Below are 111,996 nucleotides of genomic sequence, written 5' to 3'. Positions count from 1 at the left end.
ATCGGAGTCGACCACGTCTTCGGCGTGGACGGCGCCAACATCGAGGACGTCTACGACGCCGCGCATTTCCGGCCCGACATCAACGCGGTGCTGGCCAAGCACGAGTTCTCCGCCGCGACGATGGCCGACGGGTACAGCCGAAGCGGGGCCGGCCTGGGTGTGGTCGCGGCGACCTCGGGTGGGGGAGCGCTGAACCTCGTCGCCGGCCTGGGCGAGTCGCTTACCAGCCGGGTCCCGGTGCTGGCGTTGGTCGGCCAGCCCGCCAGCACGATGGACGGCCGGGGCAGCTTCCAGGACACCAGTGGCGCAAACGGATCGTTGAACGCCGAGGCGCTGTTCTCGGCGGTGTCGGTGTTCTGCGAGCGGCTGCGCAGGCCGGCCGACATCGTTTCGGTGCTGCCCCGGGCCATTGCCGCGGCGCATACCGGCGGCCCGGCGGTGTTGTTGCTGCCCAAGGACATTCAGCAGGCGGTCACCGATGTCGGGCATGACGGTCACGGCATGGTCGGGGGACGGGCACTTATTGGCAGCCCGCATCCGATCGTCCGGGAACTGCGCCGCGCGCGGCGCTCGGTCACCATCATCGCCGGCGAGCAGGTGGCCCGCGACGACGCGCGTGCCGAGCTCGAGGAGGTGCGCGGGCGACTGCGCGCCGGGATCGCCACGGTGCCGGACGCCAAGGATGTCGTCGGTGCGCCGCGGCTCGGGACGACGGCGTCGCTCGGAGTCACCGGCGTCATGGGTCACCGCAACGTCGCCGAGGCGGTGGCCGCCAGCGGGTTGTGCTTGATCGTCGGCACCCGGCTGGCGGTGACCGCGCGCGGCGGCCTGGACGACGCTCTGGCGGCGGTGCGCAAGGTCTCGATCGGGTCGGCGCCGCCGTATCTCGCCTGCACGCACGTACATTCCGACGACCTGCGCGCTTCGCTGCGCATGCTGAGCCACGCGCTTGGCGGCCGCGCGCGCCCAACCGGTCCGGGTATCGCCGGCACCTGCCAGCCCACCGAGATGACGCCGCCCCCGTGCGACGGGCCGGGGCTGCGGTACCGCGACGCGATGGCGGTGCTGGACCGGGCGCTGCCGGACGGGGCCGACATCGTGGTCGACGCCGGGAACACCGGCGCCGCGGCGATCCACCATCTGCCGGCGCGCCGCGGTGGCAGGTTCGCGGTCGCGCTCGGCATGGGCGGCATGGGCTACAGCTTCGGCGCGGGGATCGGAATGTCGTTCGGGCGCGCCAGAAGTGGCCGGCCGGGCGGCCGCACCGTGGTGATCGCCGGCGATGGCGCGTTCTTTATGCACGGCATGGAGGTGCACACCGCCCTGCAATACCGGCTGCCCATCACGTTCGTGTTGTTCAACAACAACGCGCACGCCATGTGTGTGACCCGCGAGCAGTTGTTCTATGGCGACGTGTACAGCTACAACCGTTTTCGTCCCAGCCGGCTGGGTGCCGGTCTGGCGGTGATGTTCCCGGGCCTGACGTCGCTGGACGTCAGCGACGTCGATGGGTTCGCCGCTGCTATGAACGCTGCACTCGACACCGACGGTCCGGCGGTGGTCAGCGTCGAGTGCGCCGCTGACGAGGTCCCGCCGTTCGCGCCATTTCTCGCCGCGGCCGCATCGAAAAACGCTGCTGTGAAACAGATTTCACACGACGAGGAGAAACGCAACAATGTCGCTGCCAGCGCTTGAGGACATCCCCTGCCTCATCGGCGGGGTCACCCGCATCGAAACCAGCCCCAGGGAGAAGGCCACGCCGATCATCATGGACATGATCCGGTCGGTGTACCCGCACGATCAGGTATTCGGCCAGTACTGCACCGTCAACGATTACGTCGACTGCCCACCAGACCAGCTGTACGAGTACATGGCCGACACCCGCAGCCTGGAGGAGTGGACCTACAGCCTGCGCGGATTCACCCCCACGGATGAACCCGGCCTGTGGCTGGCCTACGACCGGCTCGGCTCGGAAACCGAGATCTACACCCGCACCGTCGCCAACGCGCAGGCGCGGACCGTGGACTACCACTGCGCCTGGGACCAGGGCAAGCACCTGTGGATGATCTACCTGATGCGCGTCATCGACGCCCAGACCGTCCTCGACAAGCCGGGATCGGTTGTGCTGTGGACCAATTGCCACCACCCGTTCTATGACCACAACCCGTATCCGGAGACCGCGCCCGCCGGGCGGCCGGTATGGGTCGGTGACTTTTGGGACATGTTCGGTGCCGGCCATCTGCTGGAGCTGCGCAACCTCAAGGGCATCGCCGAGTACCGCCACCACCACGGGCTGCCGGTGACGCCCGCGTGGATGAGATGAGCGCACCATGGGTAAGCCGAGCGTCAGCCTGATCGACGTCGCCACGTATTTGCCGGGCGAGCCGATCCCCGCCGACTACTACGCGGGATTCGCCGAGACCGACGAGCTGCGCGACAACGTGATGTTCCGCGCCCCGAAGTTTCGCCATCACGTCGCCGCGGACGAGAGTTCCATCGACATGATCGAACGCGCCACCGCGGGCCTGATCGAGCGCCACGGCCATGACGTCGTCGAGGGCGCCGACGTGCTGATCACCCACACGCAGGTGCCCGACATGGCGTTCTACGGACAGGGCGGAGGCATCGCGCATCGGCTGGGCATGCGGCCGTCCTGGGTGCTCGATTTGAACAACGGGGGCTGCGGCGCGTTCGTGTTGGCGCTCAACGTGGCCCGCACACTGCTGGCCGCCGGTGAGGGACGCACCGCGCTCATCGCCATCGCGCAGAACGCGGCCGGCCAATTCTTCGATCAACCGACGATTCGCCGCAAGGCACAGTCGGCCGTCCCCGGTGACGGGGCCGCGGTAGGCCTGGTCGCGGTGAGCGAACAGTCACCCATTCTGGATGTCGAGTGCCGCACGTACGGCGAATACGCCGGTGAGATGACGCTGTCCTACGATCCGCCGCGCAAGTGGTGGCAGGCCGGTCCCGGCGAGGGCAGCATCGGCTTCACCGAAAGCAAGATCACCAAGGTGCTGGCCCGCGGCAACCGGCAGGTTCCCGAGGTGGCGCTGGCGGTGTGCGATCGAATCGGGTTGGCCGGCAAAGATATCGACCTGCTGGTCACCAACCAGCCGAACCGGGCCTTTCTGCGCAATTGGCGTGACGCGCTCGAGCTGCCCACATCGCGGCACGTGGACACCTTCGACGACTGCGGCAACCTGTTCGGCGCCGGGATCCCGGTCAATCTGGACCGCGCGATATCTGCGGGCCGGCTCGAGGCCGGGCAAGTGGTCATGATGGCGGCGTTCGCGCATGCCGGTGACTTCGCCGGCGCCGCAGCGGTCCGCTGGGGCGGGCGGGGCTGATGCAACCCGGTCCGGGTCTGGGGGCCGGCGAGGTCTGCGATGCGCTGCCCAGCGCGGTCGACCCGTTTGCGTTGTCGCTCAACGAGAATCCCTTCCCGCCGCTGCCGGCGGTGCGCTCGGCGCTGATTCGGTCTGTCTGCGCTGCCAACCGGTATCCGGAGTTTCTGCCGGAGCGGTTGCGCCACCTGATCGCCGCGCATATCGGTGTGCCCGCCGACCTTGTGGTGCTGGGAGCCGGGGCGACGGGGGTGGTGTTGCAAGCCCTACAGGCGTTGACCCGGCCCGGCGCCACGGTGGCGATGGCCTCGCCGACGTTCGACGGTTATCCGATCGTCGCACAGATGGCCCGGCTGAACCCGTTGTCCGTCGCGCTGGACGAGCGCGGCCACAACGATCTCGGCGCGCTGGCCGATGCGGCCGCACAGGCCAGCGTGGTGGTGGTGTGCCGGCCGCACAACCCCACCGGAACGCTGGAGCCCACGGCCGCGGTGGTTCGGTTTCTCCGCCGGGTGCCGCGCGACACCGTGGTGCTGCTGGACGAGGCCTACATCGAGTTCACCGGTCCTGAGCACCGTTTCGACATCGCGGCATTGCTCGCGCGGTTTCCCAATGTGGTGGTGGTGCGGACCTTCTCCAAAGCCTACGGCCTGGCGGGGCTGCGGATCGGTTACGCGGTGGCCTCCCCGGAACTGGCACCGTCGCTGCGGTCGCAGCAGCTGCCGTTCGGTATCGCGATCACCAGTTCGCTGGCGGTCGCGGCGTCCTATGACGCGGAAGACGAACTGCTGCGGCGGATCCGGTTGATCACCGCGGAACGCCGCTATCTCCGGATGCGCCTGAGCGCGATGGGGATATACACGACCGACGCGCACGCGAATTTCGTCTATCTGCCTTCGCGCGGTAGGCAAAGCCGGCCGTGGCGTGAGGTTTTCGGCGACTCCGGGCCGCGGGTGCGGTACTACCCGGAAGGTGGTGCGCGGATCACCGTGGGCGGCCGCGCTTCGACCACGGCGGTGCTGTCGTCGCTGGGAAAGGCCACGCTCGGGCTTCAAGTGCGGTAAGAAGGGGCGTGGCGCAATCACAACCGGACAAACGTGATCCGATCGCGGCGGCGCGCGCCAACTGGGAGCGCGCCGGGTGGGGCGACGTGGCGCCGGGCATGGTGGCGGTGACCTCGGTGATGCGCGCGCACCAGATCCTGCTGGCCCGCGTCGAGACGGCGCTGCGCCCCTACGACCTGAGCTTCTCGCGGTACGAATTGCTGCGACTGCTGGCCTTCAGCCGGGCCGGGGCGCTGCCCATCACCAAGGCCTCCGACCGGTTGCAGGTGCACGTCACCAGCGTGACCCACGCGATCCGCCGGCTGGAGGCCGACGGCCTGGTGCAGCGGGTGCCGCACCCCACCGACGGGCGCACCACGCTGGTGCAGATCACCGACCTGGGCCGCTCCACGGTCGAGGACGCCACCGTCACCCTCAACAAGCAGGTGTTCGCCGACATCGGGATGACCGACGCCGAATCGCAGAAGCTGGCGTCATGCATTGAGACGTTGCGCCGCAACGCCGGTGACTTCTGAGCCTCAGCTGCCGCGCAGCATCTCGATGACCGCGCTGAAATCCAAGGCGCCGTGCTCGGCGGCGAATTCCGCGTAGATCTCGGCGGCGTGCGTGCCCAGCGGAGCCGCCGCTCCGGTCGAGGACACCGCATCCATCGCCAGGCCCAGGTCCTTGTTCATCAGGGCGGTGGCGAAGCCCGGTGTGAAGCCGTTGTTCGCCGGCGATGTCGGGACCGGGCCTGGCACAGGGCAATTGGTGTGCACGGCCCAGCAGTTCCCGGTCGCCCCGGTGATGACGTCGAACAGGGCCTGGGCGGACAACCCGAGCTTCTCGGCCAGGATGAACGCCTCGCCGATCGCGATCTGCTGCACCGCCAGCACCATGTTGTTGCACACCTTGGCGGCCTGTCCGGCACCGGCCGCGCCGCAGTGAATGATCTTGCCCGCCATGGGTTCCAGCACCGCCTGCGCCCGCTGCAGCGCATCGGTGTCGCCGCCCACCATGAACGCCAGCGTCCCGGCTGCCGCGCCCTTGACCCCGCCGGAGACGGGAGCGTCCAGCTGCGCGACGCCGTGCGACTCCGCCAGCGCGTGCACCTCGCGGGCATCGTTGACCGAAATGGTGGAGCTGTCGATGAACAGCGCCCCGGGCCGCGCGACGGGCAGGATCTGCGCGTAGCAGCGCTTGACCAGCTCCCCGTTGGGCAGCATGGTGATGACCACGTCCGATCCGGCCACCGCGTCGGTGGCGCTGTCGAAGCCGGTGACGCCGGCCTGCGTTGCCGCCGACAGCGCCGCGGGCACGGGATCGAATCCGCGCACCGCATGTTGGGCCGCAACGAGATTGGTGGCCATGGGGCCGCCCATGTGGCCGAGGCCCAGGAAGGCCACCGTCAGGTGCTCGGTCATCTGCCGACCTTTCTATGCGGTTGCGCGGACCCGCGCGGCTTCGGCCCGGCCGATGACCACTCGCATGATTTCGTTGGTGCCTTCCAGGATTCGGTGCACCCGCAGGTCGCGGACGATCTTTTCCAGGCCGTACTCGCGCAGGTAGCCGTAGCCACCGTGCAGCTGCAGGGCCTTGTCGGCGACTTCGAAGCAGGTGTCGGTGACATAGCGCTTGGCCATCGCACACAACTCGACCTTGTCGGGATCGTCGGCGTCCAACGCATTGGCCGCCCGCCACAACATCATTCGCGACGTCTCCAGGCCGGTGGCCATGTCGGCCAGCGTGAACCGGATGGTCGGCTCGTCGAGCAGGGACGACCCGAACGCCTGCCGATCGCGCACATAGGCCCCGGCCTTGTCCGCGGCGGCCTGCGCGCCGCCGAGGGAGCACGCGGCGATGTTGAGCCGACCGCCGTTGAGGCCGTTCATCGCGATCCCGAAGCCGGCGCCCTCGCCGTCGGCGCCGCCCAGCATCGCCTCGGCCGGCACCCGGACCCCGTCCAGGATCACTTGCGCGGTGGGTTGGGCATGCCAGCCCATCTTCTCCTCGGGCGAGCCGAAACTGAGCCCCACGGAACCCTTTTCGACCACGAAGGCCGAGATGCCGCGCGGCCCCTCGCTACCGGTCCTGGCCATCACCACGTACACGTCCGAGGCCCCCGCGCCGGAGATGAACTGCTTTACGCCGTCGAGCACGTAGTCGTCGCCCTGTTTGACGGCGCGGGTGCTCAACGCGCTGGCGTCGGACCCGGCGCCGGGCTCGGTGAGGCAGTAGCTGGCGATGACGTCCATCGACGCCAGCCGCGGAACCCAGTCCTTGCGCTGCTCGGCGGTGCCGAAGTTGTCGATCATCCACGCGCACATGTTGTGAATGGACAGGAACGCGGCGGTGGTGGGGTCGGCGATGGCCAACTGCTCGAAGATGCGGACACCGTCGAGCCGGCGCAGGCCGCTGCCGCCGACGTCCTCGCGGCAGTAGATCGCCGCCATGCCGAGCTCGGCCGATTCACGCAGCACATCGACCGGAAAATGTTTGGCCGCATCCCATTCCAGGGCGTGCGGGGCCAGGCGCTTGGCGGCGAACGCTGCGGCGGTCTCGGTGATCACCCGCTCGTCGTCATTCAGGGTAAACGAAGCCATCGAGTAGCCGGCCCTAATCCATTGTGGGGATGACGAATTCGGCGCCGTCCTTGATGCCGGACGGCCACCGCGACGTCACCGTCTTGGTCTTGGTGTAGAACATGATCGACGCGGGGCCGTGCTGGTTGAGGTCGCCGAAGCCGGACCGCTTCCAGCCGCCGAAGGTGTGGTAGGCCACCGGAACCGGGATCGGCACGTTGACGCCGACCATGCCGACCTGGACGCGCGAGACGAAGTCGCGGGCGGCGTCGCCGTCGCGGGTGAACACCGCCACGCCGTTGCCGTACTCGTGCTGAGAAGGAAGCGCCAGCGCTTCTTCGTAATTCGTGGCTCTTACGATGCACAGCACCGGCCCGAAGATCTCGTCGGTGTAGATCGACATCTCCGGGGTGACGTGGTCGAACAGGGTGGGGCCGATGAAGAAGCCGCCTTCGAGGTTGGCGTCATCGAAAGTCAGGTCGTCGCTGGCGCGTTCGCGGCCGTCGATGACCAATTCGGCTCCCGCGTCGACACCCTGGGCGATGTAGTCGCGCACCCGCGCCAAGGCGGCCTCGGTCACCAGCGGACCGTAGTCCGCCTTGGGGTCCAGGCTGTGGCCGACCCGCAGGTTGTTGATCCGCTCGATCAGCCGGGCGCGCAGCCGGTCGGCGGTCTGGTCACCGACCGGGACGGCGACGCTGATCGCCATGCAGCGCTCGCCGGCGCTGCCGTAGCCGGCGCCGATCAGCGCGTCGACGGCCTGGTCCAGGTCGGCGTCGGGCAGCACGATCATGTGGTTCTTGGCGCCGCCGAAGCACTGTGCACGCTTGCCGGTGGCGGCGGCCCCGGCGTAGATGTACTGGGCGATGTCGGAGCTGCCGACGAACCCGACCGCCTGGATGTCGGGGTGGTTGAGGATGGCGTCGACGGCCTCCTTGTCGCCGTGCACGACCTGGAACACGCCGGGCGGCAGGCCCGCCTCCTTAAAGAGCTCGGCCAGCCGCACCGGGACCGACGGGTCGCGCTCGCTGGGCTTGAGCACGAAGGCGTTGCCGCAGGCCAGTGCGGGGCCGGCCTTCCACAGCGGGATCATCGCCGGGAAGTTGAACGGGGTGATGCCGGCGACCACGCCCAGCGGCTGGCGCAGCGAGTAGACGTCGATGCCGGGTCCGGCGCCTTCGCTGTACTCGCCCTTGAGCAGGTGGGGGATGCCGATGCAGAACTCGATGACCTCGATACCGCGCTGGATGTCGCCCTTGGCGTCGGCCAGCGTCTTGCCGTGCTCGCGGGACAGCAACTCGGCGAGCTCGTCGTTATGATCGTTCACCAGCTCGATGAAGCGCATCATCACCCGCGCACGCCGCTGCGGATTTGTTGCGGCCCAACCCTTTTGGGCCTCGACGGCCGACGCCACCGCGGCGTCGATGTCGGCCTGGCCGGCCATCGGCACCGTCGCCTGGACGCTCCCGGTGCTGGGGTTGAAGACGTCAGCGCTGCGGCCGGACTGCCCGGCGGTGCGTTGCCCGTCGATGAAGTGTGGGATCTGTGTGGTCATGGGGCCCTCGAGTGTGGTTGACGGGCGTGTACGGATACTTGGATATCCTAGTAACCCGGCTCGGACGTTGGCAAGGTGGACCTCCCTAACCGCCCGGAGCGGGCTAGCCTGACAGCTGTATGCGCCCCAAGCCCGGCCAGTTGATGGCCGCCGATGCCGCCCTCGCGGCGACCTGAGCCGTGTAACCCGAGTCGATATTCATCGGGTGAAGGAGGCATGTGGCGGCAAGGAACGAACCCCTCGACCCGCGGCCCCTGCGCGCGGTGCCCGACGATGCCGGCTACCCGAACTGGGAAGCCGTCTACTCCGACAACGTGACCTGGGTGTACCGCACGCTGTTCGCGCGCGTCGGCAACCAGACCGACGCCGAAGACCTCACCGCCGAGGTCTTCCTCGCCGCGCTGCGGCCGCTGCGGCTGACCGCGAGCGTCGCCGAGGTGCGCGCGTACCTGCGGGCGACGGCCAGGACGGTGCTGGCCGCGCACTGGCGCGAGACGCTGGGGCGGGAGATAACGTCGATCGAGGACGTCGAACAACCGGCGGACAGTCAGGAGGCGATCAGCACCGCGCCGCAGCGGGTGGCCCGGGTTCTGGACAGCCTGCCGGATCGCTACCGTCAGATTCTGGAATCGCGCTTCCTGCGCGGTAATTCGATCAAGGAGTCAGCCGCGGAACTCGGGATCAGCGTGCCCAATGCCAAAGTCCTGCAGCACCGCGCCCTGCGGCTGGCAGCGCAGGTCAACGATGGGGGCAAGCCATGAACGCGCGAGGGATGCGACGTTACGTCGACGACCTGTTGCGGGGGCGCCGGCCCAGACCGTTCGCGCCCGACGACTTCGAGGCCGCGCAGCTGCGCACGGCGATCGAGCTGCGCGCGGCTCGCGACGGGGGCGACGCGCCGCGCCAGGAATTCGTCACCGATCTGCACCGGCGTATCGCCGAGCAGATGTCCAGCGCGCCAACGGAGGTGGCGCCGGGGCGCGGCAGCACCCGGCGCCAGGTCATCGTCGGCACGTCGGCCGCCGCCACCGCGGCGGTCGCCGCGGTGTCCGTCGATCGCGCCCTGATGGCGGGTCAATCCGGCCGTCGTGCGCCCGAGGTTGCCGCCGGGGAACTGACGCCCAACGAGGGCAGTTGGCAGCGCGTGGCGGCCGGGTCGGACGTGCCGGACGGCGCCATGCACGCCTTCGACCTGGGCTCGGTGACCGGATTCGTCCGCCGCGTGGACGGCAAGGTCCAGGCGATCTCCGGGGTGTGTACCCATCAGGGCTGCAAGCTGTGGTTCGACGCACCCGACGACACGCTGCGCTGCCCCTGCCACACCACGTCGTTCTCGCCCAGTGGGCAGGTGCTCACCCATCAGTTGCCGATAGCGCCAAAGCCGTTGCCCGAACTTATGGTTCGTGAGGTCAAGGGGGTCATCGAGGTGTTCGCCCCGCCGCCTCCCGAGCGGCCGGCCTGAGCGGCGTAACCCGCCACCCTATCTCTTGGCATGGATATCCCCATGCTTCGAAGGCCTGTGGTGGCCGTGGCCGCCGTGGCCGTGTTGCTGTTGGCCGGTTGCTCCCAGTCGCGGCCGGTGGCGAGCCCCACCGCGCCCACCACCACGATGTCGGTCACCGCGCCGGCGGCTCCGGTGCGCGGCAACGAGGTCACCATCGACGGCTTCGCGTTCGCGCCGGTGACCTTGACCGTGCCCGCCGGGACCACCGTCACGTGGACCAATCGCGACGAAGAACCCCACACGGTGGCCGCAACCGACGGATCGTTCCACTCACCCGGCATGGGAACCGGAGCGACCTTCACCCACACCTTTTCCACCGCCGGGACTTTCGACTACGTCTCTTCGATCCACCCGATGATGCGGGGCACGGTGGTGGTGACGGGATGAGTGGCCAGACCAACGGCATGACCCGCCGCCAGCTCATCCGGCACACCGCATGGTTCGGGGCGGCGGTCGGATTCGCCGTCACCGGCGGCGAGGTCATCTCGCATGTCGCGGGCCAGGCCGCGGCGCAGCACACGGCGGGGCGGCCCAGCCTGCGCTTCGCCCAAATCAGCGACAGCCACCTCGGTTTCACCGGGGCGCCCAACCCGGACGTCGCCGCGACGTTCGGCCACGCGATCGATCAGGTCAACAACCTCGGTTACACCCCGGACTTCGTCATCCACACCGGGGACCTCACCCACCTGTCCAGCCCGGAGCAGTTCGACCAGGTCAAGCAGATGATGAGTGGTCTGAAGACGCCGCACGTGTTCACCGTGCCAGGGGAGCACGACTCCGTCGACGACGCCGGGCAGAAGTACCGAAACGCGTTCGGCGCCGGCTCAATTGGCGACGGTTGGTACAGCTATGACGTCGCCGGCGTGCATGTCATCGCGTTGGTCAACACGCTGAACCTGCGCAAGCTCGGCCACCTGGGTACCGATCAGCTGGAGTTCGTCAAGAAGGACGTCGCGGGCCTTTCCAGCGACACCCCCATCATCGTGTTCAGCCACATCCCGCTGTTCGCCATGTACCCGCAATGGGGCTGGGGCACCGACGATGCCACCGAGGCGCTGAGCTACCTGCGCCGCTTCTCCTCGGTGACGTGCCTGAACGGGCATGTGCACCAACTGTTCTCCAAGTCGGAAGGCAACGTCACGTTCTACAGCGGCACCACCACCGCTTACCCGCTGCCCCGACCGGGGGATGGGCCCGCGCCCAAGCCGGTCACGCTGCCGGCCGGCAAGCTGCGCGACGCGCTGGGCATCCGCGAGGTCGGCTACACCAGGGGAGAAGTCGCCCTGGCCTTGAAAGAGACGACACTGCAATGACTTTGACATCCATCCTGGTCCGCCTCGGCCTGGCCGCGTCGCTGACGATCAGCGCCGCCAGCCATGCCTACCTTTATGTGCATGGCTACCAACACGTGCCGACCATCGGCACGGCATTCTTGGCCCAGGCCAGTATGTCGTTCGCGATCGCGCTGCTGATCCTGATCGGCGGTCCGGGGTGGCTGCGGTGGGCCGGTGCCGCGGTGGCGGCCGGTTCACTGGTCGCGTTCGTGATGTCGCGCACCGTTGGCCTGTCCGGGTTTTCCGAACGAGGCTGGGAGCCAGCACCGTACGCCGCCGTCAGCGTGGCCGCCGAGGTGCTCACGGTGGTGCTGTGGGCGCTTGGTGGGCGCCTTCGGCTGCCAGGGGCTCAGACCACTTCCGGCTGAGCCGGGAGCTGGAGCTACCCGGCGCCCGGGGCCTCCGGGGCCGGCTGGTCAGCCAGGGCGCCGGTGGCGTCGACCGGCCCGGCCTCGTCGGAGCTGGACGCGACGGGGGCCGCCCACTTGATCCGAAGCCGGCGCTTGAGGGACATCGCGGGCTTCTCGATGAGGAACCAGCTCACCGCGGCCAGCGGCAGGGTGGTCGCCACCGCGACAACAAAGAACAGCACCGGGTGCAGGCGCGTCGCGAGCCCACTGACGGCCAGCAATTGCTGGGCGGGGAAAGCGTAGATGTAGACGCCGTAGGACAGATCGGTGCGCAGCCTCAACCGTTGGCTCTTGAGCAGGGAACCGGACACGACGACGGCATACGCCAGCGGAAGCGCACCAACCACCCGGTAGTCGGGAAGCAACCCGGCCGCCACCACGATGACAATGCAGACGGCGACCAGCGACCATCGGGCGGGGATGACGTCTCGCCACTGGTACATGACGGCTCCGGCCGAGAACATGATGGCCGCCCGCACGGCAAGCTGCGGAATGGTCCAGACACCGGGAAACGTCAGCGGCGGCAGGACCAACGCGCCCAGCGTTGCCGCTACTAAAACCGCCGGGGATACCCATCGGCGATTGCCCAGGCCCGCCACGCCGATGGCGGCAACGAACAAGTAGCACAGCAGTTCCCAGATCAGCGACCACATCGAACCGTTCCAGGCGGGTCCACCGGGCACACCGTGCAGCGTGCCGTCGATGCTGGGCTGCAGGTACGCGATCGCACTGTTTTTCACGACGTACAAGAGCGGCGCGGTTGACGCGAGCAGCTTGGTGGCCGAAGCGCCTTGGATCGCCAGACTGAGCGGAGCGAAGATGAACGCGGTCACGATCAAGCACACGTAGAAGCCGGGCAGGATGCGCAGCGCGCGAGCGGTGAGATAGTCGCGCAGTCGCGGATCGGTGAGCCAACTCCGGGTGATCAGGAAGCCGGAGATCGCGAAGAAGCCGTCAACGCCGACGGAAAAGAAGAGCTGCAGGGTCGCCTTCGGTGGCATGTGGCCGGTGATCGGCCAGGAGTGGAAGAGCATCACCTCGGCCGCCAGCACCAACCGAAGTGCGTTGAGCGCGTTCCTTCGTGGGTCGAATACCTGCCCCAGTTTCATCCAGCCTCCGCCACCCGCACACCACTCGTCACCGGCGCCATCGTACGGGCCGAAACCCGAGTGACGCTGACGCGGGCGGTGCCCGCGATCAGGTCGCTACCCCGCGATCTTCGGCGGGGAACTCCGGGGGCATCGCCATGGCCGCTTGCCCGCGCGAGTCGGCAGATCTCCGTTTGAGTCGCGCCTTCAGCGACCTCGCCGGCTTTTCGACCAGGAACCAGCTGGCCGCGGCCAGCGGCAGGGTGGCCAGCGCCACGGTCAGGCAGAACACGATCGGATTGAGGCTGAGCAGCCCGAGGACAACCAGCAGCTGCTGGGTCGGGTACGCGTAGATGTACATGCCGTAGGACAGGTCCGTGCGCAACCTCAATCGCTTGTTGTGCAGCAGGGACCCCGAGACGATGACGGCGTAGGCCAGCGGCACGGCGGCGACCACTCGGTAGTCCGGCAGCTGGCCGGCCAGCAGCACGATGACCACGCTCACCGCGACCAGCGACCAGCGGGCGGGAATCACGTCGCGCCACTGGTACAGCAACGCTCCGGCGGCAAACATGATCGCGGCCCGGCAGGCGAGGAAGACGATGACGATGCCGAAGTTGCCGGTCGGCTTGTTGAACACCTCGGGGAAGGTGACGGGCGGCATCATCGATGCCCCGATGGCCGCCGCCACCAATATCACCGGGGAAACCCACCGTCGGTTGGCCAGTCCGGCCACGCCGATGGCGGCGACGACCAGATAGCACATGATTTCCCAGAAGAGTGACCACAGCGAGGCGTTCCAGATGCCCGCACTGGGGACGTTGAACGGGGTGCCGCCCACGTCGGGCTTGAGCCATAAGACCCCGATGTTTTGCAGGACGTAGTCGAACGGCGCGAACGAGAACAGCAGCTTGGCCGGCGAACCGCCTTGGATCGCCACACTCAGCGGGGCGAACACGAACGCGGTCACGATCATGCAGACGTAGAAGCCGGGCAGAATGCGCAGCGCCCGGGCGGCGAGGTAAGTGCGCAGTTTAGGGTTGCTCAGCCAACTCGCCGTGATGAGGAACCCCGAAATCGCGAAGAACCCGTCCACCCCGACGGACAGCAGAAGCTGCAGAACGGCCCGCATGGAGGGCAGATGGCCCCGGATCGGATAGGTGTGCCAAAAGATGACCTCGGCCGCCAGCGCCAACCGCCAAGCGTTCAGCGCATTGCTTCGCGGATCGAAAACCTGCCCTAGCTTCATCGGCGTCCCCCGCCACCCGCATCGGGCCTCGTCGGCATCATCGGCGACATCTTATCGTTAGCTGACGCGGGGACCATGCTGTTCGGCGGTTTCCGGGGGTTCCGCCGCACGCAAACGCAGCCATTACTGTACATGTGTGCAACAAGTGGCGGGCCAATTGCGGTGCCTGACAGCGTGTCTGGCGGCGGCCGATAGCGTGCCGTCAGCCGCGCAGGCCGTCGATGAACGCCTTCGTCTCGTCCCAGGTGGGCAGCAGGCCGGAGGCGCGCGCCTCTTCGAAACTGGGCGCCGCGGCGTCGCGGTCGGACAAGTTGGGCACCGCCCCATCCACCAGCGGCCAGTCGATGGCCAGCGCCGGATCGGTCGCGCAAATGGTGTGCTCGCGTTGCGGGTTGTATTCCGCCGAGCACAGATACATCACCGTCGAATTGTCTTGCAGCGCCAGGAAGCCGTGCGCCAGGCCCTCGGAGAGGTAGATCGTCCGGTGCTCGGAGTCGTTGAGCAGAACCGAATCCCATTGCCCGAACGTCGGCGAACCCACCCGGATGTCGACGACGACATCGAATACCGAACCGCGAACGCAGGTCACGTACTTGGCCTGGCTCGGCGGCACCTGAGCGTAATGCAGTCCGCGCAGCACCCCGGCCGATGACACCGAGCAATTGGCCTGCCGGACGTCCAACCGGTGGCCGGCGAAGGAGCGGAAACCCTTGTCGGTGAGCCATTCGAAGAAATGGCCGCGCGAATCGCCATGAACGGTAGGGGTGATCTCCCAGGCGCCGGGAATTTTCAGTTCGCGGACTTCCACGCTACTGTCCACGCTCTTCGTAGCGGGCTTCCGACGCGTCTTTCAACGGACGCCACCACGATTCGTTTGCGCGGTACCAGTCAATGGTGGCACGCAGCCCCTCCTCGAAGTCGGTATGCTTTGGCGCCCAACATAATTCGTCATACAACGTGGACGGATCGATGGCGTATCGCAAATCGTGACCAACCCGGTCGGTGACGTGGTCAAAATCGTCGGGTTCACGGCCCATCATCTGCAGCAGCGTGCGCAACACGGTCAGGTTGTCGCGCTCTCCTTCGGAGCTGATCAGGTAGGTGCGCCCGATCTCGCCCTTGTCCAGGATGCGCCGGACCGCGCTGTTGTGGTCATCGACGTGGATCCAGTCGCGGACGTTGGCGCCGGTGCCGTACAGCTTGGGCCGCCGGCCGGTGAGCACGTTGGTGATCTGGCGCGGGATGAATTTCTCGACGTGCTGATAGGGCCCGTAATTGTTGGAGCAGTTCGAAATCGTCGCGCGCACCCCGTACGAGCGCACCCAGGCGCGCACCAGCATGTCGGCGGCGGCTTTGGTCGCCGAATACGGGCTGGACGGGTTATAGGGCGTGGCCTCGGTGAACCGCTGCGGGTCGTCGAGCTCCAGGTCTCCGTAGACCTCGTCGGTCGAGATGTGGTGCAGCCGCACGCCGTAACGCCGCACCGCCTCCAAAATGGTGAAGGTGCCGACCACGTTGGTGTGCAGGAACGGCTCGGGACTGTCCAGCGCGTTGTCGACGTGACTTTCCGCGGCGAAATGCACCACCGCGTCGGATTCGGCGACCAGCCGCGACACCAGCTCGGCGTCGGTGATGTCACCGACCACCAGCTCGATCGAGCCTTCGACGTCGGCCAGTGACTCGCGCCGACCCGCATAGGTCAAGGCGTCGAGCACCGTCACCGAATCCTCGGGGTGTTCGCGGACCGTGCTGTGCACGAAGTTGGCGCCGATGAATCCAGCGCCGCCGGTGACCAGTAACCGCATGCCCAAACCCTAACCGAGCCGGCCGGTCAGCTTGCGGGTGTTAGCCCCAAAGGTCCCGCCAGCTCGCCGAGTGCGGACAGCAGCGCCTCGTCATCAGGGACGCCCAGCACCTGGATCGCCACGTGGTCGGCGCCGGCTGCCAAGTGTTCGTCGAGGCGCTGCGCAATGGCCTCCGGGGTGCCGTGGGCCACCACCGCGTCGATCAGCCTGTCGCTGCCGGGCTGGCGCACGTCGTCTTCGGTGAACCCCAGCCGCAGCCAGTTGTTCACATAGTTGGTCAGGTCCAGATAGGTTTTGACGGTCTCGCGGCCGACCGCGCGGGCCTGCTCGACGTCGGTGCTGAGCACCACCTTGTGCTCCGGTGCCAGGAACACCGTGTTGCCGATCAGGTCGCGTGCCTTGGCCGTGTGTTCCGGTGTGGTGAGGTACGGGTGGGCGCCCGCGCTGCGCTGCGCCGCCAGCCGCAGCACCCGTGGTCCGAGCGCCGCCAGCACCCGACGGCTGGTCGGCACGCCCGCGGCGTCGAGTTCGTCGAGGTAACCGACCAGCGCCTCGTAGGGCTTCACGTATTCCTCGGTGTGCTCGCGGTGGCCTACCCCGACGCCCAGCAGAAACCTTCCCGGGTAGGCGCTTTCGATGCGGGCAAAGGACTCGGCAACCGTCGGTGCGGGCGCTGACCAGATGTTGACGATCCCGGTGGCCAGTTGCAGCGAAGTGGTCCGCGCCAGCGCCGGCTCGGCCCAGGCCAGTTCGGCGTCCGGCGACCAGCCGATCCAGGCCGCGCCATATCCCAGGGATTCGATGCCTTCGGCCAACTCGGGCGTGATCGAGCGGTTGGGCAGCCAGACGCCGAACCGGCCCAAGTCGGGCTTGAGTGCTGCTGCTTCGGTCATCTGGGTCCCTCCTTGCTTGTTACGACGGCTTCAGGCCAAGCGGCCCCGCCAGTTCAGCCAAGGCCGAGACCAGGTTTTCATCCTTCGTCAGGACCTGAACGGGTACGTGATCGGCGCCGGCGTCGAGGTGCTCGTTGAGCCGCGCGGCTATCTGGTCCACGGTGCCATAGGCAACCACCGCGTCCACCAGGCGGTCGCTGCCCGGCCGGGTGACCTCGTCGTCGCTGAAACCCAGCCGCTTCCAGTTGTTTCGGTAATTCGCCAAATTGAAATAGACGTCCAGCGCCTTGCGGCCGATCGCCCGCGCCTTGTCCGCGTCGGTGGTCAACACCACCTTGTGCTCGGGCGCCAGGAAAGCCGACGGGCCGATGATTTCGCGGGCGTGCGCGGTGTGCTCCGGCGTGGTCAGGTAGGGGTGGGCCCCGGCCGAGCGTTCCGCGGACAGCTTCAGCACGCGCGGGCCCAGCGCCGCCACCACCCGGCGGTTGGTGGGCACGCCGTGGTCGTCGAGTTGGTTCAGGTAGTCCACCAGGGCGTCGTAGGGCTTGCGGTACTCGGTCTGCGCCTCGGGGTGGCCGACGCCGATGCCGAGTAGAAACCGGCCCGGGTAGGCCGCCTCGATGCGGTGGAAGGATTCCGCCACCGGTCCCGCGGCCGCGGTCCAGATGTTGACGATGCCGGTGCCCACCTGCAGCGTGGTCGTCGCTTCCAGGAGGGGCTCGACCCAGGCCAGCTCGGCCGGCGGTGAACCGCCGACCCAGACGGCACCGTAGCCCAGCGCTTCGATGTCCCTGGCCTGCTCGGGTGTGACGCCGCGCCCGAACGATCCGAACCGGCCGAGGTCTGGTTTGCCTGCTGCATCGGTCATGGTGTTCCCAACCTGCGCCCCGCGGAGGCTATTCCGGGGCGGCCGCGTGCTCATCCACGTCGTCGAGTTCCGCGACGTCGGCGGCGGGCGGCTCCAGCGGCAGCAGCACGATGAACCGGGTGTCGCCGGGCACTGACTCGACCCGCAGGTCCCCGCGGTGTTTCTTCACCACGATGTTGAACGCCAGGTCCAGGCCCAGTCCGGTGCCTTCGCCGAACGGTTTGGTGGTGAAGAAGGGCTCGAAGATGTGCTCGCGGATATCTGCGGGGATGCCCGGCCCGGTATCGCAGATTTCGACCCGGGCCATGTTCTCGCCGTAGCGGCAGGTGCGGATGGTCAGCGTGCCACCGGTGTCGCGCATGGCGGCGAGCGCGTTGTCGATGATGTTGGTCCACACTTGATTGAGATCGCCTGGATAGCAGGGGATTTCGGGCAGCGTCTTGTCGAAGTCCTTGACTACGGTGATCGGGGGGTTCTCGCCGGTGTCTTTGCCCGCGTCCTTGGTCAACCGATCGGCGAACATCGCCAGCGTGCTGTACAGCAGGTCGTGCACGTTGGCCACCTGGAACGGGGCCCGATCCATTTGCGAATACTGCTTTGCGTCGGCCACCAACGCCGAAATCCTCTTGCTGGCTTCCAGGATCTGGTTCATCAGCAGCTCGCTTTCGATGGTGTAGTTGATCCATCGAATCGCCTGCTCCAGCGACGTCGACCCGAGCTCCTCGCTGACCGCGGAAATCTGCTCCAGCCAGTCGGTGTCGATGCCGCCCTCGACGAACGTCGGCGCGATGTCCCAGCCGCCGTCGATGCCGTGGTCGTCCAGCCAGTCGCCGACGGCGTCCTCGCGGTCGGAGGTCTCCAGCGCGCTCAGGTGCTGTGACGCCGACTTGGCGACCTGCTCGGCCACCCGTTCCTGCAACTGCACCAGCGCGCTCAACGCCTCGGGGGTGACGGTGCCGTCGGCCAGCATCGCCAGCTTGTGGCGCATGTTGGCCACGCGTTCGCGCAGATCCGCCGCGGACCGCGAGATGGCCGCCGCGGGATTGTTCAGCTGATGCGTCAGCCCGGCCGACAACCGGCCCAGCGCCAGCAGCTTCTCCCGGTTGTCGATGATGCGGCGGGTGCGGTCGGTGCCGACGGCGATGCCGTCGAGCAGGTGCACCGCCATGGGGAACTGGTCCCGCATGAACTGGGCGAACACCGGCGCGTCCATCACGAAGAAGCGCGACGGCTTGGTCACGTGCACCGAGGCGTCATAGCTCTTCTGGTTACCGCCGGTGAACGCCCGCCAGGCCCCGCAGTACACGCCGCGCTGCGAGGTGCGATTGGTCTCGATGTCCTGGCCGCCGGACAGCTTGCTCATGGTCAGCTCCCCGTCGATCAGGACGTAGAAGCAGGTCGCCGGTTCGCCTTCGACACAGATCGGGCCCGGTTCGTAGTGCTGGATGTGCCCGTTGCTGCACAGCACCGCCAGCTGCTCGTCGGTGAGCGCCTCGAACAGGAACAGGCTGCGCAGCTCGTCGGGCTCACACGGTACGGCCGTTAGTTCGGCGCCGGTCATGCTTCTCCTAGTTCTCGGCCAGGTATCGGTGCACCAGCATCACCGCCATCGACCCCTCACCGACCGCGGCGGCGACCCGTTTGGCGGACGTGGAGCGGACATCGCCGGTGGCGAAGACCCCGGGCACGCTGGTCTCCAGGTGATGCGGCGGGCGGTCCAGCGTCCAGCCGCACACGTTGCGCAGGTCCGGGCCGGTCAGGATGAACCCGTGGTCGTCGCGGGCCAGCACGCCGTCGAGCCAGTCGGTGCGCGGGGCGGCGCCGATGAAGATGAACATCCGGCCGCAGGTGACGTCCTCGGTTTCGCCGGTCCGGTTGTTGACCAACCTCAGCTGCTCCAGGTGGCCCTCACCGGTGGCGCGCTGCACCTCGGTACAGGTCAGCACGTTGATCTTGGAGTTCGCCTCGATCTGCTGGATGAGGTAGTAGGACATCGACGCCTCCAGCGACGGGGCGCGCACCACGATGCTGACCGACTTGGCCGTCCGCGACAGGTACATCGCCGCCTGGCCGGCCGAGTTCGCCCCGCCGATGACGTAGACCTCTTCGTTTTCGCACTCCGAGGCCACCGAGATGGCCGCGCCGTAGTAGACGCCGCAACCGGTCAGCTCGGTGCAGCCCTCGGCCTGCAGCTGGCGATACGACACCCCGGTGGCCAGGATGACCGCGTGCGCGTCGATCGAGCCGCCGTCGGCGAACCGCACGGTCCGCTTGGGGCCGTTCACCTCGAGGGCGGTGGCCTTGCGGGCGGTGATCAGCTCGGCGCCGAACTTCTCCGCCTGCCGCCGTGCCCGGTCGGCCAGCTGGCTCCCCGACACCCCGTCCGGGAAGCCCAGGTAGTTCTCGATGCGCGAACTCTGCCCGGCCTGACCGCCGGTGGCGATGTGCTCGATGAGCACCGTGCGCAGCCCCTCCGAGGCGCCGTACACGGCCGCCGCCAGGCCGGCGGGCCCGCCGCCGACCACGATCAGGTCGTAGAACTCCTGCGACGGCGTGGTGGTCAGGCCCAGGGTCTCGGCCAGCTGGGCGTCGGTGGGTTCGACCAGGGCGTCACCGCCCTGGGTGACGACCACCGGCAGCCGCCGCCCGTCCTCGCCGGCCGCGGTGAGCAGCCGCTCGCCGGCGGGCTCGTCGGCCATGAACCAGGTGTAGTAGAGGCCGTTGCGGGCCAGGAAGTCGCGGACCTGCCAGGACCGCGCCGACCAGCGGTGGCCGATCACCTTGGTGTGCGGGATGGGGTGCTCGGGTGCGGCCCGCCAGGCGTCCAGCAGCCCGTCGATGACCGGGTAGAACTTCTCCTCCGGCGGATCCCACGGCTTGAGCAGGTAGTGGTCCAGGTCGACGACGTTGATCGCGTCGATGGCGGCGTGGGTGTCGGCGTAGGCGGTGAGCAGCACCCGCCGCGCGGCCGGGTACAGGTCCATCGCCTGCTCGAGGAACTCGATGCCGCTCATCTGCGGCATCCGGTAGTCGGCGATCAGCAGCGCGACCGTCTCGCCGCGCAGCTTGAGCTCCTTGAGTGTGCCCAAAGCGTCGGGCCCGGACTCCGCGCGCACGATCCGGTGCTCCTCGCCGTAGTGGCGGCGCAGGTCGCGGGCGACCGCCCGGGACACCGAGGGATCGTCGTCGACGGTCAGCATGACCGGCTTGCGCTGGGCGGTCGGGGAGCCGGGGGCGGCTGGCGTGCTCATCGGCCTCAAGTATGCGCTCGTCAGCGCCCATGTGGGAGGTCGAGAGGCGGGCCGCACTCCGCCCGCAGCGATTTTGGTGCAGCGGCAGAACCAGGTATCGTGGAACAACGGTGCGGCATCCGCGCCGACTTTTTGTGTGCCAAGTCCCTGGGAATTTCCTGCCACCGGCTCACGTTCCAAGTCGGTGCAATGTCGCGTCGACTAGGCGCAGACGAAGACGAAACTATACGACGAGGATTCTTAACGAGTTATGGCCAAGAAGGACGGCGCCATCGAGGTGGAAGGCCGAGTGGTCGAGCCGCTGCCCAATGCGATGTTCCGCATTGAGCTGGAGAACGGTCACAAGGTGCTTGCCCACATCAGCGGCAAGATGCGGCAGCACTACATCCGCATCCTGCCCGAGGACCGGGTGGTGGTGGAGTTGTCTCCCTACGACCTGTCCCGCGGCCGCATTGTGTACCGGTACAAGTAAAAGCGCCTGATTAGCACACCTACGAATAGACAGAACAGGATCGAACAGCCGTGAAGGTGAACCCGAGCGTCAAGCCAATCTGTGACAAGTGCAGGGTGATCCGTCGGCATGGGCGGGTCATGGTGATCTGCTCCGATCCGCGCCACAAGCAGCGCCAGGGCTAGTCGCCCAGCGCTTCGGCGGCCCCCGCAGTACGCACACAACTGAATGAAGACCTCCCAGCACCACTGAGCGGCTGGCATCTGAAGAGATGGGCCGGCTCATCCACGCCCGGACGGAGGCCGGGCCCCGATCAGACGGATCGGGAACGGGCTGGGATCAGACCTCCGCCGAGAAAAAGAGGAAACGCCACCTATGGCTCGACTAGTAGGCGTCGATCTTCCGCGTGACAAGCGGATGGAGATCGCGCTGACCTATATCTTCGGCGTCGGCCGCACCCGGTCGAACGAGATCCTGGCAGCTACCGGCATCGACCGGAACCTGCGCACCCGGGACCTGACCGATGACCAGCTGACCCACTTGCGTGACTACATCGAAGCGAACCTGAAGGTGGAGGGTGACCTGCGCCGCGAGGTTCAGGCCGACATCCGGCGCAAGATCGAGATTGGTTGCTACCAGGGCCTGCGGCACCGCCGCGGCCTGCCGGTGCGCGGCCAGCGCACCAAGACCAACGCGCGCACCCGCAAGGGACCCAAGCGCACCATCGCCGGCAAGAAGAAGGCCAGGTAATCACCCATGCCACCAGCCAAGAAGGCAGCCTCTGCCCCCAAGAAGGGGCAGAAGACCCGTCGCCGGGAGAAGAAGAACGTCCCGCACGGCGCCGCCCACATCAAGAGCACGTTCAACAACACGATCGTGACCATCACCGACCCGCAGGGCAACGTCATCGCCTGGGCGTCGTCGGGTCACGTCGGGTTCAAGGGTTCGCGCAAGTCGACGCCGTTCGCCGCGCAGCTGGCCGCCGAGAACGCGGCCCGCAAGGCGCAGGAGCACGGCGTGAAGAAGGTCGACGTGTTCGTGAAGGGCCCGGGCTCGGGCCGGGAGACGGCGATCCGGTCGCTGCAGGCCGCCGGTCTGGAGGTCGGCGCGATCTCCGACGTCACCCCCCAGCCGCACAACGGCGTTCGCCCCCCGAAGCGCAGAAGGGTCTAGGAGATAAACCATGGCTCGTTACACCGGACCCGTTACCCGCAAGTCGCGCCGGCTGCGCACCGACCTCGTCGGCGGCGACCAGGCGTTCGAGAAGCGTCCCTACCCGCCCGGCCAGCATGGCCGTGCGCGGATCAAGGAAAGCGAATACCTGCTGCAGCTGCAGGAGAAGCAGAAGGCCCGCTTCACCTACGGCGTGATGGAGAAGCAGTTCCGCCGCTACTACGAAGAGGCCGTGCGCCAGCCCGGCAAGACGGGTGAAGAGCTGCTGCGCATCCTGGAGAGCCGGCTGGACAACGTCGTGTACCGCGCCGGGCTGGCGCGTACCCGCCGGATGGCGCGTCAGCTGGTCAGCCACGGCCACTTCAGCGTCAACGGCGTGCACGTCAACGTTCCCAGCTACCGGGTGTCGCAGTACGACATCATCGACGTGCGGGACGGCTCGCTGAACACGGTGCCGTTCCAGATCGCGCGGGAGACGGCGGGCGACCGCCCGATCCCGAGCTGGCTGCAGGTGGTGGGGGAGCGTCAGCGCATCCTCGTGCACCAGCTGCCCGAGCGGGCGCAGATCGACGTGCCGCTCACCGAGCAGCTCATCGTCGAGTTCTACTCGAAGTAAGAGCAGTTTTCCGCCGGTGCAGCCGCACCGGCGGGTCTTAACGGCATCAAATAGCGGGTGCCGAGAAGGAGAAGAAGAAACACCATGCTGATCTCTCAGCGACCCACATTGTCCGAGGAAGTCCTCACCGACAGCCGCTCCCAGTTCGTCATCGAGCCGCTGGAGCCGGGATTCGGTTACACCCTGGGCAACTCGTTGCGCCGGACGCTGCTGTCCTCGATTCCGGGTGCGGCCGTCACCAGCATCCGCATCGACGGCGTGTTGCACGAGTTCACCACCGTGCCGGGCGTCAAGGAAGACGTCACCGCGATCATCTTGAACCTCAAGAGCCTGGTGGTGTCCTCCGAGGAGGACGAGCCGGTCACCATGTACCTGCGCAAGCAGGGCCCGGGTGAGGTCACCGCGGGGGACATCGTGCCGCCCGCCGGTGTCACCGTGCACAACCCCGACCTGCACATCGCCACGCTGAACGACAAGGGCAAGCTCGAGGTCGAGCTGGTCGTCGAGCGCGGCCGCGGCTACGTGCCGGCCGTGCAGAACCGTGCCTCGGGTGCCGAAATCGGCCGTATCCCGGTCGATTCCATCTACTCGCCGGTGCTCAAGGTCACCTACAAGGTGGACGCCACCCGTGTCGAGCAGCGCACCGACTTCGACAAGCTGATCCTGGACGTCGAGACCAAGAGCTCGATCAACCCCCGCGACGCGCTGGCGTCGGCGGGCAAGACCCTGGTCGAATTGTTCGGCCTGGCACGCGAACTCAACGTCGAGGCCGAGGGCATCGAGATCGGGCCGTCGCCGGCCGAGGCCGACCACATCGCGTCGTTCGCCCTGCCGATCGACGACCTGGATCTGACGGTGCGGTCCTACAACTGCCTCAAGCGCGAGGGTGTGCACACCGTCGGCGAGCTGGTCAGCCGGACCGAGTCCGACCTGCTCGACATCCGCAACTTCGGTCAGAAGTCCATCGACGAGGTGAAGGTCAAGCTGCACCAGCTGGGCCTGTCGCTCAAGGACAGCCCGCCGAGCTTCGACCCCTCGCAGGTCGCGGGCTACGACGTCGCCACCGGCACCTGGTCATCCGAGGCTGCCTACGACGACCAGGACTACGCGGAAACCGAACAGCTGTAAACGCCCAACCGCTCGAAAGAGTCCGTCCCGGCCCTACCTGATACGGGGGCCGGCCCCACTTAGGAGATAGCGCAATGCCCAAGCCCACCAAGGGGCCTCGCCTCGGCGGGTCGTCTTCGCACCAGAAGGCGCTGCTCGCCAACCTGGCCACCTCGCTGTTCGAGCACGGCCGGATCAAGACGACCGAGCCCAAGGCGCGGGCGCTGCGGCCGTATGCGGAGAAGCTGATCACCCACGCGAAAAAGGGTGCGCTGCACAACCGTCGAGAGGTGCTGAAGAAAATCCGCGACAAGGACGTGGTGCACGCCCTGTTCGCGGAGATCGGTCCGTTCTACGCCGACCGCAACGGCGGCTACACCCGCATCATCAAGGTCGAGCCGCGCAAGGGCGACAACGCGCCCATGGCCGTGATCGAACTGGTGCGGGAGAAGACGGTCACCTCCGAGGCCGATCGGGCTCGTCGGGTGAAGGCCTCCAAGAAGTCCGACGCTCCGGTCGCGGCAGCGGCGGCGCCTCAGGCGGCTGTCGAACCGGAGGAGGCCGTCGGCCCGACGGCCGGGGAAGCCACCACCGAGGTCGAGCAGACCACGGGCGAGGCCGAGCCGACCAAGGCGCAGGCGCAGGCCGAAGACAAGGCCGAGAAGGCCGTGGCCGCGCGGGCCGAAGCCGAGGCCGCCGACGCCGATGACGAGGCTGACGAGAGTTAGCGACGACGTCCGTCTGCGGCTCGATATCGCCTACGACGGAACAGGATTCGCGGGCTGGGCCGCTCAGGCCGGCCAGCGGACCGTGGCCGGAATTCTCGACGAGGCGCTGACGACCGTCTTTCGCACGCCGGTGCGGCTGCGCGCGGCGGGACGCACCGACGCCGGAGTGCACGCCACCGGGCAGGTGGCTCACGTCGACGTGCCGCGCGACGCGCTGCCCAACGCCTACCCGCGCGCACCGCACGTCGGCGAGCCCGAGTTCTTGCCGCTGCTGCGCCGACTGGGCCGGTTCTTGCCCACCGACGTCCGGGTCGTCGATGTCCGCCGCGCCCCGGCGGGTTTCGATGCCAGGTTCTCGGCGCTGCGCCGCCACTATGTGTACCGGATCTCGACGGCGCCGTGGGGAGTGCAGCCGCTGCAGGCCCGCTACGTCACCGGCTGGCCGCGTCCGCTGGACGTCCAGGCGATGGCCACCGCATCCCGAGACCTGCTGGGATTGCACGATTTTGTCGCGTTCTGCCGTCATCGCGAGAACGCCACCACCATTCGCGATCTACAGCGGCTGGAGTGGACGCGCGACGGCGACCTGATCACCGCGCAGGTCAGCGCCGACGCGTTCTGCTGGTCGATGGTGCGCTCACTGGTCGGCGCGCTGCTGGCCGTCGGCGAACACCGCCGGCCCGTCTCCTACTGCCGCGAATTGCTCAGCGCCACAGAGCGAACCAGCGACTTCGCCGCCGCGCCCGCCCACGGCCTGTCGCTGGTCGGTGTCGACTACCCGCCCGATGACCAACTCGCCGCCCGCAACCTCATCACCCGGGACGTGCGCTCGCGCTAGACCCTGGCGGCGACGAAATTCGCTGCCCTGTTGGTCAATCCGGGCACGTAGCTCAGGTGCGAGCTCCACTGCAAGCCGCTCGAGCAGATCGGGTCGCCCGGGTTGCACAGGTCGATGGTCTTGCCCTCGAAATTCGGGGACAGGGCACTCATCAGTTGCCCGGCCCGGCCGGAAGGATTGCCGAACAGGGCGACGGCCGCCACGTGGTCGGCGGCCGCGGGCGGCAGCGGCTGGCGGTAGCCGAGGCCGGGCAGCGGTGCCGCCGTGACGATGTCGACGACGGCGGCGCCCTGCGAATACCCGCCCAGCACCAGCTTGGTGCCCGGGCAGTTGGTGGCCATCTGCTGCAGGTGGGCGCTGGCGTCGTTGGCCCCGTTGGTGGCGGCCAGGAAGTCTTTACTGGCCGGGTAGTTCACCCCGTATGCACCAACGCTTTTGCGGGTCTGCTCGCGCAGCGCGCTGACGAAGGCGCCGCCCACCTTGCCGACACCGGGGGGCTCGTCGGTGCCCCGCGCGAAGACCACTTCAACGCCGGGACACGCCGCCGACGCATGCGGAACCAATTGGGGGGCAATCAAAAACGCGCCCGTTGCGCCAATTCCGATGCCCAGCCCTAACGGGATAAGCCTCACACAGCGATGTTAAGGGGGCGTTGATAACCCGACGGTAACGATTTAGACGAGAGGTGCTTGCGGTGAGTCGGTGGCCGGCGCCGGCAGCGACGGAGCGGGAGCCGGAGCGGTCCCGGTGCCGCCGTGGATCGAGGGGCTGGACCCGGGCGGGGTCTGACCGTACAGCGGCGACGGCTGGCCATAGCCCGGCTGCTGCTGTGGGCCGTAGCCGGGGCCCAGCGGTGGGCCGAATGCGGGCGACTGCTGGCCGAGGCCGGCGGCCGCCAGTTTCTGCGCGACGAACGATGCCGCCTGGGTGGTGTAGACGGGGACGTAGCCCTCGGTGTGTCCGCTCCACTCGTTGCCCTCGCCCGCGTGACAGATCGGGTCGTTGGGGTTGCAATAGTCGGCGGCCTTGGAGCCCAGCATCGCGCTCTTGGTGGGGAGCGACCCTCCGGCGCGGTCGGCCACGTCACCGAAGGTCACGACGGCGGCGATGTTGTTGGCGTACTGCGCGGGCAGGGTGTTGCCCCAGCTGATGCCGCCGATGGGGACGCCGGCCACGATATCCATCACGGAGGCGCCCTGCGAGTAGCCGCCCAGCACGATCTTGGTGTTCGGGCAGGTTTCCACGCTCTTTTTCACGCGGTCGATGGTGTCGTTGGCGCCGTCGCCGCCGTGCAGCTGCAGCTTGGAGGCGGCGTAGTTCACCCCGTACGGCAGGATGTTCAAGCCGGTCTGCTGGCGCAGCGAGTCCACGAAGGCGTCGCCGACCCGGCCCAGGCCAGTGGGCTCGTTGGTGCCGCGGGCGAAGATGACTTCGACGTCCGGGCAGTCGAAAGCGGAGGCCTTGGGCGCCGTGCCGGGGGTGGCGAGCAGGCCGGCGGCGATAACCAGGGCCGACGCACCCAGACCGATCAAGCGGCCTGCTGACCGCGCGGTGCCCGCCCGAGGGCTACGTGTGCGGTGAGTTTTCACCGGGCGATTTTACCCAAATTGTGATCCGGTGAAACTCCCCTGGCCTGTGGATAACCGATCTGCCACCGCGAAAAGGCGGCTTACCGTGACCGTTGACGGATTTCAGGGGCGGGAGATCAGGTGCCGCGTCAGCCGGCCACGTGGCTGCACCTCAGCGCTTATCGGTATTTGCTGCGGCGCATCGAGGGCGCGTTGCTGGGCGAGGGTAGCGGGGCGGGCGGGCGCTCGCGGGCGCATCCGGTGGCGTTCGGGTGCGTGATCACCGCCGTCGTGGTGGCGGGCTGCGCGCTGCTGGCCGTGCTGCGGCCTCATCCGGCGCTGGACCGCGCGCAGATCGTGGTGGGCCGGGAATCCGGTGCCCTCTTCGTCCGAGTGGGCGACGTCTGGCATCCGGTGCTCAACCTGGCTTCGGCCCGGCTCATCGCGGCGACGGCCGCCACCCCGCAGCCGGTCACCGAATCGGACCTGGACAGCACCAAACGCGGTCCGCTGCTGGGCATTCCGGGCGCACCGCAATTTCTCGGCAGGCCGCTGTCCGCAGGGGATATGAGTTGGTTGGTCTGTGCCAGCACCGGCGCCGGCACCACGACGGTCGTCATCGGCCGCCGCTCCGAGGCCCCGGCGGTGCACCGGCTGGCGGCCGGGCACGCCATCCTGGTGGCCACCGCACCGGGTTCGCCTGCCTACCTGCTCTACGACGGACACCGCGCGATGGTGGACCTCGACGATGCCGCCGTGCTGCGCGCGCTGCGCATCGAGGGCCGAGCGCCGCTGCGCGTCTCGCAGGCGTTGCTGAATGCCGTGCCGGAAGCGCCACCGATCGCGCCGCCCCGCATCCGCGCTCGGGGAGTCAGGCCGCCGGGACTGCAAGGCTTCACCGTCGGCAGTGTGCTTCGCATCACACGGGCCGACGGCGACGAGTTTTACGCGGTGCTGGCGACCGGGGTGCAGCGCATCGGCCGGGTGGCCGCTGACCTGCTGCGCCTGAGCAACCCGACGGGAACGGCCAACCCGGTCGCCGTCGCGCCCGACGCTATCCGGGCCGCTGCCGTCGTCGCAGATCTGCCGGTCGCCCTGTTTCCCGACCGGGCGCCGACGTTGTCCGAGCCCGCCGGCACGTTGTGCGCCAGCTGGGAGCGGACGCCATCCGGCCAAGTTGGCGTCGAGTTCCTGGCCGAGAGCCGGCTACCGGTGCCAGCGGGTCGGGAGCCGGTGGCGTTGGCGCAAGCCGACGGCAGCGGCCCCGCGTTGGACGCCGTGTACGTGCCGCCCGGCGCAAGCGCCGACGTGCGGGCCGGCGACGGGGCCGGCACCCGCTACCTGATCACCGACTCCGGAGTCCGGTTCGCCATCCACGACGACGACGCCGCGCACGACCTGGGTCTTCACGACGCGGCCCCGGCGCCGTGGCCGCTGCTCACCCTGTTGCCGGCCGGACCGGAGCTGAGCCGGCAGAACGCGTCAATCGCACGCGATGCGGTCGCGGGCTCGCCGTAGGCGACCCCGGACCGCCCCGGTGGCCAGCGCGACGGTCAGCGCAATCAGGCAGACCGCGGCACCGCGGACCGCGATATCGCGGGCGCGGGAGTCGCGCGGTGGGTCGGGCGGCGACGCGAGGATGGGCGCCGGTGCCGGCGGCGGTGCGGGACTGTTGGCGGGAGGACCCGTGCCGCTACCGACGGCGGCGAGCGGATCGATGGTGCCGTTGCCGACCCGGGGATCCCATCCCGCGGGTGGATGATGGGCCGTCGTTTCGATGCGCTGCATCACCTGGCGGGCGGTCAATGCCGGGAAGCGGGCCCGGATCAGCGCGGCCAGTCCGCTGACCACCGGGGCGGCATAGCTGGTGCCGGAGACCGGCTCCGGCGCGAGGGACGTCACCGCCTCACCCGGCGCCGCGACGTCCACCCACGGCCCGGCAAGGCTGAATGCCGACGGCGCGCCACGGGCGTCGACCGACCCGACGGTCAGCACGTAGTCGTCGTACCAGGCCGGGCTGACGGTGACCGTGGCGGTCTGCCAGGTGGCGTCCGCCCGCTGCGGTGGACACTGACCGGAGCCGCCGGTGTTGCCCGCCGCCGCCACGACGACGGCATTCTTGACGTCGACGGCGTAGGCCAGCGCCGCGCCCAGCGCGCGGTCATCGAGCGCCGAATCCGCCGGCGCGCAGGCAATCGACGAGATGTTGATCACCGAGGCCCCCAGGTCGGCCGCCGTCCGGACGGCCTTCGCGAGGGTGTCGACATCACCCACCCCGGTCCGGGCGCGGTCGTCGGCGGGGGCGAACTTCGCGCTGGACTGACGAATGCTGATCAACGTGGCTTCCGGTGCCACCCCGCTGAAGCCATCGGCCTTGGAATCGGCGGTGGCCGCGATGATTCCGGCCACCAGCGTGCCGTGCGCGTCGCAATCCTGTGTACCGTCGCCGGTGGACACGTAGTCACCGCCGGGCACCACAGCGGGCAGCCGACGGTGTCGTGAGATCCCGGTGTCGATGACCGCGACCCGCTGTCCGCCGCCGCGGCTGAGTTGCCAGACCGCCGACAGGTCGGCCAGGCCGGCAGGCTGATCGCGGCCCGGTCCGGAATCGACGGTCATCGTCGCGCACACCTCGCGCTGCACGGTCGGCCACGGGGCCGCCGGCAAGGCGGGCTTGGGTAACCACCTGTCATCGACGTCCGGAGGCGAAACCGCCTGTGCCACCGGTGTTCCGAGCGCTCCCGACAATGTCAGCGCCGACACCGCCAGCAGGCGGCCGGCGGATGGACTCACCATGTCAGGTTCAGTCCCCGGGCCGCACCGTAAAGCCCACATATCCAGCATGTCAACGGAACCGTGGCGGCCAGCGCCAACCACTCCAGCAGATCGACGCTTCGACGTAGGACGGGCGATGCGGGCCGTGCCGGGCCGACGAAGCCCAGGTACATTGCCACGGCGACCGACATCGTCGTCATCGCCGCGATGCACGGGCCGGGCAATGGTGCGCACCAGGCCGCTACGCCGAAGGTCGTTGCGGCAGTGATAATTCCGCAGATCGCGAACACCAGCATTGTTCTCATGTCGGTGGATCGGGAGCGCACCAACAGCAGCGCGCCGGTGAGCGCGCCGAACGCGGTGCAGGACAGGCGAGGTGCGCCGGCAAGCACGGTGACGACCGCACCGACCGTGGCCGATACCGAGAGCCCGGCATGCAGGCCTGCCAGCCAGCCGCCGGCGCGCACCGCTTGGCCACGCACTCGCGCGCCACTCGGTTCGGTTCCTGCCGCGTCCGGCGTCTGCAGGCGGGGCGAGAGGCCCGCCAGTGCGATCGATGCGCGCGCCGCCATTCCGAGCAGGACAAGCGATGCCAGCGCAGCCGCCGAAGCGATGACGCGCAGTGACGCCGCGCTGATCGCACCCAGCAGGCACGCCGCCGCGATGACCACGGTGGAGCACGACACGGCGGTCAATGTGACCACGCCGCAACCCGATACGCGCATCGCGACAGCCGCGGTCGCCGCGGCCGCCGTCGCGGCCAGCAACACATTGGGGATGCCCGGCCCGCCGGGCACCGCCACGAAGCCGGCCACCGCCGCGAACCCGGTGGCGACCACGCTCAACGCCAGCCCGGCGGTCTGGTCTCGACAACCGCGGTGCGCGACCGCCGCCAACCCGAGGGCCAGGGCGCCTGCCGATACCAACGCGGCCACCGTGGCGGCGGTATCCCGAGTCGCGTTGCCGCCAAGCGTGTTACGCGCGATCGTCAGCCCTCCTACCCCGGCGGCAAGGATTGCCGCCGCCGCCCCGGCGAGTCGGGATGCCCGCGTACGCGCAGCGCCATCGCGCGGCTCGGTTCCCGCGTCGAGCGTGGCCGCCACGGCCTGCGCCACGTCGAAGTAGCGGGGAGCGGGCAACGGCGCGCCGCGCCGACTCAGCACCAGCATGGCGCCATCTCCGATGCCATGTTGCGCCAGCGTCCTAGACGGATCCAAGGCGGATCCACCCGGCACCGATAACCGGTACAGCAAGGCCCCACTGTCGGGGTGGTCAACCTCGAGTATGTCGACCACCGCCGGAATCAGCTCAGCCACAGGGATTCCGGCGGGCAGCGTGACGTCGACGACGGCGGCGTCCCAATGCACCGAGACGCGTCGCAGCCCGGTCTCGGATGCAGGCAACGGCGAACCCTTCGGTCGGATTGGGAATGAACGTAGCGAGGTCCGCACGGCGCGGTATCCGGCTGTCCACAGGTGACTTGTCGCCCGGATGTGACGCCACTTACCGTCGCATGGGAAGGGGATGAGATGACCCAGTCTTTCGTGCCGGCGGTACCGCAGACTTCGAGTGCCGACATCGTTGTCGACGCGCCGCCGGACCTCCCGTCCCCGGCGTCGCCGGGCACACTGCGGCGGCAGCTGCCGGTCGCGCTTTCACTGGTGTGCATGGGCGTCATGACGACGGTCTTCACCGCCGGCACCGGCGTGGCGCGCAACCCGGCGTTGCTGGCATTCCCGGCGATGATGCTGGTTTCGACCGTGGCGACGGGGCTGGCCGGCCGTTCCGGCCGGCACGGCGGTGGGAGCGATGCCGACCGCGACCGGTATCTGGAATACCTGAGCGGGCTGAGTCGATCCGTCTGCGAAATCGCTGTGGCACAGCAGCACTCATCGATCAGCCGCCATCCAGACCCCGACACGCTGTGGACCCTGATCGGCGGCCCGCGGATGTGGGAGCGACGGCCAACCGACCCCGACTTCGGCCTGGTGCGGGTGGGCATGGGAACCCAGCCACTGGCCCGCCGCTTGGTTGCCCCCCAGCTCGCCTCGGAGGACTTCGGCGATCCGGTGACCTCGGCGGCACTGCGTCGCTTCCTGCGCACGCATTCGACGATTCAAGCTCCGGTCACGGTCGGCCTGCGGGAGGGGACACTCGTGACGGTCGGCGGTGACCGGGGCGAGGTGCGCGCGTTACTGCGCGCGATCCTCTGCCAGCTCGCTGTGCTGCACGCCCCTGACCAACTGCAGATCGCCGCGGTGATCGACGATGAGAACCGCGGTCACTGGGATTGGCTGAAATGGCTACCACACAACCAACATCCGGAAGCCGCCGATGAGGCCGGCCCGGTGCGGATGGTCTATTCGAGCACAGCAGCGGCGCGGCACGCGCTCGCCACCATCCGAGCACCCGAAGTGGTGGTGCTCACCGACGTCTCCGAGGGCGTCGATCCGGTTATCGGCGCAACCACCATCGCGGTCGGCGGCGGCCGCGACGGGGCACCGCTGGAAATCCGGCCGCCCGTTCAGACCCCACCGGGTTGGCGCCCCGACCAGATGACGCCCGTCGACGCACTGATCTGCGCGCGCCGCCTGGCCGGGCACCACGCGCGCGGTGTGCGCCCGGACGGATCCGATCCCTGGTGGCCACGGCTGGCCGGGCTGCACCAGCTGGACCGGTTCGACCCGGTGGCGCTGTGGGGTCGCCAGCGACAGCGCGACCGGCTTCGCGTACCGATCGGAACCGCGGTGCAGGGCATCCCACTCGAGCTGGACATCAAAGAGCCGGCCGAAGGCGGGATGGGGCCGCATGGGCTGTGCATCGGTGCCACCGGTTCGGGCAAGTCAGAACTGTTGCGCTGCATCGCGTTGGGCATGATGGCGCGCAACTCGCCGGAAACGCTGAACCTGCTACTCGTCGACTTCAAAGGTGGCGCGACGTTTCTCGATTACGCGGGCGCCCCGCACGTGGCCGCGGTGATCACCAACCTGGCCGACGATGCGCCGCTGGTGGCCCGGATGCGCGATGCCCTGGCCGGTGAGATGAACCGTCGCCAGCAGCTGCTGCGGACAGCGGGCTGCGTCAGCGTCGCGGCGTACGAACGGGCACGCAGGGTTGGTCCGGCGCCGGCGCTGCCGACATTGTTCGTCATCGTCGACGAGTTCTCCGAATTGCTCAGCCAGCATCCCGATTTCGCCGACACGTTCGTCGCGATCGGTCGCCTCGGCCGGTCGCTGGGCATCCACCTGCTGCTGGCCAGTCAGCGTCTCGAGGAGGGCCGGCTGCGTGGGCTGGAATCCCACCTGTCTTACCGGGTATGCCTGAAAACACTGTCCGCCTCCGAATCCCAAAGCGTGCTCGGTAATCTCGACGCCTACCGACTGCCGAACACCCCGGGCGCCGGCTTCTTGCGCGTCAGCGGCGGTGAGCCGGTGCGCTTCCAGACCGCGTTGGTTTCGGCGCCGCTGCGCAAGGACGCACCGGCTCGCGCACCGGCCGGGACGGTGCCTCCGGTGCGGGTGTTCAGCACCCGGGTAACCGGGGCCGTAAGCCGCACCGTCGAGTTGGACGAGGCGCCCGAACGGACCGTTTCGGGCGCTGTCCTGGACCGGCTGTCTGGCCTGGGCCCACCCGCGCATCCGGTTTGGCTGCCCCCGCTCGGGGCCGCCCCGGCGCTGCACATCGTGCTGGCCGACGTCGAGTGCAGACCGGGCGGCCTGGCCATCCCCATCGGCATAGTCGACCGGCCCTTCGATCAGCGCCGGACGCCGCTGATGCTCGATTTGTCCGCGGCCGCGGGCAATGTGGCGGTCATCGGCGCACCCCAATCGGGAAAGTCGACGACGCTGCGCACACTCATCACGGCACTGGCGGCCACGCATGATCCCGGCCAGGCGCAGTTCTACTGCCTCGATTTCGGTGGAGGGGCACTGTCGGCGGTGCAGGCGATGCCGCATGTGGGTGCGGTTGCCGGGCGAGCGGAGCCGCGCCTGGCCGGCCGGATAGTCGCCGCATGCGAGTCGGTCGTTCGACGCCGGGCAGCCATGTTCCGCGAGCACGGCATCGCGTCGATCGCCGAATACCGCCGGCGACGTGCCGACATGCCTGCCTGCGGTGATCCATTCGGCGACGTGTTCCTCGTCATCGACGGCTGGGCGAGCCTGCGCCAGGCATTCGAATCACTGGAGGAGTCGGTCATCGCGCTTGCGGCGCAGGGGCTTTCGTACGGTGTGCACGTGGTGTTGTCGGCATCACGGTGGCCCGAGGTGCGGCCCGCCCTGAGGGATCAGATCGGCACGCGCATCGAGCTACGCCTGGGTGATCCCGCCGACTCCGAGATAGACCGCCGGGCTGCGCAGCATGTTCCGCGCGACAGCCCGGGCCGTGGTCTGTCCCCTGAGGGGCTGCACATGGTGATCGCCTTGCCCGTCGCCGACGTGCCTGCCGGTGAATCCGTTGCTCCGCCGATACCGTTGCTTCCCGCGCACGTGGATCGCGAGGACGTGGTGCACGGATCGGGCGCCGAGTTGGGCGCCCGGATATTGCTCGGCCTGGCCGAACGCGAAATGCGGCCGACAGCACTTGATTTCGACCACCACACGCATCTTCTGGTGTTCGGCGACAACGGGTGCGGGAAGACCGCGACACTGCGGACGCTGTGCCGGGAGATCGTCCGGACGAAGACACCCATGCAGGCCCAGCTGTTGATCGTCGACTTTCGGCGGGCGCTGCTGGGTGTCGTCGAGTCGGCGCACCTCGGTGGCTATGCCATATCGCCTGCCGCGCTGGCCGTGTTGTTGCCCGATCTGCTCGAGGTCCTGCAGGCGCGGATGCCGCCGCCCGACGCCACCCAGGCCCAGTTGCGCCGTGGCGCATGGTGGTCCGGGCCGGACCTCTATGTCATCGTCGATGACTACGACCTTGTCGCCGGCCCGGCAGGCAATCCGTTGGCGCCGATCGTCGAATTGCTGCCGTACGCCGCGGATCTGGGATTGCATCTGGTCATCGCTCGACACAGCGGCGGGGTCGAGCGCGCGATGTTCGAGCCACTGCTGGCGAGCCTGCGCGACCGCGGTTGCGCGTCACTGTTGATGAGCGGATGTCCGGCTCAGGGCGCGGTGCTCGGCTCCAGCGCGCCGGTGCGATTGCCGCCGGGTCGCGGCGTCCTGACCACTCGGGCCGGTGACGAAGAACTGGTCCAGGTCGCCTGGACCCCACCGTGACCGGCCATCCCGCCATCGTCGAAGCCGGGCCCGGCACGATCCGCCGGTTATGTTGCGCCACAACCGTTTCCGACGATAACGCGGCCGACGTCGTTCGGGCGGCGCTGGACGCGATAGACGACCAGGTGGCGCTGGTGGGGGAGCGGCCGGTGGCCGTCGACGCACTGTGGGAAGCCGCGTTGCGGTCAGCCACCCGCGGCCACGGCGACGGAGTCGTCGTCATCCATCCGTCGTGGTGGTCGGCGTCGCGCGTGGGTGTGGTGAGCGCGGCCGCCGCGGCAGCGGCAGCCGAGCCGCGGACGCGGGTGCGATCGTCGCTGCTGGTGCGGGCGTCTCCGGCCGCCCCGGACGCCACGGTGGTGGTCGAAATCGCCGAGCGGTTGGTGGTGATCACCGCACGCGAGGTCACCGCCATCCCGCGCACGGCAGAACCGCGTGCCGTCGCCCACGACGTTGTGAACGTCGTGGCCGCGACGGCACCCGCGGCCGTACTGATCGATGCACCGAGCGCCGTCTCCGGCGCGTCGGCGCTGGCGGCACTGATTGGCCGAGCGGTGCGTAAAGCCGCCCGGGAGGCCCCAGACATACTCGAAGTCAACGACATTCGGCTGGCCCGGCTGGCGCGGTCGGCCTACCGGCCCACCACCGAGCCGTCGGGGGCGGCCGGTGCCGCGCCTGCCGGTGGCGGCCGACCGCGCAGCCGCACGCTGAGCGCATTCGGGGCGGCCGCCCTGATGGTCGGCGCGGCGGCGGCGGCCGCGATGACGATGGGCCGACCCGGTGTGGTGACGCCAAGGCCGGTGCAAACCGCGCCCACAACGTTTCTGGTGGAGGGCCGGGTGGCGCTGTCGGTGCCCGCGACCTGGTCGGTGCAACGGGTGGTCGGCGGACCGGGCTCGGCCCGGGTACAGGTGACATCGCCGGCGGATCCCGAAGTGGCCCTGCACCTCACCCAGTCCCCGGTCGCCGGCGAGACGCTGAGCGGCACCGCGGACCGGTTGAGGCGCGCGATCGACACCGAGCCGCCCGGGTTGTTCGTCGACTTCAACCCGTCCGGGATCAGCGCCGGGCGGCCGGCGGTGACCTACCGCGAAGTGCGGCCCGGCCATCAGGTGCGCTGGACGGTGCTGCTGGACGGGCCGGTGCGGATCAGCATCGGTTGCCAGAGCCGGGCCGGGGACGAGGACGCCGTACGTGGCGCCTGCGAGCAGGCGGTGCGATCGGCCCGGGCGATCAGTTGAAGATTTTGTGGAACCGAACGACCGCCCCGGGGGTCGTATTCGGTATGGCTGCATCGAACACAGTGAGCACCGACTTCGACCTGATGCGGTCGGTGGCGGGCACCACCGACTCCCGCAACGAGGAAATCAGGGCGATGTTGCAGGCGTTCGTCGGCCGCATGAACGGCGTGCCGCCGTCGGCGTGGGGCGGGCTCGCGGCCGCGCGGTTCAAAGACGTGATGGACCGCTGGAACGCGGAGTCGGTGAGGCTGTATCACTCCCTGAACAGCATCGCCGACACCATTCGGCACAACGCGGCCACCCTGCAGGAGGCCGGCCAAAGCCACGCACACCACATCGCCGCCGCCGGCGGAAACCTGTGACGAGGAAGGATCCCCATGGACCCGGTGCTCTCCTATAACTTCGGCGAAATCGAACACTCGGTGCGCCAGGAAATTCACGCCACGTCGGCCCGCTTGAACGCCGCTCTGGACGAGCTGAGATCTCAAATCGCCCCGCTGCAGCAGCTGTGGACCAGTGAAGCGGCCGCCGCCTACCAGGCTGAGCAGCTGAAATGGCACCAGTCGGCGACCGCGCTGAACGAGATACTGGCCGAGCTGGGAAACGCCGTCCGCGACGGTGCGGACGAGGTGGCCAACGCCGACCGGAGGGCCGCCGGCGCCTGGGCGCGGTAGCGGCCGAGAGACCACCGCGCGGAGGTAGCCGCGCCGTGAGACTGTGTGGTCCTGACGGGGGAGAGCCGTTGGGACCACACAGTCATTTTGACCTGCGGGGATGGCGGTCGGTAAGCTGCTCCGTTGGCGTGCGGTACGCCGGGGCCTCGGGTCAATGTCGGTCGCCGAGACCAAGCCCTTGCCGCGAACGCCTGACCGGCCCCCGGGTCACACCGGGACCCACCCTCGAGAGAAAGAATGGTAAGCGCTGTGCCTACGTACACGCCGAAGGCGGGTGACACCACGAGGTCGTGGCACGTCATCGACGCCACGGACGTGGTGCTTGGCCGCCTTGCCGTCGCGGCAGCCACCCTGCTGCGCGGCAAGCACAAGCCGACGTTCACCCCCAATGTCGACGGCGGTGACTTCGTCATCGTGATCAACGCCGACAAGGTCGCCTTCAGCGGCCAGAAGCTGGACAAGAAGCTGGCTTACCGCCACTCGGGGTATCCCGGCGGTCTGAGCAGCCGAACCATCCGTGAGCTGATGGACAAGCACCCGGACCGCGTCGTGCAGGACGCGATCATCGGCATGCTGCCCAAGAACAAGCTGGCCCGGCAGATCGCGCGCAAGCTGCACGTCTACGCCGGCCCGACGCACCCCCACGCCGCACAACAGCCCCTTCCGTACGAGATCAAGCAGGTGGCCCAGTGACCGAACCGACCGAGGCCCTGGAGAACCCGGAGAACCCGGAAACCGCAGAAGTCGCAGAGCCCGCAGCCGAGACGGTGGTCGTCGCCGAGGTGACCGAAGCCCCGGTCGAGGCCGCCGAGACCGCCGCGGCTCCCGCGCCCGCCGAGTCCTTCGTGTTCGACCGGCCCATCCAGACCGTCGGCCGCCGCAAGGAGGCCGTGGTGCGGGTGCGCCTGGTGCCCGGCACCGGCAAGTTCAACCTGAACGGCCGCACCCTGGAGGGCTACTTCCCCAACAAGGTGCACCAGCAGCTCATCAAGGCCCCGCTGGTCACCGTCGACCGGGTGGACAGCTTCGACATCTACGCGCTGCTGCACGGCGGCGGCCCGTCGGGGCAGGCCGGCGCGCTGCGGCTGGGCATCGCCCGGGCGCTGATCCTGGCCCAGCCCGAGGACCGGCCCCCGCTGAAGAAGGCCGGCTTCCTCACCCGTGACCCGCGGGCCACGGAGCGCAAGAAGTACGGCCTGAAGAAGGCCCGTAAGGCACCTCAGTACAGCAAGCGCTGATCAGCGGTCGCTAACTGGCCACAACTTGGCATCGCGGTGCACAAGTTGTGGCCGGTTGCGGCGTGTCTGCGCCCTTACGCGACCCGTTTCGTCCACAAAGGAACGGGCACGTTAGGTGCTAGCCCGACAACTGTGAGAGGTTTGGTCGCATGGGTCGACTATTCGGCACCGACGGTGTCCGTGGGGTCGCCAATCGCGAGTTGACCGCCGAGCTGGCGCTGGCGCTGGGTTCCGCGGCGGCGCGGCACCTGGCGAGCGCTCCGGCACCGGGCCGACGGGTCGCGGTGATCGGCCGCGACCCGCGGGCCAGCGGAGAGATGCTGGAGGCGGCGGTGATCGCCGGGCTGACCAGCCAGGGCGTCGACGCGCTGCGGGTGGGGGTGCTGCCCACCCCCGCGGTGGCCTACCTGACCGGCGCCTACGACGCCGACTTCGGCGTGATGATCTCGGCGTCGCACAATCCGATGCCCGACAACGGCATCAAAATCTTCGGCCCCGGCGGCCACAAGCTCGACGACGGCACCGAGGACCAGATCGAGGCGTTGCTCGCCGATGTCGAGTCCGATCCCGGGTCGCGCCCGGTCGGCGCCGGTATCGGGCGGGTCATCGACGCCGAGGACGCGGCCGACCGCTACCTGCGCCACCTGAGCAAGGCCAGCACGCTGCGCCTCGACGGGCTGACGGTGGTGGTGGACTGCGCCCATGGGGCGGCCTCCGCGGTGGCTCCCCGCGCCTACCGCGCGGCCGGTGCCCGGGTAATCGCCATCAACGCCGATCCCAACGGGCTCAACATCAACGACAACTGCGGTTCGACGCACCTGGATTCGCTGCGCGCGGCCGTGGTCGCGCACCGCGCCGACCTGGGCCTGGCCCACGACGGGGACGCCGATCGCTGCCTGGCCATCGACGCCGACGGCAACCTGGTCGACGGCGACCACATCATGGTGGTGCTCGCGCTGGCGATGCGCGATGCCGGCGAGCTGGCGTCCAAGACCCTGGTCACCACCGTGATGAGCAACCTGGGGCTGCACCTGGCCATGCGCTCGGCCGGAATCACGGTGCGCACCACCGGCGTCGGCGACCGCTACGTGGTGGAGGAATTGCGGGCCGGCGACTACAGCCTCGGCGGCGAGCAGTCCGGGCACATCGTGATGCCCGCGTTGGGCTCGACCGGCGACGGCATCGTCACCGGCCTGCGGCTGATGACCAGGATGGTGCAGACCGGCTCGTCGCTGGCCGAGCTGGCCTCGGCGATGCAGACGCTGCCGCAGGTACTGATCAACGTCACGGTCGCCGATAAGGACATCGCCGCCGCGGCGCCCGCGGTGCAGAGCGCCCTGGGGCAGGCCGAGGCCGAGCTGGGCGACACCGGCCGAATCCTGTTGCGCCCGTCGGGAACCGAGCCGATGATCCGCGTGATGGTGGAAGCGCCGGAAAAGGATATCGCTGCGCGGATCGCCACCCGGGTCGCCGAAGCGGTCAGCGACGCGCTGTAGATCTCCCCGGAACCCCGCCGCGCCCGAGGGCGTCGGATAAGGCATGAAATTCGTTGGGGGAACGTGCCAGGCGGCCGTCGACCGCACACAGATCGACGTGCCGGCGGCACAGCGGGTCGCTAATCAATTCGCCATGGCGGCCGATTTCATCGACCGCGCGGTCAGTGCCCACCTGTCCAGGCTGGCTTTCGGCGGGGCCGGCGCCGGCCGCGAACACACCGCACGCGGCGACATGCTGCGCGCCGAATTGGAGCGCCTGGTGGCGCAAATGTCGCAGTGGTCGCGGGCGTCGGGCGAGATCGCCGCGGCGCTGCGATCCAGCGCCGAGCGCTACGCCGACGCCGAATTCTATGCCGCGGCCCGGATCGCCTAAGCCGTGGCCGACCGATTGGACGTGGCCGCACGGCTCGCCGAGGGCCGGGATGCCGTCGAGCACACCCAGGCATACGTGTGGGCCTGCCATGCGCTGGGTTACCAAAACCCGGACCTGACAACGCATCCCGCGCAGATCCGGGAATGGTATGCGGGGCAGGACGGCCTGGACCTGCGTGCGCTGGACCGCGACTGCGCCGAGCTACGGGCGGCGGGTGTGGTGGCCGCCGAAGCGCTGCGCATGCAGCGTGCCCAGGTGGCCGAGCTGGCCGCGGCGTGGACGGGTCCGGGCGGCGACGCCGCGGTGCAGCTGTTGCAGCGGCATTGCGACACCGCGGACGCCGTCGCCACCGAACTGCGCGCGGCGGCCCAACGGTGCGAGTCACTGCGCGACAACCTGTGGTATCTGGTCGATTCGGGGGTGGCGACCGCCATCGTCGTCGACGACCGCGTGCGCGTTCAGCGGCCGGCGTGGCTGGCCGCCGCCGCCGCGGTCATGGCGGGAGACCGGGACGGCGCGGCCGACGTTGTGCACCGGCAGGTAATGCCGTACGTGGACAACGACATTCGCAACGACTGGTTGACGGCGATGCGGTCCACCTCGGACGGGATCGAGACGTCTTACGCCATGGTCATCGACAAGTTGACCGCGGTGCCGACGGCGTGCTTCGAATTTCCCGGTGATCTCGGGACGGGCGTTGTGCCGGTGCAGCCCGCTGCACCGGTGGCCGAGCCCCTGCCGGCGCCAGACCCCGCGCCGACGCTGGCGGCCGCCGTGCCCGGCCCGGTCAGTGCCGCACCGGATCCGGTGACCCCGGCACCGCCGCCGGTCGCCGCCGCGCCTGGGCCGGACTGGGGAGCCGCGCTCGGCGACGCCCTGGGCATGCCGGCGGGTGAGCTGGGCGGTTTGGGCGGCGGAGACCCCGGCGGTGGGCTCGGCGGTGGGGGATTCGGCGGTGGTGGCGGCCTGCTCGGGCTTGCCGGCCGGATCGTCGACGCGGTGGGCGGGCTGATCGGATCCGCCGGTGATGGGCCGGGCGGTGCGGCCGCCTTGACCGACGACGCGGATTCGTTCGACGAAACTCCTTTTCACCCCAACGATTCCGAGGACGTCGTGGCCGACAAGGAGGCCGATGCTGATGACCCCACCGAAGCCGACCAGGCCCCGCCCGTCGACGAACCTCGGCCCGACGACTCCGCCCAGCCCGTCGACACACCGCAGCCGGCCGGCACACCGCCCCCGGCTGACACAGCGCCACCGGGGTCTCCGCCGCCCGAACCTCCCGCCGCACCCGCCGCCGGGCCGGCACCCGAGCCCGGCCCGGCGAAAACGCCGTGCGAGATTGCCGCGGACCAGCTTCCGCAGGCGGGGCAGTGACCGCTCAGGCGGGCTTCAGCTTCAAGGCTTCCTCGACGAAGCGCACGGATTCGGCGCGGTCGGTGGACAGCGGGTTCACCAGCAGCGTCGTCACACCGGACTCGGCGAACGCGGCCATGCGTTCGGCGACGTATCCGGGCGGGCCGATCAGCGACATGCCGCGCACCAGCTCATCGGGCACGGCGTCGATGGCCTCCTGCTTGCGGCCGGACAGGTACAGCTCCTGGATGCGGTCGGCGACCTCACCGAACCCGTAGCGCGTCGCCAGATTGTGATAGAAATTGCGGCCTTTGGCGCCCATCCCGCCGATGTAGAGGCCCAACTGCGGCTTGACCCACGCCAGCCGCTCGTCGAGGTTGTCCCCGATGGCCAGCGACGCGTGCACCATCACATCCAGCGGTCCCAGCGCGGGATCACGCTTGGCGGCACCGGCCGCCAGCGACTCGCCCCAGACCGAGTCCGCCTGATCCGGCAGGTAGAAGACGGGCTGCCAGCCCTCGGCGATCTCGGCGGTGAGCTCGACATTCTTCGGGCCCAGCGCGGCGATGCTGACCGGAATGCGTTCGCGCACCGGGTGATTGATGAGCTGCAGTGACTTGCCCAGGCCCGTGCCGCGATCCGCCGGCAACGGCACCTGGTAGTGCTTGCCGTCGTACTGCACGCGTTCGCGGCGCCACACCTTGCGGCAGATCTCCACGATCTCGCGGGTGCGCCCGATCGGGGCGTCGAACGGGACCCCGTGGAACCCCTCGATGACCTGCGGCCCCGAGGTGCCGATGCCGAGCCGGAACCGCCCGTCGGACACGTAATCCAGCCCCGCCGCCGTCATCGCCAGCAGCGACGGCGTCCGGATGTAGATGGGCAGCACGCCGGACGCCAACTCGACGGTGTGCGTCTTGGCCGCCAGATAGCCCAACTGGCTGATGGCGTCGAAGGCATACGCCTCGGCCACCGCCACGACCTCGATGCCGGACTTTTCGAGTTCGACCACTCGGTCGACGGCCTCGTGGAAGCCGCCCGAATAATTCAGAGCGATCCCGATTCGCATCACTGACACTTACCACGCCGGCGCGCGGCCGCGTTGGCCGTCGGCGGACCGGCAGCCTCACTTCAGCAGGGCGACGATCTTCTCTTCCAGCGGAATCGCCTCGGCCTCGGGGTCGATCGCATCCGTGCCCGGCAGGTGTACCTCCGGGTCGGCGAAATCGCGGTACTTCTTGTCGCCGCCCAGGGTGTAGAGCAGGTAGCCGGTCAGCAGCGCCCGGACCGACCGCTGGGTGCGCCGGTGCGGCCCGGGCAGTCCCAGCACAGTGGTCAGCCGCCGGCCCTCGACCAGCCCGCCGGGTTGGGCCTTGCTGACGACGCGCAGCGTCGCCGCGTCCCACACGTCGGCGAGCGCCAACGCGTTGGAGTTCAGCGTTTTCGGTTCGCCCGGCGCGGTGAAGATCACCCCGGGGACCTTCAGCGTGGCGGCCGGCTGCTGGGCCGGCGGGCTGGTGACGCTGGGGAAAATCGCCGCCACGGCGGCGGGCTTGGCCGGCATCCCGGCCGCGGCGAACACCGCCGCCGAACCGCCGAAACCGTGCCCGGCCACGCCGAGCTTGGCCGGGTGCACGCTGATCTTGCCGGGGCCCAGGCGCACGCCCGACACGATGTCCAGGGTGGTGCCCAGGTCGAACGCCAGGTTCAGTACCGACGGGGCCACGCCGCGCTGGGTCTCGGGAGCGCCGGCCACGATGCCCCAGGACGCCAGATGCTCCAGCAGGTTCGAATACCGCCCCGCCCCGGCGAGCCAGTCATGGCCGAACGCCACGCCCGGCAGGTTCAGCCCCTCCTCGGGGGTGTACACCACGCCCGGCAGGCCGGCAAAAGCCAGGTCACCACGCAAAACCCGATGCGGTCCACGGCGGCGGAGAGCTGCGACGAGCTTGCGGATGCGGGCCACGCGTTGACGTTAGCGCATCGCAATCGGGCGCCGGGGTGCAAGGAACGCCGGCCGGCGTGCCCGCCGCGGGCGCGGACCCTGCTAGCCCCTGACCTCGATGACGCCCATCCGCCACAGCGCCGCGTAGACCTGGTGCAGCGGGACGGACAGCAGCTGGGCGGTCATGTCCATCAACGGGTTCCCGGAGCCGGCCGGCGCCTGCGGGCGCGGCTTGGGCGTCTGCACGGGCGCCGGCGCCATGGGGGCGGGCACCACATCGTCGTAGCGAACTGCGGTCATGATTGCCTCCTCATGGCGCCCGGCGGGCGGTCCGAAAAGTTACGCATGTCGATACGACCCGTTGCACAATTCCCGGTTAACAACCACTGACGACTGAATTCATGGCTCCGCTAAAAGCGTGACCCCAGGTAGCCAGAATATCTGGCCTATGTCTGACAAACGCCGGACGGCAGATCATTGACCACGGTTTCGTGGCTGGCAGGACGTGTAATCGTGATCGGATGGCCCTCGAGCCGCCCGGCTTTCCGGTGGCTTGAGATCTTTTCCAATATTTGCTGATATGTCGAATGTTAGGGCGCTGTGTCCCGGCAGCGCTGCTGCGACACGAAAACGTCACAAATACAGCGGGTGAAGAGATTTCCGCCGTTTATGACGATTGAGTGAATGCGCCGTCAGCGTCCCGGTGCGGATACGCCGGCGGATGGGTCAGCGCGTTGTGGGTCTGCGCGGCGCGGTACACCGCTTCGCACCGGCAACAGGGCCCTTTGCGCAGGTGGGCGGCCTAATCACAGCCGCGGAGTGCCAGGTTGGTCCGCCACCTGCACTACCCTGTTCAGAATGTGCGGAATTGTCGGCTACGTCGGGCAGCAGCCCGCCTGTCAGGTCGTCATGGCCGCGCTACGCCGGATGGAGTACCGCGGCTACGACTCGTCGGGCATCGCCTTGGTCGACGGCAGTGGCCCGTCGGCGGGCACCCTGACGGTCAGCCGTCGCGCCGGCCGGCTGGCCAACCTGGAAGAGGCCGTCGCCCAGATGCCGGCGTCGTCGCTGACCGGGACCACCGGCCTGGGCCACACCCGGTGGGCCACCCACGGACGTCCCACCGACCGCAACGCCCACCCGCACCGCGACGCCGCCGGCAAGATCGCGGTGGTCCACAACGGCATCATCGAGAACTACGCCAACCTGCGCCACGAGCTGGAGGCCCACGGCGTGGAGTTCGCCAGCGACACCGACACCGAGGTGGCGGTGCACCTGGTCGCACAGGCATACCGGCACGGCCCCACCGCGGGCGACTTCGTCGCGTCGGTGCTGGCGGTGCTGCGCCGGCTGGACGGCCACTTCACATTGGTGTTCGCCAACGCCGACGACCCCGGCACCATCGTCGCCGCCCGCCGCTCCACCCCGCTGGTGATCGGCATCGGCGACGGGGAGATGTTCGTCGGCTCCGACGTGGCGGCGTTCATCCCGCACACCCGCAACGCCATCGAACTCGGCCAGGACCAGGCCGTGGTGCTCACCGCGAATGGCTACCGGATCACCGACTTCGACGGCAACGAGGACCTCGGCCCCGGGGCATACCGCGAGTTCCACATCGACTGGGACCTGGCCGCCGCCGAAAAGGGCGGCTACGAGTACTTCATGCTCAAGGAGATCGCCGAGCAGCCCGCCGCGGTGGCCGACACCCTGCTGGGACACTTCGTCGACGGCCGGATCGTCCTCGACGAGCAGCGCCTGTCCGATCAGGAACTCCGCGAGATCGACAAGGTCTTCGTGGTGGCCTGCGGCACCGCCTATCACTCCGGGCTGCTGGCGAAGTACGCGATCGAGCACTGGACGCGGCTGCCGGTCGAGGTCGAGCTGGCCAGCGAATTCCGGTACCGCGACCCGGTTCTGGACCGCAGCACCCTGGTGGTCGCCATCTCGCAGTCCGGCGAAACCGCGGACACGCTCGAGGCGGTCCGGCACGCCAAGGAGCAGAAGGCCAAGGTCTTGGCGATCTGCAACACCAACGGCTCGCAGATCCCGCGCGAGTGCGACGCCGTGCTGTACACCCGCGCCGGCCCCGAGATCGGGGTCGCCTCGACCAAGACGTTCCTGGCGCAGATCACCGCCAACTACCTGGTCGGGCTGGCGCTGGCGCAGGCCCGCGGCACCAAGTACCCCGACGAGGTCTGGCGCGAATACCACGAGCTGGAAGCGATGCCGGACCTTGTCGCGCGGGTCATCGCGTCGATCAAGCCGGTGGCCGCCCTGGCGTATCAATTCGCCCAGTCCCCGACGGTGCTGTTCCTGGGCCGCCACGTCGGCTACCCGGTGGCGCTGGAAGGCGCGCTGAAGCTCAAGGAATTGGCCTACATGCATGCCGAGGGATTCGCCGCCGGCGAGCTCAAGCACGGCCCCATCGCGCTGATCGAAGACGATCTGCCGGTCATCGTCATCATGCCGTCCCCCAAGGGGTCGGCCGTGCTGCACGCCAAGCTGTTGTCCAACATCCGCGAAATCCAGGCCCGCGGCGCGGTAACCATCGTCATCGCCGAGGAAGGCGACGACACCGTGCGGCCCTACGCCGACCACCTCATCGAAATCCCCACCGTGTCAACGCTTCTGCAGCCGCTGCTGTCGACCATCCCGCTTCAGGTGTTCGCCGCGTCGGTGGCGCAGGCCCGCGGCTACGACGTCGACAAGCCGCGAAACCTGGCCAAGTCCGTCACCGTGGAATAGGTGAGCATCGGCGGGAAATAGCCTGCGCCGCTTCGCCCGGATACCCCGCGGACACGCGGCCGATCCATTACATTGCCCTGGGACAGCGTTTGCGGCAGGCGGGTTGGGTTGAGTCCGTGCGGGAGGAAGTATGCGATCGGCCGGGAAGTACGGCGTCGTAGGTCTGGTCGTCCTCATCCTCGCGGCATACGTGGTGGCGGTCGCGATGTACGCGCAGAGCGGCACCGGCCAGCGGCTGGACGTGACCACTCCGGTCGGCGACGGCGACAGGCCGTCGGCGACGATCAACGTCGAAGACATCCAGTCCAACAACAGCGTGCTCGCCGTCAATCTGGCGTTCAACCCCGGGTCGGCGTTACTGGACCCGAAGACCCATCACCTCAAGGACGATCTCAGCCTGCGCGTCAGGTCGGCCGCGATGCCTGCCCGGCACACCTGGACCAAGGGCATGCTGCCCGGCCTGATGGCGGTCCCGCTGACCATCGCCGGGCAGATCGAGCGCTGGCCCTTCGACCAATACCACTCGGGGCCGATCGAAGTGGAGATCTTCTACGGCCCTGACACCGACCGGGCACCCGACCACGTGCCGGTCACCTTCGTCGACCACCTCTCGGGGTGGCGGCTATCCGCCACCAGGACCCAGGCGGACGGCCCCTACCGACTGAAGGTCCATCGTTCGCTCAGCACCGCGGCGTTCGCCATCGTCATCCTCGGCGTGCTCATCACGATCGCCAGTCTGGCTCTGGTCGTTGCGATTCAGACGGCGCGGGACCGGCGCCCGTTTCAGCCGCCGATGACGACGTGGTACGCGGCGATGCTGTTCGCGGTGGTGCCGCTGCGCAACGCGCTGCCCGGTTCGCCGCCGTTCGGCAGCTGGGTCGACATCACCGTCGTCATCTGGGTGCTGGTCGCGTTGGCGGTCTCGATGATTCTGTACATCGGCTGCTGGTGGCGGCATTTGAAGCCGGTGCCCGCGGACGCATCGGCAAGGCCGGCCCCCGCGCCGGCGGATCCGTCGCCCGCAGTGGCGGATCCGGCACCCGCACCGGCTAAGTAGCACCGGTGGCGGCGTGTTTGCCGCCGAAGTTGTCCGGCGCCGCGCCCCGCGTGCGAAGGTTGATGTCGTGGCGCATCCATCAGTTCGCAGGCGAGTGCGCAGCATGACGCTGGCGGTCTGGCACTTCGTCATCAACGCCCCGCTGACCTACGGTTGGCTGCTGGTGCTGATGGTCACGACCATCATCCAGACCCACCTCACCGGCCGGGAGCTGCACTCGGTACTGCTGCACCGCTCCACCAACATTCACGAGCTGGGCAGGGACCCGCTCGACGTGCTGTTCTCCAGCCTGCTGTGGATCGACGGCAAAAACTTCGAGCCCTATCTGTTGCTGTTCACCCTGTTTCTCGCGCCGGCCGAACACTGGCTCGGCCAGCTGCGCTGGCTCACTGTGGGATTGAGCTCGCACATCCTGGCCACCTACATCAGCGAAGGCATCCTCTATTTCGCGATCGAGGAACACGACGCCTCGCAACGGCTGGTGCACGCCCGCGACATCGGGGTCAGCTATTTCTTGGTCGGCGTGATGGCCGTGCTGACCTACCACATCGCCCGGCCTTGGCGGTGGGGCTACCTCGGGGTGTTGTTCATCATCTTCGGTTTCCCGCTGATCACCATGGGCGGCGAACTGAACTTCACCGCGATCGGGCACTTCACCTCGATCCTGATCGGCTTGTGCTTCTACCCGATGACGCGCACCAGCTCCAGACGCAGCAGCCCGGTGGGTCCGGCGCGGCTGCGGGCGATGGTGCGCCGCAACGTGCCGCCGGAAACCCCGTAGACCGCAAGCAATTCCGGAACGGTGTTGGCCGAAATCGCTTAGCCGTGGCTGTCACCCGTCGCCGACACGTAACCTGGCTCTGATGCGGCACTACTACTGCGTAGACGCGATCCGCGAAGCCGAGGCGCCACTGCTGGCCAGCCTGCCCGACGGTGCGTTGATGCGGCGTGCGGCCTATGGGCTGGCCACCGAGATCATCGGTGAGTTAGCCGCGCGCACCGGCGGGGTAACCGGGCGACGTGTGTGCGCGGTGGTCGGCTCGGGGGACAACGGCGGCGATGCGCTGTGGGCGGCCACTTTCCTGCGCCGTCGCGGCGCGGCCGCCGACGCCATCCTGCTCAACCCGGAGCGCACCCATCGCAAAGGCCTGGCGGCATTCCGGCGGGCGGGTGGCCGCATCGTCGAAAGTGTCTCGCCGACAACCGATCTCGTCATCGATGGCGTGGTGGGCATCTCCGGCTCCGGGGCGCTGCGACCCGCCGCGGCCGAGGTCTTCGCCGCGGTCGATGACGCGCGAATTCCGGTGATCGCCGTCGACATTCCCAGCGGCATCGACCCGGCGACCGGTGCGGTCGACGGCCCGGCGGTGCACGCCGTCCTGACCGTCACCTTCGGTGGACTCAAACCCGTGCACGCGCTCGCCGACTGCGGGCGGGTGAAGCTGATCGATATCGGACTGAACCTGCCCGACACCGACCTGTTGGGCTTCGAGGCCGCGGACGTGACCGCGCGCTGGCCGGTGCCCGGACCGCACGATGACAAGTACACCCAAGGTGTGACCGGGGTGATGGCCGGCTCGTCGACCTATCCGGGTGCGGCGGTGCTGTGCACCGGCGCCGCCGTCGCGGCGACCTCTGGCATGGTCCGCTACGCCGGCAGCGCGCACCGCGAGGTGCTCGCGCACTGGCCCGAGGTGATCGCCTCGCCCACGCCAGCGTCGGCCGGACGCGTGCAGTCCTGGGTCGTCGGGCCCGGACTGGGCACCGACGACGTCGGGGCCGCAGCGCTGTGGTTCGCGCTGGAAACCGACCTGCCGGTGATCGTGGACGCCGACGGGCTGACCATTCTGGCGGCCCATCCCGAACTGGTGGCCAACCGCACCGCGCCGACCGTGCTGACCCCGCACGCGGGTGAATTCGCCCGGCTGGCGGGTAACCCACCCGGTGATGACCGGGTGGGCGCGTGCCGCAAGCTGGCCGATGCGTTCGGAGCGACGGTGTTGCTCAAGGGCAACGTCACGGTCATCGCCGATCCGGGCGGCCCGGTCTACCTCAGTCCGGCCGGGCAGTCGTGGGCGGCGACCGCCGGCTCCGGTGACGTGTTGTCCGGCATGATCGGCGCGCTGCTGGCGTCGGGGCTGCCGCCGGCCGAGGCGGCGGCGGCCGCGGCTTTCGTGCACGCGCGCGCGGCGGCACTGTCGGCCGCCGACCCGGGCCCCGGCCAGGCGCCGACCTCGGCGTCACGCATGGTGCCACACATCCGGTCGGCCCTGGCCGCCCTTCAGGAGTAGACCCTTAGAAAGGATCGCGTCGTGCCCCAACACCCTTCCATGCCCGCGCACTCCATCGCGCCGGCCTACACCGGCCGGCTGTTCACCGCGCCGGTGCCGGCCCTGCGGATGCCCGATGAGTCGATGGACCCCGAGGCCGCCTACCGTTTCATCCACGACGAGCTGATGCTGGACGGCAGTTCCCGGCTGAATCTCGCGACATTCGTCACCACCTGGATGGATCCCGAGGCCGGGCGGCTGATGGCCGAGACGTTCGACAAGAACATGATCGACAAGGACGAGTACCCGGCGACCGCGGCCATCGAGCAGCGCTGCGTCTGCATGGTCGCCGACCTGTTCCACGCCGAAGGCCTCAACGACGCCGACCCCTACAGCGCGTGCGGGGTGTCCACCATCGGCTCCAGCGAGGCGGTGATGCTGGGCGGCCTGGCCATGAAGTGGCGGTGGCGGCAAAAGGTCGGCAAAGACTGGAAGACGCGCACGCCGAACCTGGTGATGGGCTCCAACGTCCAGGTGGTCTGGGAGAAGTTCTGCCGCTACTTCGACGTCGAGCCCCGTTACCTCCCCATGGAGGAGGGGCGCTACGTCATCACCCCCGAACAGGTCGTCGACGCCGTGGACGAGAACACCATCGGCGTGGTGGCGATCCTGGGCACCACCTACACGGGCGAGCTGGAACCGGTCGCCGACATCTGCGGAGCGCTGGACAAACTGGCGGCCGGCGGCGGCGTGGACGTTCCCGTGCACGTCGACGCCGCCAGCGGCGGATTCGTGGTGCCGTTCCTGCACCCGGAACTCAAGTGGGACTTCCGGCTGCCCCGCGTGGTGTCGATCAACGTCAGCGGGCACAAGTACGGGCTGACCTATCCCGGCGTCGGCTTCGTGGTGTGGCGCAGCAAGGAATACCTGCCCGAGGAGCTGGTGTTCCGGGTCAACTACCTCGGCGGCGACATGCCGACCTTCACGTTGAACTTCTCCCGCCCGGGCAACCAGGTCGTCGGCCAGTACTACAACTTCCTGCGGCTGGGCCGCGAGGGCTACACGCAGGTGATGCAGACGCTGTCGGCGACGGCGCGCTGGTTGGGCGAGCAGCTGCGCGTCAGCGAGCACTGCGAGCTGATCTCCGACGGTTCGGCGATCCCGGTGGTCGCGTTCCGGCTTGCCGGGGACCGCGGCTACACCGAGTTCGACGTCTCCCATGAGCTGCGCACCTACGGGTGGCAGGTGCCCGCGTACACGATGCCCGACAACGCCACCGACGTCTCGGTGCTGCGCATCGTGGTGCGCGAGGGCCTGTCGGCCGACCTGGCCCGGGCGTTGCACGACGACGCCCGCAGCGCGCTGGCCTCGCTGGACAAGGTCAAGCCCGGCGGCCACTACGACGAGCAGCACTTCGCGCACTGAGTCCTCGAGCAGGCTTCGTCACACCGGCCACACTGGCCCCAGCGGGGACCAGGCGCTCTGCCGGACCCCGCCGTCGGCGAGCGGTGTGTCCGACCCGTTCTGGGACAATGGTTGCTGCGAACTGACAGACAACCGAACGGGAGCGCGACTTCGTTGGCCGTTACGCCGATATCCCTGACACCGGGCGTCCTCGCTGAGGCCCTGGTCGACCTGGGCGCGATCGAGCACAACGTGCGGCTGCTGTGCGAGCAGGCCGGCCGCGCGCAGGTGATGGCCGTGGTCAAGGCCGACGGCTACGGACACGGAGCCGCCGAGACGGCGCGCGCCGCGCTGGCCGCGGGGGCCGCCGAGCTGGGTGTCGCCACCGTCGCCGAGGGTCTGGCGTTGCGCGCGGCCGGAATCACCGCCCCGGTGCTGGCCTGGCTGCACCCGCCCGGCGTCGACTTCGGGCCTGCGCTGCTGGCCGACGTCCAGGTCGCCGTGTCGTCGGAGCGCCAGCTCGACGAGGTGCTGGACGCGGCGCGCCGCACCGGCCGGACCGCGGCGGTCACCGTCAAGGTGGACACCGGGCTGAACCGCAATGGGGTGCCGCCCGCGCGGTATCCCTCGATGCTGACCGCGCTGCGCCGCGCCGTCGCCGAACAGGCCATCGTGTTGCGCGGCCTGATGTCGCACATGGTGTACGCCGATGAGCCCGCCAATCCGGTGAACAACCTTCAGGCCGAACGGTTCAGCGAGATGCTGGCCCAGGCCCACGATCGGGGTGTGCGGTTCGAGGTGGCGCACCTGTCGAATTCGTCGGCCACCATGTCGCGCCCCGACCTGGCCTTCGACATGGTGCGCCCGGGCATCGCGGTATACGGGCTGAGCCCGGTGCCCGAGCGTGGTGACATGGGTCTGGTGCCGGCGATGACGGTGAAATGCACTGTGGCACTGGTCAAGTCGATTCGCGCCGGCGAGAGTGTGTCCTACGGCCACACCTGGACCGCGCAGCGCGACACCACTCTCGCACTGATCCCGGTCGGCTACGCCGACGGCATCTTCCGGTCGCTGGGCGGCCGGCTGGAGGTGCTGATCAACGGCAGGCGCCGACCGGGCGTCGGGCGAATCTGCATGGACCAGTTCGTCGTCGACCTGGGCCCGGGCCGCACTGATGTGGCCGAGGGTGACGAAGCGATCCTGTTCGGGCCCGGCGCCGGCGGCGAGCCGACCGCGCAGGACTGGGCCGACCTGCTCGGCACCATCCACTACGAAGTGGTGACCAGCCCCCGCGGGCGGATCACCCGGACCTACCGCGAGGCGCACACCGTTGAGCCCTGAGCAACCCCGCCGGCGCCGCAAGGGCAGGGCCTGGCTAGCGGGAGGCGCGGGGGTGACCGCCGTCGCCACCATCATCGGAGCCTCCGCTCGCCGGTCGATGACCCAGCGCGCCACGGTCGAAGACCCTTACGCCCATGAGGATTTCAACCGGCTCGAGGACGACACCAGCCTGGTGGTGACCACCCCTGACGGGATACCGCTGGCGGTCCGCGAGGCCGGTCCGGCCGATGCGCCGCTGACCCTGGTGTTCGTCCACGGATTCTGCCTGCAGATGGGCGCCTTTCATTTCCAGCGCACCCGGCTGCCCGAGCAGCTCGGCCCGGACGTGCGGATGGTCTTCTACGACCAGCGGGGGCACGGCCGATCCGGCGAGGCCGACCCCGAGACCTACACGCTGACCCAACTCGGCAGGGACCTGCAAACCGTGCTGAACGTGGTGGCACCGCGCGGACTGGTGGTGCTGGTGGGCCACTCGATGGGCGGCATGACGGTGTTATCCCATGCCCGGCAGTTCCCCGAAGAGTACGGGCGCCGCATTGTGGGAGCCGCACTGATTTCCTCGGCGGCCGAAGGCGTTTCGAGGTCCCCACTCGGCGAGATCTTGAAAAACCCTGCGCTGGAAGCGGTTCGGGTCGCCGCACGGTCCGCGCCGAAGCTGATGCACCGCGGCCGCAACGTGTCCCGATCGTTGATCGGCCCGGTGCTGCGGGCCGCCTCCTACAGCGACCTGCAGGTCAGCCGGAGCCTGGACGCGTTCTCCCAGCGGATGATGAACAGCACCCCGATCCCCACCATGGTGGGTTTCCTGGACGCGTTGGAAGAGCACGACGAAACCGCCGGGCTGTGGACGCTGCTGCGCATCCCGACCCTGATCGCGTGCGGCGACCATGACCTGCTCACTCCGGACGAGTATTCCCGCAAGATGGCCGCCAGCCTGCCGCAGTCCGAACTGGTCATCGTCGCCGGGGCCAGCCACCTGGCGCTGCTGGACAAGCCCGAGGCCATCAACGCCGGCCTGGTCCGATTGGTCAGGCGGGCCACCCCGGGCAAGGCGGCGCTGCGGATGCGACGGATGCGAGAAAGGCTGCGGCGTCGTGGGTGAGCTCGAGACCGGCATGGCGACGCTCGAGCGTGTCGAGGACACCATGGCGCTGGGGTCGCGGCTGGGGCGACAATTGCGGGCGGGCGACGTGGTGGTGCTCTCCGGACCGCTCGGCGCGGGAAAGACGGTGCTGGCCAAGGGAATCGCGGCGGCAATGGACGTCGACGGGCCGGTCACCTCACCGTCTTACGTGCTGGCGCGGGTGCATCCGCCCCGGCGCGCCGGCGCCCCGACCATGATTCACGTCGACATGTACCGGCTGCTCGACCACACCGACAACCAGGGCGCCGACCTGCTCGGTGAGCTCGATTCGCTGGACTTGGACAGCGATCTCGACGACGCTGTCGTCGTGGTGGAATGGGGCGAGGGCCTGGTCGAGCGGCTCGCCGAACGTCATCTGGACATCCGGCTGGAGCGCGTCAGCCACTCCGACGTGCGGATCGCGACCTGGCGATGGGCCGACAACGCCGGCGTTCCCGGCACCGAGGGTGATTCATGAGCATCGTCCTTGCGCTCGACACCTCGACCCCGGCCGTGACGGCCGGCCTGGTTCGCCGCGACGACCTGTGCGTGCTGGCCGAGCGGGTCACCGTCGACGCCCGTGCCCACGCCGAACGGCTCACTCCGAATGTCGTTGCGGCCCTGGCCGATGCGGGACTGACGATGGCCGACCTGGACGCCGTCGTGGTGGGCTGCGGCCCGGGTCCGTTCACCGGGCTGCGGGTCGGGATGGCCACCGCCGCCGCCTACGGACATGCGCTGGGCGTCCCGGTGCACGGCGTGTGCAGTCTCGACGCGATCGGCGTGCTCACCACCGGGGACGTGCTGGTGGTCACCGACGCCCGCCGGCGCGAGGTCTATTGGGCCCGTTACCGCGACGGCGTGCGCACCCACGGCCCCGCCGTCAACGCCCCGGCCGACGTCGACCCGGGCACCGCGGTGGCCGTCGCCGGCTCACCCGAACACGCCGGCCTGTTCGGTCTGCCGGTGTGTGAACCCGGCTGCCCGACGGCGGCCGGATTGGTTGCCGCCGTGGCCGATTGGGAAGCCCAACCGGAGCCGCTGGTGGCCCTGTATCTGCGCCGGCCCGACGCCAAACCATTGGCGGCGCGGCGATGACCGCCCACAGCGAGGCCGTCACCGTGGGCGCCCTGACCCGGGCCGACGCGCGGCGCTGCGCCGAGCTGGAGGCGCAGCTCTTCGACGGCGACGACCCCTGGCCCGCGGCGGCGTTTCACCGCGAATTGGCCAGCGCCCACAACCATTACGTCGGCGCACGGGTCGGCGAGAAGCTGGTCGGCTACGCGGGTATATCGCGGCTGGGCCGCACCCCGCCCTACGAGTACGAGGTGCACACCATCGGCGTGGATCCGGCATACCAGGGCCGGGGCATCGGCCGCCGGCTGCTCGACGAGCTGCTGACCTTCGCCGACGGCGGCGCCGTGTATCTGGAAGTCCGCACCGACAACGAGGCGGCCATCGGGCTGTACACCAGTGTCGGGTTCGAGCAGATCGGTCTGCGACGCCGCTACTACCGGGTCAGCGGCGCCGACGCGTACACGATGCGGCGGGAGGCCTTATGACAACCATCCTCGCGATCGAAACCTCTTGCGACGAAACCGGAGTCGGCATCGCACGGCTGGACGCCGACGGCGGCGTGACGCTGCTGGCCGACGAGGTGGCGTCCAGCGTCGACGAACACGTGCGGTTCGGCGGCGTGGTTCCCGAGATCGCCTCGCGCGCTCACTTGGAGGCACTGGGCCCCGCCATGCGTCGCGCGCTGTCGACCGCGGGCCTGGACAGGCCCGACGTGGTCGCAACCACCATCGGGCCCGGGTTGGCCGGCGCCCTGCTGGTGGGAGTCGCTGCGGCCAAAGCGTATTCGGCCGCTTGGGGGGTGCCCCTCTACGCGGTGAACCACCTGGGCGGGCACCTGGCCGCCGACGTCTACGAGCACGGGCCGCTGTCCGAATGCGTGGCGCTGCTGGTGTCCGGGGGCCACACCCACCTGTTGCACGTGCGCTCGCTCGGCGAGCCGATCGTCGAGCTGGGCAGCACCGTCGACGACGCCGCGGGCGAGGCCTACGACAAGGTGGCCCGGCTGCTGGGGCTGGGCTACCCGGGCGGCCGGGTGCTCGACGAACTGGCCCGCACCGGCGATCGCGACGCCATCCAGTTCCCGCGCGGCATGACCGGGCCGCGTGACGACCCCTACGCGTTCAGCTTCTCCGGACTCAAGACCGCCGTCGCGCGATATCTGGAAAGCCACCCGGACGCGGTGAACGCCGACGTCGCGGCCGGCTTTCAGGAAGCCGTTGCCGACGTGCTGACCAGAAAGGCGGTGCGTGCCGCCACCGTCCTCGGCGTGCGGACGCTGCTGATCGCTGGCGGAGTGGCCGCGAATTCGCGGTTGCGCGAGCTGGCCGAGCAGCGCTGCGCGGCAGCCGGGCTGGCCCTGCGGATCCCCAGGCCGCGGCTGTGCACCGACAACGGGGCGATGATCGCATCCTTCGCCGCGCACCTGGTGGCCGCCGGGTCGCCGCCCTCCCCGCTGGACGTGCCCAGCGACCCGGGCCTCCCGGTAGTAAAGGGGCGGTTGCCGTGACGCCTCAAATATGGGGCACCCATGGCACGGTGCCGTAGCCGGTTGCCTGGGTGACGATCAGCAGGTTGTTACTGGTCGACCAGGCCTGGGTGAAGGTGGCCATGGGGATCCGCTCGTCGCGGCCGTTCGGAGTGCCGCTGTCGTTGAGGTGGACCACGTTGTTGGCGGTGTCGACCCCGGTGACGACGACGGCGTGGTCGGCCTGTCCGCGCTGCCCCTTACCCTGGGGGTAGTTCCAGATGGTCTCCGCGTTGAGCGCCGCGATCACCTTGTGGCCGCCACTCAGATAGTTCTCCAGCCCCTGCATGGTGTTGCCGGACGTGATGTCCGACTGGATGCCGTAGTGCTGGAGCAGCATGACCATGTCCTGCGGTGAGGTTCCGTCGAAAAAGTAGACGGCTCCGCGGTGGGACTGGCTCGGGGTGAAGATGCCTCGCAACTCGACGCCGAGCTGGGTGGGCTCGTGACCGGTGAGCTGGCCGACCACGTCGGCGATGGCCATCAGGCCGCAGTCTTCCTGGTGCTGGAAGCGCCAGTAGGCGGCGGCTTGCTGCGGGTCGCCGTACATCTGGCCGTTCGGGTCGGCAGCGGCCGTCCCGAGCAAGACGATGACGGCCCACGACATCGCGGTGGTGATTGCCGTGACCAGGGCGACGCGGTTCACAGCGGAGCTGCAGGCAGACACAGTTTTCCATTATTCACATGTGGTTGACGGGCCGAAACGAATCGCCCGAACGGCGGCATGGCTCAGCTGTCGGGAGAAGCAGCGGGGTGCCCTTGAGTGCTAGCACTCGCATGTATAGAGTGCTAGGTGGCAATCGGCCACGCCCTGTGTCGGCACCCGCGACGACGGCGCTCGGGCACGGACGGATGCCGAACACCTGATAACTCGGAAGGTCCGGGGTCATCCCGTACCGGCCGTCAACTCCGGTCCGGGGACGTCCCGGACCCAACCCAAAAACTGGAGGGCTCCAATCGTGGCGAAGGTGAAGATCAAGCCACTCGAGGACAAGATTCTCGTGCAGGCCAACGAGGCCGAGACCACGACCGCGTCTGGTCTGGTCATTCCTGACACCGCCAAGGAGAAGCCGCAGGAAGGCACCGTCGTCGCAGTCGGCCCCGGCCGGTGGGACGAAGACGGCGCGAAGCGCATCCCGCTGGACGTCTCGGAAGGCGACACCGTCATCTACAGCAAGTACGGCGGCACCGAGATCAAGTACGGCGGCGAGGAGTACCTGATCCTGTCGGCACGCGACGTGCTGGCTGTCGTCTCCAAGTAAGAACCGTGTTCCGCCCCGGCGATCCCCGCGTCCCGCGCGGGTGATTTCCGGGGCGGCACGCGTTTGGCTGAAGGAGCCTGATGAGCAAGATTATTGAGTACGACGAGACAGCGCGTCGCGCCATCGAGGCCGGCGTGAACACGCTCGCCGATGCGGTACGGGTCACGCTCGGGCCACGCGGCCGGCATGTGGTGCTGGCCAAGGCATTTGGCGGACCGGCGGTCACCAACGACGGTGTGACCGTGGCCCGCGAGATCGACCTGGAAGACCCGTTCGAGAACCTGGGCGCCCAGCTGGTGAAGTCGGTGGCCACCAAGACCAACGACGTCGCGGGCGATGGCACCACGACGGCGACGGTGCTGGCGCAGGCGCTGGTGAAGGGCGGCCTGCGGCTGGTTGCCGCCGGCGCCAACCCCATCGAACTCGGGGTGGGGATCAGCAAGGCCGCCGACGCGGTGTCCGAGGCGCTGCTGGCGGCGGCCACCCCGGTCTCCGGCAAGGAAGCCATCGCGCAGGTGGCGACCGTTTCGTCGCGTGACCAGCTGCTGGGTGAGCTGGTCGGCGAGGCGATGGCCAAGGTCGGCACCGACGGCGTGGTCAGCGTCGAAGAGTCCTCGACGCTGAACACCGAACTCGAGTTCACCGAGGGCGTCGGTTTCGACAAGGGCTTCCTGTCGGCGTATTTCGTCACCGACTTCGACTCCCAGCAAGCGGTGCTGGAAGACCCGGTGATCCTGTTGCACCAGGACAAGATCAGCTCGCTGCCCGACCTGCTGCCCATGCTGGAGAAGGTCGCCGAATCGGGCAAGCCGCTGCTGATCATCGCCGAGGACATCGAGGGCGAGGCGCTGGCGACCCTGGTGGTCAACTCCATCCGCAAGACGCTGAGGGCCGTCGCGGTCAAGGCGCCGTTCTTCGGTGACCGCCGCAAGGCGTTCCTCGAGGACCTGGCGATCGTGACGGGCGGCCAGGTCATCAACCCCGACGCCGGCTTGCTGCTGCGCGAGGTCGGCACGGACGTGCTGGGCTCGGCGCGGCGCGTGGTGGTGAGCAAGGACGACACCATCATCGTCGACGGCGGCGGGAGCAAGGACGCGGTCGCCGGGCGGATCAGGCAGCTGCGCGCCGAGATCGAGGCCAGCGACTCCGACTGGGACCGGGAGAAGCTGCAGGAGCGGCTGGCCAAGCTGGCCGGCGGCGTCGCGGTGATCCAGGTGGGTGCCGCCACCGAGACCGCGCTCAAGGAGCGCAAGGAAAGCGTCGAGGATGCCGTCGCGGCCGCCAAGGCCGCCGTCGAGGAGGGCATCGTCGCGGGTGGCGGCTCAGCGCTGCTGCAGACCCGCAAGGCGCTGGAGGCGCTCCGCGGATCGCTGAGCGCCGACCAGGCGCTGGGCGTCGACGTCTTCTCCGAGGCATTGGCGGCGCCGCTGTACTGGATAGCCACCAACGCCGGGCTCGACGGCGCGGTCGCGGTCCACAAGGTCGGCGAACTGCCCGCCGGGCAGGGGCTCAACGCGGCCACGCTGAGCTACGGCGACCTGATCAAGGACGGCGTCATCGACCCGGTCAAGGTCACCCGGTCGGCCGTGGTCAACGCGGCGTCGGTGGCCAGAATGGTGCTGACCACGGAGACGGCCGTCGTCGACAAGCCGGCCAACGAGGACGATGACCACGGCCATGGGCACAGCCACGGCCACGGGCATCACCACCACCACTAGAGGTTGAGACGAAAGCGCCCCCGGTCAGGAAGGCCGGGGGCGCTTTCGGTATTAATTTCCGTCCAGCCGCACCAAGAGCCGCAGATTGACGTCTACAGATCTCTAGTCTCGCAGCATGGATCGGATCTGGCAGTGGGCGTGGGATCGACACGGCAAGAGGTACTCGTGGGCGATCTGCGCCGTCGCAGCCCCGGTAGGGCTGCCGATCTACCTTTTTTGGTCGTTGCTCATAGTCGCTGTCGAGCAGTCCAGTGAGTACTTGCGGGCAGCCGTCGGCACGGTTGTCGCGGTAGCGGTGCTCGCCTACGTCGTCGTACTTCCCGGTTTGGGCGCGGGTCGGCTGATAGAGCGGTGGGCGGCCGGCCAGGAGGTCGATCGCGCAAGGGCATTGGACGCCAGCTACGCCTGGGCCCGGGGGACAGTTGTTCGAGGGGTGGTGTTCAACGCCGTTTGGGTTGGCCTGTTGTCGGTCATTGTCGCTGCGATCGCCGGGGCGAATGGCTCGCGGCTCGTCCAGTACGGGATTCTGGGCGCCGTCATCGGAGCCGCAATCCTGCTGCCCGCTGTGCACGGCATCGCGGAAGCAGTCGCGCGCCCCGTCAGGGTGGCCATCGCCGGTGACACCGGAATTGGCGACTCGCTGCCCCGCTCACGTCCGAGTTTCGCCGTGTGGTCAAGCGTGTCCATGCTCGCGGTCGTGGTCGTGTTCACGGTTTATGGCGCGATGCTGACGGCCGTATTCGATCGGGACCGTGAACAACCTCTACTCTTCGTCGCGATCGGCTGTGTGCTGACGGTTGGGCTCGGGTTGCCGCTGACGGTAGGCACTGCGTTGTCACCTTCCCTTCGACCGATTCGCGATCTTGCCGAAGGCACGGAACGTGTTGCGGCCGGTGACTACAGCCAGCGTTTGCCGGTGGTCCAAGATGACGACCTTGGTGCGCTGGCGGCCTCGTTCAACCGGATGCAGGCGGGTTTGGCTGAGCGGCAACGCCTTCAGGCCGCCTTCGGCACCTACGTCGACCCCGCGCTCGCAACGCGACTGCTCGAGCAGGGGGACGAAGTCTTCACCGGTGAGCGTCGCGGGGTGACCGTAATGTTCGTTGATATTCGTGACTTCACCTCGTTCGCCGAGGCCAACGCCGCCGAAGACACCGTCGCCCGCCTCAACGCCCTGTTCGAAATCGTGGTTCCCGCCGTTGTCGACGCTGGTGGGCACGTCAACAAGTTCCTCGGCGACGGCGCACTCGCCGTCTTCGGCGCCCCGAATGACCTTGCCGACCACGCCGAAGCCGCGGTGGCTGCGGCCATGTTGATTCATCGCCTCGTCGCAGAGCGGTTCGGCGACACGCTTCGAATTGGCATTGGGGTCAACACCGGCGAGGTGATCGCCGGCACCATCGGGGGTGGGGGCAAGCTGGAGTTCACGCTGATCGGTGACACCGTCAACGTCGCCGCCCGCGTCGAACAACTCACCAAGACCACCGGGGACGCAATACTTCTCACCCAGCAGACTGTCGACGCATTGGTCGCTCGACCGCCCGGCCTGACCGACCGGGGTGCTCACGCGCTGAAAGGCAAGTCCTCTCCCCCAAAGGTTTTCGGACTCGTTGATCAGGCCTGCTGAGGTGACAGGCCAAGTGGCCCGGCGAGTTCGGCCAATATCGGCACTGCCGACGCATTGTGGGTCGAGGTAGGAGACCAGCGCTTCGTAAGGCTTACGGTATTGCCCTTGGACTTCGGGATGGCCTACCCCGATGCCGAGCACGAAAAGCGGTTGGGGTAGGCGGCGTTGATGCGGTGGAACCACTCGGCGACGGGCTCGGCGGCCGCCGTCCAGATGTTGACGGCCGTTCGATTTCCTCTGCTTGTCCGGTGGCGCAATCCTGCTCACGCGCACAAACCAGGGCTTACCCGTCCCGGGAGGCCGAATCGAGATCGGACGGCTTGCACCGCCGGGTCGAGGCCACGCCGGTGAAGGGCGGGGCACCATGGCAGCTATGAATCCGAACCAGACCCTGGAAATGCCGGTCCCGCGAGGGGCCACCAAAGACAACACCGGCATTGCTGTCGGCACCGGCCCGGTGGACTTGGAGGCCTACATTGACTTCCAATGTCCCTTCTGCAAACAGTTCGAGCTGAGTTCCGGCGACGCGATCGACGAGCTGCTGGACCGGCAGGTGATTCGGTTCATCCGTCATCCGATGAACTTCCTGGACGCCGCGTCGACGAACCACTATTCAACCCGGGCAGCTGCGGCGGCTGCAGCGGCGTCGGACGCCGGTCGATTCCACGAATACGCCCAGACCCTGTTCGAAAACCAGACCCCCGAGGGCGGTCCCGGCCTGACAGATGAGCAGCTGATCGCCCTTGGCCAGGACGTCGGCATCACGGATCCCGGGTTCGCTGATGAGATCCAGGAGGGCAGATACCTGCCCTGGCCCAGCTTTGTGACTGCGCGTGCGACGGAGCGCGGCATCGGCGGCACGCCGAGCGTCTTTGTCCAGGGCATACCGGTTGCGCCCCGGCCGGATCTGATTGTGGCCGCGGTCACCCGCGTTCTGGGCTGACCTCAGCTGCTCTTCAGAGCCCGACGATCACAATGCAGACGCCCACCACGATCGCGACCGCGAGTGAGAGCAACAAGAAGCTGACGATCCGTTCCTTTGCGGCCGAGGCCTCGTGGTCACCCGCCGCGATGGGCGCGAGTCTGCGACCGGCGCCCCACGCCGCTGCGAGCAGGGTGGCCAGCCAGTTTGCATAGGCGGCGTACACGATGAGCGCCACCGCCGCGACTGCCCAGGGCCCGGGCAGGTGGACGTGCGGCCAGAGCAGACCGATCAGCACGAGGAACATGCCGTTGAGGACGCCCTCGAGGTGGCTGGACAGCGCCATGCGCCGATTCTTCAGCGCCAGGACGGGGAAGCCGGTGACCAGACCGAGCAAAAACAGGACCAACCCAAGCGTGAACAGCGCTGTCTGCATGTCAGCACACTAGGAGCGTCCGCCGCCGGGCGCCTTAAAACGGTTGTTATCGGCGATTTCCGGCGCGGCCTCATCCGCCATCAGACAGTCGGCGCGAAACACCCCCGGTCCCTTGCGGATCGGGGGTGTTCCCTTTCATGGTGGCTGGAGCGTCACCGCCCGGGCGGATAGTAGGGCGGACTCGTCACGGTCGTGGTCGGTGTGGACGTCACGGTCGGGGTGCTGGTGACCGTGACGGTGCTGGTGCTCGTGCTGGTGGACGCCGGGGGCACGACGGTGGTGGTGGTGCTCGTCGTGACGGTGGTGGTCGGCGAGGTCGTCGACGACGAAGCGGCGATCACGCCGCAGGCCAGCCGCTTGCCCGAATCGGCCGTGGCGGCGGTGCTGCCCAGATTGTCCGCGGTCTGGTGGATGATCAGGGCGGTGCCCGAGCTGTTCCGCAGGTCGGCGGCGGTGAACGCGTTACTCGTGGTGACCAGTTTCGCCGCGCCGTCGGAGCGCACTTGCAACGCGGTCAGGTCGCCGCTGGCCGGGTAGCTGGTGTGATCGGGCGCCTGGTAGACGCCCCCGGCGGAGTCGAAGTCCCCGCTCGAACCCCCGCCCGGCGCAGCCGAATTGGCCTCGCACTTGCCCACCGCGTGGATTTGCAGCCCGTGAAAGCCGGGGCTGAGCACCTGGTTGGGCCCGGCCTCCACGGTCACCGTCGCGTAGCCGTTGGCGAATTCGAAGGTGGCGTTTGCGACCGGGCTGCCGTCGGCGGTCTTCAGCTGGGTGGTCAGCCTCTCGGCGCCGGGTGTCGAGCTGGTCGCTGTGGTGTTGGCCTGGTTGCCCTGCTGGTTTGAACATGCGGCTAGCGGTGCCATGGTCACGGTCAGCGCCGCGACCGCCCAGCATGCGGCCTTCGTCATTTGCGGTGCTTACCCGCATTGACCAGTAACGAAACGACCGCGCGGCCGCCGACGTCAGCGCCCGTTGCGGGCGGAAGCGTTCTCAGGCCGAGCGGCGGATGGCGCGCCCGCGACCGATGTCGCCCTTGAGCAGCAGGTCGCGCTCGGACTCCGACAGCCCGCCCCAGACGCCGTAGGGCTCGCCGACTTCGAGGGCGTGCGAGCGGCACTCCTGGATGACCGGGCACTGCCGGCACATTTCCTTGGCGCGCTGCTCGCGTTGCATGCGAGCCCGGCCGCGCTCACCGTCAGGGTGGAAGAACATCGATGAGTCAACGCCGCGGCACAAGCCCTGCAATTGCCAATTCCAGATGTCGGCGTTGGGTCCAGGTAGCTGTTCCGGCTGTGGCATTGGTTCGTTCCCTCTCTGCACCGCCCGCTCGAGGTCAGGTTCGTGAAAGCGATTGGGTGCAACTTAAATTAAGTGGAGTGGGGGTCACCGATGACTACCCGTCATGCGTAGACGTTAGGGGCGACGGTGAATTTCCGTCAATAGCCAGTTAGCCCGACAAAGTATGTGCCGGTTGGAGCAGAATTAACTTTGCGTTCATCTGGCTTGAAATTGTGGAGCGCATGCCGTGCTACCAGGCAGTTGGCCGAAACGAGATTTCCCAGCTCAGCGCGCAGGGGAGGGAGGAGACGAATTTGTCCATGGGCTATAGTGATTAACGGTTCGGTAACATGAACACCACAAACTGTTTACTACATCATTGTGATTGAAACTCGTCACAGTTCCTTGATTGGACGGCAGTTGGCCGCCGCCGCCTTCGGAGACAAGCCCGGCGGGTGGCCGCTGCCGGCGGCGAGGACGCCGGCGCAACTGTGGCTGCGCGCCGTGGCGGCGGGGGGACAGGGGCGCTACGGCGCCGCTTTCGGTGACCTCGCCGTGCTGCGTCGCAGCGCGCCGGCCGGGCGGCTCGCGTCGCTGGGCATGAGCACCCGGGGGTCGTTTCTGCGCCAACTCGGTTGGCACACGCTGGCGCGCGGCTGGGATGGCCGTGCCCTGGCGCTGGCCGGTGGTGACCCCGAGGCGGCCGCCGACGCGCTCATCGGGCTGGCGGCCGACGCGTTGGGCGTCGGGCGCTTCGCGGCCGCGGCGACGCTGCTGGCGCGCGCCGACCAGGTGCTGGCAGCGGCCAATTCCGAAGCGCCGGTGCCGGATCGGCTGCCGGTGCGCCGACGCTGGGTGGGCGCCGAGCTCGCGATGGCTCGCGGTGACGGCGACGCCGCCGTCTGTCTTGCCGGCGAAGGGGTGGAGCTGGCGGTGGCCATGGCCTCGGGTCCGAACGGGGGGTCGCCGCGGCACCGGGTCAAAAGCGAAATGGTGCTGGCCGCCGCGCTGTGCAGCGCGGGTGATCTCGAGCGCGCCCGCACGGTCGCCGACGACGCGCTGGCGACCACCGGCCGGTTGGGGCTGCTGCCACTTCGTTGGGCGCTGGCCTGCTTGCTGATCGATATCGGAAGCGTCACGTTTACGGCACATCAGCTGCACGAAATCCGAGATATCTGCGCAGGCCAGGTACGGCGCGCCGGTGGAGCGTGGCGTTCCGCTTGAAACGGCCCTCCGCCCGTTATCGTCAATTCGTTAGTTAACCCGGTTGGCCCGCGATGTGTCCGCTTCGTAACGTTGGAGATATCACCGTCGATGACAATTCCAGCAGGGGAACGTCTCGACGCTGTCGTCGCCAAGGCCGTCACCGGTGACCACACCGCATTGAGGGAGGTGCTGGAGACCATCCGTCCGATCGTCGTGCGATATTGCCGAGCGCGTGTCGGCACAATCGATCGGGGTGGCCTGTCAGCGGATGACGTGGCGCAGGAGGTGTGCTTGGCGACCATCACGGCACTGCCGCGTTATCGCGATCGCGGGCGTCCGTTCCTGGCATTCCTGTACGGCATCGCGGCCCATAAGGTCGCCGACGCGCACCGGGCCGCCGGACGCGACCTCGCTTATCCCACCGACACCATCCCCGAGCGTTGGTCGAACGACGCGGGGCCCGAACAGCTTGCCATTGAAGCGGATTCGGTGAGCAGGATGAGCGAATTGCTCGAGATCCTGCCCGCCAAGCAACGCGAGATCCTGATCCTTCGTGTCGTCGTCGGACTGTCCGCGGAGGAGACCGCCGCCGCGGTCGGCAGTACCACCGGGGCGGTCCGAGTCGCCCAGCACCGCGCACTGTCGCGGCTGAAGTCCGAAATGATCGCGGCAGGTGACTGTGCCTGAATCCCTGGATGAATTCGCCCGCACCGACCTGCTGCTCGACGCGCTCGCCCAGCGCCGGCCGGTGGACGTCGAGGACCCCGAGGTCGACGTGCTGACCACCATGTTGGAGGACTGGCGCGACAACCTGAGGTGGCCGCCGGCCAGCGCCCTGGTGACTCCCGAGGAGGCGGTCAACGCGTTGCGCAAGGGACTGGCCGAGCGCCGGCGCGGCCACCGCGGCCTGGCCGTCGTCGGATCGGTCGCCGCGGCGCTCGTGGTGCTCAGCGGGTTCGGCGCCATGGTGGTCGAGGCCCGGCCCGGCGGCGCGCTGTACGGGTTGCACGCGATGTTCTTCGACCAGCCCCAAGTGCACGGCAGTCAGGAAATGTTGGCCGCCAAGGCCGACCTGGCCAAAGTGCAGGAGTCGATCGACCGGGGGCAGTGGGATCAGGCCAAGAATCAGCTGACCGAGGTGAGCAGCCTGGTGCAGTCGATCGACGACCCGGCCAGCAAACAAGACCTGATGAATCAGCTGAAGCTGTTGAACGCCAAGGTCGATGCGCGTGACCCGAACGCCACGCTGCCGGTCGCTTCGCCGCCGGCGGCGGCACCCGGACCGGCCACCAGGATTCCGGCCGCGCCGCCCGCCGTGTCGGTCGCACCGACGCCGGCGGCAACCCCCGGACCGCTCAGCCCGCCGGCGGGCGCGCCCAGCGCGTCGCCCAGCCCATCAGTGGGCAAGCATCATCATCACGGCCAGACGCCACCCCCGGTCGCGCCGTTGACTCCGAATCAGTGAGCGATCAGTGCCGGCGGTGGAAACCGTCGGCGTCTGACGTCGCTTCGTTGAGCGAGGCGTCGGCGTAGCCGCGGCAGTAATCCCACGTGACGTAGGCGTCCGGCTCGGGGTCATACGCGGGCTCGTGCGGACGCACGGTGCCGTCGATCAACAGCTGCAGCAGGTTGGCGCGCAGCATGTCCCAGTCGTGGTAGTGGTCTTGCTGGCATTCGTCGCAGCACACCACGAGTCCGCGAATACCCTTGTGCGCCAGCAGCGCTTCGTATACGGCCAGATCGGCGAGGTCGGCCTCGACGGCCATCCGCTCCTGCTGATCCAGGGGCTGGCCGGGCTCGACGGCTTCCAGTGCCGCCGACGGATCACAGGGATCGTCGGCGAAAGGGTCGGGCGGCAAACCCGGTGGGAGGTGGTCGCGCACGCCTCTAGCCTACGCAGCCCGCCCGCGATAACGCCAGCAGGGAGCGTCGCGCCGTTCCGCGTGCCGTTTGGTGCGCGCGGCGCGCCCGAGCAAGCCAACGACGCAGGGAGGCGAGCCGATAGGATGGGTTTTTCACGCCGCATCGTATGGAGGGCCCCACTGATGACCCGTGGCACGTCCCACCTGGAAGACAGCTCCGACCTCGTCGGCAGCGCCTATGTGCGGGTGGGTGGCCTGGTCGATGATCCGGTGCCCACCGGAGGCGACAACCCGCACAAGATCGCCATGCTCGGACTGACGTTCGATGACGTGTTGCTGCTGCCCGCGGCCTCCGACGTGGTTCCCGCCACCGCGGACACGTCCAGCCAGCTCACCAAGAAGATCAGGCTCAAGGTGCCGCTGGTGAGTTCGGCGATGGACACCGTCACCGAGTCGCGGATGGCCATCGCGATGGCCCGCGCCGGCGGCATGGGTGTGCTGCACCGCAACCTTCCCGTCGCCGAGCAGGCCGGCCAGGTGGAGATGGTCAAGCGCTCGGAGGCGGGCATGGTCACCGACCCGGTCACCTGCCGCCCGGACAACACCCTGGCCCAGGTCGACGCGATGTGCGCGCGGTTCCGTATCTCCGGTCTGCCGGTGGTCGACGAATCGGGCGCGCTGGTCGGCATCATCACCAACCGCGACATGCGCTTCGAGGTCGATCAGACCAAGAAGGTCGCCGAGGTGATGACCAAGGCCCCGCTGATCACCGCGCAGGAAGGCGTGTCCGCCGACGCGGCGCTGGGCCTGTTGCGCCGCCACAAGATCGAGAAGCTGCCCATCGTCGACGGCCACGGCCGGCTGACCGGCCTGATCACCGTCAAGGACTTCGTCAAGACCGAACAACACCCGCTGGCCACCAAGGACAGCGACGGCAGGCTGCTGGTCGGCGCCGCCGTCGGCGTCGGTGGCGACGCCTGGGTGCGCGCGATGATGCTGGTCGACGCCGGGGTGGACGTGCTGATCGTGGACACGGCGCACGCGCACAACCGGCTGGTGCTCGACATGGTCGGCAAGCTCAAGGCCGAGGTGGGCGAGAAGGTCGAGGTGATCGGGGGCAACGTCGCCACCCGCTCGGCGGCCGCGGCCCTGGTCGCCGCCGGCGCCGATGCGGTGAAGGTGGGCGTGGGCCCCGGCTCGATCTGCACCACCCGGGTGGTGGCCGGCGTCGGCGCTCCGCAGATCACGGCGATCCTGGAGGCGGTGGCGGCCTGCGGCCCGGCGGGCGTGCCGGTGATCGCCGACGGCGGGCTGCAGTACTCCGGCGACATCGCCAAGGCGCTGGCCGCCGGCGCGTCGACGGCCATGCTGGGCTCGCTGCTGGCGGGCACCGCCGAGGCCCCCGGCGAGCTGATCTTCGTCAACGGCAAGCAGTTCAAGAGCTACCGCGGGATGGGGTCGCTGGGAGCCATGGCCGGCCGGGGTTCGGGCAGCGGAAAGTCGTACTCCAAGGACCGCTACTTCGCCGACGACGCGCTGTCGGAAGACAAGCTGGTGCCGGAGGGAATCGAGGGCCGGGTGCCCTTCCGCGGCCCGCTGTCCTCGGTGATCCACCAGCTGACCGGCGGCCTGCGTGCGGCGATGGGCTACACCGGCTCGCCGAGCATCGAGGCGCTGCAGCAGGCGCAGTTCGTCCGGATCACGGCGGCCGGCTTGCGGGAAAGTCACCCGCACGACGTCGCGATGACGGTCGAAGCCCCCAACTACTACGCACGCTGAGGCCGGAGATGGTCGAGATCGGGATGGGCCGCGTCGCCCGTCGTAGCTATGAACTGAGCGAGGTCAGCATCGTGGCCTCCCGGCGCACCCGCTCGTCGCAGGACGTGTCGACGGCCTGGCAGCTGGACGCCTACCGGTTCGAGATCCCGGTGCTGGCGCATCCGACCGATGCGCTGGTATCGCCGGAGTTCGCGATCGAGCTGGGCAGGCTCGGCGGTCTGGGCGTGCTCAACGGCGAGGGGCTGATCGGCCGGCACGCCGACGTCGAGTCCAAGATCGCGCAGCTGGTCGAGGCCGCCAGCAAGGAGCCCGAACCCTCGGCGGCGATCCGGTTGCTGCAGGAGTTCCACGCGGCGCCGCTGAACCCGGACCTGCTGGGCTCCGCGGTCGCCCGGATCCGGGAGGCCGGGGTGACCACCGCGGTGCGGGTCAGCCCGCAGAACGCCCAGGCGCTGACGCCGGTGCTGGTGCAGGCGGGCATCGACCTGCTGGTTATCCAGGGCACCATCGTCTCGGCCGAGCGGGTGGCGAGTGACGGGGAGCCGCTGAACCTCAAGACCTTCATCTCCGAGCTGGATGTGCCGGTGGTCGCCGGCGGCGTGCAGGACCATCGCACCGCGCTGCACCTGATGCGCACCGGCGCTGCCGGCGTCATCGTCGGCTACGGCGCGACCAGGGGGGTGACCACCAGCGACGAGGTGCTGGGCATCAGCGTGCCGATGGCCACCGCGATCGCCGACGCCGCCGCCGCGCGGCGCGAGTACCTCGACGAGACCGGCGGCCGCTACGTGCACGTGCTGGCCGACGGCGACATCCACACCTCCGGCGAGCTGGCGAAGGCGATCGCCTGCGGCGCCGACGCGGTGGTGCTGGGCACTCCGCTCGCCGAGTCCGCCGAGGCGCTGGGCGAGGGCTGGTTCTGGCCGGCCGCCGCCGCGCACCCGTCGCTGCCGCGCGGGGCGTTGCTGCAGATCGCCGTCGGCGAGCGGCCGCCCCTGCACCAGGTGCTCAACGGCCCTTCCGACGACCCGTTCGGCAGCCTCAACCTGGTCGGTGGGCTGCGCCGGTCGATGGCCAAGGCCGGCTATTGTGACCTCAAGGAGTTCCAGAAGGTCGGCCTGACCGTCGGTAGCTAGACAGGCGCAGGGCCGTTGGCTTGTTACCGGCCGGTAAGGCCATACTGGTGCGATGAAGCCGGATTACGACGTACTGATCATCGGTTCGGGTTTCGGGGGCAGCGTCACCGCGCTGCGGCTGACCGAAAAGGGCTACCGCGTCGGCGTGTTGGAAGCCGGCCGGCGGTTTTCCGACGAAGATTTCGCCGAGACGTCCTGGGATCTGCGTAAGTTTTTGTGGGCGCCGAGGCTGGGTTGCTACGGCATCCAGCGCATCCACCCGTTGAAGAACGTGCTGATCCTGGCCGGCGCCGGGGTGGGCGGTGGCTCGCTGAACTATGCCAACACCCTGTACGTGCCGCCGGAGCCGTTCTTCAAAGACCAGCAGTGGTCGCACATCACCGACTGGCGCGACGAACTGATGCCGCACTACGACCAGGCCCGACGAATGCTGGGCGTGGTGGAGAACCCGACCTTCACCGACGCCGACCGGATCGTCAAACAGGTCGCCGACGAGATGGGCTGCGGCGACACGTTCGTGCCCACTCCGGTCGGGGTGTTCTTCGGTCCCGACGGCACCAAGGCCCCGGGCAAGACGGTGCCGGACCCGTACTTCGGCGGCGTCGGACCGGAACGCACCGGCTGCCTGGAGTGCGGAGCCTGCATGACGGGCTGCCGCTACGGCGCCAAGAACACCCTGCTGAAGAACTACCTCGCCCTCGCGGAATCAGCTGGGGCGCAGGTGATTCCGATGACCACGGTGAAGCGCTTCGAGCAGCGGCCCGACGGCCTGTGGGAGGTGCGGACGGTGCGCACCGGCAGCTGGCTGCGCCGCGACCGGCGCACCTACACCGCCAAGCACCTGGTCCTGGCCGCGGGCACCTGGGGCACCCAGCACCTGCTGTTCAAGATGCGCGACGAGGGCCGGCTGCCCCGGCTGTCCAACCGCCTCGGCGTGCTGACCCGCACCAACTCCGAATCCATCGTCGGCGCCGGCAAGCTCGAGCTCGACCCGGACCTCGATCTGACGCACGGCGTGGCGATCACGTCGTCGATCCACCCGACGCCGGACACCCACATCGAACCGGTCCGCTACGGCAAGGGTTCCAACGCGATGGGGCTGCTGCAGACGCTGATGACGGACGGGGCCGGCCCCGAGGGCACCGACACGCCCCGCTGGAAGCAGCTGTTGGACCAGGCCCGCGAGGACCCGCGCCGGATGATGCGGCTGCTCAACGTCCGTCAGTGGAGCGAACGCACGCTGATCGCGCTGGTGATGCAGCACCTGGACAACTCGATCACCACCTACACCAAGCGCGGGAAGCTGGGCATCCGCTGGTACACCAGCAAGCAGGGCCACGGCGAGCCGAACCCGACCTGGATCCCGGTCGGCAACGAGGTCACCCGCCGCATCGCCGCCAAGGTCGACGGCGTCGCCGGCGGGACCTGGGGAGAGCTGTTCAACATCCCGCTGACCGCGCACTTCCTCGGTGGTGCGGTGATCGGCGACAACGCCGACCACGGGGTCATCGACCCCTACCACCGGGTCTACGGCTATCCGACGCTGTTCGTGGTGGACGGCGCGGCCATCTCGGCGAACCTGGGCGTCAACCCCTCGTTGTCGATTACCGCCCAGGCCGAGCGGGCCGCGTCGTTGTGGCCGAACAACGGCGAGAACGACCAGCGCCCGGCGCAGGGCGAGCCGTATCGCCGGCTGGAGCCGATCGAACCCAAGGCGCCCGTGGTCCCGGCCGAGGCGCCGGGCGCGCTGCGCTGGTTGCCGATCAATCCGGTCAGCTCCGCAAGCTAGCTTCGTGACGATCGCGAGCGCGGCGTAGCCGGGCGCTGCGGGTCGTCACCATCAACTGGCGAGTACCTGGAGCGGGGCGCCGCTGACCACTCGGCTGCGCTCGCCGCGCACGTTGACCGGCACGTCGCCCATCAACGTGATGCGGTGCATCAGCCGGGGCTGGTCGTCGTAGTCGTCGATCGCCCGGTGCTGGGTCGCGCGGTTGTCCCACATGGCGACGTCGCCGGGTGCCCAGTTCCAGCGAATAGTGTTCTCCGGCACGGTGATTCGCCGTTGCAGCAGATCCATCAGCACGCTCGACTCGTGGCTGTCCAGGCCGACGAAGCCGCGGACGAAATCGCCGGCCAGCAGGGTGCGTTCGCCGGTCTCCGGGTGCACCCGCACCACCGGGTGCTCGGTCCGAAAGTCGGGCTTTTCGAACGCCTGCCGGAACGCCCGCTGCGTGTCGCTCATCGACGCGGCCGCCTCGGCGCTCACGTAGTCGTAGCGGTTGGTGTGCAGCGCCCACAGGTTTTCCACCAGGCATTTGAGTGGCTCGGGCAGCCGCTCGTAGGCCGCCGCCGTCGAAGCCCACAGCGTCGAGCCGCCATAGGAAGGCAGCTTGACCGCGCGCAGGATGGACGCCGCCGGATAGTTGGCGGCGAACGTCACGTCGGTGTGCCAGCGGTTCGCCTTGCCGTACTCGGAGTCGATCGGGGTGATCACCGGGACGTGCTTGTCGGCCAGGGCCGAGGCGGCCGGGTGGCCGATGGGTGTGCCCAGCAGCTCGGCGAAAGCGAGCTGCTGCTCGTCGTCGAGGTGGTGCTGGTGACGGAAGAAGATCACCTTGTGGGTCAGCAGCGCCCGGCGGATCGTCTCGACCGCGTCCTGGTCGAGGTCGCCGCCGAGGCGAACCCCGTCCACCCGGGCCCCGATGCGGCTGCCCAGCTTCGTGACGGTGATTTGACCAGTCATTTTCCGTGTCCCTTGCGTCAAAATGGGTGTAGTCATTTGACTACATTTGGTGGTGTAGTCATGTGACTACGAAATCCGCAACAGGCCGCGAGAAAGCGCCCGCCGGCCGCGCGGAAGTCGCCGCGGCGATCCTGGAGGCCGCCACCGACCTGTTCGCTCAGCGCGGTCCAGCGGCGACGTCGATCCGCGACATCGCCGCGCGATCCAACGTCAACCACGGGCTGGTGTTCCGGCACTTCGGCACCAAGGAGCAACTGGTCGGCGCCGTGCTCGATCATCTGGGCGACGACCTCAGCACCCTGCTGGCAACCGATGTGCCCGCGGACGTGCTGGAGACTGCCCTGGACCGGCAGATGCGGGTGATGGCGCGCACCGTGCTCGACGGCTATCCGGCAGGTCAGCTGCAGAACCGCTTTCCCAACATCGCGACGCTGCTCGACGGGGTGCGGCCGCTGTACGACGACGATGTCGAGGCCCGGCTCGCGGTCGCCAATGCGCTTGCCCTGCAATTCGGTTGGCGACTGTTCGCGCCGATCCTGCGCTCGGCCACCGGGATCGAAGACCTCTCGGACGCCGAAGTACGCGCGGCGGCCGGGGCCGAGGTGCAACGGATCCTCGGGCCCGGCGCCCCTCACTGAGCCTGGATGGATTCCGCGATCAAGGCTCGGCGGTGCAACGGTTCGCGGCCCGGCGGTTGGCGCGGCGGCGACAGCAAAGGTTTGCGCGGACGCACCTCGACGGTCGTCGCGGACTCGGTGCTCAGCTTCAGGTCCTCGCCGGCGTGGCGGATGGTCAGCTCGCCGCCGGGCCCGTCGCGCAGCGTGTACGTGACGTCGGCGTGGTTGACGTCGACCGTGACCCGGAAATCTCGCCACCGAAGCCGAAACCGTAGTCGCGAAATGCCTTCGGGCAGTTGAGGATCCAGCGACAGCACGCCCTGGTCATCGCGTAGGCCGCCAAAGCCGGACACCAGCGCCGTCCAAGCGCCGGCCAACGAGGCCATGTGCAGACCGTCGCGGGTGTTGTGGTGCAGATCGCGCAGGTCGATCAGCGCTGCCTCATACGCGTAATCGTGGGCCAGTTCCAGATGCCCGACCTCGGCGCACATCACCGCCTGGGTGCACGCCGACAGCGACGAGTCGCGCACCATGCGCGGCTCGTAGTAGTCGACGTTGCGGGCCTTTTCTTCGGGCGTGAACGCGTGGCTCTGCCAATGCATCGCCAGCACCAGGTCGGCCTGCTTGATCACCTGCGCGGGATAGAGCCGCACGTACGGGTCGTGCAGCAGCAACGGGTAGGCGTGGTTCTCCTGGAAGTTCCACTCCGCAAACGTGGTGAAGCCTTCACATTGCTGATGCACCCCGAGGCCGTCGTCGTAAGGGATGTTGGCGCGGTCGGCCGCATCGCGCCAGGCGGCCTGCTCTTCGGTGGTCACCCCCAACGCCTTTGCCGCGTCGGGGTGCCGATTGCAGGCCTCGGTGGCGACGCGCAAATTGTTCGCGGCCATCAGATTGGTGAAGACGTTGTCGCGCACGATCGCGGTGTACTCGTCGGGGCCGGTGACGCCGTCCAGATGCCAGACGCCATGGCGGTCGTGATGCCCGAGTGACAGCCACAGCCGGGCGGTCTCGACCAGCACCTCAAGGCCGCAATCGGCTTCCAGGCCGTCGTCCCCGGTGACAACGCGGTACCGCTCGAAGGCCATCGCGATGTCTGCGTTGATGTGCCAGGCCGCGGTGCCGGCCGGCCAGTAGGCCGAGCATTCCTGCCCGCGGATGGTGCGCCACGGGAACGCCGCCCCCTCCAGACCCAATTCGGCCGCCCGCTCCCTGGCCAGGTCCAGGGTCGAGGCGCGCCAGCGCAGCGCATCGGCGACGGTGTGCGGCGCGGTGTAGGTGAGCACCGGCAACACATAGCCCTCGGTGTCCCAGAAGGCGTGGCCGTCGTAGCCGGTACCGGTCAACCCCTTGGCAGCGATCGCGCGGCGTTCGGCGCGGGCGCTGGCCTGCAGCAGGTGGAAGAGCCCGAACCGCACGGCCTGCTGAGACTCCGGGTCGCCCTCGACCTCGACATCGGCGCAATCCCAGAAGTTGTCCAGATACTTGCGTTGCGAATCCAGCAGCCCCTGCCACCCGCTGTAGCGGCCGCTGTGCAGCGCCGCGGCCACCTGGTCGCGCAGTGCCGGACGCGAGCGCATGCTCGACCAGCCGTAGGCCACGTATTTGACGATGCGCAGCTTCTGTCCCGCGCGCAGACCGCAGATCACCGTGGTCCGGGCCAGATCGGCACGCGCATCGGTGCTGACCTCGACGCGTCCGGGAACATCGACCTCGTGATCCATACCGGCGGCCATCATCAACGCGCTGCTGCGCGTCCGATGCATGAGAACCGCTCCGGTATCGGTGTGTTCGTGGTCGACCTCTTCGAGCGGGTTCTCCAGAATGGCCGACACCCGCGGGTCGGCGGAGGTTTCCGGCTGGTCCTCGTTGGTGACCAGTTCGGACTGCACCGTCACCCGGACGAACTCGTCGACCGCTTCCACGCAGTACTCGATGGCGGCGAGGCCGCGCTGGGCCAGGGAGACCAGCCGGGTGGACACCACCTTGACCTGCTTGCCGGCGGGCGAGCACCAGTGCGCCCTTCGGGTCATCGTTCCGGCGCGCAGGTCCAGATCCCGTTCGTGGGAAAGCAATTTGCCGTAGCGGACATCGAACGGCTCGTCCTCGACCAGCAGCCGGATGATCTTGCCGTTGGTGACGTCGATGAGCGTCTGGCCCGCTTCCGGGTAGCCATAGCCGGCCTCCGCGTAGGGCAGCGGCCGCTTCTCGTAGAAGGAGTTCAGGTAGGTGCCGGGCAGACCGTACGGCTCGCCCTCGTCGAGGTTGCCACGCAACCCGATGTGCCCGTTGGACAGGGTGAACAGAGATTCCGACTGGGCCAGCAGGTTCAGATCAAGCTGGGTTTCGCGGATATGCCAGGGCTCAACGGGGAAGGCTTCGTCGGTGATCATGACGGCAGCAGCTCGGCGAGGTCGGTGACCACCACGTCGGCGCCGTTACGGCGTAACTCCTCGGCCTGGCCCACTCGATCGACACCTACCACGAACCCGAAGTTACCGGCCCGGCCGGCGGCCACCCCGGATAACGCGTCCTCGAACACGGCCGCCGCGTCAGGGGGGACGTCGAGGAGCTGCGCCCCGCGCAGGTAGGAGTCGGGGGCGGGCTTGCCGGCGATGTGCTCGTCGCGCAGGGTGACGCCGTCCACCCGCTGCTGCACGAACCGGTCCAGCCCGGTGGTCTCCAGGACGTCGCGGGTGTTGGCGCTCGACGACACCACGGCGATCCCCAGGCCCGCGTTCGACGCCGCCTCGAGGTAGCGCCGCGATCCGTCGAACACCTTGACGCCGTCCTCCCTCAAGACCTTCTGGAACATCTCGTTCTTGCGGTTGCCCAGGCCGTAGATCGTCTCGGCGTCGTCGGGATCGTCCGGGCTGCCGTCGGGCAGATGGATGCCGCGGCTCTCCAAGAAGGAGCGGACGCCGTCCTCGCGCTTCTTGCCGTCGACGTATTCGCGGTAATCGGCGGCCTCATCGAAGGGAACGAACTTCTCGCCGGTGCGCTTGGCCCGGTCGGACAGGTAGGCGTCGAACATGGCCTTCCAGGCTTTGGTGTGCACACTGGCGGTGTCGGTGAGCACTCCGTCGAGGTCGAACAGGCAGGCACGCACTTTTTCTGGCAGACCCAGCGCTGAACTCACCGGCGGTCCTCGCTCTCTGGTCTCGGCGTCTGGCTTAACCGATACCCACTTCACCATGCCCGGTATGCGTGCCGCCAGGTGCGACGCCTGCGGGATCGCGATGGTCCGGTCTTGTCGGTGCTGGTTGCGATGATGAGGTCATGTCCGCGTCCGCGACTGCAGCCAGCGTCGAAGCGTCCCCTAAGGAACGTCTCGAGGTGCTCTTCGAGGAGTTGGCGGAGTTGACCGGTCAGCGCAATGCGATTGATGGGCGCATCGTGGAGATCGTGGCCGAGATCGATCGCGACGAGCTGTGCGGGATGACCGGGGCGCGGTCGGTGTCGGCGTTGGTGGCCTGGAAGACCGGCTGTTCGCCGGCCAACGCGCACACGATCACCACGATCGCGGGCCGGCTCAACGAGTTCCCGCGCTGCGCTCAGGGCATGCGGGAGGGCCGGCTGTCGGTCGATCAGGTCGGCGTCATTGCCGCGCGGGCCGGCGAGGGGTCCGATGAGCACTACGCGCAGCTTGCCGCGGTGGCCACGGTGACCCAATTGCGCACCGCGGTCAAGCTGGAGCCGCGACCCGACCCCGAGCCCCGGCGTGAGGTGGAGCCCTCGATCACCGCGACGGCCACCGAGCAGGGCAGCTGCTATCGAATCACCCTGGGCCACCATGACGCCGCGACGTTCGACGCGGCTTTGGCGTCGCATCGGGATGCCCTGATGGCCGAGTGGAAACGCGACCACGACAACGACGCGTGCGGTCAGCGGCCCCCGATGCCGGGCAGCGTTGAGGCGTTCATGCGCCTGGTGGAGGCGGGCTGGGACGCCGAGGCGACCCGCCGCCCGCACGGGCAGCACACCACGGTGGTGGTGCACCTCGACGTGCAACAGCGCGCTGCGGCCTTGCATCTGGGGCCGCTGCTCTCCGATGCCGACCGCCGATACCTGACCTGTGATGCCACCTGTGAAGTCTGGTTCGAACGGCACGGCGAGGTCATCGGGGCCGGCCGGGCGACCCGGCTGATCAACCGGCGGCTGCGCCGCGCCCTGGAGCATCGCGACCGGATGTGCGTGGTTCCCGGTTGTGGGGCCACCCGGGGTCTGCACGCCCACCACATCCGGCACTGGGAAGACGGCGGTCCCACCGAGTTGGCCAACCTGGTGCTGGTCTGCCCCTATCACCACCGCGCCCACCACCGGGGCCTGATCACCCTCACCGGACCCGCACACGCGCTCGTCGTCACCGATGACGCCGGGCGACCGCTTCGCCCGGGATCACTGGCACGCCCACCCACTCAACCCCCACCCGCGGTGCCGCCCTGCCCAGGACCCACCGGCGAACGCGCCCAGTGGTGGTGGTACACACCCTTCCAACCCCAACCACCACCCACCAACAACTGACCGGTCACCCGGGACGGTCACAAGCGGCGAGGTATCGAAGCTCAAATCCGTTGGGCCGCACAGAGTTCAGCATTCATCGGCAGCGAGCGCCACACCTTGGATCGCCCGCAGGCGTCCGTCGGCCAGTGCCCGGGTGAGGTTTTCGGCCTTGAGCCGGAAGTCGGAAACGAAGACATGCAGGCCCCAGCGGATCGGCGGGCTGAGACAGCATGGCCTGCATGAGGGCGACGGTGATCGAAGCATCGAGTCCCACAAGCCGATTGAGCCAGCGATGCGTGTCGCAGTATTCGGCGGTGAGATCGACGGCGGTGACCGCGCAGCCGTAGTGGTCGGCGAGGTAGCGGGCGGTGCCCCCGATCCCGCTGCCCGCGTCCAGAACCCGGCTCTCGCCGGTGATTCCGGCCAGCTCCAGCAGCTGGGCGGTGGCGAAGCGGCCCATCGTGTGGAAGTCCTCCAGCGGCCCCAGGTCGGCGGGTGTCAGGTGATCGAGATCCTTGCCGGCGTCGAGTAGGGCCCGCTCGATGTTGTTGCGCGACAGGCCGGTCGCGTACTGGTTTGCGATTGTGTTCGTCATTTCCGCACCCGTGCCCATGCGGTGATCATCGGGGGCATCGCGATGAGGGCGTTGGCCTCAATTGCGTCCTGACGGAGTCGCCGAACGAAGGTGTCGAGGTCGGCCACCTCGTCGATGGCGAAACCGTGTTGTTCGGCGACCGGGGATACCAGTCGCCACACCGCCGCGGCGTAGGCCAACATGTCGGTGTCGGCGGCGGTACCGATCGGCGTGCCCTGGGTGAGGCGCGGGACGTCCAGTCCGGCGTCGGTGAAGACGGTGTGCAGCGTGTTGCCGAACGCGGCGCTGAGCCCCATCGCCTCGAAGCCGCGGACAATCCCCGCCATCACCCGGCCGAACAGCTGCATGTCCGGGATGCTGCGCGTCGCTGTGATGTCGTTCTCGGAGAACGCGACAATCCCACCGGGGCGCACGAAGGAGCTCAGGCGTCGCAGCGTTGCGGCCGGGTCCGGTAGGTGCATCAGGATCAACCGGCCGATGACCGCGTCCACCGGTTCGTCCGGCACGATGGTGTCGACCGCGCCCTGGACGAAATGCACTGTGGGCAAGCCTTGTTCGACGGCCCGGCCCCGGGCGAGCTCGACCATCGCGGCCGCGGCGTCGACGCCGAGGACGGTCCCGGTCGGACCGACCAGCCGGGCGGCGACGAACGACACGTCACCGGGCCCGGATCCGATGTCGAGCACGCGCATGCCCGGTCGCAGCCCGGCCAGTCGCAGCGCGTGCTCGGTGTAGTGGTCGTAGAGCCGTCCCTGCAGGAGGAGCCGCTGCACCTCCGCGTCGGCGTGGCCCAACAGGTAGGTGCTGCCTGGTGCTGTGGCGCTCATCGCGTTGCCAGCCGTTCTCCGGCGGTGCTCGGGGCAACGGGAATGCGGTGCGCAACGCCGTGCTCACTGCGCCATACCGGGGATTGGCCCGAAAGCCGGGGATGCGCGGGCTGGGGGTGTTGCTGGTTCCGGTCGAACTTGTCCAGCCGGTGCATCGGTATCAGCGCGGTCAACATGAAGTTGCCCAGCTGTCGCATGAAATTGCCTGTGGTGCGCCGGGATTCCGGGCCGGTGACGTAGCGGCGCGCGATGGTGAGGAAATCCTCGGGTTCGACGCCGGCGACGTCGCGGACGTGCGTGGTCGGCGCGCCCACCTCCCAGGTTCCCTGGCCGTGCTCAGGAAGGTAGTGGCGCAAGCTGGACTGGAAGAACTCATCGGCGCCGAGCCGTTTGGCGTTGACGCGCACGGCGCGCATGAACAGCGCTGGTGGAACGTCCATGTGACGCACCCGCCTGCCCAACGCCGCACCGACCGCGTCTGCGATCTCGGCCCCCGAGAGCAGCGTCGGTCCCGTGGGCCGGTATGCGCGCCCGTCGTGCCGGTGGGGGTCGAGCAGTGCGCCGACGGCGACCCGCGCGATGTCCTCGTTGGAGGGCGGCGCGTTTCGCCCCGCCCCGGTCGGCGTCGGCAACACTCCCAGCTGGGCGGCCAGCGGGACCAGTTGCAGATAGTTGTCGGCGAAGTAACCCGGATCGACGGCCACGTGCGCCGTGTCGGGCAGGAGCTCGAACAATTTGTCGGTCAGCCAGGCTTGCCTCGTCATCAGCGACGGATGCTCCGGGCTGGCCAGCCACTGGCCGAGGGCCACCACCGCTTCCACGCCTGCGCGCCGGGCGGCCACGGCGAAGGAAACCGCGCTGTCGAGCGCATGCGGATGATAGGGAGGGTTGAAGTAAAGCCGGTCGACCCCGGCCATCGCACCCGAAACCTGTTGGATATCACACATATCGGCGATGACGACCTCGGCGCCCATCTCGCGCAACCGGGCGCTGCGTGCGTCGTCGCGATGCACCATCGCCCTGGTGGTGACGCCCCGTCCCAGCAGCTGGGCGGCGACCGCGCCGCCGATCTTGCCGGTGGCGCCGGTTACCAATATTCGTGTACTCATCGGAGCGCCCTTTCCTGTTCAAACGCCGGTTCCCTGGCTACGCGCGATCGACTGCCGCACGCAGCAGCCCGGCTTGCTGCGCGGATAGCTGCTGAACCACGTTGTGCGCCAACGTCATCGAATGGCGCATCGCATCAGAGGGCAATCCCGTCAACGTGGACGGGCCAAGGTGCCGCAACGCTGGTTCGGTGCTCATGGACAGAACGCTAAATCACGCAGACAAACAAATCAAGTGGCAAGCTGAAAAAAATGTCTATCACCAGGTAAGGCGAGCGGGAGGCCATCGACGCGGTGCGCCAGGCGTTGCGCTCTAGGGCCTCACACCTGTAGCGCGTTGATCCACTTTTCGAGGCGCCGGGCTTGCCGCGTCATGACTTCGGGATCGGCGAGGGCGTTGGTGAGGACCGCGCCGCCCTCGTAGGCGACGACGAGTTCGAGCGCCAGGTCGCGGGCGTCACGGCGGCCCATGGCGTGGAATTGCTGCTCGGCCCACTCCAGCAGGGTTTGCATGATGGGAGCGGTCAGGGCGGGCGATTGACCCGGCTGGTTGCCGAGCTCGGTGCACAGGGATCCCAGCGGACAGCCGTGCTCGGCGATCGTGTCGCGCGACTCTGCCAGCATCCCGACGAGCGCCTTGAGCCGGGCCTTGGGGCTCCCGTGTTTTCGCTGCAGGGCGGCGGTCGCGGAGCGGATTTCCTCGGTGCGCGCCTCGACAACGGCGGCCACGATGTCGTCTTTGGTCTTGAAGTAGTAGTACACGTTGCCCAAAGGCACCTCGGCGGCCTCCGCGATGTGCGCGAGGGTGGTGCCCGCGATGCCCTGGCGGTAGAACAGGTCGCATGCGGCGGCGATCAATCGCTCTCGCTTGCCGGTTGAGTCAGCCATATCACTCACGAACTATAGACGGCACGCGTCGATGCTCAGGTTCCACAAGTGATCCCGGTTCTCCGGTGTGTTGTGCGCGGTCTTGACCTTCTTCGGCCTGGCATTCGCAAAGTATTGCCCGGAAACATGCGCCGCGTCCGGCGAGCAGGCGAGGAACACCGGCGTGGCGGCGCCCTTCTCCATGGACCGTGAAAACGGCAGCGCCACATAGGAGATCGCCCGGAAGAGTCCATCCGCCCGGCGCATCATCGGCGTCCTGACGATCCCGGGGTGCACGGCGTTCGCGGTGATGCGCGTCGGGGCCAGTCGTTGCGCCAGCTCGATGGTGAACAGCAGCACGCACAGTTTGGACGCGGCGTAGGCGCCGATGGCGGAGAACCGCCGCTCGCTTCGCAGGTTGTCCGGGTCGAACCTGCCGGCGCGGTAGATGCTCGAGCTCAGGTTGATGACCCTGCCCTGTGGGCTCTTTTCCAACGCGCCGAGCAGCAACTGGGTCAGGTAGAACTGCGCCAGGTAGTTGACCTGAAACGTCGTCTCGTAGCCGTCCTCGGTCAGCACGCGCTGCGGCATCACGACGCCGGCGTTGTTGACCAGAACGTCCAGCCGCGGGTAGCGCGCCGCGAACGTGTCCGCCAGCCGGTGCAGCTGGGAAAGCGATCGGAGGTCGGCGGTGAGGTAATCGACGTCACGGTTGCCGGTGGACGCCACGATTTCGGATGTGACGCTTGCCGCCTTGGCCTCGTTGCGCGCGGCCAGCACAACGGCGAAGCCCTCGCGGGCGAGCGCGGTCGCGGTGACCTTGCCGATGCCGTCGGTGGCCCCGGTGATGAGGCAGATCGGTTGGTCCATGGGCTATTGCGTGGTCGTCTCGACTCGGGTGGGCCGCGCCAACATTCGCGACATCATCGATCGGGTGACCGCCGCCGGCACCAGCGCGGTGGTTACCCGGTTGAGCCGGCCCGGTATGCAGTGGGTCCGGTTGCGCTCCAGTGCGCGCAGCGCCTCGCGCGCGCAATCGTCCGGGGCCATGGGCGGCATCGGCAATTTGTCGGCGTCCAGGTCCAGTTCGGCGATCGCGGGCGTGCGAGTGGGCCCGGGCTGCAGCACCGTGACGTGCACTCCGTGCTTGGCCAGCTCGCCGTGCAGGCCGGCGCCGAGGCTGGCCACATAGGCCTTGGTCGCCGCCGTGTGCGCCAGGTAGGGCACCCCATGTTTGGCACCGAGGGCGGAGACCAGCACGATGCCGCCGCGGCCGCGCCGCGCCAGCCGCGCACCGAAGTGGTGGGTCAGACCCAGGTGCGCGGCGGTGTTGAGCCGCAGGATCGCCCGCTGCGCCTGCAGATCGGAATTCAGGAAGGGCCCGGGCAGGGCCGCGCCGGCGTTCGACACCAGCAGCCCGACGTCGATGTCGTTGGTGGCCTCGGTGATTGGGGTCAGCATGCCCGGATCGGACAGGTCGGCGCCCACCGCGCGATAGTCGACCCCGTACTCGCGCGTCAGCGCGGCGCCAAGCTCCTCCAGCGCGGCCAGTCGCCGCGCGACGAGGACCACGTTGATGCCGGCGTCGGCGAGCTGTTGGGCAAACTCGCGGCCGATCCCCGACGACGCCCCCGTCACGACCGCCCACGGCCCGAACCGATGTGCGCTGATACTCATGGTGTTTGGACCTCTCCTCGGACGCTCCATCGGAAGGGAGCGTGCTCGCCGTCTTAGTTGCTCAACTTACTATCCGCCAGGGATTCTTGGCAAGGGAAGAAGGTGGCAAAACGCAATATTTGGATAAAACGCCTGATAACTCTAAGATTGCGTCGGACCGGCCGGCTAGTTAATGTGTTGGTCAGCTGACTTAGTACGGATCGGAGTCGAGGGCGAGGATGAGTTTCGTCAAACGCGCGTGGATCCCGCTGGTCGTGGTGGTCCTGGTCGCCCTGGCGGGTTTCGCTGTCTACCGGCTGCACGGGATCTTCGGCGCTCGGGGCGCCGCGTCGGCGGTGGGCGCCCGCGCCGATGACATCAAACCCTTCAACCCCAAGCGGGTGACGATGGAGGTCTTCGGACCGGCGGGCAGCGTCGCCGACATCAACTACCTCGATGTCGACGCCGTGCCGCGGCGAGCCGACGCCACGGCGCTGCCGTGGACATACAGCGTGGCCACCACCGCCCCCGCGGTCAGCGTCAACGTCGTGGGGCAGGGCGACGACGACACCATCGGCTGCCGAATCACCGTGAACGGCGACATCATGGCGCAACGAACCGTGGCGGGAATCCACCCGCAAACCTTTTGCCTGGTGAAGTCCGCGTGATCGCGCGAACGGTTCGCCGGCTTTCGGTGCCCATCCTGCTCTTCTGGCTGGGGCTGGCCGCGGCCACGAATATCCTTGTGCCGCAACTGGAGGCGGTCGGGGAGGCGCACGCGGTGTCGATGAGCCCCGATGACGCCCCGGCGATACAGGCCATGAAGCGGGTCGGCCAGGTCTTCAAGGAATTCGACTCCGACAGCGCGGTCATGGTGGTCCTCGAGGGCCAGGCGCCGCTGGGCGACGCGGCCCACCGGTTTTACCACGACCTGATTCGCGCCCTCGGGCAGGACCACCGGCACGTCGAGCACATCCAGGATTTCTGGGGCGATCCGCTCACCGCGGCCGGCTCGCAGAGCGCCGACGGCAAGGCCGCCTACGTTCAGGTTTACCTCGCCGGCCGCCAGGGTGAGACGCTGGCCAACGAGTCCGTCGACGCCGTGCGACGCATCGTGTCAAACGTCCAGGCGCCCAACGGCATCAGGGCTTACGTCACCGGCCCGGGGGCCGTGATCACCGATGAGCTGGAATTCGGCAACAAGAGCGCCCGCAAGGTGATGGCTGTGACCGTCGGGGTCATCGTCCTCATGCTGCTGATCGTGTACCGCTCGTTGGTCACGGTCCTGCTGACGCTGCTGATGGTGTTCATCGAGTTGCCCGCGGTCCAAGGGGTGATCGCATTCCTGGGCAGCCGCGGCGTGCTCGGGCTCTCGACTTTTGCGGTGCAGATCCTTCCGATCCTCGCGATCGCCGCGGGCACGGATTACGCGATCTTCGTGGTGGGCCGGTATCAGGAGGCCCGGCAGGCCGGCCAGGACCGGGAGGCGGCGTACTACACCATGTTTCGTGGCAGCGCCCACGTGGTCCTCGGCTCGGGCCTGACCATCGCCGGCGCGATGTTCTGCCTCAGCTTCACCCGGCTGCCCTATTTCCAAACCCTGGGGGTGCCGTGCGCGATCGGGATGTTCACGATGGTGGCGGGCGCGCTCACGCTGGGTCCGGCCATCATCACGTTGGGCAGCCGCTTCGGCCTGTTCGACCCGAAACGGAAAATCACGACGCGGGGGTGGCGGCGGGTGGGAACCGCCGTCGTCCGCTGGCCCGCCCCGATACTCGCGGCGACCTCCGCGGCCGCTCTCGTCGGGCTGCTGGCCCTTCCGTCGTTCACGACGAGCTACAACGACCGCAACTACCTGCCCGCGAGCACGCCGTCCAACGTCGGCTACGCCGCCGCGGCGCGGCACTTTTCACCCGCGCGGCTCAATCCGGATCTGCTGTTGGTCCAGACCGACCACGACATGCGCAATCCCGCCGACATGCTCGTCCTGGACCGCGTCGCCAAGGGTGTCTTTGCGGTCGACGGCGTCGCGCGGGTCCAGTCCATCACCAGGCCGCTGGGCGCGCCGATCACGCACACCTCCATTCCCTTTCAGATCAGCGCGCAGTCCGCCACCTTGACCGAGAACATGAAGTACCTGCACGATCGCATGGCCGACATGCGGGCCATCGCCGATCAGATGACGGGCGTCATCGACACCATGCAACGCATGCTCGCCCTGATGCGCCGGCTGGCCGCCACCACCCACGACGTCGCGGTCCAGACGAAGCAGATCGTCGCGGACACGACCGAAGTCCGCGATCGCATAGCCGATTTCGACGATTTCTTCCGGCCGCTGCGCGGCTACCTTTACTGGGAGCGGCACTGCTTCGATATCCCCATCTGCTGGGCGCTGCGATCGGCATTCGACGCGCTCGACGGCGTCGATAAGGTCACCGACGACTTGGGCGGTCTCGTCAAGGACACCGACCGGCTGGATAACCTGATGCCGCAACTGATCTCGCTGCTGCCGCCGATCATCGACGCCACGACGACCATGCGCACGATGACGATGACGATGTACAGCACGTTCGCGGGCCTGCTGGACCAGCTGGACGCTGCACAGCAGAACGCCTCCGCGATGGGCCAGGCGTTCGACGCGGCCAAGAACGACGATTCCTTCTACCTGCCGCCGGAGGTCTTCGACAACCCGGACTTCAAGCGCGGCCTGGCGATGTTCCTCTCACCCGACGGTAAGGCCGCCCGCCTCGTCATCACCCACGACGGGGATCCCGCGACCCCCGAGGGCGTCTCACACGTCGACGCGATCGAGAAGGCAGCGCACCACGCCGTCAAGGGAACTCCCTTGGAGGAGGCCAAGATCTACCTCGGCGGCACGGCGCCGACGTACAAGGACATGAGTGACGCGGCCAAATACGATCTGTTGATCGCGGGTATCGCCGCGGCCTGCCTGATCTTCATCATCATGCTGGTGATCACCGGGAGCGTGATCGCGGCCCTGGTCATCATCGGCACGGTGGTGCTGTCGCTGGGCGCCTCGTTCGGACTGTCGGTGCTGGTGTGGCAGGACATCATCGGTATTCCGTTGCACTGGTTGGTCATAGCGATGGCCGTCATCATCCTGCTGGCCGTGGGGTCGGACTACAACCTGTTGCTGGTTTCGCGGTTCAAGGAGGAGATCGGGGCCGGCATCAAGACCGGCATCATTCGCGCCATGGGCGGAACTGGCGCGGTGGTGACTTCGGCGGGGCTGGTGTTCGCCTTCACCATGTCGTCCTTTGTGTTCAGCGACCTACGGATCATCGGTCAGTTCGGGACGACCGTCGGCATCGGGCTGCTCTTCGACACGCTGGTGGTGCGGTCGCTGATGACACCGTCGATCGCCGCCCTGCTCGGGCGCTGGTTCTGGTGGCCGCGACGGGTGGGCGTCAGCCGTCCCGCGCGGCGGCCCCGCCTGCCCGACGCCGCTTCGGTTCGGACGCCCAACGAAAGCCTGCGCTCATGAAATTCCGCCGCGCCGCCACGCAGACGCTGTCCGACTCGATACGCATCGCCGCGCCGCCGGACGAGGTGTGGGAACTGATCACCACCGTCGCCAGCATCACCGAGTGGTACGACAGCTGGGACGCGGTGCAGCACCACCCCGACGACCAGCGGCTCCAGGTGGGCACGTCGTTCCGGCTGATCCGGCACCGCGGCGGCGGCGACGACACCGCGCTGTGCCGGGTGACCTCGCTGGAGCCGCGCAGGCGGATGTGCTGGGTGCAGTCGGCCCCCCACCGGCCCACCATGTCGGTCGAGTTCGCGCTGAGCGCCGAGACCGACGGGGGCGCCGGCACCCTGCTCAACCACACCAGGAGCTGGATCGAACGGGGAGCTGGGTAGCGCGTGACGGGAATCGCGGAATCAGTTGCCCGAAAACGGTTTCCAGTCCGATGCGCACCGACGGAGACGTCGGCGCGATCCGCACCGCGTTGCGCTGTAACCCTGCGGGGCGGAGACGGCGCGGGCTGCCACTAGACTCGCGTGCGTGGCCGACCCCACCGAAACTCTGGAAACCGATGCGTCCGGGGCGCCGGCGCGCCCCGTGCTCGTCGTGGACTTCGGCGCGCAGTATGCGCAGCTGATCGCCCGTCGCGTCCGCGAGGCGCGGGTGTTCTCCGAGGTGATCCCGCACACCAGCACGGTCGAGGAGATCAAGGCCCGCGACCCGCTGGCGCTGGTGCTCTCCGGCGGCCCGTCCAGTGTGTACGAAGACGGCGCCCCCCAGATCGATCCGGCGCTGTTCGATCTCGGGGTTCCGGTGTTCGGCATCTGTTACGGGTTTCAGGCCATGGCGCAGGCGCTGGGCGGCACCGTGGCCCGTACCGGCACCAGTGAATACGGCCGCACCGAGTTGAAAGTCCTTGGCGGCGAATTGCATTCGGGGCTGCCGAGTTCGCAGCCGGTATGGATGAGCCACGGCGATGCGGTCACGGCCGCGCCGGACGGGTTCGAGGTGGTGGCCAGCAGTTCCGGTGCATCGGTGGCCGGCTTCGAGAACCGGCAGCGGCGCCTGGCCGGGGTGCAGTATCACCCGGAGGTCATGCACACCCCGCACGGGCAGCAGGTGCTGAGCCGTTTCCTGCACGACTTCGCCGGGCTGGGCGCGGACTGGACCGCCGCCAACATCGCCGGTGTGCTGATCGAGCAGGTGCGCGCCCAGATCGGTGACGGGCGGGCGATCTGCGGGCTGTCCGGCGGCGTGGATTCCGCGGTGGCCGCCGCGCTGGTGCAGCGCGCCATCGGCGACCGGTTGACCTGTGTGTTCGTCGACCACGGGCTCCTTCGCGCCGGGGAGCGCGCGCAGGTGCAGCGCGACTTCGTGGCCGCCACCGGCGCCAAGCTGGTCACCGTCGATGCGGCCGACACCTTCCTGGACGCGCTCGCCGGAGTGACCAATCCCGAAGGCAAGCGCAAGATCATCGGCCGCCAGTTCATCCGGGCCTTCGAGGGCGCGGTGCGAGACATCGTGGGGGATACGGATTCCCAGGTCGAGTTCCTGGTGCAGGGCACGCTGTATCCGGACGTGGTGGAGTCCGGTGGCGGCACCGGCACCGCGAACATCAAGAGCCACCACAACGTCGGCGGCCTGCCCGGCGACCTGAAGTTCAAACTCGTGGAGCCGCTGCGGCTGCTGTTCAAGGACGAAGTCCGTGCGGTCGGGCGGGAGCTGGGACTGCCGGAGGAAATTGTTGCGCGCCAACCCTTTCCGGGTCCCGGTCTGGGGATCCGGATCGTCGGCGAGGTCACCGCGCCGCGGCTGGACACCCTGCGCCGTGCGGACTCGATCGCGCGCGAGGAGCTGACCGCGGCGGGCCTGGACACCCTGATCTGGCAGTGCCCGGTGGTGCTGCTGGGTGACGTCCGCTCGGTCGGTGTGCAGGGCGACAACCGCACCTACGGTCACCCCATCGTGCTGCGACCGGTGACCAGTGAGGACGCCATGACCGCCGACTGGACCCGGGTTCCCTACGAGGTGCTGGAGCGCATCTCGACCCGCATCACCAACGAGGTGGCCGAGGTCAACCGCGTGGTCCTGGACATCACCAGCAAACCACCCGGCACCATCGAGTGGGAGTAGCCGCCGGGTCTGGTTTCCGCGAAAATGCGGCCACTTGGCACCCATCAGCCACACCAGTACCGATCGCATAACGCTGTCCCTCGCGTCGCTTGACGGTTGTCAGAGGGTGGGTGTTTACTTCGAAATGTATCGAACATACATTCGAACACTCTCCCCGGAAGCTCCGGAAAGCGTGGTGATAGGAGGCTGTCATGACCGCGGCTTTTACCTCCAATCATCGCCCGGAAACCCGCGCTGAGCAGCTTGAATCGCTTCGCCGGCGGATGGCGAGCATCTCCGGGAAGAAGGCGGGGGCGGCCGCCACGGTCCCCGCCGACGACTTGCTGCCGGACTCGGAATCCCAGCTGGCACTCCCGTCGTGGCTGGCCGATGCGCTGCCCGCGCCGGTGCCCCGGGGAACGGTCGCGGTGCTCTCGGGTGCCCGGTCGCTGCTGCTGAGCGTGGTGGCCGCGGTCACGGCGGCCGGTGGCAACGCCGCAATCGTCGGTCAGCCGGACATCGGGCTGCTGGCCGCCGCGGAGATGGGGGCGGATCTGAGCCGCCTGGCGGTGATACCGGATCCCGGCACCGATCCGGTGGAGGTGGCCGCGGTGCTCGTCGACGGCATGGATCTGGTGGTCCTGGGGCTGGGTGGGCGCCGGGTGCCGCCCACCCGGGCGCGGGCGGTGGTGGCCCGCGCCCGGAACAAGGGCTGCACCCTGTTGGTCACCGGTGGCGAGTGGCAGGGGGCGCCGACGCGCCTCGCCGCCCGGGTCTGTGGTTACGAGATCACCGCGGACAGCCGTCCCGGATTCGGCCGGATCAGCGGGGTGCGGTTACAGGTCAGCGGGACGTGCGCGGGACGGCGGGTGATGACCCGGGCGCGAGCCGGCTAAGCCCGTGGCCGGACTTTCCAACCCTTCTGGGTCAAGGGTTTTGGCGATCTGGTGCATGGATTGGCCCGCGGTCGCGGCGGCCATGGCCGCCGGTCTGACCGCGACCGCCCCGATCGCGGTCACGCTGGCCAACCGGGTGATCGCCTGTTCGTCGGCGGCCCGTGCGGCGGGTGTGCGGCGGGGGCTGCGACGCCGGGAGGCGGCGGCCCAGTGCCCGCAACTGCACGTCACCGCCGCCGACGCGGACCGCGACGCCCGCTTTTTCGAAGCGGTGATCGCGGCGGTGGACGACCTGGTGCCCCGCGCCGAGGTGCTGCGGCCCGGGCTTCTGGCATTGCCGGTGCGCGGGGCGGCCCGCTATTTCGGGTCCGAGGCCACCGCCGCCGAACGGCTGATCGATGCGGTGGCCGCCGCCGGCGCCGAGTGTCAGGCCGGAATCGCCGACCAGTTGTCCACCGCCGTCTTCGCGGCCCGGGCGGGCCGTATCGTCGAACCGGGTGATGACGCGAAGTTTTTGTCGGTGCTGTCCATCCGCCAACTTGCCACCGAGCCGAGTTTGTCCGGCGCCGGCCGCGAGGAACTGACGGACCTGTTGTGGCGGATGGGGATTCGCACTATCGGGCAGTTCGCCGTGTTGTCGCGCAGCGATGTGGCTTCCCGGTTCGGCGCCGACGGGGTGACCGCGCACCGGTTGGCCCGCGGCGAACCCGAACGGCCGCCGTCCGGGCGGGAGCCGCCGGCCGAACTCGAGGCCGTGCTGGACTGCGATCCGCCGATCGACCGGGTCGATGCCGCGGCGTTCGCCGGGCGGTCACTGGCCGGCAGGCTGCATCAGGCGCTGATGGCCGCCGGCGTGGGCTGCACCCGGCTGGCCATCCACGCCGTCACCGCCAACGGCGAAGAACTGCACCGGGTGTGGCGGTGCGCCGAGCCGTTGACCGAGGACGCCACCGCCGACCGGGTGCGCTGGCAGCTGGATGGATGGTTGAGCAGCCGCACCGCGCGCGATCCCCGCCCCACCGCCGCGGTGACGCTGTTGCGGCTCCACGCGGTGGAGGTGGTATCCGCCGAGGCGCTGCAGTTGCCGCTATGGGGCGGCCTGGGGGAGGAGGACAGGCTGCGGGCCCGCCGGGCGCTGGTGCGGGTGCAGGGCCTGCTCGGCCCGGAGGCGGTGCGCGTGCCGGTGCTGTCCGGCGGGCGCGGCCCGGCCGAGCGCATCACGTTGATCCCGCTCGGCGACGAGCCGGTGCCGCGAGCCGATCCGGGGATGCCGTGGCCCGGCCGGCTACCCGAGCCGTCACCGGCGGTGTTACTTGACGACCCGGTTGAACTGCTTGATGCCCAAGGAAATCCGATACGGGTGACCATCCGGGGGTTGTTCTCCGCCGACCCGGCCCGCGTGATCGCCCAGGGCAGGGACGAACGGTTGTGTTGGTGGTCCGGGCCCTGGCCGGTCGACGAGCGATGGTGGGACGACCGGCCCGAGGCCGGGCAAGGGGCTGGCCGCACCGCCCGCGCTCAGGTGTTGCTGGAGAGTGAGCGTGCGCTGCTGCTGTGCTATCGCCAGCGGCGCTGGTATGTGGAGGGAAGTTACGAATAGTGTTGTGATTCAATGTATTCGACACGCCGCAAGGCCTCGGGAGTCAGGTCCTTGAGCGAGGGATAACCGTCGACGGCCATGATCAGGTCCGCTTCGGCCAGCAGCGAGCGCAGCACGTGCACGATGCCCTCCAAGCCACCGATGGCCAGCCCGAAGGCGTAGGGGCGGCCGATCCCCACGGCGGTCGCACCCAGCGCGAGCGCTTTGATGATGTCGGCGCCGCCGCGTACACCCGAGTCGAACAGCACCGGCATCCCGTCGGCGGCCTCGATCACCGCGGGCAGGCAATCCAAGCAGGGCAACCCGCCGTTGGCTTGCCGACCGCCATGGTTGGAGCAGTAAATGCCGTCCACGCCAATCTCTTTGGCACGCCGAACGTCGTCGGGATGGCAGACGCCCTTGACCATCAGCGGCAGGCTGGTCTCGGACCGCAGCCATTCCAGGTCCGACCACCGGAACGGTCCACCGAAGATCGGCAGCTTGCGCACCGCCGCCTCGGTGGCGTCTTCGCCCCGGCTCAGGGTGGCGCGAAAAACCGGGTCGCTGGTGTAGTTGGCCAGGCAGCCACTGGGCACCTGCGGGTAGTTCCCGCCCTTCAGGTCGCGGGGGCGCCAGCCGGTGACCCACGTGTCCAGGGTGACGGCGATGCCCTTGAAGCCGGCCGCCTCGGCGCGGTGCACCAGGCTGGCGGCCATCTTGCGGTGCGGCGGCGTGTACAGCTGGAAGAACGCCGGGGTATCACCGAGCTCGGTGGCGAGGACCTCCATCGGGTCGGCCGACAGCGTCCCGGCGAAAAATGGCACACCGGTGCGGACCGAGGCCCGCGCGCACAGTATGTCCCCGTGGCCGTCCGGGTCGCACACCCCGATGACGCCGATGGGTGCCATGAAGATCGGCGACGGGAACCTGATGCCGAACAACTCGACCGACATGTCCCGCTGCTCGGGGGCAATCCCCATCCGCGGGTACAACCCCCAACGCTGGAAAGCCGCGCAGTTGGCGCGCTGGGTGTGCTCGTCGCCCGCGCCGCCGGCCACGTATCCCAGCACTTTCGGCGTCATTGCCGCCGACGCCTTCTCCTCCAGTTCCTCGTACCGGATCGGGTACTGCGGCTGGTTGCCGTGCAACGACTGGTCGTACAGCTCGGTTTGATAATCGGCGAAAGCCATAGTCGCGGACTTCCCCGTGCCTGGATCACCAAACGAGCGTCCGGGGAACGAAGCCCCCGGGTCGACGCCGTCAGTACCGCCCGAAGGCGATGGCCACGTTGTGTCCGCCGAACCCGAACGAGTTGTTGATCGCGTACTCGTAGTTGCCCGGACGGGGCTTGCCGGCCACCACGTCCAGGTCGATTTCGGGGTCGAGGTTTTCCAGGTTGAGCGTGGGCGGCACCACCTGATCGCGCAGGGCGAGCACGGTCAGGATGGATTCCACGGCACCGACCGCGCCCACCGAGTGGCCCAGCGCCGCCTTGGGGGCGTAGACGGCGGGCTTGTTGCTGCCCAGCGCGTTGTTGATGGCTTTGGCTTCGGCGACGTCACCGACCGTGGTGCCGGTGGCGTGCGCGTTGACGTGGTGGATGTCGGACGGGCTCAGCCCGGCGAGTTGGCTGGCGCGGCTCATCGCGTGCCCGGCGCGTTCGCCGTTGGGGTCCGGCGCCACCATGTGGTAGCCGTCGGAGGTGATGCTGGCGCCCATGATGCGGGCCAAGATGTTGGCGCCGCGGGCTTTGGCGTGTTCCTCGGTCTCGATGACCATCAGCGCGCCGGCCTCGCCGAACACGAAGCCGGTGCGGTCGCGGTCGAACGGACGGCAGGCGCCCGCCGGGTCGTCGTTCTTGGTCGACATCACGATGCGCATCTGGGCGAACGCCGCGATCGCGACCGCCTCGATCCTGACCTCGACGCCACCGCAGATGGCGATGTCGGCCTCGCCGAACACGATGTTGCGCCAGGCCTGCGCGACACCCTCGGAACCCGAAGCGCACGCCGACACCGGGGTGATCACCCCGGCCCGAGCCTGGCGCTCCAGTGCCACCGCGACGGCCGCGCCGTCGGGCATGTACTTCGACACCGCCAGCGGGGAGACCCCCTTGATGCCGCGGGCCCGCAGATCGTCATAACTGAACACGATCTGTTCGGCGGAGCCCAGCCCGGTGCCGATGGACACCATCAGGCGGTCGCCGTCCACCTCGGGGGAGCCGGCGTTCTCCCAGACCCGCCGGCTCAACACGGCCGACATCCGCTGCAGGTAGCCCATCCGGTGGCGTTCGGCGCGGGTCAGTGCGCCGTCGAAGTCCTCCAACAGGTGCCCGCCGATGCGCACCGGCAGGTCAAACTCATCGACGAACGAATCTTCGAGTTTGCGGATACCACTTTGGCTGTCCAGCAACAGCTTCCAGGTGGTTTCGGCATCAGTTGCCAGCGCGGTCGTCATGGCGACGCCCGTGACGACCACATTCGGCAATGTTTTCCCGGTAACCAGCTCGGTCATGACTCGCGAAAACCTTTCATCTCCTCAGAGCTGCCAACGCTTGACGCCGAGCCCCACGCAACCTCAATCATGAAAACACAATGTGTTGTTGTCCTCAGCGTAAGAAACGTTGGACGGCTGCCGTTCGCTTCCCGGATACCGCAGGTCGGCTTGCGCTATTCAGCCCGCACCGCCCGCGCTCGCGCCATCAGCCCGCCGCCGCCGGGCAGTGCCCCCACCACGGTACGGGCCAGCCGGTCGCGGCCGCGCACGCCGTCGGTCCTGACCTTTCCGGCGCGCAGGTGGCGCCAGCCGAGCACCGCCCAGGCCGCCGCGACGGCGGCGTCGGTCACCCCGCCGCGGGCGCGGCGCCGGTCCACCACCGCCAGGACGAGCGCGGTGGCCGAGTGCACGGTGTCGACCCACACCCCGGCCGCCAGCACCTCCGGGCCGGGGTTGACGCCCGACAGCAGCGCCTGGGTCAGGTGGCGTGCGCCCAGGATCCGGCTGACGACCAGCGCCTTGCGGTCGACCTGTACCCCGTGGATGTGGTCGAGCACCCTGGCGGGGGCGGCCAGCAGCACCGCGCCCCACCCCGCGCGGATCAGCTCGATCGCACGGACCTTCATCCACCACCGCCCAATTGATGTGCAAAAGGCCCCACCCGTTCGATGAACCGATCGAAGAATTCCTTCGTGTCCACGTCAATCCCGATCAGCGCATTGGGTTCTCGACGGTCCGACCAGTCGGTCACCGTCATGGCCCGGGTCAGGGTTCCGGTCAGCTCGATGTCCACCGTCGCCGGACGCGTCGTGATCAGCCCGGGATCCAGCGCGACGGCGGCGGCCAACGGATCGTGCATGTGTGCCCGATACCCGTGGCCGAGCTCGTGATAGGCCTCCAGGTAGAACCGCATCGCGTCCTCGATCACCCGAATCAGCGGGTTGGAGGCCGTCGACCGGGTCCCGGGTGCGTCGTGTTCGCTCAGCCGCGTCGTCGTAGACCCGGCGGCCGCCGCGAGCCGCTCGAGGTGATCCGGCGTCATCGCGACCTTGCGGGTCAGATCCAGGCCGCACAGGATCGGAAGACGCTGTAGCCCAACGGTTTCCGGGCACCAGGCCGCCAGCACCTCGGCCGCCGCCTCGGGGTCGACGCTGATGTTCCACTCCGCCACCGCGGTGGTGTTGCCCCGGTGATCGTAGGAACCGCCCATGATCACCAGCCGTTTCAGCAGCGTCGGCAGCTCTGGCTCGGCGCGCAGCGCCAGCGCCAAATTGGTCAGCGGGCCGGTCGCCACACCGATCAGCTCACCGGGAACGGCGCGCGCCGCGCGCACCCAGGCGCCGGCCGAGTCGTAACCGGTGAGCCGGTGCGAGCCCGGCGGCAGCTCGGCGTAACCCAATCCCCTGGGGCCATGGACTTTTGACGGCAGTCGCATCGGCCCGGTCAGGGTTTGGCCGGATCCTTTGGAGACCGGTATGGCGGTGCGTTCGCATAGCTCGAGCAGGCCCAGATTGTTTTCGCAAACCTGCTCCACGCCGACGTTTCCCCCGGTCGAGGCGATGCCGACCACTTCGGCGCCCGGGCTGGCGAACAGGTATATCAGCGCCAGTGCATCGTCCACGCCGGTGTCGACGTCAACGAATACGGGGGAGCTCATCGATTCCAACATACTCAATTCGCGGACTAGGCTGGCACGATGCCAACGACGTCGGAGCCCCCGGAGGGGACTGATTTAACGCCGCACTTCGACGATGTGCAGGCCCACTACGACTTGTCGGACGACTTCTTCCGGCTATTTCTCGACCCGACCCAGACGTACAGCTGCGCCTACTTCGAGCGCGACGATATGACGCTGGAAGAGGCGCAGATCGCCAAGATCGACCTCGCCCTCGGCAAACTCGGGCCGCAGCCGGGCATGACATTGCTCGACGTCGGCTGCGGGTGGGGCGCCACCATGATGCGCGCAGTGGAGAAGTATGACGTCAACGTCGTCGGCCTCACCCTGAGCCGCAACCAGGCCGATCACGTCGAGCAGCTGATCGCGAAGTCCGGCAGCCCCCGCTCGGCGCGGGTCCTGCTGGAGGGCTGGGAGCAGTTCGACGAGCCGGTGGACCGGATCGTCAGCATCGGCGCCTTCGAGCACTTCGGCCACGAGCGCTACGACGCGTTCTTCACCATGGCGCACGACCTGCTGCCCGACGACGGGGTCATGCTGCTGCACACCATCACCGGGCTGCACCCGACGGAGATGGTCGAACGCGGCATGCCGATCTCGTTCACGTTCGCCCGATTCATCAAATTCATTGTCACCGAGATCTTCCCGGGCGGGCGGCTGCCGTCGATACCGATGGTGGAGGAGCGGGCCACCGCGCACGGTTTCACGGTGAGCCGCGTGCAGTCGTTGCAACCGCACTACGCCAAGACCCTCGACATCTGGGCCGCCGGATTGCAGGCCCATAAGGACGAGGCCATCGCGGTGCAGTCCGAGGAAGTCTACGAGCGGTACATGAAATACCTCACCGGTTGTGCCGACGCGTTCCGGATCGGATACATCGACGTCAACCAGTTCACGCTGCAGAAATGATCACCAGTGCACGCCGGGCACCAGGCGGACCAGCCGCTTGACGCCTCGGGGCGTCCGGATGCCCCGGGTGACGGCGCGCACCGGCCGGCTCGGCTTGCGGCGGGCCGTGCGGGCGGCCGGAGCCGGTTCGGTGGTGACCCCGCGCGCGGCGGCCGAATCGGGATAGCCGAGGTAGAGCTGGTGCAGCACTCGCCGCGAGGTTCGCGGGGCGAAGTAATTGCCGGCCTCGGCGAGCGTGCCCAGCGGGGTGTCGATGCGGGCCGGCTTCTCCACCAGGCCGCGCACCACCATCGCCGCCGCGCGTTCGGGGCTGATCGCCGGCACCGGGTTGAGCCGGTGTGACGGCACGATCATCGGGGTGCGCACCAGCGGCATATGGATGTTGGTGAAGGTGATGTGGTCGGACAGCACCTCCGAACCCACCACGTCGGAGAACGCGTCCAGCGCCGCCTTGGACGGTAGGTAGGAGCTGTACTTGGGATTGCGTGCCTGCACGCCGGCGCTGGAGACGTTGACGACGTGTCCGAATCGGCGCTCGCGCCAATGCGGCAGCAGCGCCAGCACCATCCGCACCGCGCCGAAGTAGTTGACCGCCATCACCCGTTCGTAGTCGTGCAGCCGGTCGGTGGAGTTGACCACCGAGCGGCGGATCGACCGGCCGGCGTTGTTCACCAGGTAGTCGACGTGGTCGAAGCGCCCCAGGATGTCCTTGACCGTGTGTTCGACCGACGCGGAATCGGTGACGTCGCAGGTAAAGGCATGGGCGGCACCGCCATTGGCGCGGATCTCGGCCACCAGCGCATCCAGCGCCGCGCCGTTGCGGGCCAGCGCGAACACGGTGGCGCCCCGCTCGGCGACCGCGAGGGCCGCCGCCCGCCCGATGCCGCTTGACGCGCCGGTGATGATGACGTGGCGGCCCCGCAGCGGTTCCCGCGGATCGTCGCGGCGCGCACGATCCGGATCGAGGTGCTCCGCCCAGTACCGCCACAGCCTGGGCGCGTAGTCCGAGAATTCCGGAACGCTGATCCCGGTGCCCTGCAAGGCGTTTCGTGTCTTGTCGCTGACAAAGATGGGGGCCAGGTCGACCACGTCGAGCGCCTCGGGGGGGATGCCCAGCTGGGTGGCCGCCATGTTGCGCAGCACCCTGGCGCGTCCGCGGACCTTGAGCACCGGGGCGGCCACCGAGCGGGGCAGCGAGCCGCGCAGCGGCGGTAGCCCGGCCGCCTTGGCCACGCCGCGGTAGATGCCGCGCAGGCCGATGGTTTTCTCGGCGGTCAGGTGGAAGGTTCGCCCGTCCCAGGAAGCCGAGCCGTCGGCGTGCATCAGCGCGACCAGCGCGTCGACCACGTAGTCGACCGGGACGATGTTGGTGCGGCCGGCGTCGGGCAGCAGCATCGGGGTCAGCGACGGCAGCACCGCCAGCTTGGCCAGCACGCCGAAGAAGTAGTACGGCCCGTCCACCTTGTCCATCTCGCCGGTGCGTGAATCGCCCACCACCACCGCCGGGCGGTAGATGCGGTGACGCAGCCCGGGCGCCGAGCGGACCAGCAGCTCGGCTTCGAACTTGGTTTGGTGGTACGGCGTCGGCAGCCGCTGGCCGACGTCGAAATCATCCTCGGTGTATTCGCCGGCGAAATCGCCCGCGACGGCGATCGACGACACGTGGTGCAGCGTCGCATCCAGCCGCTGCGCCAACCGGATCACCGCGCGGGTGCCCTCGACGTTGCTGGCCCGCTGCTCGGGCTCGCCGGCGGTGATGTCATAGATCGCCGCGCAGTGCACCACGTGATCGATGTCGCCCAGCTCGGCGAGGACCTCGTCGCTCAGGTCCAGCTCCGGCAGCGCGGCGACCAGCGGTTTTACCCGCTCACCCCAGCCTTGTGCGAGCCGCTCGAAGCGGCCCAGCGACTGCCGTCGTACCAGCACCCACACCTGCGCATCGGGCCGGGATTCGACGAGACGAGACACGACGCGGCGACCGATAAACCCGGTACCGCCGGTAACGACATACCGCATGAAGACATCGTGGCGGTGGCGGCCGCGCACGTCAACCGGCCACCGGTCACTAGTTGCGGAAGTCGCGGATCCCGTCCCAGTCGACCAGCGTCCAGCCGGTCATCGGGTTACCGCTGATCACCACCCGTCCCGTGTTGGGGATCGGGTGGCTGTTCATCAGGCTGTCCTTGGCGTTCTGCGCGTTCATCAGGGTCCACGTCTCGATGGCGACCAGGTGCGAGAACACCACCGGGTGGTGGTGGCCGCTGTTGTAGATCTTGTTGACGGCCGCGGTGAACTGGTCGTTGAACTCCTTGCCGCTGATCGAGCCGGGGATGCTGTCGCCCACGTCGCCGTTGATCCAGGCCGCCGGCGCCAGCATGTAGGTTGTCTTCGCCATCGACTCGGGTTTGCCGTTGTACCAGCCGGCGTTGATCTCCTGAAGGCCGGGCAGGACCTCCACCCGTTTGCCGAGCTCGGCCGCCAGCGGGGCGGCGGTTTGCTGTGCCCGGGTCATGGTGGAGGCGTAGACGCTGTCGTAGTCCTTGTGCCCCAGTTGGTGCGCGACCTGTTCGGCCTGGCCCTTGCCCTCCGGGCTCAGGCCCGGACCCGGCACCTCGGTGTCGATGACACCGCTGGCGTTGGCCTCCGACTGGGCGTGCCGGATGAACGTCACCGTGATGGACCGCGCCTGCGGCGCACCGCCGCAGCCGGCGACGATCATCGTGGCGGTGAGGGCGGCGAGCGCCACCGCGGCTTTGGAGATCATGCTGCGCTTGGGCATGTCGATTAGCCTGCCTTGCCGACGGCTCCGCTGGGAAGGGTTTGCGGTGGTTTGTTACCGCGCGGCTTCGGGGAGGGCCTTGATCATGCCGCCGATTACCCGGATGCCAGAGTGGACTTCAGGATCCCTACCCAACGATCAGGAGACTTCCATGGCGATTGATCCGAGTGCCGTCGGCGCGGTCACCGAACCCGTGCAGTTCGAATGGACCGACCGGGACACGCTGCTTTACGCGCTCGGTGTCGGCGCCGGGATCGACGACCTGGCATTCACCACCGAGAACAGCCACGACATCGACCAGCAGGTGCTGCCCACGTATGCGGTGATCTGCTGCCCGGCGTTCGGTGCCGCTGGCCTGGTCGGAAACTTCAACTGGGCCATGCTGTTACACGGATCCCAAAGCATCCGGCTGCACGCACCGCTGCCGCCGGCGGGAAAGCTCTCGGTGGTCTCCGAGGTCGCCGACATCCAGGACAAGGGTGAGGGCAAGAACGCGATCCTGGTGCTGCGCGGCCGGGGCACCGAGCCGGAGTCCGGGCAGCTGATCGCCGAGACGCTCACCACCCTGGTCATCCGGGGCGAGGGCGGCTTCGGCGGGATGCCGGGCCAGCGGCCGGTCGCGCCGGAATTCCCGGACCGCGAGCCCGACGCCCGCATCCCGCTGCCCACCCGCGAAGACCAGGCGCTGATCTACCGGCTGTCCGGCGACCGCAACCCGCTGCACAGCGACCCGTGGTTCGCCCGGGAGCTGGCCGGCTTTCCCAAGCCGATCCTGCACGGGCTGTGCACCTACGGGGTGTCGGGTCGGGCGCTGGTGTCCGAGCTCGGCCAGGGCGTCGCGGCCAACATCACCTCGATCGCCTCGCGGTTCACCTCGCCGGTGTTCCCCGGCGAGACACTGACCACGCTGATCTGGCGCACCGAGCCGGGCAAGGCGGTGTTCCGCACCGAGGCTTCCGGGCCCGACGGGGCCGACACCCGGGTGGTGCTCGACGACGGCGCGGTGGAGTACGCCGAGGCTTAACGCCCGAGCTCGGCGGCCAGCCGGTCGGCGAATTCGCCGGCCCGGGCGGGACTGTCCAGCGCGAACAGCGCCGCGGTGGCGCGGTCGCCGTCGTCGCCGTGCCGCACCAGGATCGGCACGCCCTGGACGGGGCCGTCGCGCACCGCGTCGAACGCGTCCTCGTCGGTGATGTCGTCGCCGAGGTAGACCGGTGTCAGCGAGCCGGACCCCGCCCGGTGCAGATGATCGATCACCCAGCGCAGCGTCTTCCCCTTGTCCCAGTCCAGGTCTGGGCGCAGTTCGATGACCTCGCGGCCGGTGGTGACCCGAAGCCGGTCGCGGCGGCCCGCGGCGCGCACCGCGGCCAGCACCTCGCCGACGCGGTCGCGTTCGGCGTTGCGGTAGTGCACCGCCACCCCGAAACGCTTGTGCTCCACCATAATTCCGGGAATCGTGCGGAGCTGGTCGCGCAGCTGACCGGCCGCCTGCTCGACCACCGGGATGGCGGCGGCCGCGTCGTCGTTCTGGTGGTGGGTGCTGTCGGGGGCGGTCAGCTCGAAGCCGTGGCTTCCCGCATACCAGATACCCTGCACCCCAACACGTTTCGTCACATCGGCGAGATCGCGTCCGGACAGCACCGCGACCGGGCAGCGCGCGGCCAGCCTTTCCAGCGCCTCGGCGGCCCCGGCGACGGGCCGCGCCGCGTCCGGATCGTCGACGATGTCCGACAGTGTGCCGTCGAAGTCGAAGAACACCGCCGGTCGCCGGTCGGCCAACCCGTCGGCCAGGGCCCGCGTCGCATCGGGCAGCTGCGACATCCGCAGGTCCCCGGTCCGCACGGTAACGTCATGCAGGCCGGCGACCACCGCGTCGGCCCCCGCGTCGCGCATCGCGTCGGCGCGCCCGCCCGGGTCGACGCCGATCACCAGCGCGAACCCGCCGGCGCGCGCGGCCTCGACACCCGCGGTGTCCCCGGTGATCACAACGCAGCGCCCGGGGCGCACCCGCAGCCCGTCGGCCGCCCGCACCGGGCCGTCCGCCGAAATGACGGCGATGCCCACCCCGACCTCGCGCAGTTGTCCGGCCAGCGCGGAGCCCAGCGCGCCATCGGTGTCGAACAGCACCGCGTCATGGCGGCGCGGGTCGACGACAACCGGCCCCGATTTGCCCATGACCAACCTTCTCACGGTGGCCGGTCCCACCGGGCTCGGGTCAGTGGCGCGCGTGCCCCGGTGCCGAGGGATGCGTCGGTGGCACGGGGCGCTGCACCGGGCGGGCGGAACGCTTGCGCCGCCGGCCGGTGAACAGCAGCACGGAATCGTCGCCCAGGGCCACCAGCCGCGCCATGCCCAGCTCGATCCCGGCGGCCAGCTGCTTGACGTCGAACGTGTCGCCGTGTTCGGCGGTGATCCCGAACACCAGTTCGTCGCCGTAGCTCAACACCGCCACGCCGGTGTGCAGCGCCGTGGCGGTCGGCGGGATCGGCAACAGCCGTTCCAGCGTCTGGCCCATCATCCGAAGGTGACGGCGCGGCCCGGGCACATTGGTGGCCAGCGTGACGACGGCGCGCTGCGGAAGGCGGGAGAGCAGTTGTAACACATTGCTGCGCAACACCGTTGGCAGCAAGCCGATCGCCGACTCCACGATGCCGGCCGGTCGCGGCTGGGTGGTTTGACTGGCCTGCCACCTGGTGTGCACCGTCAGCAACCGCCGCACCGGGTCGTCGTGCTCGACGGGCAGGTGCGAGAGCATCGCCGAGCGGACCGGCATCGGCGCCAGGGTGCGCAGCGAGTCCGCCCGCGGCTGCTCGCCGCGCCCGAGCAGCGCCGTGCGGAAGCCCTCGGTGATGGCCGCGAGCGCGACGTCGTTGGCGCTGACACCGAACTTGCGGCAGACGCTGTCGACGTCGGCGATCGGGACCCGCACCGTGCTGTAGCGCCGCAAGGTGCGGACCGCCTCGGTGTGCGCGGCCGGCCACACCGCGCCGACCAGGGCGCCGGTCAGCTCGCCGGCGGCCGACGAAGCCCGCCACAGCGCGTCGACCCAGCCCCGCTTGCCCGCGGCTGGTGCCGAAACCTGTTTGCCCGCAGCGTTGTTGGCAAAGGTATCGGCGTCGGCGTCGTCACACAGCCGGCTGATCAGGCGGGCGGCCGAGTTGCCGTCCAGCAGGCCGTGATGGGTTTTCATCAGGATCGCCCACCGATTGCCCGTCAGGCCCTCGATGACCCAGCACTCCCACGGTGGGCGGTCCAGATCGAGGGGCCGTTCCAGGGCGTAGGCGATGGCCCGGGACAGCTCGGCCTCATCACCGGGGCGGGGAATGGCCACCCGGCGCACGTGCTGGGCCAGGTCGAAGTCCGGGCAGTCGATCCACTCCTGGCTCAGCGGGTGCGCCCGGAGCAGCTGCGTGCATCGTGCGATCGGCTGGATACGTTCGGCCAGAAGGCGTTTGAGCCGTTTATCGTCGGGGGCGGTGCCGTCGACGATGGCGACCGCGCCGATCGCCAGGCTCGCATGCCGGTCCGGATCGTGGGCTTGAAGATATGCCGTGTCCAGTGTCTGTGCCATGCCAGCCCCCGCCGTAGTCCGCTTTTTTGAACTTGTACCAGTGTCTGTGCAGCCGGTGATCCGCGGTAGTACCCGCAGCGTTAAGACCTTGTTTAAGAGTTGAAGATCGGTTTAACAACGGTTGTACCGACCCGCGATTAAATCGAACACCAGTTCGATATACTGGCCGCCATGGGCTGGTTCAACGGGCCGCCGAGCTGGGCGGAAATGGAGCGGGTGCTCGACAGCAAGCCGCGCCATGCCGGGGAGTCGGCGGGCCCGGAATCCGACGGCCCACTGTCGCGCAGGCGCGCGACGTACCGGGCACCGGATGACGGCCGGGCGTCTCGTTCGTCAGTCGCCTACGCCGAACTGCATGCGCATTCGGCGTTCAGCTTCCTGGACGGGGCGAGCACGCCCGAGGAGCTGGTCGAGGAGGCGGCCCGGCTGGACCTGCGCGCCCTGGCCCTCACCGACCATGACGGCCTGTACGGGGCGGTGCGGTTCGCCGAAGCGGCGGCCGAGCTCGACATGCGCACCGTGTTCGGCGCCGAACTGTCTTTAGGGCCGCAGAGCCGCCATGGCGGCGACGTCAGGGCCCGTGCCCGCACCGAGCAGCCGGACCCGCCCGGCCCGCACCTGCTGGTGCTGGCCCGCGGCGCGGAGGGCTACCGGCGGTTGTCGCGGCAACTGGCCGCGGCGCATCTGGCCGGCGGCCAGAAGGGCAAGCCCCGCTACGACATCGACGCGCTGACCGAGGCCGCCGGCGGGCACTGGCACATCCTGACGGGCTGTCGCAAAGGGCATGTCCGCCAAGCCCTTTCCGATGGCGGCCCAGCGGCCGCGGAGCGGGCCCTGGCCGATCTGGTGGACCGGTTCGGGGCGCAGCGGGTCAGCATCGAACTGACCCATCACGGTCAACCACTCGACGACGAACGCAACGCGGCGCTGGCCGCGCTGGCCCCACGCTTCGGAGTCGGTGTCGTCGCCACCACCGGCGCGCATTTCGCGGGGCCGTCGCGGCGCCGGCTGGCCATGGCGATGGGCGCCATCCGGGCGCGGCAGTCCCTGGATGCCGCCGCCGGGTGGCTGGCCCCGCTGGGCGGTTCGCACCTGCGTTCCGGTGAGGAGATGGCCCGGCTGTTCGGGCACCTCCGGGTGGGAGGGCCCGACGTGGTGACCGCGGCCGCCGAGCTGGGCGAGCAGTGCGCGTTCGGACTGGCCCTCATCGCGCCGCAGCTGCCACCGTTCGACGTGCCCGCCGGGCACACCGAGGACAGCTGGCTGCGGCAATTGACCATGGCCGGTGCGCGCGACCGCTATGGGTCGGCCGAGCACGCGCCGCGCGCGTATGCCCAGATCGAGCACGAGCTGAAAATCATTGCGCAGCTGACCTTTCCGGGCTACTTCCTGGTGGTGCACGACATCGCCCGGTTCTGCCGGGACAACAATATCCTGTGCCAGGGCAGGGGATCGGCGGCCAACTCCGCGGTCTGTTACGCCCTGGGCGTCACCGCCGTCGACCCGGTGGCCAACGAGCTGCTGTTCGAGCGTTTTCTGTCGCCGGCCCGCGACGGGCCGCCCGACATCGACATGGACATCGAGTCCGATCAGCGCGAAAAGGTCATCCAGTACGTCTACGACAAATACGGCCGCGACTACGCCGCCCAGGTCGCCAACGTCATCACCTACCGGGGAAAGATCGCGGTGCGTGACATGGCCCGCGCCCTGGGCTTCTCGCAGGGCCAGCAGGACGCGTGGAGCAAGCAGATCAGCCACTGGAACGGGCTTGCCGACTCACCCGACGTGGAGGGTATCCCCGAACCGGTGGTCGATTTGGCGAGCCAGATCCGGAACCTGCCGCGACACATGGGCATTCATTCCGGCGGCATGGTGATCTGCGACCGCCCGATCGCCGACGTGTGTCCGGTGGAATGGGCGCGCATGGAGAACCGCAGCGTCCTGCAATGGGACAAAGACGACTGCGCGGCAATCGGATTGGTGAAATTCGACCTGCTGGGCCTGGGGATGCTCTCGGCGCTGCACTATGCCATCGACCTGGTGGCCGAGCACAAGGGGATCGAGGTGGACCTGGCCCGCCTCGACCTCTCCGAACCCGCGGTGTACGAGATGCTCTCGCGTGCCGACTCCGTCGGCGTGTTCCAGGTGGAGTCGCGCGCGCAGATGGCGACCCTGCCGAGGCTGAAGCCGCGGGTGTTCTACGACCTGGTGGTGGAGGTCGCGCTGATCCGCCCCGGCCCCATCCAGGGCGGGTCGGTGCATCCCTACATCCGGCGGCGCAACGGTGAGGCCCCGGTGGTCTACGACCACCCGTCGATGGAGCCGGCGCTGCGAAAGACGCTGGGGGTGCCGCTGTTTCAGGAGCAGTTGATGCAGCTCGCGGTCGACTGCGCCGGATTCTCGGCCGCCGAGGCAGATCAGCTGCGCCGCGCCATGGGGTCTAAGCGCTCGACCGAACGCATGCGACGGCTGCGCGGCCGGTTCTACGAGGGCATGCGCACGCTGCACGGCGCCGGTGACGAGGTGATCGACCGCACCTACGAAAAGCTGGAGGCCTTCGCCAATTTCGGTTTCCCGGAAAGCCATGCACTGAGCTTCGCGTCGCTGGTGTTCTACTCGTCGTGGTTCAAGCTGCATCACCCGGCGGCGTTCTGTGCGGCGCTGCTGCGCGCCCAGCCGATGGGGTTCTACTCGCCGCAGTCGCTGGTGGCCGATGCGCGCCGGCACGGCGTGACGGTGCACGGCCCGGACGTCAACGCCAGCCTGGCGCACGCCACGCTCGAGAACGCGGGCACCGAGGTGCGGCTCGGCCTGGGCGCGGTCCGCCACATTGGCGACGACCTGGCTGAACAACTGGTCGACGAGCGAAAAGCCAACGGCCCGTTCGTTTCCCTGCTAGACCTGACGACCCGGCTGCAGCTCTCGGTACCGCAGACCGAGGCGCTGGCGACGGCCGGCGCGCTGGGCTGCTTCGACATGTCCCGGCGCGAGGCGTTGTGGGCGGCCGGGGCGGCGGCCACCCAGCGGCCGGACCGGCTGCCCGGGGTGGGGTCGTCGTCACACATCCCGGCGCTGCCCGGGATGAGCGAGCTGGAGCTGGCCGCCGCCGACGTGTGGGCCACCGGCGTCTCCCCGGACAGCTATCCGACGCAGTTCCTGCGGGCCGATCTGGACGCGATGGGGGTGGTGCCCGCCGAGAAGCTGGGCTCGGTGCCCGACGGTGACCGCGTGCTGATCGCGGGCGCGGTCACCCATCGGCAGCGGCCCGGCACGGCGCAGGGGGTCACGTTCATCAATCTCGAGGACGAGACCGGGATGGTCAACGTGCTCTGCGCGCCGGGGGTGTGGGCACGGCATCGCAAGCTGGCGAACTCGGCACCGGCGCTGCTGGTCCGCGGTCAGGTCCAAAACGCCAGCGGCGCAATCACGGTCGTCGCCGAGCGGCTGGGCCGTATATCCCTGTCCGTCGGCTCGAAGTCCCGCGACTTCCGCTGACCCCGCCCGGCCGCCTCGGTAGTCTGACAAAACATGACCCTCAATCTGTCCGTCGACGAACTGCTCACCACCACCCGCTCGGTCCGCAAACGCCTCGACTTCGACAAGCCGGTACCTCGCGACGTCCTGATGGAATGCCTCGAGCTGGCGCTGCAGGCGCCCACCGGCTCCAATGCGCAAGGCTGGCAATGGGTTTTCGTCGAGGACGCCGAGAAGAAGAAGGCGATCGCCGACATCTACCTGACCAACGCCCGCGGCTACCTGAGCCTGCCGTCGGCCGAGTACCCCGAGGGCGACACCCGCGGCGAGCGGATGCCCAAGGTCAAGGACTCCGCGATATACCTCGCCGAGCACATGCACGAGGCGCCGGTGCTGCTGATTCCCTGCCTGGAGGGGCGGGTGGAGAAGGCTCCGCTGGGGCTGAGCGCGTCGTTCTGGGCGTCGCTGTTCCCCGCGGTGTGGAGCTTCTGCCTGGCGCTGCGCTCCCGCGGCCTGGGCACCTGCTGGACCACGCTGCACCTGCTGAACGACGGCGAGAAGCAGGCCGCCGAGGTGCTCGGCATCCCGCATGACCGATACAGCCAGGGCGGTCTGTTCCCGATCGCCTACACCAAGGGCACCGACTTCCGCCCGGCCAAGCGGCTGCCCGCCGACCGGGTGACGCATTGGAACAGCTGGTGACCACATCCAGTTGTCGTCGCTGCCCTACATCGCCCCGGGATAGCCGTGCTGGCGCCACGCCTCGTAGACGGCGATCGCGGCGGCGTTGGACAGGTTCAGCGAGCGCCGGCCGGCCAGCATCGGGATGCGTACCTGCGCGCTGATGTGCGGGTCGGCCAGCGTCGCGGCGTCCAGCCCGGTGGGTTCGGGACCGAACATCAGCACGTCGCCGGCCCGGTACCGCACGTCGGCGAACGAGGCGGACGCGTGCGAGGTGAACGCGAACACCCGCTGCGGTGACAGCGCCGCCCAGGCGGCCCCCAGCGAGGCGTGCACGGTGACCGACGCGAGGTCGTGGTAGTCCAGCCCCGCCCGGCGCAGCTTTGGTTCGGACAGGTCGAATCCCATCGGTTCGACCAGATGCAATTCGCAGCCCGTCGCGGCCACCGTCCGGATGGCGTTGCCGGTGTTGGGCGGGATCCGCGGGGACACGAACATCAGCTTGAACACAACGCCGATAATGGTCGCATGGTCGAGCAGAGCATCTGGATGCAGAAGGTCGCTGCCGATCCGGGGCATTCGCAGTGGTACATCGAGCGTTTCCGGGCCATGGCCCGCGCCGGCGACGACCTGGCCGGCGAGGCCCGTTTCGTGGACGCCATGGCGCCGCGCGGCGCGCGGATCCTCGACGCCGGCTGCGGGCCCGGACGGTTGGGCGGCTATCTGGCCGAGGCGGGTCACCGGGTGGTCGGAGTGGACGTGGACCCGGCGCTGATCGAAGCGGCCGAGCAGGACTACCCCGGCCCGCGCTGGCTGGTCGGCGACCTCGCCGAGCTGGACCTGCCCGCCCGCGGCATCACCGAACCGTTCGATGTCATCGTGTCCGCCGGCAACGTGATGACGTTTCTTGCCCCGAGCACCCGGGTGGAGGTGTTGAGCCGGCTGCGTGCCCACATCGCGGACGACGGCCGGGCCGCGATCGGCTTCGGCGCCTACCGGGAGTACGAGTTCGCCGATTTTCTCCACGACGCGGTCGATGCGGGCTTCGCGCCGGATCTGCTGCTGTCCACCTGGGACATGCGGCCGTTCACCGACGACTCCGATTTCCTCGTCGCGCTCCTTCGGCCCGCCTGAGGTTTCGCCCTTCGGGTGTTTGCCAGGGGCGGCCGCGCGGGGGCGGCGACACCTTGGAGGGACCTGTCTACTCAGTAACGATTCTGGTGGCCTGCGCCGCGGGCTGGCATACTCGTCGGATTGCCACACCTACACGCACACGTCTATCTGGCGCGGGGCGGGCGAAATAAAGCAGGAAGTTTCATGAGCCAATCGTTTCTTTCAGCGCTCAGGGTCAGCGCAGCGGCCGGTCACGCGGCCGCGATGACGTGACCATGTTCACCCGCCCGACCCCACCGGTCGAGGCGGATGTCATAGAGCCCGCGCCGACCACCGGCGCCGACCCCGCACCGGCCAAACGCCCGCCGGCCTGGTCGCTGAGCAACTGGCCGGTGCGCTGGAAGGTGCTGGCGATCGTGCTGGTCCCGCTGGTATTGGCGACGGTGTTCGGGGTGCTGCGCATCCAGGGCGCCATGGCCAACGCGGCCGGCCTGCGGCTGGCCGCCGCCCGCGCCGACGTGGTGCCGGTGATCACCAAGTACATGTCGGCGCTGGACGTCGCGCTGCTGGCGAGCTCCACCGGGCGCGACGTCGAGGGCGCCAAGAAGAACTACGAGGCGCGCAAGTACGAACTGCAGACCCGGCTGGACGACACCGACGTCAGCGCCGACGTGCGCTCGGGGGTGAACACCCTGCTCGACGGCGGGCAGATGCTGGTGAACAAGGCGGCCGACCCCGGCCTCGGTTTGCGGGAGCGGGTGACCCTGTATGCGCCGATCCTGCTGACCGCCGAAGACGTCATCAACGCCTCGGTGCGTGTCGACGACGAGAAGATCCGCGCCCAGGCGCAGGGGCTGAGCCGGGCGGTCGGCGCCCGCGGGCAGATGACGATGCAGAAGATCCTGGTCACCCGCGGGGCCGAGCTTCCCGAGCCGCAGTTGCGGACCTCGATGGCCACCCTGGCGGGCACCGAACCGTCGACGCTGTTCGGCATGAGCGAAGTGCTGGGCGCCGGATCGCCGGAGGCCAAGACGCTGCAGCAGCAGATGGTGAGCCGGATGGCGATCATGTCCGATCCGGCCAGCGTGCTGGTCGACAACCCCGACCTGCTGCGCTCCATCCAGATCACCGACGACATCGCCGATCAGGTCATCAAGAACGCCACCGCCTCGGTGACCAAGGCGGTGCACGCCCAGGCCGCCGAGCGGCGCTCCGCGGCGATCCTGGACATGGTCCTGGTGCTGGCCGCCATCGTGATCGCGTTGGGGGTCGTGCTGCTGGTGGCACGCGCCCTGGTGCGGCCGCTGCGCATCCTGCGCGACGGTGCGCTCAAAGTCGCCCACACCGATCTCGCAGAGGAGATCGCCCGGGTCAAGGCCGGTGGAGCCGAACCGACTCCGAGCCCGCTGCCGGTGTACACCACCGAGGAGATCGGCCAGGTCGCGCACGCGGTCGACGAGCTGCACACCCAGGCCCTGCTGCTGGCCGGCGACGAGGCGCGGTTGCGGCTGCTGGTCAACGACATGTTCGAGACCATGTCGCGGCGCAGCCGCACGCTGGTGGACCAGCAGCTGGCGCTCATCGACCGGCTGGAGCGCAACGAGGAGGACCCCGACCGCCTGGACAGCCTGTTCCGGCTCGACCACCTGGCCGCGCGGCTGCGCCGCAACAGCGCCAACCTGCTGGTGCTGGCCGGCGCGCAGCTCGCCCGCGACCAGCGTGACCCGGTGCCGCTGGCCACGGTGATCAACGCCGCGGTGTCCGAGGTCGAGGACTACCGCCGCGTCGAACTCGCCGGGCTGCCCGAGTGCGCGCTGATCGGCTCGGCCGCGGGCGGCGCCATTCATCTGTTCGCCGAGCTGATCGACAACGCCCTGCGCTATTCGCCGCCGACGACGTCCGTGCGGATTTCGGCGTCACGCGGTGGCTCAGATCCGCAAGGGGGAGTGGTGGTGCGGATCGCCGACTCCGGCCTGGGAATGAACGACACCGACCGGCGCATGGCCAACATGCGGCTGCAGGCCGGCGGCGACGTCAGCCCCGACCCCGCTCCGGACAATGCCCGGCACATGGGCCTTTTCGTGGTGGGCCGGATCGCGGCCCGGCACGGCATCCGGGTGGGGCTGCGCGGCCCGGCCGCCAACGAATCGGGCTCGGGCACCACCGCCGAGATCTACCTGCCGCCGACGGTGCTCGCCGGCCATACCGCCGCCGAGTCTGCGGCCCCCCGCCACATCCGCGCGGTCTCTTCGCCGAGCGCCAAGCTCGCCGGCGCGCACACCGCCGACGCCGCCGACGACGCGCGGGACGACGGCACGCTGGAGCCGGCGGCGCGCAGCGCCGCGGACGCGGCCGGGCCGTCGGTCACGCTGTTGCCCCGCCGCAACCCGGGTTCCAGCGGCATCACCGAGGTTCCGGCGGTTCCCGCCCCGGCCGCCGAACAGCTGCCCCGGCGCCAGCGCCGCGAGCTGGCCACCCCGTGGTGGGAGAACACCCCCAAGCCGGCGGCGCCCGCCCCCGAGCCCGAGCCGAACCCGGCACCCGAACCGGCCCAGCCGGCCCGGGCGGCGTCGGACACCTCCGCCTTCTTCGCCGCCCGCACCCGGGAGCCGGACAAACGCACCGAAACCCGACAGGACCAGCCGTCGCCGGTCGCGTCCATCCCGGCCGCCGCGACGGCCGCCCCGGCCGACGACGACGTCATCTACCGGCGGATGCTGTCGGAGATGCTGGGCGACCCGCACGATCTGGTCAACAGCCCCGACCTGGACTGGCAGACGGTCTGGGACCGGGGCTGGACGCTGGCGGCCGCGGCCGAGGAAAAACCCGTCGAGGCGCACACCACCAACCACGGGCTGCCGGTGCGCACGCCGGGCGCCCGGCTGGTACCCGGCGGCGCCAACGGCACCGCACGGGACGAGCCGGCCGAGCCCGACCCCAGGCTCAACGGCAGCTCGCCGTCGCATCGCGAGTCGCAGCACGCGGCCACCGGCCGCTTAGCCCGCGACCCCGAGGCGGTCCGCGCCTCGTTCAGTAGCCATTTCGGGGGTGTGCGCACCGGACGCTCGCACGCCCGTGAAACCGACCAAGGATCCGACGAATAATGACCTCCCCCGACAACTCCCTGGACTGGCTGGTCACCAGGTTCGCCCGCGAGGTCCCCGGCGTCGCGCACGCGCTGCTGGTGTCCGTCGACGGGCTACCCATCGCGGCCAGCGAGCATCTGCCGCGGGAACGCGCCGACCAGCTCGCCGCCGTGGCCTCCGGGCTGGCCAGCCTGGCCACCGGCGCCGCCCAGCTGTTCGAGGGCGGGCAGGTGCTGCAGTCGGTGGTCGAGATGCAGAACGGATACCTGCTGCTGATGCGGGTCGGGGATGGCTCGCACCTGGCGACGCTCGCGGCGGCGTCGTGCGACATCGGTCAGATCGGGTACGAGATGGCCGTCCTGGTCGAACGGGTCGGCGGCGTGGTGCAGTCCACCCGCCGGACGGCCGTGCAGCAGCACCGGTGAGCCACGATGGACACCCCCGAGACCTGGCCGGCGCACCGTAAGGGGAACCTGGTCCGCCCGTACACCCTGACCTCCGGGCGGACCGACACCCACGTCGACCTCCCGCTGGAGGCGCCGATTCAGACGCTGCAGGCCGGCCTGGCGCACAAGTGGCCGCCCAACGACGCGCGGGGCAGAATAATCCAACTGTGCGTCGAGCACCCGTCGGTGGCCGAAATCTCGGCACGGCTGGACCTTCCGCTCGGCGTTGCGCGCGTCCTGGTCGGGGATCTGGTGCTGTCCGGCTACCTTCAAGTGCACAAGACGTTGTCCGAGCGTTCGACCTCCGATGAACGCCACGAACTCATAGGAAGGACACTGCGTGGCTTACGCGCACTCTGACGTGCGGCCCGATTCCGGTACGCACGCGTCGACGAAGATCGTGATCGCCGGCGGATTCGGAGCCGGCAAGACCACTTTCGTCGGGGCGGTGTCGGAGATCATGCCGCTGCGCACCGAGGCGATGCTCACCGACGCCTCCAGCGGTGTCGACGCCCTCGAGGCCACCCCGGACAAGCGGACCACCACCGTGGCAATGGATTTCGGCCGGATCACGCTGGCCGAGGATCTGGTGCTCTATCTGTTCGGCACGCCCGGGCAGCGCCGCTTCTGGTTCATGTGGGACGACCTGGTGCGCGGCGCGATCGGCGCGGTCGTGCTGGTCGACTGCCGGCGGCTGCAGGACAGCTTCGCCGCGGTCGACTTCTTCGAGCACCGCAACCTGCCGTTTCTGGTCGCGGTCAACGAGTTCGACGGCGCCCCCCGCTACCCGGTCGCCGAGGTGCGTGAGGCGCTGACCCTGCCGCCGCACATCCCGGTGATCAGCGTCGACGCCCGGGATCGCCGGTCGGCGACCGACGCCCTGATCGCCGTCAGCGAATACGCCCTGGCCAGCCTGTCGGCCAATTGACCACGCGGTGGGTCGACCAGGAATTCGAGGGCCACGACTTCACCGACGAAGACCTCAGCCGGTTGCAGACCGAGCGGGTGGTGTTCACCGAATGCGATTTCGGCGGGGCCAACCTCGCCGAATCGGCACACCGCGGGTCGGCCTTCCGCAACTGCACGTTCCGCCGGACGTCGTTGTGGCACAGTACCTTTTCCCAATGTTCGATGCTGGGGTCGGTGTTCGTCGAGTGCCGGCTGCGACCGATCACGCTCGACGAGGTGGACTTCACCCTCGCCGTGCTCGGCGGTGCCGACCTTCGCGGCGTCGACCTGAGCGGCTGCCGGCTGCGCGAGACCAGCCTGGTGGAGGC

109 protein-coding genes and 1 pseudogene (2 of these 110 only partly in view) are annotated in these 111,996 nt (G+C 68.9%); 67 read left to right on the top strand and 43 right to left on the bottom strand.

Going from position 1 to position 111,996, the window contains the following annotated elements; genetic code table 11:
• The 5 genes in view from ACIUM1_RS10030 to ACIUM1_RS10010 are tightly spaced (at most 8 nt apart) and all read left to right on the top strand, a layout consistent with a single transcriptional unit that may run on beyond the window.
• Positions 1–1,695 carry the 3' portion of a thiamine pyrophosphate-binding protein gene (locus tag ACIUM1_RS10030; protein ID WP_406817014.1) on the top strand. 51 nt of this gene lie to the left of the window's left edge, so 1,695 of the gene's 1,746 nt are visible here — the last part of the coding sequence; its start codon lies off the left edge, out of view; the stop codon is at positions 1,693–1,695.
• Positions 1,676–2,323, top strand: coding sequence for an SRPBCC family protein (locus ACIUM1_RS10025; protein ID WP_406817013.1), 648 nt, complete (start codon positions 1,676–1,678; stop codon positions 2,321–2,323). The genes ACIUM1_RS10030 and ACIUM1_RS10025 overlap by 20 nt, the downstream gene beginning before the upstream one ends.
• 7 nt (positions 2,324–2,330) lie before the next feature.
• Entirely contained in the window at positions 2,331–3,350 is a 1,020-nt protein-coding gene (locus ACIUM1_RS10020) for a 3-oxoacyl-ACP synthase III family protein (protein ID WP_406817012.1), read from the top strand.
• Positions 3,350–4,411: a pyridoxal phosphate-dependent aminotransferase gene (locus ACIUM1_RS10015; RefSeq protein ID WP_406817011.1), complete on the top strand. Its 1,062-nt coding sequence runs from the start codon at positions 3,350–3,352 to the stop codon at positions 4,409–4,411. The genes ACIUM1_RS10020 and ACIUM1_RS10015 overlap by 1 nt, the downstream gene beginning before the upstream one ends.
• A gap of 8 nt (positions 4,412–4,419) precedes the next feature.
• A complete protein-coding gene (locus ACIUM1_RS10010; RefSeq protein ID WP_406817010.1) occupies positions 4,420–4,926 on the top strand; it encodes a MarR family transcriptional regulator in 507 nt (168 codons plus the stop codon).
• 3 nt (positions 4,927–4,929) lie between these two features.
• On the opposite strand, the gene mmsB is transcribed toward ACIUM1_RS10010, so the two are convergent.
• Genes mmsB through ACIUM1_RS09995 form a run of 3 tightly spaced genes read right to left on the bottom strand, consistent with a single transcriptional unit; the run spans position 4,930 to position 8,527 of the window.
• Positions 4,930–5,814, bottom strand: coding sequence for a 3-hydroxyisobutyrate dehydrogenase (gene mmsB, locus ACIUM1_RS10005; protein ID WP_406817009.1), 885 nt, complete (start codon positions 5,812–5,814; stop codon positions 4,930–4,932).
• A 12-nt stretch (positions 5,815–5,826) separates the two neighbouring features.
• Positions 5,827–6,993 carry an acyl-CoA dehydrogenase family protein gene (locus tag ACIUM1_RS10000; protein ID WP_406817008.1) on the bottom strand — a complete coding sequence of 389 codons (1,167 nt, stop codon included), beginning with the start codon at positions 6,991–6,993 and terminating at the stop codon, positions 5,827–5,829.
• Positions 6,994–7,006: 13 nt separating this feature from the next.
• Positions 7,007–8,527 (bottom strand): CoA-acylating methylmalonate-semialdehyde dehydrogenase, encoded by a 1,521-nt coding sequence (locus tag ACIUM1_RS09995; RefSeq protein ID WP_406817007.1) that lies wholly within the window; start codon positions 8,525–8,527, stop codon positions 7,007–7,009.
• A 218-nt stretch (positions 8,528–8,745) separates the two neighbouring features.
• Here ACIUM1_RS09995 and ACIUM1_RS09990 point away from each other — a divergent pair, with 218 nt between their 5' ends.
• From ACIUM1_RS09990 to ACIUM1_RS09970, 5 genes are read left to right on the top strand one after another with little or no spacing between them, the layout of a single operon-like run.
• Positions 8,746–9,288, top strand: coding sequence for an RNA polymerase sigma factor (locus ACIUM1_RS09990; RefSeq protein WP_406817006.1), 543 nt, complete (start codon positions 8,746–8,748; stop codon positions 9,286–9,288).
• Positions 9,285–9,989, top strand: a complete 705-nt coding sequence (locus tag ACIUM1_RS09985; RefSeq protein ID WP_406817005.1) for a Rieske (2Fe-2S) protein — start codon at positions 9,285–9,287, stop codon at positions 9,987–9,989. The genes ACIUM1_RS09990 and ACIUM1_RS09985 overlap by 4 nt, the downstream gene beginning before the upstream one ends.
• 42 nt (positions 9,990–10,031) lie before the next feature.
• A complete protein-coding gene (locus tag ACIUM1_RS09980; protein WP_406817004.1) occupies positions 10,032–10,418 on the top strand; it encodes a cupredoxin family copper-binding protein in 387 nt (128 codons plus the stop codon).
• Positions 10,415–11,344: a metallophosphoesterase family protein gene (locus tag ACIUM1_RS09975; RefSeq protein ID WP_406817003.1), complete on the top strand. Its 930-nt coding sequence runs from the start codon at positions 10,415–10,417 to the stop codon at positions 11,342–11,344. Before ACIUM1_RS09980 ends, ACIUM1_RS09975 begins: the two co-directional genes overlap by 4 nt.
• Positions 11,341–11,733, top strand: coding sequence for a hypothetical protein (locus tag ACIUM1_RS09970; protein WP_406817002.1), 393 nt, complete (start codon positions 11,341–11,343; stop codon positions 11,731–11,733). The genes ACIUM1_RS09975 and ACIUM1_RS09970 overlap by 4 nt, the downstream gene beginning before the upstream one ends.
• 14 nt (positions 11,734–11,747) lie before the next feature.
• Here the strand turns inward: ACIUM1_RS09970 and ACIUM1_RS09965 are convergent, their stop codons facing one another.
• The 8 genes from ACIUM1_RS09965 to ACIUM1_RS09930 all read right to left on the bottom strand — a co-directional run bounded on the left by ACIUM1_RS09965 (position 11,748) and on the right by ACIUM1_RS09930 (position 20,929).
• Positions 11,748–12,884 carry an acyltransferase family protein gene (locus tag ACIUM1_RS09965; RefSeq protein ID WP_406817001.1) on the bottom strand — a complete coding sequence of 379 codons (1,137 nt, stop codon included), beginning with the start codon at positions 12,882–12,884 and terminating at the stop codon, positions 11,748–11,750.
• Positions 12,885–12,972: 88 nt separating this feature from the next.
• A complete protein-coding gene (locus ACIUM1_RS09960) occupies positions 12,973–14,112 on the bottom strand; it encodes an acyltransferase family protein (protein WP_406817000.1) in 1,140 nt (379 codons plus the stop codon).
• A gap of 202 nt (positions 14,113–14,314) precedes the next feature.
• The gene (gene rfbC / locus ACIUM1_RS09955) at positions 14,315–14,920 is read right to left on the bottom strand and encodes a dTDP-4-dehydrorhamnose 3,5-epimerase (RefSeq protein ID WP_406817621.1); all 606 of its coding nucleotides are present in this window, start codon (positions 14,918–14,920) and stop codon (positions 14,315–14,317) included.
• Position 14,921: 1 nt separating this feature from the next.
• Complete coding sequence (rfbB, locus tag ACIUM1_RS09950) at positions 14,922–15,917, bottom strand: dTDP-glucose 4,6-dehydratase (RefSeq protein ID WP_406816999.1); 996 nt, start codon at positions 15,915–15,917, stop codon at positions 14,922–14,924.
• A gap of 26 nt (positions 15,918–15,943) precedes the next feature.
• Positions 15,944–16,810 carry an LLM class F420-dependent oxidoreductase gene (locus ACIUM1_RS09945; protein ID WP_406816998.1) on the bottom strand — a complete coding sequence of 289 codons (867 nt, stop codon included), beginning with the start codon at positions 16,808–16,810 and terminating at the stop codon, positions 15,944–15,946.
• A 19-nt stretch (positions 16,811–16,829) separates the two neighbouring features.
• The gene (locus ACIUM1_RS09940) at positions 16,830–17,678 is read right to left on the bottom strand and encodes an LLM class F420-dependent oxidoreductase (protein ID WP_406816997.1); all 849 of its coding nucleotides are present in this window, start codon (positions 17,676–17,678) and stop codon (positions 16,830–16,832) included.
• A gap of 28 nt (positions 17,679–17,706) precedes the next feature.
• Entirely contained in the window at positions 17,707–19,239 is a 1,533-nt protein-coding gene (locus tag ACIUM1_RS09935) for an ATP-binding protein (RefSeq protein WP_406816996.1), read from the bottom strand.
• Positions 19,240–19,246: 7 nt separating this feature from the next.
• Positions 19,247–20,929 (bottom strand): FAD-dependent oxidoreductase, encoded by a 1,683-nt coding sequence (locus ACIUM1_RS09930; protein ID WP_406816995.1) that lies wholly within the window; start codon positions 20,927–20,929, stop codon positions 19,247–19,249.
• 250 nt (positions 20,930–21,179) lie between these two features.
• On the opposite strand from ACIUM1_RS09930, the gene infA reads away from it, so the two are divergent.
• The 8 genes from infA to truA all read left to right on the top strand — a co-directional run bounded on the left by infA (position 21,180) and on the right by truA (position 25,842).
• Positions 21,180–21,401 (top strand): translation initiation factor IF-1, encoded by a 222-nt coding sequence (gene infA, locus ACIUM1_RS09925; RefSeq protein ID WP_003418601.1) that lies wholly within the window; start codon positions 21,180–21,182, stop codon positions 21,399–21,401.
• Between the two features lie 50 nt (positions 21,402–21,451).
• The gene (rpmJ, locus tag ACIUM1_RS09920; protein ID WP_003879483.1) at positions 21,452–21,565 is read left to right on the top strand and encodes a 50S ribosomal protein L36; all 114 of its coding nucleotides are present in this window, start codon (positions 21,452–21,454) and stop codon (positions 21,563–21,565) included.
• Positions 21,566–21,755: 190 nt separating this feature from the next.
• The gene (rpsM, locus tag ACIUM1_RS09915; protein WP_007773477.1) at positions 21,756–22,130 is read left to right on the top strand and encodes a 30S ribosomal protein S13; all 375 of its coding nucleotides are present in this window, start codon (positions 21,756–21,758) and stop codon (positions 22,128–22,130) included.
• Positions 22,131–22,136: 6 nt separating this feature from the next.
• Positions 22,137–22,553: a 30S ribosomal protein S11 gene (gene rpsK, locus ACIUM1_RS09910; protein WP_008260256.1), complete on the top strand. Its 417-nt coding sequence runs from the start codon at positions 22,137–22,139 to the stop codon at positions 22,551–22,553.
• Positions 22,554–22,563: 10 nt separating this feature from the next.
• On the top strand, positions 22,564–23,169 hold the full coding sequence (gene rpsD, locus ACIUM1_RS09905) for a 30S ribosomal protein S4 (protein WP_008260255.1): 606 nt from the start codon (positions 22,564–22,566) through the stop codon (positions 23,167–23,169).
• Between the two features lie 84 nt (positions 23,170–23,253).
• The gene (locus ACIUM1_RS09900) at positions 23,254–24,297 is read left to right on the top strand and encodes a DNA-directed RNA polymerase subunit alpha (RefSeq protein ID WP_406816994.1); all 1,044 of its coding nucleotides are present in this window, start codon (positions 23,254–23,256) and stop codon (positions 24,295–24,297) included.
• A 74-nt stretch (positions 24,298–24,371) separates the two neighbouring features.
• Entirely contained in the window at positions 24,372–25,004 is a 633-nt protein-coding gene (gene rplQ / locus ACIUM1_RS09895) for a 50S ribosomal protein L17 (protein ID WP_406816993.1), read from the top strand.
• A complete protein-coding gene (gene truA, locus ACIUM1_RS09890; RefSeq protein ID WP_406816992.1) occupies positions 24,982–25,842 on the top strand; it encodes a tRNA pseudouridine(38-40) synthase TruA in 861 nt (286 codons plus the stop codon). Before rplQ ends, truA begins: the two co-directional genes overlap by 23 nt.
• Here truA and ACIUM1_RS09885 read toward each other — a convergent pair.
• Both ACIUM1_RS09885 and ACIUM1_RS09880 read right to left on the bottom strand, forming a co-directional pair.
• Positions 25,839–26,474, bottom strand: a complete 636-nt coding sequence (locus tag ACIUM1_RS09885; RefSeq protein WP_406816991.1) for a cutinase family protein — start codon at positions 26,472–26,474, stop codon at positions 25,839–25,841. The genes truA and ACIUM1_RS09885 overlap by 4 nt on opposite strands.
• A gap of 42 nt (positions 26,475–26,516) precedes the next feature.
• On the bottom strand, positions 26,517–27,431 hold the full coding sequence (locus ACIUM1_RS09880) for a cutinase family protein (RefSeq protein WP_406816990.1): 915 nt from the start codon (positions 27,429–27,431) through the stop codon (positions 26,517–26,519).
• Between the two features lie 120 nt (positions 27,432–27,551).
• Here ACIUM1_RS09880 and eccB point away from each other — a divergent pair, with 120 nt between their 5' ends.
• Positions 27,552–28,928, top strand: a complete 1,377-nt coding sequence (gene eccB, locus ACIUM1_RS09875) for a type VII secretion protein EccB (protein WP_406816989.1) — start codon at positions 27,552–27,554, stop codon at positions 28,926–28,928.
• Here the strand turns inward: eccB and mycP are convergent.
• Positions 28,893–30,206: a type VII secretion-associated serine protease mycosin gene (gene mycP / locus ACIUM1_RS09870; protein WP_406816988.1), complete on the bottom strand. Its 1,314-nt coding sequence runs from the start codon at positions 30,204–30,206 to the stop codon at positions 28,893–28,895. The genes eccB and mycP overlap by 36 nt on opposite strands.
• Positions 30,200–31,588, bottom strand: coding sequence for a type VII secretion integral membrane protein EccD (eccD, locus tag ACIUM1_RS09865; protein WP_406816987.1), 1,389 nt, complete (start codon positions 31,586–31,588; stop codon positions 30,200–30,202). The genes mycP and eccD overlap by 7 nt, the downstream gene beginning before the upstream one ends.
• Before the next feature lie 126 nt (positions 31,589–31,714).
• On the opposite strand from eccD, the gene eccCa reads away from it, so the two are divergent.
• The 9 genes from eccCa to ACIUM1_RS09820 all read left to right on the top strand — a co-directional run bounded on the left by eccCa (position 31,715) and on the right by ACIUM1_RS09820 (position 41,806).
• Positions 31,715–35,407 carry a type VII secretion protein EccCa gene (gene eccCa, locus ACIUM1_RS09860; RefSeq protein ID WP_406816986.1) on the top strand — a complete coding sequence of 1,231 codons (3,693 nt, stop codon included), beginning with the start codon at positions 31,715–31,717 and terminating at the stop codon, positions 35,405–35,407.
• Positions 35,404–36,648 (top strand): type VII secretion-associated protein, encoded by a 1,245-nt coding sequence (locus ACIUM1_RS09855; protein WP_406816985.1) that lies wholly within the window; start codon positions 35,404–35,406, stop codon positions 36,646–36,648. Before eccCa ends, ACIUM1_RS09855 begins: the two co-directional genes overlap by 4 nt.
• Positions 36,649–36,692: 44 nt before the next feature.
• Positions 36,693–37,010, top strand: coding sequence for a WXG100 family type VII secretion target (locus tag ACIUM1_RS09850; protein WP_406816984.1), 318 nt, complete (start codon positions 36,693–36,695; stop codon positions 37,008–37,010).
• Positions 37,011–37,019: 9 nt separating this feature from the next.
• A complete protein-coding gene (locus ACIUM1_RS09845) occupies positions 37,020–37,322 on the top strand; it encodes a WXG100 family type VII secretion target (RefSeq protein ID WP_406817620.1) in 303 nt (100 codons plus the stop codon).
• Positions 37,323–37,571: 249 nt separating this feature from the next.
• Positions 37,572–38,015, top strand: coding sequence for a 50S ribosomal protein L13 (rplM, locus tag ACIUM1_RS09840; protein ID WP_406816983.1), 444 nt, complete (start codon positions 37,572–37,574; stop codon positions 38,013–38,015).
• 74 nt (positions 38,016–38,089) lie between these two features.
• Complete coding sequence (gene rpsI, locus ACIUM1_RS09835; RefSeq protein WP_406817619.1) at positions 38,090–38,560, top strand: 30S ribosomal protein S9; 471 nt, start codon at positions 38,090–38,092, stop codon at positions 38,558–38,560.
• Positions 38,561–38,709: 149 nt separating this feature from the next.
• On the top strand, positions 38,710–40,056 hold the full coding sequence (gene glmM / locus ACIUM1_RS09830) for a phosphoglucosamine mutase (protein ID WP_406816982.1): 1,347 nt from the start codon (positions 38,710–38,712) through the stop codon (positions 40,054–40,056).
• A 43-nt stretch (positions 40,057–40,099) separates the two neighbouring features.
• On the top strand, positions 40,100–40,429 hold the full coding sequence (locus tag ACIUM1_RS09825) for a type VII secretion target (protein WP_406816981.1): 330 nt from the start codon (positions 40,100–40,102) through the stop codon (positions 40,427–40,429).
• A 3-nt stretch (positions 40,430–40,432) separates the two neighbouring features.
• Positions 40,433–41,806 (top strand): hypothetical protein, encoded by a 1,374-nt coding sequence (locus ACIUM1_RS09820; protein ID WP_406816980.1) that lies wholly within the window; start codon positions 40,433–40,435, stop codon positions 41,804–41,806.
• A 4-nt stretch (positions 41,807–41,810) separates the two neighbouring features.
• On the opposite strand, the gene ACIUM1_RS09815 is transcribed toward ACIUM1_RS09820, so the two are convergent.
• The 3 genes from ACIUM1_RS09815 to ACIUM1_RS09805 all read right to left on the bottom strand — a co-directional run bounded on the left by ACIUM1_RS09815 (position 41,811) and on the right by ACIUM1_RS09805 (position 44,030).
• Entirely contained in the window at positions 41,811–42,854 is a 1,044-nt protein-coding gene (locus ACIUM1_RS09815) for an LLM class F420-dependent oxidoreductase (RefSeq protein ID WP_406816979.1), read from the bottom strand.
• Between the two features lie 57 nt (positions 42,855–42,911).
• The gene (locus ACIUM1_RS09810) at positions 42,912–43,751 is read right to left on the bottom strand and encodes a dienelactone hydrolase family protein (protein WP_406816978.1); all 840 of its coding nucleotides are present in this window, start codon (positions 43,749–43,751) and stop codon (positions 42,912–42,914) included.
• A gap of 81 nt (positions 43,752–43,832) precedes the next feature.
• On the bottom strand, positions 43,833–44,030 hold the full coding sequence (locus tag ACIUM1_RS09805; protein ID WP_406816977.1) for an Rv1535 family protein: 198 nt from the start codon (positions 44,028–44,030) through the stop codon (positions 43,833–43,835).
• Positions 44,031–44,588: 558 nt separating this feature from the next.
• On the opposite strand from ACIUM1_RS09805, the gene glmS reads away from it, so the two are divergent.
• The 11 genes from glmS (at position 44,589) to tsaD (ending at position 56,254) form a co-directional block, all read left to right on the top strand.
• On the top strand, positions 44,589–46,475 hold the full coding sequence (gene glmS / locus ACIUM1_RS09800) for a glutamine--fructose-6-phosphate transaminase (isomerizing) (protein WP_406816976.1): 1,887 nt from the start codon (positions 44,589–44,591) through the stop codon (positions 46,473–46,475).
• Between the two features lie 130 nt (positions 46,476–46,605).
• Positions 46,606–47,532: a DUF4436 domain-containing protein gene (locus tag ACIUM1_RS09795; protein WP_406816975.1), complete on the top strand. Its 927-nt coding sequence runs from the start codon at positions 46,606–46,608 to the stop codon at positions 47,530–47,532.
• Between the two features lie 103 nt (positions 47,533–47,635).
• Positions 47,636–48,313 carry a rhomboid-like protein gene (locus tag ACIUM1_RS09790; protein WP_406817618.1) on the top strand — a complete coding sequence of 226 codons (678 nt, stop codon included), beginning with the start codon at positions 47,636–47,638 and terminating at the stop codon, positions 48,311–48,313.
• Between the two features lie 82 nt (positions 48,314–48,395).
• Positions 48,396–49,823 (top strand): NAD(P)H-hydrate dehydratase, encoded by a 1,428-nt coding sequence (locus ACIUM1_RS09785; protein ID WP_406816974.1) that lies wholly within the window; start codon positions 48,396–48,398, stop codon positions 49,821–49,823.
• A 39-nt stretch (positions 49,824–49,862) separates the two neighbouring features.
• Positions 49,863–51,227 carry a glutamate decarboxylase gene (locus ACIUM1_RS09780; RefSeq protein ID WP_406817617.1) on the top strand — a complete coding sequence of 455 codons (1,365 nt, stop codon included), beginning with the start codon at positions 49,863–49,865 and terminating at the stop codon, positions 51,225–51,227.
• Between the two features lie 153 nt (positions 51,228–51,380).
• Entirely contained in the window at positions 51,381–52,547 is a 1,167-nt protein-coding gene (alr, locus tag ACIUM1_RS09775; RefSeq protein ID WP_406816973.1) for an alanine racemase, read from the top strand.
• 52 nt (positions 52,548–52,599) lie between these two features.
• On the top strand, positions 52,600–53,649 hold the full coding sequence (locus tag ACIUM1_RS09770) for an alpha/beta fold hydrolase (RefSeq protein WP_406816972.1): 1,050 nt from the start codon (positions 52,600–52,602) through the stop codon (positions 53,647–53,649).
• Between the two features lie 13 nt (positions 53,650–53,662).
• Positions 53,663–54,148 (top strand): tRNA (adenosine(37)-N6)-threonylcarbamoyltransferase complex ATPase subunit type 1 TsaE, encoded by a 486-nt coding sequence (gene tsaE, locus ACIUM1_RS09765; protein ID WP_406817616.1) that lies wholly within the window; start codon positions 53,663–53,665, stop codon positions 54,146–54,148.
• A complete protein-coding gene (gene tsaB / locus ACIUM1_RS09760; protein WP_406816971.1) occupies positions 54,145–54,768 on the top strand; it encodes a tRNA (adenosine(37)-N6)-threonylcarbamoyltransferase complex dimerization subunit type 1 TsaB in 624 nt (207 codons plus the stop codon). Before tsaE ends, tsaB begins: the two co-directional genes overlap by 4 nt.
• Positions 54,765–55,232 (top strand): ribosomal protein S18-alanine N-acetyltransferase, encoded by a 468-nt coding sequence (rimI, locus tag ACIUM1_RS09755; protein WP_406816970.1) that lies wholly within the window; start codon positions 54,765–54,767, stop codon positions 55,230–55,232. The genes tsaB and rimI overlap by 4 nt, the downstream gene beginning before the upstream one ends.
• A complete protein-coding gene (gene tsaD / locus ACIUM1_RS09750) occupies positions 55,229–56,254 on the top strand; it encodes a tRNA (adenosine(37)-N6)-threonylcarbamoyltransferase complex transferase subunit TsaD (RefSeq protein WP_406816969.1) in 1,026 nt (341 codons plus the stop codon). The genes rimI and tsaD overlap by 4 nt, the downstream gene beginning before the upstream one ends.
• Positions 56,255–56,258: 4 nt before the next feature.
• On the opposite strand, the gene ACIUM1_RS09745 is transcribed toward tsaD, so the two are convergent.
• On the bottom strand, positions 56,259–56,918 hold the full coding sequence (locus ACIUM1_RS09745) for a C39 family peptidase (RefSeq protein WP_406816968.1): 660 nt from the start codon (positions 56,916–56,918) through the stop codon (positions 56,259–56,261).
• A gap of 313 nt (positions 56,919–57,231) precedes the next feature.
• Here ACIUM1_RS09745 and groES point away from each other — a divergent pair, with 313 nt between their 5' ends.
• From groES to ACIUM1_RS09730, 3 genes are all read left to right on the top strand, one after another.
• Positions 57,232–57,534 (top strand): co-chaperone GroES, encoded by a 303-nt coding sequence (gene groES / locus ACIUM1_RS09740; RefSeq protein ID WP_007773431.1) that lies wholly within the window; start codon positions 57,232–57,234, stop codon positions 57,532–57,534.
• Between the two features lie 80 nt (positions 57,535–57,614).
• A complete protein-coding gene (gene groL / locus ACIUM1_RS09735) occupies positions 57,615–59,252 on the top strand; it encodes a chaperonin GroEL (RefSeq protein ID WP_406816967.1) in 1,638 nt (545 codons plus the stop codon).
• 115 nt (positions 59,253–59,367) lie between these two features.
• Complete coding sequence (locus tag ACIUM1_RS09730) at positions 59,368–60,879, top strand: adenylate/guanylate cyclase domain-containing protein (RefSeq protein ID WP_406816966.1); 1,512 nt, start codon at positions 59,368–59,370, stop codon at positions 60,877–60,879.
• Positions 60,880–60,942: 63 nt separating this feature from the next.
• On the opposite strand, the pseudogene ACIUM1_RS09725 reads toward ACIUM1_RS09730, so the two are convergent.
• Positions 60,943–61,100, bottom strand: a pseudogene (locus ACIUM1_RS09725) (LLM class F420-dependent oxidoreductase); the annotation flags it as partial.
• Between the two features lie 152 nt (positions 61,101–61,252).
• Here ACIUM1_RS09725 and ACIUM1_RS09720 point away from each other — a divergent pair.
• On the top strand, positions 61,253–61,822 hold the full coding sequence (locus ACIUM1_RS09720) for a DsbA family protein (RefSeq protein WP_406816965.1): 570 nt from the start codon (positions 61,253–61,255) through the stop codon (positions 61,820–61,822).
• A 13-nt stretch (positions 61,823–61,835) separates the two neighbouring features.
• On the opposite strand, the gene ACIUM1_RS09715 is transcribed toward ACIUM1_RS09720, so the two are convergent.
• The 3 genes from ACIUM1_RS09715 to ACIUM1_RS09705 form a co-directional block, all read right to left on the bottom strand.
• On the bottom strand, positions 61,836–62,237 hold the full coding sequence (locus ACIUM1_RS09715) for a hydrogenase (RefSeq protein WP_406816964.1): 402 nt from the start codon (positions 62,235–62,237) through the stop codon (positions 61,836–61,838).
• A gap of 152 nt (positions 62,238–62,389) precedes the next feature.
• Positions 62,390–63,145 carry a superoxide dismutase family protein gene (locus ACIUM1_RS09710; RefSeq protein ID WP_406816963.1) on the bottom strand — a complete coding sequence of 252 codons (756 nt, stop codon included), beginning with the start codon at positions 63,143–63,145 and terminating at the stop codon, positions 62,390–62,392.
• A gap of 82 nt (positions 63,146–63,227) precedes the next feature.
• Positions 63,228–63,536, bottom strand: coding sequence for a WhiB family transcriptional regulator (locus ACIUM1_RS09705; protein WP_406816962.1), 309 nt, complete (start codon positions 63,534–63,536; stop codon positions 63,228–63,230).
• Positions 63,537–63,896: 360 nt separating this feature from the next.
• On the opposite strand from ACIUM1_RS09705, the gene ACIUM1_RS09700 reads away from it, so the two are divergent.
• The 3 genes from ACIUM1_RS09700 (at position 63,897) to ACIUM1_RS09690 (ending at position 66,186) form a co-directional block, all read left to right on the top strand.
• The gene (locus ACIUM1_RS09700) at positions 63,897–64,739 is read left to right on the top strand and encodes a hypothetical protein (RefSeq protein ID WP_406816961.1); all 843 of its coding nucleotides are present in this window, start codon (positions 63,897–63,899) and stop codon (positions 64,737–64,739) included.
• 90 nt (positions 64,740–64,829) lie between these two features.
• Positions 64,830–65,408 carry a sigma-70 family RNA polymerase sigma factor gene (locus ACIUM1_RS09695; protein ID WP_406816960.1) on the top strand — a complete coding sequence of 193 codons (579 nt, stop codon included), beginning with the start codon at positions 64,830–64,832 and terminating at the stop codon, positions 65,406–65,408.
• Positions 65,395–66,186 (top strand): anti-sigma-D factor RsdA, encoded by a 792-nt coding sequence (locus tag ACIUM1_RS09690; protein ID WP_406816959.1) that lies wholly within the window; start codon positions 65,395–65,397, stop codon positions 66,184–66,186. Before ACIUM1_RS09695 ends, ACIUM1_RS09690 begins: the two co-directional genes overlap by 14 nt.
• 4 nt (positions 66,187–66,190) lie before the next feature.
• Here ACIUM1_RS09690 and ACIUM1_RS09685 read toward each other — a convergent pair whose 3' ends face one another.
• Positions 66,191–66,604: a DUF5319 domain-containing protein gene (locus ACIUM1_RS09685; protein WP_007773416.1), complete on the bottom strand. Its 414-nt coding sequence runs from the start codon at positions 66,602–66,604 to the stop codon at positions 66,191–66,193.
• Between the two features lie 162 nt (positions 66,605–66,766).
• On the opposite strand from ACIUM1_RS09685, the gene guaB reads away from it, so the two are divergent.
• Genes guaB through ACIUM1_RS09670 form a run of 3 tightly spaced genes read left to right on the top strand, consistent with a single transcriptional unit; the run spans position 66,767 to position 71,287 of the window.
• Entirely contained in the window at positions 66,767–68,362 is a 1,596-nt protein-coding gene (guaB, locus tag ACIUM1_RS09680; protein WP_065028373.1) for an IMP dehydrogenase, read from the top strand.
• Positions 68,363–68,370: 8 nt separating this feature from the next.
• Positions 68,371–69,498, top strand: a complete 1,128-nt coding sequence (locus ACIUM1_RS09675) for a GuaB3 family IMP dehydrogenase-related protein (RefSeq protein WP_406816958.1) — start codon at positions 68,371–68,373, stop codon at positions 69,496–69,498.
• A 52-nt stretch (positions 69,499–69,550) separates the two neighbouring features.
• Complete coding sequence (locus ACIUM1_RS09670; protein WP_406816957.1) at positions 69,551–71,287, top strand: GMC family oxidoreductase N-terminal domain-containing protein; 1,737 nt, start codon at positions 69,551–69,553, stop codon at positions 71,285–71,287.
• A gap of 51 nt (positions 71,288–71,338) precedes the next feature.
• Here the strand turns inward: ACIUM1_RS09670 and ACIUM1_RS09665 are convergent, their stop codons facing one another.
• Positions 71,339–72,241 carry a TauD/TfdA dioxygenase family protein gene (locus tag ACIUM1_RS09665; protein ID WP_406816956.1) on the bottom strand — a complete coding sequence of 301 codons (903 nt, stop codon included), beginning with the start codon at positions 72,239–72,241 and terminating at the stop codon, positions 71,339–71,341.
• Positions 72,242–72,303: 62 nt separating this feature from the next.
• Here ACIUM1_RS09665 and ACIUM1_RS09660 point away from each other — a divergent pair, with 62 nt between their 5' ends.
• Positions 72,304–72,879, top strand: a complete 576-nt coding sequence (locus ACIUM1_RS09660) for a TetR/AcrR family transcriptional regulator (RefSeq protein ID WP_406816955.1) — start codon at positions 72,304–72,306, stop codon at positions 72,877–72,879.
• On the opposite strand, the gene ACIUM1_RS09655 is transcribed toward ACIUM1_RS09660, so the two are convergent.
• Both ACIUM1_RS09655 and ACIUM1_RS09650 read right to left on the bottom strand, forming a co-directional pair.
• Positions 72,873–75,251: a glycoside hydrolase family 65 protein gene (locus ACIUM1_RS09655; RefSeq protein ID WP_406816954.1), complete on the bottom strand. Its 2,379-nt coding sequence runs from the start codon at positions 75,249–75,251 to the stop codon at positions 72,873–72,875. The genes ACIUM1_RS09660 and ACIUM1_RS09655 overlap by 7 nt on opposite strands.
• The gene (locus tag ACIUM1_RS09650; RefSeq protein ID WP_406816953.1) at positions 75,248–76,054 is read right to left on the bottom strand and encodes a beta-phosphoglucomutase family hydrolase; all 807 of its coding nucleotides are present in this window, start codon (positions 76,052–76,054) and stop codon (positions 75,248–75,250) included. Before ACIUM1_RS09650 ends, ACIUM1_RS09655 begins: the two co-directional genes overlap by 4 nt.
• Before the next feature lie 83 nt (positions 76,055–76,137).
• Here ACIUM1_RS09650 and ACIUM1_RS09645 point away from each other — a divergent pair, with 83 nt between their 5' ends.
• Positions 76,138–77,382: an HNH endonuclease signature motif containing protein gene (locus ACIUM1_RS09645; RefSeq protein ID WP_406816952.1), complete on the top strand. Its 1,245-nt coding sequence runs from the start codon at positions 76,138–76,140 to the stop codon at positions 77,380–77,382.
• A gap of 73 nt (positions 77,383–77,455) precedes the next feature.
• Here ACIUM1_RS09645 and ACIUM1_RS09640 read toward each other — a convergent pair whose 3' ends face one another.
• The 7 genes from ACIUM1_RS09640 to ACIUM1_RS09610 form a co-directional block, all read right to left on the bottom strand.
• Positions 77,456–77,956, bottom strand: a complete 501-nt coding sequence (locus tag ACIUM1_RS09640; RefSeq protein WP_406816951.1) for an SAM-dependent methyltransferase — start codon at positions 77,954–77,956, stop codon at positions 77,456–77,458.
• On the bottom strand, positions 77,953–78,783 hold the full coding sequence (locus tag ACIUM1_RS09635; RefSeq protein WP_406816950.1) for a class I SAM-dependent methyltransferase: 831 nt from the start codon (positions 78,781–78,783) through the stop codon (positions 77,953–77,955). The genes ACIUM1_RS09640 and ACIUM1_RS09635 overlap by 4 nt, the downstream gene beginning before the upstream one ends.
• Entirely contained in the window at positions 78,780–79,892 is a 1,113-nt protein-coding gene (locus ACIUM1_RS09630; RefSeq protein ID WP_406816949.1) for an NmrA family NAD(P)-binding protein, read from the bottom strand. The genes ACIUM1_RS09635 and ACIUM1_RS09630 overlap by 4 nt, the downstream gene beginning before the upstream one ends.
• 37 nt (positions 79,893–79,929) lie before the next feature.
• On the bottom strand, positions 79,930–80,088 hold the full coding sequence (locus ACIUM1_RS09625) for a hypothetical protein (protein ID WP_406816948.1): 159 nt from the start codon (positions 80,086–80,088) through the stop codon (positions 79,930–79,932).
• 122 nt (positions 80,089–80,210) lie between these two features.
• Positions 80,211–80,777 (bottom strand): TetR/AcrR family transcriptional regulator, encoded by a 567-nt coding sequence (locus ACIUM1_RS09620; protein ID WP_406816947.1) that lies wholly within the window; start codon positions 80,775–80,777, stop codon positions 80,211–80,213.
• 12 nt (positions 80,778–80,789) lie between these two features.
• Positions 80,790–81,626, bottom strand: coding sequence for an SDR family oxidoreductase (locus ACIUM1_RS09615; RefSeq protein ID WP_406816946.1), 837 nt, complete (start codon positions 81,624–81,626; stop codon positions 80,790–80,792).
• Between the two features lie 3 nt (positions 81,627–81,629).
• Complete coding sequence (locus ACIUM1_RS09610; protein WP_406816945.1) at positions 81,630–82,433, bottom strand: SDR family NAD(P)-dependent oxidoreductase; 804 nt, start codon at positions 82,431–82,433, stop codon at positions 81,630–81,632.
• Positions 82,434–82,651: 218 nt separating this feature from the next.
• Here ACIUM1_RS09610 and ACIUM1_RS09605 point away from each other — a divergent pair, with 218 nt between their 5' ends.
• From ACIUM1_RS09605 to ACIUM1_RS09580, 6 genes are all read left to right on the top strand, one after another.
• Complete coding sequence (locus ACIUM1_RS09605) at positions 82,652–83,080, top strand: MmpS family transport accessory protein (RefSeq protein WP_406816944.1); 429 nt, start codon at positions 82,652–82,654, stop codon at positions 83,078–83,080.
• Positions 83,077–85,917, top strand: a complete 2,841-nt coding sequence (locus tag ACIUM1_RS09600; RefSeq protein WP_406816943.1) for an RND family transporter — start codon at positions 83,077–83,079, stop codon at positions 85,915–85,917. Before ACIUM1_RS09605 ends, ACIUM1_RS09600 begins: the two co-directional genes overlap by 4 nt.
• Positions 85,914–86,297 (top strand): SRPBCC family protein, encoded by a 384-nt coding sequence (locus tag ACIUM1_RS09595; RefSeq protein ID WP_406816942.1) that lies wholly within the window; start codon positions 85,914–85,916, stop codon positions 86,295–86,297. Before ACIUM1_RS09600 ends, ACIUM1_RS09595 begins: the two co-directional genes overlap by 4 nt.
• Positions 86,298–86,463: 166 nt before the next feature.
• Positions 86,464–88,035 carry a glutamine-hydrolyzing GMP synthase gene (gene guaA, locus ACIUM1_RS09590; protein ID WP_406817615.1) on the top strand — a complete coding sequence of 524 codons (1,572 nt, stop codon included), beginning with the start codon at positions 86,464–86,466 and terminating at the stop codon, positions 88,033–88,035.
• Positions 88,036–88,226: 191 nt separating this feature from the next.
• Positions 88,227–88,910 carry a hypothetical protein gene (locus tag ACIUM1_RS09585; protein WP_406816940.1) on the top strand — a complete coding sequence of 228 codons (684 nt, stop codon included), beginning with the start codon at positions 88,227–88,229 and terminating at the stop codon, positions 88,908–88,910.
• Positions 88,911–88,965: 55 nt separating this feature from the next.
• A complete protein-coding gene (locus ACIUM1_RS09580; protein ID WP_406816939.1) occupies positions 88,966–90,510 on the top strand; it encodes a DNA polymerase Y family protein in 1,545 nt (514 codons plus the stop codon).
• Here ACIUM1_RS09580 and ACIUM1_RS09575 read toward each other — a convergent pair.
• The 4 genes from ACIUM1_RS09575 to ACIUM1_RS09560 form a co-directional block, all read right to left on the bottom strand.
• The gene (locus ACIUM1_RS09575) at positions 90,501–91,679 is read right to left on the bottom strand and encodes an alpha-hydroxy-acid oxidizing protein (protein WP_406816938.1); all 1,179 of its coding nucleotides are present in this window, start codon (positions 91,677–91,679) and stop codon (positions 90,501–90,503) included. The two genes, ACIUM1_RS09580 and ACIUM1_RS09575, sit on opposite strands and share 10 nt — an antisense overlap.
• A 70-nt stretch (positions 91,680–91,749) precedes the next feature.
• A complete protein-coding gene (gene kasB, locus ACIUM1_RS09570) occupies positions 91,750–93,003 on the bottom strand; it encodes a 3-oxoacyl-ACP synthase KasB (protein WP_406816937.1) in 1,254 nt (417 codons plus the stop codon).
• Between the two features lie 155 nt (positions 93,004–93,158).
• Positions 93,159–93,611, bottom strand: coding sequence for a hypothetical protein (locus ACIUM1_RS09565; RefSeq protein WP_406816936.1), 453 nt, complete (start codon positions 93,609–93,611; stop codon positions 93,159–93,161).
• The gene (locus tag ACIUM1_RS09560) at positions 93,608–94,642 is read right to left on the bottom strand and encodes a nucleoside hydrolase (protein WP_406816935.1); all 1,035 of its coding nucleotides are present in this window, start codon (positions 94,640–94,642) and stop codon (positions 93,608–93,610) included. Before ACIUM1_RS09560 ends, ACIUM1_RS09565 begins: the two co-directional genes overlap by 4 nt.
• A gap of 39 nt (positions 94,643–94,681) precedes the next feature.
• On the opposite strand from ACIUM1_RS09560, the gene cmaA1 reads away from it, so the two are divergent.
• Positions 94,682–95,569, top strand: a complete 888-nt coding sequence (gene cmaA1, locus ACIUM1_RS09555) for a cyclopropane mycolic acid synthase CmaA1 (RefSeq protein WP_406816934.1) — start codon at positions 94,682–94,684, stop codon at positions 95,567–95,569.
• Here the strand turns inward: cmaA1 and ACIUM1_RS09550 are convergent, their stop codons facing one another.
• Together ACIUM1_RS09550 and ACIUM1_RS09545 are read right to left on the bottom strand one after the other, a co-directional pair.
• Positions 95,570–97,585, bottom strand: a complete 2,016-nt coding sequence (locus tag ACIUM1_RS09550) for an SDR family oxidoreductase (protein WP_406816933.1) — start codon at positions 97,583–97,585, stop codon at positions 95,570–95,572.
• A gap of 49 nt (positions 97,586–97,634) precedes the next feature.
• Entirely contained in the window at positions 97,635–98,348 is a 714-nt protein-coding gene (locus tag ACIUM1_RS09545; protein ID WP_406816932.1) for a histidine phosphatase family protein, read from the bottom strand.
• Positions 98,349–98,499: 151 nt separating this feature from the next.
• On the opposite strand from ACIUM1_RS09545, the gene ACIUM1_RS09540 reads away from it, so the two are divergent.
• The gene (locus tag ACIUM1_RS09540; protein WP_406816931.1) at positions 98,500–99,372 is read left to right on the top strand and encodes a MaoC/PaaZ C-terminal domain-containing protein; all 873 of its coding nucleotides are present in this window, start codon (positions 98,500–98,502) and stop codon (positions 99,370–99,372) included.
• Here ACIUM1_RS09540 and otsB read toward each other — a convergent pair.
• Positions 99,369–100,523 carry a trehalose-phosphatase gene (gene otsB, locus ACIUM1_RS09535; RefSeq protein ID WP_406816930.1) on the bottom strand — a complete coding sequence of 385 codons (1,155 nt, stop codon included), beginning with the start codon at positions 100,521–100,523 and terminating at the stop codon, positions 99,369–99,371. The genes ACIUM1_RS09540 and otsB overlap by 4 nt on opposite strands.
• 40 nt (positions 100,524–100,563) lie before the next feature.
• The gene (locus ACIUM1_RS09530) at positions 100,564–101,919 is read right to left on the bottom strand and encodes a wax ester/triacylglycerol synthase domain-containing protein (RefSeq protein ID WP_406816929.1); all 1,356 of its coding nucleotides are present in this window, start codon (positions 101,917–101,919) and stop codon (positions 100,564–100,566) included.
• Positions 101,920–102,090: 171 nt separating this feature from the next.
• Here ACIUM1_RS09530 and ACIUM1_RS09525 point away from each other — a divergent pair, with 171 nt between their 5' ends.
• Together ACIUM1_RS09525 and ACIUM1_RS09520 are read left to right on the top strand one after the other, a co-directional pair.
• Complete coding sequence (locus ACIUM1_RS09525; RefSeq protein ID WP_406816928.1) at positions 102,091–105,414, top strand: error-prone DNA polymerase; 3,324 nt, start codon at positions 102,091–102,093, stop codon at positions 105,412–105,414.
• Positions 105,415–105,447: 33 nt separating this feature from the next.
• Positions 105,448–106,095, top strand: coding sequence for a nitroreductase family protein (locus tag ACIUM1_RS09520; RefSeq protein WP_406816927.1), 648 nt, complete (start codon positions 105,448–105,450; stop codon positions 106,093–106,095).
• Positions 106,096–106,119: 24 nt separating this feature from the next.
• Here ACIUM1_RS09520 and ACIUM1_RS09515 read toward each other — a convergent pair whose 3' ends face one another.
• Complete coding sequence (locus ACIUM1_RS09515) at positions 106,120–106,584, bottom strand: tRNA (cytidine(34)-2'-O)-methyltransferase (protein ID WP_406816926.1); 465 nt, start codon at positions 106,582–106,584, stop codon at positions 106,120–106,122.
• A gap of 18 nt (positions 106,585–106,602) precedes the next feature.
• Here ACIUM1_RS09515 and ACIUM1_RS09510 point away from each other — a divergent pair, with 18 nt between their 5' ends.
• From ACIUM1_RS09510 to ACIUM1_RS09485, 6 genes are all read left to right on the top strand, one after another.
• Positions 106,603–107,208, top strand: coding sequence for a class I SAM-dependent methyltransferase (locus ACIUM1_RS09510; RefSeq protein WP_406816925.1), 606 nt, complete (start codon positions 106,603–106,605; stop codon positions 107,206–107,208).
• Between the two features lie 254 nt (positions 107,209–107,462).
• Positions 107,463–110,291, top strand: a complete 2,829-nt coding sequence (locus tag ACIUM1_RS09505) for an ATP-binding protein (RefSeq protein WP_406816924.1) — start codon at positions 107,463–107,465, stop codon at positions 110,289–110,291.
• Positions 110,291–110,698, top strand: a complete 408-nt coding sequence (locus tag ACIUM1_RS09500; RefSeq protein ID WP_406816923.1) for a serine protease inhibitor — start codon at positions 110,291–110,293, stop codon at positions 110,696–110,698. Before ACIUM1_RS09505 ends, ACIUM1_RS09500 begins: the two co-directional genes overlap by 1 nt.
• Positions 110,699–110,704: 6 nt before the next feature.
• Positions 110,705–111,079 carry a DUF742 domain-containing protein gene (locus tag ACIUM1_RS09495; RefSeq protein WP_406816922.1) on the top strand — a complete coding sequence of 125 codons (375 nt, stop codon included), beginning with the start codon at positions 110,705–110,707 and terminating at the stop codon, positions 111,077–111,079.
• Complete coding sequence (locus tag ACIUM1_RS09490; RefSeq protein WP_406816921.1) at positions 111,060–111,647, top strand: GTP-binding protein; 588 nt, start codon at positions 111,060–111,062, stop codon at positions 111,645–111,647. Before ACIUM1_RS09495 ends, ACIUM1_RS09490 begins: the two co-directional genes overlap by 20 nt.
• On the top strand, positions 111,644–111,996 hold the 5' portion of the coding sequence (locus tag ACIUM1_RS09485; protein WP_406816920.1) for a pentapeptide repeat-containing protein. It continues 205 nt past the right edge of the window; only the first 353 of its 558 coding nucleotides appear in the window; it begins with the start codon at positions 111,644–111,646; its stop codon lies off the right edge, out of view. The genes ACIUM1_RS09490 and ACIUM1_RS09485 overlap by 4 nt, the downstream gene beginning before the upstream one ends.

The organism is Mycobacterium sp. M23085, assembly GCF_045343915.1.
GTDB lineage: Bacteria > Actinomycetota > Actinomycetes > Mycobacteriales > Mycobacteriaceae > Mycobacterium.
Note: the sequence above shows the minus strand (reverse complement) of the source record. Positions and strands in the feature narration are given on the sequence as shown.

Excerpts from the sequence above, each read along its gene's own strand:
- ACIUM1_RS10025 (WP_406817013.1), top strand. The coding sequence starts at position 1,676 with ATGTCGCTGCCAGCGCTTGAGGACATCCCCTGCCTCATCGGCGGGGTC.
- ACIUM1_RS10020 (WP_406817012.1), top strand. The coding sequence starts at position 2,331 with ATGGGTAAGCCGAGCGTCAGCCTGATCGACGTCGCCACGTATTTGCCG.
- ACIUM1_RS10015 (WP_406817011.1), top strand. The coding sequence starts at position 3,350 with ATGCAACCCGGTCCGGGTCTGGGGGCCGGCGAGGTCTGCGATGCGCTG.
- mmsB (WP_406817009.1), bottom strand. The coding sequence starts at position 5,814 with ATGACCGAGCACCTGACGGTGGCCTTCCTGGGCCTCGGCCACATGGGC.
- ACIUM1_RS10000 (WP_406817008.1), bottom strand. The coding sequence starts at position 6,993 with ATGGCTTCGTTTACCCTGAATGACGACGAGCGGGTGATCACCGAGACC.
- ACIUM1_RS09995 (WP_406817007.1), bottom strand. The coding sequence starts at position 8,527 with ATGACCACACAGATCCCACACTTCATCGACGGGCAACGCACCGCCGGG.
- ACIUM1_RS09985 (WP_406817005.1), top strand. The coding sequence starts at position 9,285 with ATGAACGCGCGAGGGATGCGACGTTACGTCGACGACCTGTTGCGGGGG.
- ACIUM1_RS09980 (WP_406817004.1), top strand. The coding sequence starts at position 10,032 with ATGCTTCGAAGGCCTGTGGTGGCCGTGGCCGCCGTGGCCGTGTTGCTG.
- ACIUM1_RS09975 (WP_406817003.1), top strand. The coding sequence starts at position 10,415 with ATGAGTGGCCAGACCAACGGCATGACCCGCCGCCAGCTCATCCGGCAC.
- ACIUM1_RS09970 (WP_406817002.1), top strand. The coding sequence starts at position 11,341 with ATGACTTTGACATCCATCCTGGTCCGCCTCGGCCTGGCCGCGTCGCTG.
- ACIUM1_RS09965 (WP_406817001.1), bottom strand. The coding sequence starts at position 12,884 with ATGAAACTGGGGCAGGTATTCGACCCACGAAGGAACGCGCTCAACGCA.
- ACIUM1_RS09960 (WP_406817000.1), bottom strand. The coding sequence starts at position 14,112 with ATGAAGCTAGGGCAGGTTTTCGATCCGCGAAGCAATGCGCTGAACGCT.
- rfbB (WP_406816999.1), bottom strand. The coding sequence starts at position 15,917 with ATGCGGTTACTGGTCACCGGCGGCGCTGGATTCATCGGCGCCAACTTC.
- ACIUM1_RS09945 (WP_406816998.1), bottom strand. The coding sequence starts at position 16,810 with ATGACCGAAGCAGCAGCACTCAAGCCCGACTTGGGCCGGTTCGGCGTC.
- ACIUM1_RS09940 (WP_406816997.1), bottom strand. The coding sequence starts at position 17,678 with ATGACCGATGCAGCAGGCAAACCAGACCTCGGCCGGTTCGGATCGTTC.
- ACIUM1_RS09935 (WP_406816996.1), bottom strand. The coding sequence starts at position 19,239 with ATGACCGGCGCCGAACTAACGGCCGTACCGTGTGAGCCCGACGAGCTG.
- ACIUM1_RS09930 (WP_406816995.1), bottom strand. The coding sequence starts at position 20,929 with ATGAGCACGCCAGCCGCCCCCGGCTCCCCGACCGCCCAGCGCAAGCCG.
- infA (WP_003418601.1), top strand. The coding sequence starts at position 21,180 with ATGGCCAAGAAGGACGGCGCCATCGAGGTGGAAGGCCGAGTGGTCGAG.
- rpsM (WP_007773477.1), top strand. The coding sequence starts at position 21,756 with ATGGCTCGACTAGTAGGCGTCGATCTTCCGCGTGACAAGCGGATGGAG.
- rpsK (WP_008260256.1), top strand. The coding sequence starts at position 22,137 with ATGCCACCAGCCAAGAAGGCAGCCTCTGCCCCCAAGAAGGGGCAGAAG.
- rpsD (WP_008260255.1), top strand. The coding sequence starts at position 22,564 with ATGGCTCGTTACACCGGACCCGTTACCCGCAAGTCGCGCCGGCTGCGC.
- ACIUM1_RS09900 (WP_406816994.1), top strand. The coding sequence starts at position 23,254 with ATGCTGATCTCTCAGCGACCCACATTGTCCGAGGAAGTCCTCACCGAC.
- rplQ (WP_406816993.1), top strand. The coding sequence starts at position 24,372 with ATGCCCAAGCCCACCAAGGGGCCTCGCCTCGGCGGGTCGTCTTCGCAC.
- truA (WP_406816992.1), top strand. The coding sequence starts at position 24,982 with ATGACGAGGCTGACGAGAGTTAGCGACGACGTCCGTCTGCGGCTCGAT.
- mycP (WP_406816988.1), bottom strand. The coding sequence starts at position 30,206 with ATGGTGAGTCCATCCGCCGGCCGCCTGCTGGCGGTGTCGGCGCTGACA.
- eccCa (WP_406816986.1), top strand. The coding sequence starts at position 31,715 with ATGACCCAGTCTTTCGTGCCGGCGGTACCGCAGACTTCGAGTGCCGAC.
- ACIUM1_RS09850 (WP_406816984.1), top strand. The coding sequence starts at position 36,693 with ATGGCTGCATCGAACACAGTGAGCACCGACTTCGACCTGATGCGGTCG.
- glmM (WP_406816982.1), top strand. The coding sequence starts at position 38,710 with ATGGGTCGACTATTCGGCACCGACGGTGTCCGTGGGGTCGCCAATCGC.
- ACIUM1_RS09825 (WP_406816981.1), top strand. The coding sequence starts at position 40,100 with ATGAAATTCGTTGGGGGAACGTGCCAGGCGGCCGTCGACCGCACACAG.
- ACIUM1_RS09815 (WP_406816979.1), bottom strand. The coding sequence starts at position 42,854 with ATGCGAATCGGGATCGCTCTGAATTATTCGGGCGGCTTCCACGAGGCC.
- ACIUM1_RS09805 (WP_406816977.1), bottom strand. The coding sequence starts at position 44,030 with ATGACCGCAGTTCGCTACGACGATGTGGTGCCCGCCCCCATGGCGCCG.
- glmS (WP_406816976.1), top strand. The coding sequence starts at position 44,589 with ATGTGCGGAATTGTCGGCTACGTCGGGCAGCAGCCCGCCTGTCAGGTC.
- ACIUM1_RS09795 (WP_406816975.1), top strand. The coding sequence starts at position 46,606 with ATGCGATCGGCCGGGAAGTACGGCGTCGTAGGTCTGGTCGTCCTCATC.
- ACIUM1_RS09790 (WP_406817618.1), top strand. The coding sequence starts at position 47,636 with ATGACGCTGGCGGTCTGGCACTTCGTCATCAACGCCCCGCTGACCTAC.
- ACIUM1_RS09785 (WP_406816974.1), top strand. The coding sequence starts at position 48,396 with ATGCGGCACTACTACTGCGTAGACGCGATCCGCGAAGCCGAGGCGCCA.
- ACIUM1_RS09780 (WP_406817617.1), top strand. The coding sequence starts at position 49,863 with ATGCCCGCGCACTCCATCGCGCCGGCCTACACCGGCCGGCTGTTCACC.
- tsaE (WP_406817616.1), top strand. The coding sequence starts at position 53,663 with ATGGCGACGCTCGAGCGTGTCGAGGACACCATGGCGCTGGGGTCGCGG.
- tsaB (WP_406816971.1), top strand. The coding sequence starts at position 54,145 with ATGAGCATCGTCCTTGCGCTCGACACCTCGACCCCGGCCGTGACGGCC.
- rimI (WP_406816970.1), top strand. The coding sequence starts at position 54,765 with ATGACCGCCCACAGCGAGGCCGTCACCGTGGGCGCCCTGACCCGGGCC.
- tsaD (WP_406816969.1), top strand. The coding sequence starts at position 55,229 with ATGACAACCATCCTCGCGATCGAAACCTCTTGCGACGAAACCGGAGTC.
- groL (WP_406816967.1), top strand. The coding sequence starts at position 57,615 with ATGAGCAAGATTATTGAGTACGACGAGACAGCGCGTCGCGCCATCGAG.
- ACIUM1_RS09730 (WP_406816966.1), top strand. The coding sequence starts at position 59,368 with ATGGATCGGATCTGGCAGTGGGCGTGGGATCGACACGGCAAGAGGTAC.
- ACIUM1_RS09720 (WP_406816965.1), top strand. The coding sequence starts at position 61,253 with ATGAATCCGAACCAGACCCTGGAAATGCCGGTCCCGCGAGGGGCCACC.
- ACIUM1_RS09715 (WP_406816964.1), bottom strand. The coding sequence starts at position 62,237 with ATGCAGACAGCGCTGTTCACGCTTGGGTTGGTCCTGTTTTTGCTCGGT.
- ACIUM1_RS09710 (WP_406816963.1), bottom strand. The coding sequence starts at position 63,145 with ATGACGAAGGCCGCATGCTGGGCGGTCGCGGCGCTGACCGTGACCATG.
- ACIUM1_RS09705 (WP_406816962.1), bottom strand. The coding sequence starts at position 63,536 with ATGCCACAGCCGGAACAGCTACCTGGACCCAACGCCGACATCTGGAAT.
- ACIUM1_RS09695 (WP_406816960.1), top strand. The coding sequence starts at position 64,830 with ATGACAATTCCAGCAGGGGAACGTCTCGACGCTGTCGTCGCCAAGGCC.
- guaB (WP_065028373.1), top strand. The coding sequence starts at position 66,767 with ATGACCCGTGGCACGTCCCACCTGGAAGACAGCTCCGACCTCGTCGGC.
- ACIUM1_RS09675 (WP_406816958.1), top strand. The coding sequence starts at position 68,371 with ATGGTCGAGATCGGGATGGGCCGCGTCGCCCGTCGTAGCTATGAACTG.
- ACIUM1_RS09670 (WP_406816957.1), top strand. The coding sequence starts at position 69,551 with ATGAAGCCGGATTACGACGTACTGATCATCGGTTCGGGTTTCGGGGGC.
- ACIUM1_RS09665 (WP_406816956.1), bottom strand. The coding sequence starts at position 72,241 with ATGACTGGTCAAATCACCGTCACGAAGCTGGGCAGCCGCATCGGGGCC.
- ACIUM1_RS09655 (WP_406816954.1), bottom strand. The coding sequence starts at position 75,251 with ATGATCACCGACGAAGCCTTCCCCGTTGAGCCCTGGCATATCCGCGAA.
- ACIUM1_RS09650 (WP_406816953.1), bottom strand. The coding sequence starts at position 76,054 with ATGGTGAAGTGGGTATCGGTTAAGCCAGACGCCGAGACCAGAGAGCGA.
- ACIUM1_RS09645 (WP_406816952.1), top strand. The coding sequence starts at position 76,138 with ATGTCCGCGTCCGCGACTGCAGCCAGCGTCGAAGCGTCCCCTAAGGAA.
- ACIUM1_RS09640 (WP_406816951.1), bottom strand. The coding sequence starts at position 77,956 with ATGACGAACACAATCGCAAACCAGTACGCGACCGGCCTGTCGCGCAAC.
- ACIUM1_RS09635 (WP_406816950.1), bottom strand. The coding sequence starts at position 78,783 with ATGAGCGCCACAGCACCAGGCAGCACCTACCTGTTGGGCCACGCCGAC.
- ACIUM1_RS09630 (WP_406816949.1), bottom strand. The coding sequence starts at position 79,892 with ATGAGTACACGAATATTGGTAACCGGCGCCACCGGCAAGATCGGCGGC.
- ACIUM1_RS09625 (WP_406816948.1), bottom strand. The coding sequence starts at position 80,088 with ATGAGCACCGAACCAGCGTTGCGGCACCTTGGCCCGTCCACGTTGACG.
- ACIUM1_RS09620 (WP_406816947.1), bottom strand. The coding sequence starts at position 80,777 with ATGGCTGACTCAACCGGCAAGCGAGAGCGATTGATCGCCGCCGCATGC.
- ACIUM1_RS09615 (WP_406816946.1), bottom strand. The coding sequence starts at position 81,626 with ATGGACCAACCGATCTGCCTCATCACCGGGGCCACCGACGGCATCGGC.
- ACIUM1_RS09610 (WP_406816945.1), bottom strand. The coding sequence starts at position 82,433 with ATGAGTATCAGCGCACATCGGTTCGGGCCGTGGGCGGTCGTGACGGGG.
- ACIUM1_RS09605 (WP_406816944.1), top strand. The coding sequence starts at position 82,652 with ATGAGTTTCGTCAAACGCGCGTGGATCCCGCTGGTCGTGGTGGTCCTG.
- ACIUM1_RS09595 (WP_406816942.1), top strand. The coding sequence starts at position 85,914 with ATGAAATTCCGCCGCGCCGCCACGCAGACGCTGTCCGACTCGATACGC.
- ACIUM1_RS09585 (WP_406816940.1), top strand. The coding sequence starts at position 88,227 with ATGACCGCGGCTTTTACCTCCAATCATCGCCCGGAAACCCGCGCTGAG.
- ACIUM1_RS09580 (WP_406816939.1), top strand. The coding sequence starts at position 88,966 with ATGGATTGGCCCGCGGTCGCGGCGGCCATGGCCGCCGGTCTGACCGCG.
- ACIUM1_RS09575 (WP_406816938.1), bottom strand. The coding sequence starts at position 91,679 with ATGGCTTTCGCCGATTATCAAACCGAGCTGTACGACCAGTCGTTGCAC.
- kasB (WP_406816937.1), bottom strand. The coding sequence starts at position 93,003 with ATGACCGAGCTGGTTACCGGGAAAACATTGCCGAATGTGGTCGTCACG.
- ACIUM1_RS09565 (WP_406816936.1), bottom strand. The coding sequence starts at position 93,611 with ATGAAGGTCCGTGCGATCGAGCTGATCCGCGCGGGGTGGGGCGCGGTG.
- ACIUM1_RS09560 (WP_406816935.1), bottom strand. The coding sequence starts at position 94,642 with ATGAGCTCCCCCGTATTCGTTGACGTCGACACCGGCGTGGACGATGCA.
- cmaA1 (WP_406816934.1), top strand. The coding sequence starts at position 94,682 with ATGCCAACGACGTCGGAGCCCCCGGAGGGGACTGATTTAACGCCGCAC.
- ACIUM1_RS09550 (WP_406816933.1), bottom strand. The coding sequence starts at position 97,585 with ATGCGGTATGTCGTTACCGGCGGTACCGGGTTTATCGGTCGCCGCGTC.
- ACIUM1_RS09545 (WP_406816932.1), bottom strand. The coding sequence starts at position 98,348 with ATGCCCAAGCGCAGCATGATCTCCAAAGCCGCGGTGGCGCTCGCCGCC.
- ACIUM1_RS09540 (WP_406816931.1), top strand. The coding sequence starts at position 98,500 with ATGGCGATTGATCCGAGTGCCGTCGGCGCGGTCACCGAACCCGTGCAG.
- otsB (WP_406816930.1), bottom strand. The coding sequence starts at position 100,523 with ATGGGCAAATCGGGGCCGGTTGTCGTCGACCCGCGCCGCCATGACGCG.
- ACIUM1_RS09530 (WP_406816929.1), bottom strand. The coding sequence starts at position 101,919 with ATGGCACAGACACTGGACACGGCATATCTTCAAGCCCACGATCCGGAC.
- ACIUM1_RS09525 (WP_406816928.1), top strand. The coding sequence starts at position 102,091 with ATGGGCTGGTTCAACGGGCCGCCGAGCTGGGCGGAAATGGAGCGGGTG.
- ACIUM1_RS09520 (WP_406816927.1), top strand. The coding sequence starts at position 105,448 with ATGACCCTCAATCTGTCCGTCGACGAACTGCTCACCACCACCCGCTCG.
- ACIUM1_RS09510 (WP_406816925.1), top strand. The coding sequence starts at position 106,603 with ATGGTCGAGCAGAGCATCTGGATGCAGAAGGTCGCTGCCGATCCGGGG.
- ACIUM1_RS09505 (WP_406816924.1), top strand. The coding sequence starts at position 107,463 with ATGTTCACCCGCCCGACCCCACCGGTCGAGGCGGATGTCATAGAGCCC.
- ACIUM1_RS09500 (WP_406816923.1), top strand. The coding sequence starts at position 110,291 with ATGACCTCCCCCGACAACTCCCTGGACTGGCTGGTCACCAGGTTCGCC.
- ACIUM1_RS09495 (WP_406816922.1), top strand. The coding sequence starts at position 110,705 with ATGGACACCCCCGAGACCTGGCCGGCGCACCGTAAGGGGAACCTGGTC.